103 protein-coding genes and 1 tRNA gene (2 of these 104 cut by a window edge) are annotated in these 115,343 nt (G+C 44.6%); 76 read left to right on the forward strand and 28 right to left on the reverse strand.

From position 1 onward, the window contains the following. Positions 1-347, forward strand: the 3' portion of a protein-coding gene (locus MKY52_RS22225; protein ID WP_076298598.1) for a DUF2798 domain-containing protein. Its footprint begins 112 nt before the window's first position; the window shows 347 of its 459 coding nt (coding positions 113-459); the start codon falls outside the window, past its left edge; the stop codon is at positions 345-347. A 92-nt stretch (positions 348-439) separates the two neighbouring features. Next, positions 440-4,531: a choice-of-anchor I family protein gene (locus MKY52_RS22230; protein ID WP_341053571.1), complete on the forward strand. Its 4,092-nt coding sequence runs from the start codon at positions 440-442 to the stop codon at positions 4,529-4,531. 72 nt (positions 4,532-4,603) lie between these two features. On the opposite strand, the gene MKY52_RS22235 is transcribed toward MKY52_RS22230, so the two are convergent. Beyond that, on the reverse strand, positions 4,604-5,533 hold the full coding sequence (locus tag MKY52_RS22235) for a MerR family transcriptional regulator (RefSeq protein ID WP_341053574.1): 930 nt from the start codon (positions 5,531-5,533) through the stop codon (positions 4,604-4,606). A gap of 346 nt (positions 5,534-5,879) precedes the next feature. Between MKY52_RS22235 and MKY52_RS22240 the strand changes: the two genes are divergently transcribed. Next, positions 5,880-7,562 (forward strand): methyl-accepting chemotaxis protein, encoded by a 1,683-nt coding sequence (locus MKY52_RS22240; protein WP_341053577.1) that lies wholly within the window; start codon positions 5,880-5,882, stop codon positions 7,560-7,562. A 416-nt stretch (positions 7,563-7,978) separates the two neighbouring features. Here MKY52_RS22240 and MKY52_RS22245 read toward each other — a convergent pair whose 3' ends face one another. Both MKY52_RS22245 and MKY52_RS22250 read right to left on the reverse strand, forming a co-directional pair. After that, positions 7,979-8,866, reverse strand: coding sequence for an NAD-dependent epimerase/dehydratase family protein (locus tag MKY52_RS22245; protein ID WP_341053578.1), 888 nt, complete (start codon positions 8,864-8,866; stop codon positions 7,979-7,981). A gap of 420 nt (positions 8,867-9,286) precedes the next feature. Next, entirely contained in the window at positions 9,287-10,135 is an 849-nt protein-coding gene (locus tag MKY52_RS22250; protein ID WP_341053580.1) for an RNA polymerase sigma factor, read from the reverse strand. Between the two features lie 182 nt (positions 10,136-10,317). Between MKY52_RS22250 and clpP the strand changes: the two genes are divergently transcribed. Both clpP and MKY52_RS22260 read left to right on the forward strand, forming a co-directional pair. Beyond that, the gene (gene clpP, locus MKY52_RS22255; RefSeq protein WP_042186692.1) at positions 10,318-10,899 is read left to right on the forward strand and encodes an ATP-dependent Clp endopeptidase proteolytic subunit ClpP; all 582 of its coding nucleotides are present in this window, start codon (positions 10,318-10,320) and stop codon (positions 10,897-10,899) included. 18 nt (positions 10,900-10,917) lie between these two features. After that, positions 10,918-11,127 (forward strand): hypothetical protein, encoded by a 210-nt coding sequence (locus MKY52_RS22260; RefSeq protein WP_341053582.1) that lies wholly within the window; start codon positions 10,918-10,920, stop codon positions 11,125-11,127. A gap of 39 nt (positions 11,128-11,166) precedes the next feature. Here MKY52_RS22260 and MKY52_RS22265 read toward each other — a convergent pair whose 3' ends face one another. Beyond that, the gene (locus MKY52_RS22265) at positions 11,167-12,162 is read right to left on the reverse strand and encodes a LacI family DNA-binding transcriptional regulator (RefSeq protein WP_339802246.1); all 996 of its coding nucleotides are present in this window, start codon (positions 12,160-12,162) and stop codon (positions 11,167-11,169) included. 272 nt (positions 12,163-12,434) lie between these two features. On the opposite strand from MKY52_RS22265, the gene MKY52_RS22270 reads away from it, so the two are divergent. Continuing rightward, entirely contained in the window at positions 12,435-14,156 is a 1,722-nt protein-coding gene (locus MKY52_RS22270) for a glycoside hydrolase family 13 protein (RefSeq protein WP_341053585.1), read from the forward strand. Positions 14,157-14,224: 68 nt separating this feature from the next. On the opposite strand, the gene MKY52_RS22275 is transcribed toward MKY52_RS22270, so the two are convergent. Further along, positions 14,225-16,111, reverse strand: a complete 1,887-nt coding sequence (locus MKY52_RS22275; RefSeq protein WP_341053587.1) for an LTA synthase family protein — start codon at positions 16,109-16,111, stop codon at positions 14,225-14,227. A gap of 352 nt (positions 16,112-16,463) precedes the next feature. Here MKY52_RS22275 and MKY52_RS22280 point away from each other — a divergent pair, with 352 nt between their 5' ends. From MKY52_RS22280 to nspC, 3 genes are all read left to right on the forward strand, one after another. After that, positions 16,464-17,954 (forward strand): stalk domain-containing protein, encoded by a 1,491-nt coding sequence (locus MKY52_RS22280; protein WP_341053588.1) that lies wholly within the window; start codon positions 16,464-16,466, stop codon positions 17,952-17,954. A 541-nt stretch (positions 17,955-18,495) separates the two neighbouring features. After that, positions 18,496-19,695, forward strand: coding sequence for a saccharopine dehydrogenase family protein (locus MKY52_RS22285; protein ID WP_042126167.1), 1,200 nt, complete (start codon positions 18,496-18,498; stop codon positions 19,693-19,695). Between the two features lie 9 nt (positions 19,696-19,704). Continuing rightward, positions 19,705-20,841, forward strand: coding sequence for a carboxynorspermidine decarboxylase (gene nspC / locus MKY52_RS22290; protein WP_341053590.1), 1,137 nt, complete (start codon positions 19,705-19,707; stop codon positions 20,839-20,841). Positions 20,842-20,890: 49 nt separating this feature from the next. Here nspC and MKY52_RS22295 read toward each other — a convergent pair whose 3' ends face one another. Beyond that, positions 20,891-22,414 (reverse strand): stalk domain-containing protein, encoded by a 1,524-nt coding sequence (locus tag MKY52_RS22295; protein WP_341053591.1) that lies wholly within the window; start codon positions 22,412-22,414, stop codon positions 20,891-20,893. Positions 22,415-22,711: 297 nt separating this feature from the next. On the opposite strand from MKY52_RS22295, the gene MKY52_RS22300 reads away from it, so the two are divergent. The 26 genes from MKY52_RS22300 (at position 22,712) to MKY52_RS22425 (ending at position 52,583) form a co-directional block, all read left to right on the forward strand. Beyond that, positions 22,712-23,335: a deoxynucleoside kinase gene (locus MKY52_RS22300; RefSeq protein WP_341053592.1), complete on the forward strand. Its 624-nt coding sequence runs from the start codon at positions 22,712-22,714 to the stop codon at positions 23,333-23,335. Beyond that, positions 23,332-23,985, forward strand: coding sequence for a deoxynucleoside kinase (locus MKY52_RS22305; RefSeq protein ID WP_042186705.1), 654 nt, complete (start codon positions 23,332-23,334; stop codon positions 23,983-23,985). The genes MKY52_RS22300 and MKY52_RS22305 overlap by 4 nt, the downstream gene beginning before the upstream one ends. A gap of 342 nt (positions 23,986-24,327) precedes the next feature. Then, positions 24,328-25,629, forward strand: coding sequence for a collagen-like protein (locus tag MKY52_RS22310; protein WP_341053594.1), 1,302 nt, complete (start codon positions 24,328-24,330; stop codon positions 25,627-25,629). Positions 25,630-25,880: 251 nt separating this feature from the next. Next, positions 25,881-27,290 (forward strand): extracellular solute-binding protein, encoded by a 1,410-nt coding sequence (locus tag MKY52_RS22315; protein ID WP_076298587.1) that lies wholly within the window; start codon positions 25,881-25,883, stop codon positions 27,288-27,290. Between the two features lie 568 nt (positions 27,291-27,858). Beyond that, a complete protein-coding gene (locus tag MKY52_RS22320) occupies positions 27,859-29,517 on the forward strand; it encodes an extracellular solute-binding protein (RefSeq protein WP_341053597.1) in 1,659 nt (552 codons plus the stop codon). Positions 29,518-29,626: 109 nt separating this feature from the next. Beyond that, a complete protein-coding gene (locus MKY52_RS22325; RefSeq protein ID WP_081951079.1) occupies positions 29,627-30,592 on the forward strand; it encodes an ABC transporter permease in 966 nt (321 codons plus the stop codon). A 48-nt stretch (positions 30,593-30,640) separates the two neighbouring features. Next, positions 30,641-31,519, forward strand: a complete 879-nt coding sequence (locus MKY52_RS22330) for a carbohydrate ABC transporter permease (RefSeq protein WP_042126182.1) — start codon at positions 30,641-30,643, stop codon at positions 31,517-31,519. A 64-nt stretch (positions 31,520-31,583) separates the two neighbouring features. Next, on the forward strand, positions 31,584-32,648 hold the full coding sequence (locus MKY52_RS22335) for a zinc-dependent alcohol dehydrogenase (RefSeq protein WP_341053600.1): 1,065 nt from the start codon (positions 31,584-31,586) through the stop codon (positions 32,646-32,648). Next, on the forward strand, positions 32,645-34,513 hold the full coding sequence (locus MKY52_RS22340) for a WD40 repeat domain-containing protein (protein ID WP_341053603.1): 1,869 nt from the start codon (positions 32,645-32,647) through the stop codon (positions 34,511-34,513). Before MKY52_RS22335 ends, MKY52_RS22340 begins: the two co-directional genes overlap by 4 nt. A gap of 31 nt (positions 34,514-34,544) precedes the next feature. Next, positions 34,545-35,612 (forward strand): glycosyltransferase family 4 protein, encoded by a 1,068-nt coding sequence (locus MKY52_RS22345; protein ID WP_341053606.1) that lies wholly within the window; start codon positions 34,545-34,547, stop codon positions 35,610-35,612. A 47-nt stretch (positions 35,613-35,659) separates the two neighbouring features. Beyond that, entirely contained in the window at positions 35,660-36,565 is a 906-nt protein-coding gene (locus MKY52_RS22350) for a Gfo/Idh/MocA family protein (RefSeq protein WP_341053609.1), read from the forward strand. Between the two features lie 32 nt (positions 36,566-36,597). Beyond that, positions 36,598-37,596: a Gfo/Idh/MocA family protein gene (locus MKY52_RS22355; RefSeq protein WP_341053611.1), complete on the forward strand. Its 999-nt coding sequence runs from the start codon at positions 36,598-36,600 to the stop codon at positions 37,594-37,596. After that, complete coding sequence (locus MKY52_RS22360; RefSeq protein ID WP_341053614.1) at positions 37,596-38,600, forward strand: Gfo/Idh/MocA family protein; 1,005 nt, start codon at positions 37,596-37,598, stop codon at positions 38,598-38,600. The genes MKY52_RS22355 and MKY52_RS22360 overlap by 1 nt, the downstream gene beginning before the upstream one ends. Positions 38,601-38,645: 45 nt before the next feature. After that, positions 38,646-39,302 (forward strand): RraA family protein, encoded by a 657-nt coding sequence (locus MKY52_RS22365; protein ID WP_052404229.1) that lies wholly within the window; start codon positions 38,646-38,648, stop codon positions 39,300-39,302. A gap of 24 nt (positions 39,303-39,326) precedes the next feature. Next, positions 39,327-40,088, forward strand: a complete 762-nt coding sequence (locus MKY52_RS22370; protein ID WP_341053618.1) for an SDR family NAD(P)-dependent oxidoreductase — start codon at positions 39,327-39,329, stop codon at positions 40,086-40,088. Positions 40,089-40,109: 21 nt separating this feature from the next. Next, on the forward strand, positions 40,110-41,003 hold the full coding sequence (locus MKY52_RS22375) for an SMP-30/gluconolactonase/LRE family protein (protein ID WP_341053620.1): 894 nt from the start codon (positions 40,110-40,112) through the stop codon (positions 41,001-41,003). Positions 41,004-41,020: 17 nt separating this feature from the next. Beyond that, positions 41,021-41,791: an SDR family NAD(P)-dependent oxidoreductase gene (locus tag MKY52_RS22380; RefSeq protein WP_341053623.1), complete on the forward strand. Its 771-nt coding sequence runs from the start codon at positions 41,021-41,023 to the stop codon at positions 41,789-41,791. Positions 41,792-41,811: 20 nt separating this feature from the next. Beyond that, on the forward strand, positions 41,812-42,711 hold the full coding sequence (locus tag MKY52_RS22385; RefSeq protein WP_341053625.1) for a fumarylacetoacetate hydrolase family protein: 900 nt from the start codon (positions 41,812-41,814) through the stop codon (positions 42,709-42,711). A 12-nt stretch (positions 42,712-42,723) separates the two neighbouring features. Beyond that, on the forward strand, positions 42,724-43,563 hold the full coding sequence (locus MKY52_RS22390) for an amidohydrolase family protein (RefSeq protein ID WP_341053627.1): 840 nt from the start codon (positions 42,724-42,726) through the stop codon (positions 43,561-43,563). 49 nt (positions 43,564-43,612) lie between these two features. Beyond that, entirely contained in the window at positions 43,613-45,382 is a 1,770-nt protein-coding gene (locus tag MKY52_RS22395; RefSeq protein WP_341053629.1) for an IlvD/Edd family dehydratase, read from the forward strand. A gap of 975 nt (positions 45,383-46,357) precedes the next feature. Beyond that, on the forward strand, positions 46,358-47,374 hold the full coding sequence (locus tag MKY52_RS22400) for an NAD-dependent epimerase/dehydratase family protein (protein ID WP_341055593.1): 1,017 nt from the start codon (positions 46,358-46,360) through the stop codon (positions 47,372-47,374). Next, positions 47,374-48,444: a dihydrodipicolinate synthase family protein gene (locus tag MKY52_RS22405; RefSeq protein ID WP_341053631.1), complete on the forward strand. Its 1,071-nt coding sequence runs from the start codon at positions 47,374-47,376 to the stop codon at positions 48,442-48,444. Before MKY52_RS22400 ends, MKY52_RS22405 begins: the two co-directional genes overlap by 1 nt. Positions 48,445-48,570: 126 nt before the next feature. Continuing rightward, positions 48,571-49,752 (forward strand): MalY/PatB family protein, encoded by a 1,182-nt coding sequence (locus MKY52_RS22410; RefSeq protein WP_341053633.1) that lies wholly within the window; start codon positions 48,571-48,573, stop codon positions 49,750-49,752. A gap of 117 nt (positions 49,753-49,869) precedes the next feature. Further along, positions 49,870-50,178, forward strand: a complete 309-nt coding sequence (locus MKY52_RS22415; RefSeq protein WP_076283228.1) for a hypothetical protein — start codon at positions 49,870-49,872, stop codon at positions 50,176-50,178. A 42-nt stretch (positions 50,179-50,220) separates the two neighbouring features. Next, complete coding sequence (locus MKY52_RS22420; protein ID WP_341053634.1) at positions 50,221-51,171, forward strand: nucleoside hydrolase; 951 nt, start codon at positions 50,221-50,223, stop codon at positions 51,169-51,171. 158 nt (positions 51,172-51,329) lie between these two features. Then, on the forward strand, positions 51,330-52,583 hold the full coding sequence (locus MKY52_RS22425) for a stalk domain-containing protein (RefSeq protein WP_341053636.1): 1,254 nt from the start codon (positions 51,330-51,332) through the stop codon (positions 52,581-52,583). A 463-nt stretch (positions 52,584-53,046) separates the two neighbouring features. On the opposite strand, the gene MKY52_RS22430 is transcribed toward MKY52_RS22425, so the two are convergent. After that, entirely contained in the window at positions 53,047-53,595 is a 549-nt protein-coding gene (locus MKY52_RS22430; RefSeq protein WP_341053637.1) for a hypothetical protein, read from the reverse strand. A gap of 129 nt (positions 53,596-53,724) precedes the next feature. Here MKY52_RS22430 and MKY52_RS22435 point away from each other — a divergent pair, with 129 nt between their 5' ends. The 4 genes from MKY52_RS22435 (at position 53,725) to MKY52_RS22450 (ending at position 58,828) form a co-directional block, all read left to right on the forward strand. Continuing rightward, on the forward strand, positions 53,725-54,144 hold the full coding sequence (locus MKY52_RS22435) for a hypothetical protein (protein WP_341053639.1): 420 nt from the start codon (positions 53,725-53,727) through the stop codon (positions 54,142-54,144). Between the two features lie 286 nt (positions 54,145-54,430). Further along, complete coding sequence (locus tag MKY52_RS22440) at positions 54,431-55,378, forward strand: radical SAM protein (protein WP_341053640.1); 948 nt, start codon at positions 54,431-54,433, stop codon at positions 55,376-55,378. Between the two features lie 175 nt (positions 55,379-55,553). Further along, a complete protein-coding gene (locus tag MKY52_RS22445) occupies positions 55,554-56,579 on the forward strand; it encodes a bile acid:sodium symporter family protein (protein ID WP_341053641.1) in 1,026 nt (341 codons plus the stop codon). Positions 56,580-56,794: 215 nt separating this feature from the next. Beyond that, the gene (locus tag MKY52_RS22450; protein WP_341053642.1) at positions 56,795-58,828 is read left to right on the forward strand and encodes a methyl-accepting chemotaxis protein; all 2,034 of its coding nucleotides are present in this window, start codon (positions 56,795-56,797) and stop codon (positions 58,826-58,828) included. Between the two features lie 151 nt (positions 58,829-58,979). Here the strand turns inward: MKY52_RS22450 and MKY52_RS22455 are convergent, their stop codons facing one another. Next, on the reverse strand, positions 58,980-60,257 hold the full coding sequence (locus MKY52_RS22455; RefSeq protein WP_341055595.1) for a histidine--tRNA ligase: 1,278 nt from the start codon (positions 60,255-60,257) through the stop codon (positions 58,980-58,982). A 356-nt stretch (positions 60,258-60,613) separates the two neighbouring features. Between MKY52_RS22455 and MKY52_RS22460 the strand changes: the two genes are divergently transcribed. The 3 genes from MKY52_RS22460 to MKY52_RS22470 all read left to right on the forward strand — a co-directional run bounded on the left by MKY52_RS22460 (position 60,614) and on the right by MKY52_RS22470 (position 63,413). Further along, positions 60,614-61,267 (forward strand): HD domain-containing protein, encoded by a 654-nt coding sequence (locus MKY52_RS22460; protein WP_341053645.1) that lies wholly within the window; start codon positions 60,614-60,616, stop codon positions 61,265-61,267. Positions 61,268-61,352: 85 nt separating this feature from the next. Further along, positions 61,353-62,798: a DEAD/DEAH box helicase gene (locus MKY52_RS22465; RefSeq protein ID WP_076283218.1), complete on the forward strand. Its 1,446-nt coding sequence runs from the start codon at positions 61,353-61,355 to the stop codon at positions 62,796-62,798. A gap of 177 nt (positions 62,799-62,975) precedes the next feature. Then, positions 62,976-63,413: a hypothetical protein gene (locus tag MKY52_RS22470; protein WP_341053646.1), complete on the forward strand. Its 438-nt coding sequence runs from the start codon at positions 62,976-62,978 to the stop codon at positions 63,411-63,413. Between the two features lie 611 nt (positions 63,414-64,024). Here MKY52_RS22470 and MKY52_RS22475 read toward each other — a convergent pair. Then, a complete protein-coding gene (locus tag MKY52_RS22475; RefSeq protein WP_340968657.1) occupies positions 64,025-65,740 on the reverse strand; it encodes an ABC transporter ATP-binding protein in 1,716 nt (571 codons plus the stop codon). A gap of 268 nt (positions 65,741-66,008) precedes the next feature. On the opposite strand from MKY52_RS22475, the gene MKY52_RS22480 reads away from it, so the two are divergent. Further along, the gene (locus MKY52_RS22480; RefSeq protein WP_076283203.1) at positions 66,009-67,232 is read left to right on the forward strand and encodes a CynX/NimT family MFS transporter; all 1,224 of its coding nucleotides are present in this window, start codon (positions 66,009-66,011) and stop codon (positions 67,230-67,232) included. A gap of 86 nt (positions 67,233-67,318) precedes the next feature. Here the strand turns inward: MKY52_RS22480 and MKY52_RS22485 are convergent, their stop codons facing one another. Then, the gene (locus tag MKY52_RS22485) at positions 67,319-68,080 is read right to left on the reverse strand and encodes a class I SAM-dependent methyltransferase (protein WP_341053648.1); all 762 of its coding nucleotides are present in this window, start codon (positions 68,078-68,080) and stop codon (positions 67,319-67,321) included. Positions 68,081-68,350: 270 nt separating this feature from the next. Between MKY52_RS22485 and MKY52_RS22490 the strand changes: the two genes are divergently transcribed. Beyond that, a tRNA-Leu gene (locus MKY52_RS22490) sits at positions 68,351-68,434 on the forward strand. Positions 68,435-68,572: 138 nt separating this feature from the next. Here the strand turns inward: MKY52_RS22490 and MKY52_RS22495 are convergent. Continuing rightward, the gene (locus MKY52_RS22495) at positions 68,573-69,361 is read right to left on the reverse strand and encodes a CPBP family intramembrane glutamic endopeptidase (protein ID WP_341053649.1); all 789 of its coding nucleotides are present in this window, start codon (positions 69,359-69,361) and stop codon (positions 68,573-68,575) included. A 335-nt stretch (positions 69,362-69,696) separates the two neighbouring features. Here MKY52_RS22495 and MKY52_RS22500 point away from each other — a divergent pair, with 335 nt between their 5' ends. The 4 genes from MKY52_RS22500 (at position 69,697) to MKY52_RS22515 (ending at position 74,389) form a co-directional block, all read left to right on the forward strand. Further along, positions 69,697-70,026, forward strand: coding sequence for a PadR family transcriptional regulator (locus MKY52_RS22500; protein ID WP_341053650.1), 330 nt, complete (start codon positions 69,697-69,699; stop codon positions 70,024-70,026). Then, complete coding sequence (locus tag MKY52_RS22505) at positions 70,023-70,580, forward strand: DUF2812 domain-containing protein (RefSeq protein ID WP_341053651.1); 558 nt, start codon at positions 70,023-70,025, stop codon at positions 70,578-70,580. The genes MKY52_RS22500 and MKY52_RS22505 overlap by 4 nt, the downstream gene beginning before the upstream one ends. Positions 70,581-70,802: 222 nt before the next feature. After that, positions 70,803-73,892: a PAS domain S-box protein gene (locus MKY52_RS22510; RefSeq protein WP_341053652.1), complete on the forward strand. Its 3,090-nt coding sequence runs from the start codon at positions 70,803-70,805 to the stop codon at positions 73,890-73,892. Between the two features lie 101 nt (positions 73,893-73,993). Continuing rightward, positions 73,994-74,389, forward strand: coding sequence for a NusG domain II-containing protein (locus tag MKY52_RS22515; RefSeq protein ID WP_341055596.1), 396 nt, complete (start codon positions 73,994-73,996; stop codon positions 74,387-74,389). On the opposite strand, the gene MKY52_RS22520 is transcribed toward MKY52_RS22515, so the two are convergent. The 3 genes from MKY52_RS22520 to MKY52_RS22530 all read right to left on the reverse strand — a co-directional run bounded on the left by MKY52_RS22520 (position 74,382) and on the right by MKY52_RS22530 (position 77,320). After that, positions 74,382-75,257: a TIGR03943 family putative permease subunit gene (locus MKY52_RS22520; protein WP_341053654.1), complete on the reverse strand. Its 876-nt coding sequence runs from the start codon at positions 75,255-75,257 to the stop codon at positions 74,382-74,384. The two genes, MKY52_RS22515 and MKY52_RS22520, sit on opposite strands and share 8 nt — an antisense overlap. A 48-nt stretch (positions 75,258-75,305) precedes the next feature. Next, entirely contained in the window at positions 75,306-76,223 is a 918-nt protein-coding gene (locus tag MKY52_RS22525; RefSeq protein WP_445671044.1) for a permease, read from the reverse strand. A gap of 68 nt (positions 76,224-76,291) precedes the next feature. Next, positions 76,292-77,320, reverse strand: coding sequence for a CobW family GTP-binding protein (locus MKY52_RS22530; RefSeq protein ID WP_341053655.1), 1,029 nt, complete (start codon positions 77,318-77,320; stop codon positions 76,292-76,294). A gap of 199 nt (positions 77,321-77,519) precedes the next feature. Between MKY52_RS22530 and rpmG the strand changes: the two genes are divergently transcribed. From rpmG to MKY52_RS22555, 5 genes are all read left to right on the forward strand, one after another. After that, a complete protein-coding gene (gene rpmG, locus MKY52_RS22535; RefSeq protein ID WP_076283195.1) occupies positions 77,520-77,669 on the forward strand; it encodes a 50S ribosomal protein L33 in 150 nt (49 codons plus the stop codon). 50 nt (positions 77,670-77,719) lie between these two features. Next, complete coding sequence (locus MKY52_RS22540) at positions 77,720-78,931, forward strand: GTP-binding protein (protein WP_341053656.1); 1,212 nt, start codon at positions 77,720-77,722, stop codon at positions 78,929-78,931. Positions 78,932-79,063: 132 nt separating this feature from the next. After that, on the forward strand, positions 79,064-79,489 hold the full coding sequence (locus tag MKY52_RS22545; protein ID WP_341053657.1) for a DUF6157 family protein: 426 nt from the start codon (positions 79,064-79,066) through the stop codon (positions 79,487-79,489). A gap of 15 nt (positions 79,490-79,504) precedes the next feature. Then, positions 79,505-80,254, forward strand: coding sequence for a GNAT family N-acetyltransferase (locus MKY52_RS22550; protein ID WP_341053658.1), 750 nt, complete (start codon positions 79,505-79,507; stop codon positions 80,252-80,254). A gap of 21 nt (positions 80,255-80,275) precedes the next feature. Next, on the forward strand, positions 80,276-80,920 hold the full coding sequence (locus MKY52_RS22555) for a class I SAM-dependent methyltransferase (protein WP_341053659.1): 645 nt from the start codon (positions 80,276-80,278) through the stop codon (positions 80,918-80,920). Here MKY52_RS22555 and MKY52_RS22560 read toward each other — a convergent pair. Further along, the gene (locus MKY52_RS22560) at positions 80,894-81,697 is read right to left on the reverse strand and encodes an MBL fold metallo-hydrolase (protein WP_341053660.1); all 804 of its coding nucleotides are present in this window, start codon (positions 81,695-81,697) and stop codon (positions 80,894-80,896) included. The two genes, MKY52_RS22555 and MKY52_RS22560, sit on opposite strands and share 27 nt — an antisense overlap. A 147-nt stretch (positions 81,698-81,844) precedes the next feature. After that, positions 81,845-82,429, reverse strand: coding sequence for a helix-turn-helix domain-containing protein (locus tag MKY52_RS22565; protein WP_042186785.1), 585 nt, complete (start codon positions 82,427-82,429; stop codon positions 81,845-81,847). 164 nt (positions 82,430-82,593) lie between these two features. On the opposite strand from MKY52_RS22565, the gene MKY52_RS22570 reads away from it, so the two are divergent. The 9 genes from MKY52_RS22570 to MKY52_RS22610 all read left to right on the forward strand — a co-directional run bounded on the left by MKY52_RS22570 (position 82,594) and on the right by MKY52_RS22610 (position 88,358). Further along, complete coding sequence (locus MKY52_RS22570; RefSeq protein ID WP_042126253.1) at positions 82,594-82,881, forward strand: Dabb family protein; 288 nt, start codon at positions 82,594-82,596, stop codon at positions 82,879-82,881. A gap of 210 nt (positions 82,882-83,091) precedes the next feature. Beyond that, a complete protein-coding gene (locus MKY52_RS22575) occupies positions 83,092-83,532 on the forward strand; it encodes a DUF86 domain-containing protein (protein ID WP_042186787.1) in 441 nt (146 codons plus the stop codon). 59 nt (positions 83,533-83,591) lie between these two features. Next, the gene (locus MKY52_RS22580) at positions 83,592-84,257 is read left to right on the forward strand and encodes a helix-turn-helix transcriptional regulator (protein WP_341053662.1); all 666 of its coding nucleotides are present in this window, start codon (positions 83,592-83,594) and stop codon (positions 84,255-84,257) included. 100 nt (positions 84,258-84,357) lie between these two features. Beyond that, positions 84,358-84,810: a YtxH domain-containing protein gene (locus MKY52_RS22585; protein ID WP_341053663.1), complete on the forward strand. Its 453-nt coding sequence runs from the start codon at positions 84,358-84,360 to the stop codon at positions 84,808-84,810. 254 nt (positions 84,811-85,064) lie between these two features. Beyond that, a complete protein-coding gene (gene racE / locus MKY52_RS22590) occupies positions 85,065-85,871 on the forward strand; it encodes a glutamate racemase (RefSeq protein WP_076283405.1) in 807 nt (268 codons plus the stop codon). Positions 85,872-86,078: 207 nt separating this feature from the next. After that, on the forward strand, positions 86,079-87,287 hold the full coding sequence (locus MKY52_RS22595) for a M14 family metallopeptidase (RefSeq protein ID WP_076298551.1): 1,209 nt from the start codon (positions 86,079-86,081) through the stop codon (positions 87,285-87,287). A gap of 110 nt (positions 87,288-87,397) precedes the next feature. After that, complete coding sequence (locus MKY52_RS22600) at positions 87,398-87,649, forward strand: hypothetical protein (RefSeq protein WP_341053665.1); 252 nt, start codon at positions 87,398-87,400, stop codon at positions 87,647-87,649. Positions 87,650-87,774: 125 nt separating this feature from the next. Beyond that, on the forward strand, positions 87,775-88,077 hold the full coding sequence (locus MKY52_RS22605; protein ID WP_042126263.1) for a HesB/IscA family protein: 303 nt from the start codon (positions 87,775-87,777) through the stop codon (positions 88,075-88,077). A gap of 41 nt (positions 88,078-88,118) precedes the next feature. Then, positions 88,119-88,358 carry a DUF1450 domain-containing protein gene (locus tag MKY52_RS22610; protein ID WP_042126265.1) on the forward strand — a complete coding sequence of 80 codons (240 nt, stop codon included), beginning with the start codon at positions 88,119-88,121 and terminating at the stop codon, positions 88,356-88,358. Between the two features lie 86 nt (positions 88,359-88,444). On the opposite strand, the gene MKY52_RS22615 is transcribed toward MKY52_RS22610, so the two are convergent. After that, positions 88,445-90,415, reverse strand: a complete 1,971-nt coding sequence (locus MKY52_RS22615) for an LTA synthase family protein (RefSeq protein WP_341055601.1) — start codon at positions 90,413-90,415, stop codon at positions 88,445-88,447. Between the two features lie 203 nt (positions 90,416-90,618). Continuing rightward, entirely contained in the window at positions 90,619-91,758 is a 1,140-nt protein-coding gene (locus tag MKY52_RS22620) for a THUMP domain-containing class I SAM-dependent RNA methyltransferase (protein WP_076283187.1), read from the reverse strand. Positions 91,759-91,956: 198 nt separating this feature from the next. Here MKY52_RS22620 and MKY52_RS22625 point away from each other — a divergent pair, with 198 nt between their 5' ends. Next, positions 91,957-92,586: an O-methyltransferase gene (locus MKY52_RS22625; RefSeq protein ID WP_076283186.1), complete on the forward strand. Its 630-nt coding sequence runs from the start codon at positions 91,957-91,959 to the stop codon at positions 92,584-92,586. 7 nt (positions 92,587-92,593) lie between these two features. On the opposite strand, the gene MKY52_RS22630 is transcribed toward MKY52_RS22625, so the two are convergent. Continuing rightward, positions 92,594-93,814 carry an MFS transporter gene (locus tag MKY52_RS22630; RefSeq protein ID WP_042126273.1) on the reverse strand — a complete coding sequence of 407 codons (1,221 nt, stop codon included), beginning with the start codon at positions 93,812-93,814 and terminating at the stop codon, positions 92,594-92,596. A gap of 278 nt (positions 93,815-94,092) precedes the next feature. On the opposite strand from MKY52_RS22630, the gene hemE reads away from it, so the two are divergent. From hemE to MKY52_RS22680, 10 genes are all read left to right on the forward strand, one after another. After that, complete coding sequence (gene hemE / locus MKY52_RS22635) at positions 94,093-95,154, forward strand: uroporphyrinogen decarboxylase (RefSeq protein ID WP_042186799.1); 1,062 nt, start codon at positions 94,093-94,095, stop codon at positions 95,152-95,154. 35 nt (positions 95,155-95,189) lie between these two features. After that, positions 95,190-96,146, forward strand: coding sequence for a ferrochelatase (hemH, locus tag MKY52_RS22640; protein WP_341053666.1), 957 nt, complete (start codon positions 95,190-95,192; stop codon positions 96,144-96,146). Continuing rightward, positions 96,143-97,564: a protoporphyrinogen oxidase gene (gene hemG / locus MKY52_RS22645; RefSeq protein WP_341053668.1), complete on the forward strand. Its 1,422-nt coding sequence runs from the start codon at positions 96,143-96,145 to the stop codon at positions 97,562-97,564. Before hemH ends, hemG begins: the two co-directional genes overlap by 4 nt. Positions 97,565-97,744: 180 nt before the next feature. After that, complete coding sequence (locus MKY52_RS22650) at positions 97,745-99,133, forward strand: CapA family protein (RefSeq protein ID WP_076283182.1); 1,389 nt, start codon at positions 97,745-97,747, stop codon at positions 99,131-99,133. 21 nt (positions 99,134-99,154) lie between these two features. Beyond that, positions 99,155-99,886, forward strand: a complete 732-nt coding sequence (locus MKY52_RS22655) for a glycerophosphodiester phosphodiesterase (RefSeq protein WP_445253225.1) — start codon at positions 99,155-99,157, stop codon at positions 99,884-99,886. Between the two features lie 36 nt (positions 99,887-99,922). Then, complete coding sequence (locus MKY52_RS22660) at positions 99,923-100,546, forward strand: fumarylacetoacetate hydrolase family protein (protein WP_042186808.1); 624 nt, start codon at positions 99,923-99,925, stop codon at positions 100,544-100,546. Between the two features lie 24 nt (positions 100,547-100,570). Then, positions 100,571-101,374 carry a DUF92 domain-containing protein gene (locus tag MKY52_RS22665; RefSeq protein ID WP_341053670.1) on the forward strand — a complete coding sequence of 268 codons (804 nt, stop codon included), beginning with the start codon at positions 100,571-100,573 and terminating at the stop codon, positions 101,372-101,374. Positions 101,375-101,385: 11 nt separating this feature from the next. Then, positions 101,386-101,988, forward strand: coding sequence for a TetR/AcrR family transcriptional regulator (locus MKY52_RS22670; protein WP_076283179.1), 603 nt, complete (start codon positions 101,386-101,388; stop codon positions 101,986-101,988). Between the two features lie 54 nt (positions 101,989-102,042). Further along, complete coding sequence (locus tag MKY52_RS22675; RefSeq protein ID WP_341053671.1) at positions 102,043-103,980, forward strand: ABC-F family ATP-binding cassette domain-containing protein; 1,938 nt, start codon at positions 102,043-102,045, stop codon at positions 103,978-103,980. A gap of 12 nt (positions 103,981-103,992) precedes the next feature. After that, positions 103,993-104,505, forward strand: a complete 513-nt coding sequence (locus tag MKY52_RS22680; RefSeq protein ID WP_445671029.1) for a tetratricopeptide repeat protein — start codon at positions 103,993-103,995, stop codon at positions 104,503-104,505. 54 nt (positions 104,506-104,559) lie between these two features. Here MKY52_RS22680 and MKY52_RS22685 read toward each other — a convergent pair whose 3' ends face one another. From MKY52_RS22685 to MKY52_RS22710, 6 genes are all read right to left on the reverse strand, one after another. Next, positions 104,560-105,390 (reverse strand): hypothetical protein, encoded by an 831-nt coding sequence (locus MKY52_RS22685; RefSeq protein WP_341053672.1) that lies wholly within the window; start codon positions 105,388-105,390, stop codon positions 104,560-104,562. Next, complete coding sequence (locus MKY52_RS22690) at positions 105,374-106,414, reverse strand: M42 family metallopeptidase (RefSeq protein ID WP_042193612.1); 1,041 nt, start codon at positions 106,412-106,414, stop codon at positions 105,374-105,376. The genes MKY52_RS22685 and MKY52_RS22690 overlap by 17 nt, the downstream gene beginning before the upstream one ends. 2 nt (positions 106,415-106,416) lie before the next feature. Next, the gene (locus MKY52_RS22695; protein ID WP_042186819.1) at positions 106,417-106,728 is read right to left on the reverse strand and encodes a LapA family protein; all 312 of its coding nucleotides are present in this window, start codon (positions 106,726-106,728) and stop codon (positions 106,417-106,419) included. Between the two features lie 87 nt (positions 106,729-106,815). Next, entirely contained in the window at positions 106,816-108,606 is a 1,791-nt protein-coding gene (pepF, locus tag MKY52_RS22700; protein WP_042186822.1) for an oligoendopeptidase F, read from the reverse strand. Positions 108,607-108,826: 220 nt separating this feature from the next. Then, positions 108,827-108,997 carry a hypothetical protein gene (locus MKY52_RS22705; RefSeq protein ID WP_167348490.1) on the reverse strand — a complete coding sequence of 57 codons (171 nt, stop codon included), beginning with the start codon at positions 108,995-108,997 and terminating at the stop codon, positions 108,827-108,829. A gap of 6 nt (positions 108,998-109,003) precedes the next feature. Continuing rightward, positions 109,004-109,237, reverse strand: a complete 234-nt coding sequence (locus tag MKY52_RS22710) for a hypothetical protein (RefSeq protein ID WP_036689271.1) — start codon at positions 109,235-109,237, stop codon at positions 109,004-109,006. 174 nt (positions 109,238-109,411) lie between these two features. Between MKY52_RS22710 and MKY52_RS22715 the strand changes: the two genes are divergently transcribed. Then, positions 109,412-109,609 carry a cold shock domain-containing protein gene (locus MKY52_RS22715; RefSeq protein WP_042126303.1) on the forward strand — a complete coding sequence of 66 codons (198 nt, stop codon included), beginning with the start codon at positions 109,412-109,414 and terminating at the stop codon, positions 109,607-109,609. Positions 109,610-109,821: 212 nt separating this feature from the next. Here the strand turns inward: MKY52_RS22715 and MKY52_RS22720 are convergent, their stop codons facing one another. Continuing rightward, positions 109,822-111,069 (reverse strand): MFS transporter, encoded by a 1,248-nt coding sequence (locus MKY52_RS22720; protein WP_341053674.1) that lies wholly within the window; start codon positions 111,067-111,069, stop codon positions 109,822-109,824. A gap of 201 nt (positions 111,070-111,270) precedes the next feature. On the opposite strand from MKY52_RS22720, the gene MKY52_RS22725 reads away from it, so the two are divergent. Both MKY52_RS22725 and pfkA read left to right on the forward strand, forming a co-directional pair. Next, positions 111,271-112,353, forward strand: coding sequence for a tetraprenyl-beta-curcumene synthase family protein (locus tag MKY52_RS22725; RefSeq protein WP_283911226.1), 1,083 nt, complete (start codon positions 111,271-111,273; stop codon positions 112,351-112,353). Positions 112,354-112,419: 66 nt separating this feature from the next. Further along, entirely contained in the window at positions 112,420-113,391 is a 972-nt protein-coding gene (gene pfkA, locus MKY52_RS22730) for a 6-phosphofructokinase (protein WP_042126307.1), read from the forward strand. A gap of 64 nt (positions 113,392-113,455) precedes the next feature. Here the strand turns inward: pfkA and MKY52_RS22735 are convergent, their stop codons facing one another. Both MKY52_RS22735 and MKY52_RS22740 read right to left on the reverse strand, forming a co-directional pair. Next, positions 113,456-114,829 (reverse strand): MATE family efflux transporter, encoded by a 1,374-nt coding sequence (locus MKY52_RS22735; RefSeq protein ID WP_341053675.1) that lies wholly within the window; start codon positions 114,827-114,829, stop codon positions 113,456-113,458. Between the two features lie 143 nt (positions 114,830-114,972). Beyond that, positions 114,973-115,343 carry the final stretch of a putative glycoside hydrolase gene (locus tag MKY52_RS22740; RefSeq protein ID WP_341053676.1) on the reverse strand. It continues 838 nt past the right edge of the window, so the window shows 371 of its 1,209 coding nt (coding positions 839-1,209); its start codon lies beyond the right edge, outside the window — the gene reads right to left on this strand; its stop codon occupies positions 114,973-114,975.

The following is a 115,343-nucleotide window of genomic DNA, read 5'->3' on the forward strand; positions in this document are numbered from 1 at the left end:
TAGTTAAAGATGTGATCATCGGCTACATACCTGCGTTTGTAGTTGCATTTATCCTGGATGTCTTTGTTGTAGGGAAAGTTGCGAAAGGGATCGCACATAAGCTGGTAAAAGAGAATGATCCGATGATCAAAAAAATCATGTTCATCTCCTTTTTTATGGTGACCGGAATGGTGCTGTTTATGTCCTTCTATGGCGCAGTTCTTCATGTAGGGTTCACCTCAGAACTACCGATGGCTTATCTGTCTGCGATAGGTAAGAATTTCATTGTTGCACTTCCACTGCAAATTCTATTAGTCGGGCCTCTTACACGATTTATATTTGTGAAAATTACTCCTGCTACTGCATAGAGAATGTTTACATCACCATTACGCAAATCTGCAGGTTAGGTAATACTATTACTCTATATTGATAGAAACTATCAATAGGAGTGAAAATCTACTTGAAACCCACAGGTAAAGCTATTGTTTCTCTTATGCTTACAGCTGAGATGTTGTTAGGTTCCGCTTGGATGGCAGGTCCAGCAGTGGCTGCATCCGTTCAATCAGGTACGCCTTATACGGCAGACGGTCAATACAATGTGAAGATTCCTCATATTATTGTTAATCAAGTTTATGGTGGGGGTAACACTGCCGATGCCTCAGGTGGATTTTTCTCGAAAGGTTACATTGAATTATATAACCCAACCGATTCCGATGTGAGTTTAGTAGGTTGGTCTGTACAATATTCGGATCCTAAGCTCGCTGGACAATGGAGCAAGTTGGATTTGAACGGAACCATTAAAGCTCAGTCTTCTTATCTCATCACCGATGATGCCAACAACAAGGATCACAAAAACGATATCAGTGCCAAAGGCGATCAGTCCTGGCCGGGGATGTATTTTAATAACAAAGGCATGAAGGTTGTTCTGCTAAGCAGTACAGACTTGCTGCAGGTTGTGAATCCATTTCAAACAATGTCAAGTAGTTACGTGGACATGATTGGTGTAGCAGCAAATGATGATAATGCTAAGATAGATGGATACGAGACGGACTATCCTACGGGGAAAGCGGAAGGTACTTCTAAACAAAAGTCCGTTCGACGCGTTGCTTTCGTAGATTCAGACAACAATAAAGCAGATTTCAAACAGATTAGCTTTGATTCCTTAGATGCTTCAGCTTTGGCCTTGGCAAAGCCGCATAACAGCGCAGATGGACAATGGGGAATAAATGTAGGCGATCTTGGCATCGCAACTCAGAATCTTTCAGAAGCAAAACTCGGATCGCCTTATTCGGTAACATTGTCCGTTTATGGGGGAGTACAACCTTATTCTTTTGAAGCTACGGGTTTACCGGACGGACTATCACTGGATGCAGCATCTGGGAATATTAGTGGAACTCCTACGAAAGTAGGGGCGGCCACCGTAAGTATCGCAGTGTATGACAGTTCGACACCCCGGAAGAAGACAGAAGCTATAGTACCACTGAATGTGGCGGAAGCCGCAGCACCTTTGACTCCAGATCTACTTAGTGTAACTAAGATCGGCGGATACGCTGTAGGCGTGACCAATAAAGATGGCGGCGTGGCGGAGATCGTGAAGTTTAACCGTGATAACGGCAAGTTCTACCTCGTTAATGGTTCATCTCACCCTGCAACAGTCGATATTGTGAATCTCAAGGACCCTTCTAATCCGCAAAAAGAATATAGTATTAATGTAGAACAGCTATCCGAAGTGGATGGATTTACATACGGAGACCTGACGAGTGTAGATATCAACACCGCTACTAAACGGATCGCTGTAGCCATTCAAGAAGAAGATGCTATGAAGAACGGTAAGGTTCTTGTACTCGATTATGATGGTAAATTGCTGGCTTCTTATGAAGCTGGAGTACAACCGGACATGGTGAAGTATACCGATGATGGTCGTTACATTTTGACAGCGGACGAAGCTGAACCACGCACGACTGTCGGTGATCCTGAAGGTAGTGTAACGATCATTGATACGCTCAAGGACACTTCGATTCAGGTGAAGTTCGATAACCCTGATGCAATTGACGATCTTGTCCATATTCGTGAAGTAGCTGATCCGGTAACTAAACAGATTACGGGCAAAGGTGAAAAAAAGGATGCGATACGTGATCTGGAGCCGGAGTTTGTGGTGCTTTCTGATGACCAGACCATTGCTTATGTAGCGCTTCAAGAGAATAATGCTATTGCTGCCATCGATATTGCCTCCAAGCAGGTTCTATGGGTTAAAGGATTAGGTTTCAAGGATTTAAGCCTTCCTAACAATGCTCTGGACCTGGTAAAAGATAATAAAGTGAATTTAGAAAATGTTCCATTCTTCGGTACGTATATGCCTGATGGTATAGATCAGTACACGGTCGGAGGTAAAACTTATCTGTTCACGGCCAACGAAGGTGACGCAACGGAATGGGATAGTAAGGTGAACGTGAGCTCAGTCAAAAAAATGAAGGGCTCATTAGATCCGGAATCAGATGCGGCTAAGTTTCTGAATAAAAACAAAGATAAATATGATAGTGTAGAAGTTATGTCTGACATGGGCAATGATGGGATTTACTTGTACGGTGGCCGTTCATTTTCCATTTGGGAAGCAGATTCTATGAAACAGGTCTACGATAGTGGCAGCGACTTTGAAAAGATTACCGGAGAACGCCTGCCAGAATATTTCAATGCAAGCAACAGTAACACGACCATGGATAACCGTAGTACCAAAAAAGGACCGGAGCCTGAGTATGTCAAGGTAGGCAAGGTTGGACAAAAAGCGCTGGCCTTTATTGGTCTTGAGCGAATCGGTGGTCTGATGACTTATGATGTGACGAATCCAGAGAAACCGAATTTTGTGAACTATATTAATACACGTCAATTCACACCTGCGAACACCATTGAAACGGACACTGGTCCAGAAGGTATCGAATTTATTTCGGCAACATCAAGCCCGACTGGATTGCCATTAGTACTCGTAGCGAATGAAGTTGGTGGTACTGTGGCCATTTATCAATTGAATGTATCGAAGGTAACACTGAATCGGACTTCTTTGTCATTGAAAGTTGGCGAGGCTTCAGCAACGCTTGAGGCTAGCGTAGTTCCTGCTGAGGGTGGATCGAATGTGGTAACTTGGAGTTCTTCGAATCCAAGTGTTGCTTCCGTTGATAACAACGGAAAGGTCACTCCCTTGGCAAAGGGAACAGCGGTTATCTCCACCTATAGCGCAGATGGTTATGGCGTAGCTGAATCTACTGTGACCGTATCCGCAGCAGATCCGGTGATTTCAAATCCGGGACCTGGTACAACGGTAACGACTAAAGATCCAGTTAAACAGGCGACAACACCAGCTGTAACCACAGAAGGTAATAAGATTATCGTAGAGGTTAAGGCTTCAGCGGATGCAGAAGGTAAGTTGGTTGCCTCCGTTACTTTGGATATGGTTACAGAGGGACTTAAGTCTCTGGCGAATAATGCTAATGGTCAGTTGATATTCCGCTCTAAGGTTGATGCAGCTTCAGGTGAAGTTCTACTTAACTTCCCATCGAGTGCTTTTGCGGCACTGACAGGTAGTACTGCAAAGTCAGTTGTATTTGAAGCAGGAGCTGGTACGATAACGTTGGATCGTATTGCACTCTCGGCTGTGCACACAGCAGCAAAGGGTGAGGACATTAAGCTGTCCATCGGCAGTGCGGACATGGATGGGAAAGGCAAAGCTCAAGCTGTGGTTGGCAGTCGTCCAGTAATAAACCTGGCGATTTCAGCTGGCAGTCAGCGTCTATCTAACCTAGGTGCTGGTTTTGCGACAATAACAGTGCCGTATACACTAGGAGCAAATGAAGATGCTAATGCAGTCGTAGCTTATGATTTGACGAATGCGGGGCAAGCGGTTGTACTAGCAGGCAGTAGCTATAACGCAGCAAAGGGACAACTGAATTTCCAAATTTCACAATTCTCCACGTATGCAGTAGGGTACAACAAAGTGAGCTTCTCTGATATTGGCAGCAGCTTTGCTAAAGATTCTATTACGTATTTGGCAGCTCGTGATGTAATTACCGGCATTGGTGAAGGTAAGTTCGGAGCTAAGAGTCAACTAAACAGAGCAGATGTTACCTTGCTCCTAGCACGATTGGCTGGTGTTAATCTGGGCGCAGAAGGAGCAGGAAACTTCACAGATGTTAAGGCTGACGATTATTATGCGGCAGCGGTAGCGTGGGCTAATCGCAAGGGAATTGTTACCGGCGTGAGTGATGGACAGTTCAATCCTCGGGCAAATGTAACTCGTGAGCAGCTCTCTGTCATGATCGTGCGATTAGCGAAAGCTATGAACTGGACATTGCCTGTAAGTGGCGACAGTTCAGCTTTTGCGGATCAGAAGTCGATAAGCTCTTATGCTCTTGAAGCAGCTGCAGCTGCTCAGCAGGCAGGAATTATTTCAGGCAAGCCTGTTGCAGAAAGTACGGGGCTTAACTTTGCTCCAAAAGATACAGCGTCTCGTGAAGAAATAGCTCAAATGTTAGCGAAGCTGTTAATGCTGAGTCAATCTTAAGCGATCATCATATTTCTTGATGACAATAGAAACGCTCTCCAATGCCATGATGGGCAAAGGAGAGCGTTTTGTTTATGCTCTCTTTTTTACAGGTTCGAGCAGATTTAATACATACTCATTTCCGCTGCCTTTGGGACTATCGTTACGGATATGCTCCTCAAGACATAATCTTGAATCGTGGTCAGCTTGATAATCAAGGTTATTATCCAAAAAACTCATCAGTGCTTGCCATGAGCCGTAGATATCATCACTGCTTTCCGTCATCGCATAGAGACCGCCGTCGAACCGCATCTCTTTAAGTTGGCTTGGTATTTCTACATTTTCAGGAATGGAGGCACAGAATCCATAGCCATAAGGGTTATTCTCACCACTAGGATGCGGATTTGAATTCCCGCCAAATAAACGTGCCGTCCCTAAGAGGTGGTTAGCTTCCAACCATTCCAAGACAGGTAGCATAGCTTCATCCTCTGGGGATGTACTGACTGCAATGTTATAAGCGAATCTCATAGATGGAAGTGTAATGAATCTTACATGGATAGGTGGAGAGTGTTTAATTGTTGTCATAGATAGAACCTCCTCGTTCTCATTCAAATCATCCAATGTATTGCATGATTCTTCATTTAGCTCTAATAACAAATGGTTAGTTATGGACTCCTCCGTACGTGCGGATATTAATTGTAATAAGAAGCGGATTTCGCGATCTTTTTGTGTTAGCTCGGATTTCTCATTATGAATTGAAGCGGATTGTTGAAGAAGTGTTTCATATAAGGACTGTACGGACATGTTCTTTAGAACGGTTCCGATATCTTTAATACTAATATCAAGCTTTCTTAATAATGCAGTAATTTGAATGGCAAGGATTGCGTGTTCATCATAAATTCGCCAACCCGAGCTAGCCTCACGGTGACTTTCAAATAATCCTTGTGCCTCCCAGTGACGCAACGTCCGACTCGTCAGTCCGATTTGCGTAGAAAGCTTATCAATGGTCACAAATCCACTCATAGACAACTCCCGTTCTATAGATTGATAAGGCGCCCTATGAGAAGTATTTTAGCACTTATCGTTACGTCAATTGCAATAGGATAGTTGTGAACGTGTACTCGACAAAATTTACATTTCTCATACAAAACTGTGTCCGGTATTTAATGTACAGCTTCTACAATTTAGATATTAGTAAAAAGTACCTATTGCCATATGAGGCTTTATACGGAGGATGATATTGTTGAAGGCTAGGTCTATGCATCTATCAATGAAGTGGAAGTTGATCTTGAGTTTTTCTGCCGTGGTACTATTCTTTCTAGGGGTAGCGCTATACCAAAACTATAAAATCAATCAAGTAGAAATCTCTATGGAAACACAAAAAATGGAGATGGAAAAAAGAATTACAGTATCCACCATTACTCAACTGCTTCAAGAAATGAACAGTGTGGAGACCTCTCTAGCGGATTCTAGCGATTTAGAGTTTACCCAACCTTTTAAGGACAAGCAGACAAAGCTAATGGAAGAATTGGGTAAAGTGAAGTTTGAAGCAGATTCGCCAGCGTCTAAGGAGTTAGAACAGTTACATAATCAAGTTGGAGGATATACAGGATATTTTGACGGATTAGTGAATACCATAAAGGACGAGCAGCTTGATCCCATGGCCGTTCTGGAACGAATAGATGAATTACATACGAAGGCGCTAGCTATGAATAAAGCTATGCTGGAGACCAATGAGAAACTATATACAGCAGCAGCAGAGAACGCAGAAAAGGCTCAAGACTATTCTTTTGATTTGTTAAATCTGACTAGTTCTATGGGGGCTTATGCAGCAATACTAGTATTCATTTTCACACTTATTATTGCTGTTATGCTTATTCGTTCCTTCCTGAACCCTATAAATAAGCTGCAAGTAGCTCTACGTAAAATTGCTGAGGGGGATTTGCGGCAGCAGATTAATTCGCCATATAACGATGAACTAGGAAGTCTGAGTCATCATTTCGACCATATGGTGTTGGGGGTACGAGAGATGCTTCAGCAGACCCAATCGGTAGCTTCTTCGCTCGCGACTTATTCGCACTCTTTTCAACAATCTTCATCGATCACCGCTCATACGAATCAAGAAATCGTAAGCACAATACAGGAAATCTCTGTAGGCGCTGAGCAGCAAGCCGGACAATCTGAGCAGAGCGCAAGCTTAATTCAGGAATTGGAACGGGAAGTTCATGAAATTACGGAATATACCGAGGTTATGCTCTCGACAAGTCAAACGGCTAATCACAATACTCGAAAAGGTTCCGAGTCCGTCATCGCTTTGCGCGAGGTATCAGAGCACTCACGTGAGTCTGTGAATAAAGTATATCTTGCTTTAACCAAATTGAGCGACCAATCGAAGGATATCTCCAGAATTACCAAATCGATCACAAACATTTCAAACCAGACCAATATTCTCTCACTAAATGCAGCAATTGAAGCAGCGCGGGCGGGAGTTTATGGGAAGGGCTTTGCTGTCATAGCAGATGAAGTGAGACAATTATCTGATCAGACCAAAGAGTCCTCCGTACATATCAGTCAGATTATTAACGAGCTGCAAGCAGGGATGGATGAATTTCAGCAATATATGCTGGAGACCAAAGGAAATCTTGAAGAGCAGGATCAAAAAGTGGCAGAAACGTTGTCGTCTTTTGAAGCGATAGATCAGTCGATCGTTGAGATTAGTAAGCAGATTGGGCAAATCCATGACAAGGTAGATATGACACAGACTATGAATCGTAGACTCGCAGAGTCTGTTCACAACGTGGCTGCCATTGCTGAGGAAACTGCGGCAGGGGTTCAGGAAGTGAATGCCTCTAGCGTACAGCAGGACAACGCGATCCACGACATTGCTCGCCAAGCCGTTGAGATTAATGAGATTTCGCAAAAATTATTCAAGGAAATCAACGTCTTCAAGATTAATTCGGACATAGTAGACGAGATTATCGCTGGGGATGACAGTGACTCACCTGGCGCTGAAACGCCTGTGGAGCGCTCTTATTTGACAATCTCCGCATAGGTAGGGAGAGGTTTGCTTCTTGATCGGATGCACACATATAGGGAGTGACTTGATTTGCTAGTTCTGTAATGTTAAAAGGTAGCTAAGAGGGAGACTTCTGGTTGCCTTTTTTGTGGTTAGTTGTATTTAATGCAGCTATTAAAGTTTGTGTTTTCTGCTATGAGTGTTTAATTGCACTTAGTGCAATTATTTCTACGAGAATTGGCTGTTAGTGGTGTTTAGCTAGATTTTAATTGCACAGAATACAACTAAAGTTGAACATAAGCCTGATTGGCCTGATTTAGTTGTATAGAGTGCAATTATTTAAATATTCGCAGAGGTTTTGTACAATGAAAAAGCTGCTCTATCGTAGATGAACTCTACTTTGGAGCAGCTTTTTTGTCGTTTAGATAAATGAGGGAGGATGAGGGCGTATATTACTCGTAGGTTTTGTTCAGGGAGCTAACTAGCTCTGGAAGCCAGTCATTTAGAAGGAGAAACTTGTACCCCGCCGACTGGGCTTTGGTCGTATCCATAAACCAGGATTGTTCAATTCCGAATGGCGACATATGCTCGTCCGCGGTTTGGTTCTGGATGATAGCGTGCTTCTCAGTTTCTTCTTCAATCATTGTGAGAATATCCTTAATTCTAACCGTACCGTCTGAGCAAGCGTTGAACGGTCCTGCCATAGTAGAGCTACAGCCGAGCCAATATAGGAAATCAGCAGCTTCATCCGAACGGATAAAGGAGATCTGTGCTTCGGGATTCGGTATACCAATAGGCAACTCATTACGGACATGCTCAATATGAAAATGAAGTCTTCGCGTATAATCATCTATGCCCAGCACAATTGGAAAGCGAACCGCAGCGACTGGAAAGCTAGCCTGCTGCATGAAGACGGCTTCCGCCAGTCTTTTTCCTTCTTGATAGGTGAAATCATTTCGCCCTCCGTGGCGGATAGGGTAAGTTTCAGGATCGAAAATGTCCTCGGTCAGCGCTTCTTCACTGAAATCATAAACGGATAAACTTGAGGTGAGGATATACCGTTTCGTTTTACCATCAAAAATCCGGCGTGCCTGATCCGCTTCGTCCGGTGAATAACAAATATTATCGAACACGACATCCCATAGTGTATCTCCTACCGCCTGAGCGAGCTCGTTTGCTTGGAAACGGTCCGCATGGATCCGGTGAACGAGATCTCCAAAGGAATCGCTAGTTTCCCCGCGTGTAAGTATCGTTACATCGTTTACGGAATCTTGTAGCAATCGTTCAACTAACCTTTTTCCAAAAAAGCGCGTGCCGCCTAAGATAAGAATTTTCCTCATAAAATATCACTCCTAACTAACAATAATGTTTATTTATAAGTCTAATTAAAGGTTTCCGTAGAAAGCAGGGGAATTGTACTTTAAAGAGTGATGAGTGGTGATGAATGAAGCATAAAGATATGTGAGGAGATTTCATTAGTGTGATTGTACTTTGTGCAATAGAATTTAAACTATATAGGACATAATTTGATTCTATTGCACTTTATACAATCAAAAGATGAGAAATCGACTTAAAAGTCACTTTTATTAAGAATCTATTGCAGATAGTGCAGTAGATTCGTTTTTGACCTAACTCACAAAACATACCGATCTCATCAAACTCACACTTTTCAAAACTAATATTTGTTCGGTTATAACGTAACGTAATGTGCTTCATTTAGCTAAGCTTACTCCAGTATTATGAAATAGCGTCACGAAAGACTAAGCCACCATCCGCATTCCTGGCTCGGAATAGTTCCAGCCCATAGAGCTGAATCCGCCAGATTGGAAAGGTTGAACGCTTTGGAAGCTCTGTAAGCTTTGGCTGGACACGGCCATTACAGTTTCTTGACTTTCATCCACAAGGACAAGCTCAATCAGCTCGGAGATTTGTCCTTGTTCATAGGCGGATGCAAGACGATTCAAGGCAATCTGTAGTTCCGTATCCTGCAGTATGGAGGGGCCATTAGATTGAAGAAGCTCTTGTCTGACTGCAGGGAGGGCTTGGCGGGCTCGATGCAGAGCAGCTTTGATAGCTCCTTCTGTGGTGTCGAGGATTTCGGCAGCTTCGCTTCCGGAGTGCTCGAAAACATCGCGGAGCAGGAACACCGCTTGCTGCAGTGGAGACAGATGCTTCTGTAAGGCTTGAAAAGCAGCCTCAATCTCAAATAAACCATACCCTGCTGCTTCCTCTGTCCGTGGTTGATCCATTTCCAGCACTCGTGACAACGTGGCTTTTCGCCGCATAATATCTGTCCAGGTATTTCTGGCAATCCGCAGGAGTAGCGCCTCAGGATTTGGATGATTCGTTAGCGAGCTGAAATTCGTACGACTTGTATGTTCTGAATTGTTGTTCATTTGACTTGTATCGTTCATATCGCTCTTCAGCTTCGAATGTTTGGATGTCTTCATATAGCCCAGTGCTTTGACCCACGTATCCTGAGCCAAATCTTCGGCCTCCCACGGGGATTGTGTCAGTGCAAGGCAATACCGCTTCAGGGCCATTTGCAAAGACGTGGTATGATTCTCATCCGGTTCATGGCCGGCGCTAAGCTTCTCAAGGCTGATCACTCTGCATAACCCCTTTTCCGGTAAAGTGCTTTCGGTTACTTCTAATAATAAACGAATGAGCTCCAAATTAAGATACGCAATAATAAAAATAATATTTTGCCCGCTTAACGTATCCTATCCATAGACTAATCCGTTTACAGGGTAGATTTCAAATAAAATAAACGGATGGAGGTCGCATACGCATGGCGTACATTCCTTATGTCATTGAACAAACGAATCAAGGGGAAAGATCCTACGATATTTATTCGCGGCTCTTAAAGGACCGAATTGTGTTTGTAGGGGCGGAGATTGAGGATCAATTAGCGAATAGTGTTGTTGCCCAATTGCTGTTCTTATCAGCTGAGGATCCAGATAAAGATATACACATGTATATCAATAGTCCAGGGGGCTCCGTAACAGCGGGATTAAGTATTTATGACACAATGCAGCTCATTAAACCGCAAGTAAATACGATCTGCACAGGTATGGCGGCTTCCTTTGGTTCACTTCTATTGTTAGCTGGGGCTAAAGGTAAACGTTATGCGCTGCCGAATAGTGAGATTATGATTCACCAGCCACATGGTGGTGCACAGGGGCAGGCCAGTGATATTGCGATTAGAGCCAAACGTATTTTGAAGCTACGGGAAGTGCTTGTCCAGATTACAGCGGACCGAACCGGACAGACGGTGGAGAAGGTACAACAAGACATGGATCGGGATTATTTCATGTCAGCCGAGGAAGCAGTGGAGTACGGGATTATCGACAAAGTTATCACAAATCTGTAAGTCGAAGGAGTGAAGTGAATGATGCTGGAAGCTTTGCAGGGCAAAGAGGTAACCATTTATTTTGTAGATGGCTCTAACGCTAGAAAAGGCATTTTGGAAACGGTAACTGAGAAGTTTATTAAATATCGGACAGAATTCGAGGAGCTTTATATTCCCATGACATCCGTCTGTTCCATCACACTAGATATTAAAGGACGGGAACGCGCCCGTGTAGGATTTACACAATAACCATTATCAGATTTAAAAATAGGGTTAGGGAAGCTTTCCCTAACCCGTACTTTCACGAATTGCCAAATAATGAGCAACATTTGCATGATGCTGAATACCAGTCTCCCCTTTAATCAGCTTGATTAAAGTTCGGGTAGCAGTCATTCCAATCTCCGTTCCGGAGTATTCCACCGAGGACAGCTTGGGACGAACGACAGAAGCGATAAAGCTATTATCGAATCCGAACACCGCAACATCCTCTGGCACCCGAATACCGTTATCGATCAGAAAATTCATCGCCCCTACAGCTATCCAATCTGTGGAGCAAAAAACCGCAGTAGGTAGTTCCCCGCTATCCTTAATCCGGCGCATAGCATCACTTCCATCTTCTACGGCCATTCCACTTTCTACTACCCATTCTTCTCTTAAGGTAATGCCTGCATCCATAAGTGCTTGTTGATAGCCGCGATATCGATCGCCACCCACTGCATTATCTCCAGATACCCGGATCATGCCGATACTTCTATGTCCTTTTTGAATCAGATAAGTAACGGCTTCATAGGAGGCGGTAACATTATCCAGATGGACAGAAGGGATCGAATCAATCTGAGATTGTTCTCCAACTAACACGCAAGGTGACCCGGATTTCTGGATAATCTCCAAGTGCTCCTTACTCGGAACCGAGCCTACATATATATAACCCTCAGTCCCCATATGATGGAATAAGTTCAAATAATGAAGTTCACTATTAACACTTCCGTCTGTTAACCCGACCAAAACATCATAACCATATAGCTCGGCGAGATCACGTATGCCAATATTGAAATCATCAAGCACGGTATTACTGTTCTGCGGAATAATGACACCAATCAGAGGTGTATCCGGTCTACCTGCATCTGAACCGATGACATTAGGACGGTAATTCATTTGTTTCATGGCTTCCAATACACGCTTACGAACTTCCTCGTTTACCGGTTTGCTGTTATTGACAACCCTTGATACGGTAGCTATTGAAACGTCAGCCATTTTGGCTATATCTTTAATTTTTACCTTCAAGAATATCACCATAACTTTCCAATCTTGTATTCGTTCTAGAATATATCGCAAGCATATCACGGATAGCTTCAAGAATCCAAAAGATTGTTATTGACCAGGAAAATAAAAGATCCTATAATGATCGCATAGGAAAATAATTTCCTTGAATAAACCCTAAATAGATAGTTTTTTAGTCGATAATCTTAAGTTTTATTATGAAAATCACTAATTCGTGAATTGAATAGGAAAATATTTTCCTAAGAGGGTATATGAATACGAAGGAGCTGCATACATTGAACAGAACATGGTGGAAAGAAGCCACAGCGTATCAAATTTACCCACGGAGCTTTATGGACAGCAATGGCGATGGTGTTGGAGATCTGCAGGGAGTCATCTCAAAACTTGATTACTTACAGGACCTTGGCATTAATGTCATTTGGATTTGTCCTATTTATAAATCCCCGAACGATGATAATGGATATGATATTTCGGATTACCAGGATATTATGGCGGAGTTCGGCAGTATGGCTGATTTCGATCAGTTATTAAGCGAGGTTCATGCACGGGGCATGAAGCTGATTCTGGATCTTGTCATTAATCATACTTCAGACGAACACCCTTGGTTTGTTGAAGCGCGTTCAAGCAAGGATAATGCTAAACGTGATTATTATATTTGGAGAGATCCTAAGGACGGAAAGGAACCGAATAACTGGGAGAGTATTTTTAGCGGTTCGATCTGGGAGCTTGACCCTGCTACAGAGCAATATTTCATGCATGTATTCTCCAAAAGACAGCCTGACCTCAACTGGGAGAATCCTGAAGTACGTCAGGAATTATACGGTATGGTCAATTGGTGGCTAGATAAAGGGATCGACGGCTTCCGAGTGGATGCTATCTCACATATTAAGAAAATCCCAGGTCTTCCTGATCTGCCAAATCCAGATAGTCTTCCGTTCGTTTCGTCCGGTGCAGGTCATATGAATCGGGAAGGGATTCACGATTTTCTTCAGGAGCTGAAAGAGGAAACATTCGATCGTTATGACATTATGACCGTTGGTGAAGCGAGTGGTGTTAGTGTCGATCAAGCGGAAATGTGGGTAGGCGAGGAGCAAGGCAAATTCAATATGATTTTTCAATTCGAGCATTTAGCCCTTTGGAATAAGAGTGTTACGGGTGGCTTGGATGTTCTGCAGCTGAAATCAGCACTTTCCCGTTGGCAAAAAGGTCTTGAGGGTAGAGGCTGGAATGCATTATTTATCGAGAATCACGACCAACCGCGTTCAGTTTCCACTTGGGGAAATGATGGTGAGTATTGGAAGGCATCGGCCAAATCGCTGGCTACGATGTATTTCCTAATGCAAGGAACACCGTTTATTTATCAAGGTCAAGAAATTGGGATGACTAATGTACGATTTGATTCCATGGATGATTATGATGATGTGGCGATGAAGAACCTGTATCGTTTAGAGACAGAAGCCGGAAAATCACATGAAGAAGTCATGGAGGTTATCTGGAAGAACGGCCGCGACAATTCTAGAACGCCAATGCATTGGGATGACTCTGAGAACGCTGGTTTCAGTAGCGGCAAGCCTTGGATGAAGGTCAATCCTAATTTCACGGAGATCAATGTGGAACGTGCGAAGCAGGACCCTGATTCCATTTATCATCATTATAAAAAGCTAATCGCACTTCGGGCCGCTAATCCTATTACCGTTTATGGAACCTATGATTTGATCCTGCCTGAAGATGAACGAATCTACGCTTATACTCGTACACTTGGCAATGAGAAATTGCTGGTCATGTCAAACCTGACTTCAGAGGAAGCGCTGTTCGACCTTCCGTTTGATCTGGAATTTGACTCCAGTGAGTTGCTGTTGAATAACTATGAAGTTGACCCTGCCGAGAAGATCGAGACAGTGGCATTACGCCCATACGAATCTCGTGTGTATATGCTGGTTAACGCACCTGTAGAGAAAGAGGCAATTCTTGAGAGTGTGCCAGCAACAACGGTTTAATTATTTTAATAAACGCAAGAATGCCCCTCGGCCAATGGCTGAAGGGCATTCTTTTTATTAAATATCAATTATTTGCTCTGTTCGCCATCATCCGTAGAAGATAAATCCGGCCGTTGCAGAATATAACTATTAGACATATTCAGGAGCCGCTGAACGGCATCAAATTGCGCTTGTGTCGAACCGCTCTCAGTTTCAGAGCCGTCGATTAGGTCATAGTTATTTCCATCATTGTAATCGACACCAGTCAAGTACAAGCTTGTGTCATTAATAAAAGAACCAGTAGGAAGAAAATGTCTAACAGGTAGCAGGTTGGTCTGTTGATTCATCAGATCTTCTCCGAAGTGGAGCTGGTCCTTCATAGAAATCCCTAACAGATTAGCTACAGTTGGTAAGATGTCAATCTGACCGCCAGTTTGGGTATACACAGTAGGCTGGTCTATGCCCGGGGCATGAACTATGAAAGGAACGTTGAACATATCGGTATATCCATACTCGTGTCCGACCATTTCCTCCATTAATGATTTCTCATTGCCGTCAAGGGAATACAGGGATACACCTTGATGATCTCCGTAGAAGACAATCACGCTATCGTCCCATAACCCGCTGGACTTCAGCTCGTCTAGAAATTGTCCCATGGCGTAATCCGCATAATTTTGGGCTAAAATATAGTCGCCGACTAAGGTCCCTTCGTACCGTTTAGGCAACGTCATCTTAAATTTAGATTCTGGCATTTTATAAGGGTGATGAGCACTCATAGAAATGACCATCGCGTAAAAAGGATCGTCTACCGCATCCATTTTGACTAATTCAGGAACGGTCTTGGCATACAGCACCTCATCGGAAGATCCGAATGCAATATGATCATCATCTCCATAGAAGGACTGATCGTAGTATTTATCAAAGCCTAGCACCTTGTATAAGGTTTTGCGGTTCCAGAATTCTACGCTATTAGTGTGAAAGGTGGCCGTGTTATATCCATTAGCTTTCATCAGCTTGGGCAGACTTGGAAGTTCCTTAGTCATATAGTTGGATGAAGTGGCTACTTCGTGATGAGGAACATAGAGAGAGGTGTTCACTACAAACTCAGCATCCGATGTTGTTCCTTGCCCCGCATTTGTATAGAAGTTATTGAAATAATGTTCGCTTGAAATAAGTTTATTTAGATTGGGAGTTACTTCCTGTCCGTCAATGCTTAAGCCAAGCAGGAAATTCTGAAAAGATTCCATCTGCACTACAATGAGATTTTTACCTTGAGCCGCTGTCCAATACTTTGGAGAGACTGGCTCCGTAATCCCCTTTGTAGCGTCCACAGACTGCTGCGTAATTTCTTTGCTGTCGATCATTTCTTTCTTTTCTGTGGTGTCGGCAAAAATGGTATATACCTCGTAATTGAGAATCCCCATACGCTCTGCCTTTTTGTTCTCGTTCATACTGGCATGATTCGGCCAAATATTAAAGACACATATCGCAAGTGAAACACTGATGATCCCAAGTAAGGCGGTTCGGTTCATACGCCGGTTCATGCCTCTTTCTTTCCAGATCGCAATATATTTGGGACGGAACATAAAGAACATGAAGACTACAATATCCACAAAAATGAACAAATAGTAAGGATCCAGCAAGGAGTATGTGCTTTCTCCGACCTTGGTTACCTTATCTGCCTGTTCCAAAGCATGGTAAGTAGCAATTACGCCGTAATACTTGTAATACATCAGGACGGCAAAATAAATCACTGAAATTAATAAGTTCGCAATCATGTAATACAGAAACTTCCGTTTGGAAGCCATCCACTCAATGAGTCCAAAGACGATAAAGAAGAACGGGATCTCTGTGAGCAGCATGCTCCAATTAGGGCCATCACTAAATACTACGAACCAGGCCACTGCGCATTTTAAGAGCAGGATGAAGCTGAAAATTAGAAAGGGCTTATTTTTTATTTGAAAATCTTTTTTCACTCGTAATCATCCTCTCTGGTGCAAAACACACTAAAATCCTGCATAACTCTGTATGTTGTGGGAATCCGTTGCAATATGCCGATGCTTATTATGCTCTTGAAGTTTTAGTGTGTCAAAAGACGGACGAGAGACCTAGAGCGCAGCAACAAGCGATTTATGCCATATAAACAGTTAAAATCAGCTTCAATCCTAAACTACAGGTTAAAGCGTATAAATTGATTTGAAAAATTACAGTTTCTCGCAACTTTACATAATATTCCACAGTCTATATAAGAAGATTGAATACAGTGGGGGTCTCTATTGTTGCAGATCAACAGTTTGACCCTACCAATTCTAAAAGGAGTGATCTTAAGTGGGAAGACAAATTTCAAGCATTAAAATTCAGATAAGACGAATAGGTATTGTAGTTGTTGGGGCAGCTATTATCCTAGCTACAGCCTCACCATTAATAGTAAAAGCGGACAGTGTAGTGAATTTCCCGGATGAAAAGAAGTTATTGTCTGGCATCACAGGACTGGATGCGGGGGATAGAAGCGCTTATGCCATCACTCCGGATGGAACAGCCTGGGCTTGGGGTGGTGGATACGGCTCTATTGGTAATGGGGCAACCACGCCAGCGTATACTCCAGTCAAAATGCGCATCGATCATGTTAAGCAAGTTTCAGGTGGCTACCGTCATAATTTGATGTTGAAAGACGATGGAACAGTGTGGGCAGTAGGGGGGAACGAACATGGACAACTTGGCACTGGAGCGCAGTCCTCGACAGTCCTTGTAGAGCCGGTTCAAGTGAAGGGGCTAACGGATGTGATTTCTGTTTCAGCAGGAGACACACATAGCTTAGCGCTTCGAAAAGACGGAACGGTATGGGCGTGGGGAGGCAATGAGCAAGGAGAACTCGGTGATAATTCGGGGAAAAACGGGCTAACACCGGTGCAGGTGAAAGGACTACCCTCCATTTTAGCTATAGCTGCAGGATCGAATAATTCAGTGGCACTTGGGAACGGCGGAGAGGTGTGGGTATGGGGCTCATCTAAAACTAGAGGCATTAAAAAGGATGCGGTTCTAAAGCCTACCCTACTTAAAGGCGGCGGAGAGTATAGAGCTGTTGATACTGATGGGTGGAGTGGAGTAGCTTTGAGATGGGATGGTACCGTTTGGTTATGGAATAATTACACAGATATGAATCCGGGTGGAACTTTACAGCCGATTCAGATTCCAGGACTCACTGATGTCGTATCGATGACAACGGACTCTGCAGTAAAAGCCGATGGAACCGTATGGCAGTGGACAGTTGGCGATAAAAATAAGATGAATGTTAAACAGATTAGTGGTATTCAAAATGCAGTTTCGATTACCAGCGGGAACAGAAATCATTATGTACTCTTAAAAGACGGTCATGTTCTTGCATGGGGAACGAATGAATTTGGACAGACTGGGTTGGGGGTTAGAGATTTTATGATTGACACGCCTCAGCCAGTGAAGAAATCGATACAGGTCCTGTTGAACAATAGTGAAATGGATCTGACCATGCCTCCTTTACTGCTCAACAATTCTACTTACGTTCCTTTAAGAGGAATATTTCAGCAAATGGGAGTGAATGTACGTTGGGACGTTCCATCGAGATCAGTTATTGCCGTAAAGCAATCTACATCTACTACGCTAATCTTAAATTCGGTTAATGGACAAACGACAGTGAATGGAAAAGTAATAGCCACAGATCAAAAGCCAGTCTTTATTAATGATAGTGTATATGTACCTTTAAGACTGGTCAGTGAAATGTTAGGCGCTAAGGTAGAGTGGGATGCAGAAGCTTATGCTGTTCAAATCCATTCAAACCAATAAAAAACAGCTCGAAATTCTTAATCATGATGCTGATGAATATTGGATCAATGGGACAACGTATAATAACCCCAATGATCATTCAATTAGGGTCTTGAAACGGATGGGCATAGGAACAACGGTAATATTGGGACAAAAACGGGTAAGAGTATACATTACGGCTTCTTTATATTCATTGCAGTGCTGTTGATCGGAACTGGTGAATGGCCGTTCAGGATGCCGCTAAACCGAACGTCTTAAGGCGGAATTGAAAGGATGGTGAGGTTTCTCATTGAGTTTAAAATAAACGTATGAAGTAGCCCCCTCTTGTGATAGAATAATCTAGTTGTCCTAGTTTCCGGAAATTTACTCCATTCCAGCGATTTTCATTAGATATATAGGTGGATAATCGAGGAAATATGAGCATTCAAGAGTATTAATAAGAATCCTTGAAGATTTTACACAATAAACATCATTTTTTGTCGGTTTTTATTGATTTATTCAAAAATATTATGTATAATCAGCCTTGTTGATTTTGCAAATGGAATTTTAGGAGGTTTTTATTTTGGGAAAAGCGTTAATTATTGGCGCTGGCGGTGTTTCCAGTGTTGTTGTTCACAAATGCTGCCAGAACCCGGATGTATTTGAAGAGATCTGCATAGCTAGCAGAACTGTCGCGAAATGTGACGCTCTGAAAGATAAATTAGCCGGAGGCCGCACGAAGATTTCTACTGCTCAGGTCGATGCAGATAATACGGACGAAGTCATTGAACTGATCAAGAGCTTTGAGCCGGATGTCGTTATTAATGTCGCTCTCCCATATCAGGACCTGACAATCATGGATGCGTGCCTGGCAACAGGAGTGCACTATGTGGATACTGCCAATTATGAACCACAAGATACAGCGAAATTTGAATACTCTTGGCAGTGGGCTTACAAAGAAAGATTCGAAAAAGCAGGCCTTACCGCGTTGCTTGGTAGTGGATTTGATCCAGGTGTAACGGGCGTGTTCACAGCTTACGCTCAAAAGCACTATTTTGATGAGATTCATACCATTGATATTGTAGACGCCAATGCTGGTGATCACGGATATCCATTTGCAACAAACTTTAATCCTGAAATCAATATTCGTGAAATTACAGCCAATGGCCGCTATTTCGAGAATGGCGAGTGGATTGAAACTGCACCGCTTTCCGAGAAAAAAGTATACGATCTTCCGGAAATTGGACCAAAAGATATTTATCTTTTGTATCATGAAGAATTAGAGTCTTTGGCCGTTAACATCAAGGGTGTAAAGAAGATCCGTTTCTGGATGACCTTCTCGCAGAATTACCTGACTCACTTGAAAGTGCTTGAGAATGTGGGCATGACTTCTATCGAGCCTATCATGTATGAAGGAAAAGAGATCGTACCTCTGCAATTCTTGAAGGCGATTTTACCGGACCCAGCTTCCTTGGGACCAAGAACAAAAGGCAAAACGAACATTGGATGTATCATCCAAGGAACTAAAGACGGAAAGCCAAAAACTTATTATGTATATAATGTTTGCGATCATGAAGAGTGCTATGCAGAGGTTGGCTCCCAAGCCATTTCCTACACTACAGGCGTTCCTGCAATGATCGGAGCGATGTTAATTATAAAAGGTATCTGGAAGAAGCCGGGCGTATTCAACGTTGAAGAGTTCGATCCAGATCCATTCATGGAAGCTTTAAATAAACATGGTCTGCCTTGGCAAGAAGATTTCTCGCCAACGCTGTTAGACTAAGGCGCGATAATGGATATAGATATCAGCGGGGTCCCGTCACCATGTTACCTTGTAGATGAAAGATTGCTTACACGTAATCTTGAGATTATGAATTCTGTACAGGAACGCACTGGAGCAAAGATTTTGCTCGCGCAAAAAGGCTTCTCCATGCATTCCTTGTATCCGTTAGTTGGGAAGTACTTGCATGGTGTAACCTCAAGCTCCTTGTTCGAAGCCAGACTTGGCTATGAAAAGATGGGCAAAGAGGTTCATGTGTACGCACCAGCTTATATAGATAGTGAGTTTGATGAGCTCCTTGGATACTCCGATCACATTGTGTTCAATTCTTTTGACCAGTGGAATCGATTCAAGGATCGCGTTAAGAATGCACCGAAGCACATCAGCTGCGGCATTCGAGTGAATCCGGAATATTCCGAGATCGAAGTTCCGCTGTATGATCCGTGCTACAATTATTCCAGAATGGGAGTAACACTCCCTAACTTCAGACCTGAAGAGCTTGAGGGCATTGATGGACTACACTTCCATACAATGTGCGAACAGAATTCGGATACACTTGAGCGTACGCTCAAGGTAGTCGAAGAGAAGTTCGGACCTTATCTCAAAGGAATGAAATGGCTTAATTTCGGTGGCGGTCATCATATTACACGCCCTGATTATGATCTGGAGACCCTGGTGAAGTGTATTCTACACATGAAAGAGACTTACGGTGTGGAAATCTATCTGGAGCCGGGAGAGGCAGTAGCTCTCAATACCGGATATCTGGTAGCTACCGTTCTTGATGTGATGCATAACGGAATGGACATTGCGATTCTCGATACCTCGGCAGAGTGCCACATGCCGGACGTACTGGCTATGCCGTACCGTCCGAACATTATCGATGCTGGACAACCTGGGGAATTTCCTTATACGTACAGATTAGGTGGAATGACTTGCCTAGCGGGAGACGTTATCGGAGATTATTCCTTCAAGGAGCCTTTGAAATACGGAGACAGACTCGTATTCCTTGATATGGCCCATTATTCTATGGTGAAGAACCATATGTTTAACGGTGTGAATCTGCCTTCCATTGTTAGTTACAATGAAGAAGAGGGAATCAAAGTGATCAAACAGTTCGCTTTCGAAGATTTCAGCGAACGTTTATCTTAAGATTAATAAAAAGGTGTCCCGTGATGGGACACCTTTTTTTGATTACTCGTTATTGCATCGTGATGGCGATGCGCTCCTCCTGTGGGAGCCACTCAACATTTGCTCCGAGTTGCTCACTTATAAAGCGAAGTGGCAGATACATCGAACCGTTTACGATGAAGGGTAGTGTAGGAAGATTTACGGTTTTATTGTTCACCATTGTCGCTCCAGTTACACCGTTAATACTGATGGCGAGAGCCGGTTTATCTGTAGCGGTTCGTGTGATCATAATTTGTTTATCTATTGTTTTCGCAGCTGTAATGTTCTCTTTATAGGTAATTGTGGCTCCTAATTTTTCGAACAGCGATCGAAGCGGGACGAAATTTTGTCCGTTTCGAGTAATAACTCCATTTGAGAGTGGGATAGATTCTCCGTTTAAGGAGATCGAAATAGGCTTTTGCACTGGAACGGGCCCGGCATGGCTGAATTCATAGTCGCCATAGCCCAGCTGTGCGTCCTTATTGACGCCCCAGCCCCAGAGTGAGCCGTCTTTCTTTTGCATGATGATATGTCGTCCGCCTTTCTTTAGGCTACTTACTTCTTTTTCGAAAAATGTAAATTTTGAATCTACGGGCATCATTTCGTTTTCAATAGAAGTTTGATAGACGTTTCCTTCCCCGGTTAATGCAACAATAGAGCGCTCTACGATGTAAGCATCAACTACATTCTTGATCCCTTTTAGAAGAATCGGTGGTTGTTCATGATAGGTTGTTCCATCTGAAGAACCTGTAATGGTAGCGCCCCAGAACCATAATTGAGAGGCCCCATCAATGGCTAATAGGCTGTTCTGATTTCCTTTTAAACTTTTAATATTACTGATTCCCTTGAGAGGGGTCGCAGATAGATCTATTGGAGCTCCTTGGTTCTTGTAATAATCTTGGACTGGCCAACTCCATATGGAGCCGTCCTTCTTAAGTGCAAGATTGTTTTTGATTTGAATAATATCCGTTAAATTCTGGATGGTTTCGAAGCTTTCGAAGTCATCGCGTGTAGTAGAAACAGTTCCATCTTTCTTTAAGAACACGTAACGTGTCCAGCTCTTATGAAGATCAGACTCATAGTAACCGCCCACAGCTGCCACGTTATCGACGCCGGAAACCGGTGTGAAGGCGGAGGTAGTGAGTCCATCGGATGAAAGGGGGGCGCTTAGAATCGTCCCGTCTCCTTTAAGGGCTATCGTTCTATTTCCTGTCATGAATATATCGACCAGATTGTCTAGCTCTTGAACGGGGGTCACTTTAACAGCTTCAGAATATGCCGATGTTCTCCATTGCCAGACCGAAAGGTCTTTCTTCATTACATATTGGGAACCAAAGTATGCTTGTACCTCATTCAGGTCATGGATTTGCGTAGGGACGGAGCGATTACCGCCCCATACCCAGAAGGAACCATCTGTTTTGGTCAGATAATCCGCGCCATACGAAGTGAGGTTGGTAGTCGTGGTTGTGTTCTCTGCAGCTGCAGCTGCGCTTACGTTACAGGCGAGGCTTAATACTAGAAGAGCACTAACCATGCTGATCCATTTTTTTTTCATAGGAATACCTCTCTTTTTCTTATTAGATAAATTTGATATGTTCACGATATAATCCATTATCTTACATTTAGACGCTAGAACTACTGGAAAAGTTTCTTCATATTTACCCACTCACAAGAAAGGTCTCATGTGATACAATAATTTAGTCTGTTTTTAAAAAAAGAAAGTATAAGTTTCACACTATACTTTATCCTTATATTTCTCGCTTACACACTTACCGTCCTTATAAGGACGCCGAAGGCGTTTATGCTTGATTAGCTATTGAAAGGTTCGTATCTGAGGAGGAAGTCAGCGTCAATGAGACATGCACCGTTTATTGCAGTGGAAGGCCCAATCGGGGCTGGAAAAACAACATTAGCGTCTATGCTAGCAGAGGAGTTAAATTTACCGATCATTAAAGAGATTGTCGATGAGAATCCGTTTCTAGCTAAATTTTATGAGAACATGGACGATTGGAGCTTTCAACTGGAGATGTTTTTTCTCTGTAATCGGTATAAACAGCTTGAAGATACAGTTACACAATACATAGATAAAGGGATCCCGGTCATTTCGGATTACCATATTTATAAGAACCTGATCTTTGGAGAACGAACGCTGAATGGAACGAAACGTGAAAAGTATCGGCAAATTTATCATGTGCTTACGGATGACCTGCCAAAGCCAAATATTATCCTCTATATTAAAGCCAATTTAGATACGTTATTAACAAGAATTGAAAAACGTGGGCGGCCCTTTGAAGAGGGGATGGATACTGCATATTTGGAGCAATTAATTAAGGATTATGATGACGCGATGGCCGCTCTTGCCACTCAGGAGCCTTCGACCGTAATTATTACCATTGATGGAAATGCAGTCGATTTCGTGGAGAATCCAGAACACTTCACTGAAATTGTCTCTTATATAAAGGAGCTAATGAAATGAATTCATATCATATCCCGGAAAATGCCATAATTACCGTGGCTGGAACTGTCGGGGTGGGGAAATCCACTTTAACAGGCGCCTTGGCCAAAAGACTTAATTTTCAAACCTCGCTAGAGCAGGTCGATCACAATCCTTATCTCGAAAAGTTCTATCATGATTTTGAGAGATGGAGCTTTCACTTGCAAATCTATTTTCTTGCTGAACGTTTCAAAGAGCAGAAGAAGATGTTCGAGCTCGGCGGAGGTTTTGTTCAGGACCGTTCCATCTATGAAGATACCGGTATTTTTGCGAAAATGCATGCAGATCAAGGTACAATGTCCAAAACGGATTATGAAACCTACACTAGCTTGTATGAAGCTATGGTTATGACGCCGTACTTCCCGCATCCTGATGTGCTGATTTATATTGAAGGCAGCTTGCCTTCTATCCTGACCCGAATTAATGAACGTGGCCGCGAGATGGAAATTCAAACGGATGTTTCCTACTGGGAGCATATGCATGGCAGATATTCGAAATGGATCAACGAGTTTACAGCTTGCCCAGTGCTTCGTTTGAACATTGATGATTATGATGTAAATGATGAGACTTCGATGTCTGATATTCTTGTGAAGGTGGGCAATGCGATTCGTAAGCCTGCTGATAAAATATAATAATTAATGGTTAGAAGCCCCCAGGATTTGGGGGCTGTTTTTTATGAAATCAGAAAGCGAATTAAGTGATATAAACTGAGATTGAGGGATGATTTGTAAAAATAAAAAAAGACCCAAATCATAGATATGGGTCTAATAGGGAAATGTCAGTTGTCCTAGTGATAAAATACGAAAAACGATCCAAATTGGTGTGGACATTGTAATCTACTCAAGGGCCAGCCCCTATTTTTATAGCCCTTTTTTATAGAAATAGGTTCCAGTCTAATAGAAACTAGTTATTGGTCCATGTCCAAAATTAATAAGATGCGTACACTGAACTATCTTTATAGGGAGGTGTACGTATTGAGTTGTCCAGACGATAAAAAGTGTCATAAGAAAAAAATCGCCACTGTATTTCCTTCGAAAAGAAAAAGAAAAGAACATCGTCGAAAAGTTATTAAGAAGATTGTACAAGTCACATGTCCTCCGCCCGAAGTAAATGTTACCACTCCAACAGTCGTTGGTGCTACAGGACCTCAAGGAGTACAAGGGATCCAAGGAGTACAAGGGGCCCAAGGAGTACCAGGACCCCAAGGAGCACGAGGAATCCAAGGAGCAGAAGGACCTCAAGGTCCCGCCGGTGGGCCCCCAGGACCCCAAGGACCGCAAGGTCAACCTGGGCCAGCGGGAGCAATAGGTCCACAGGGTGTAGCGGGACCCGTTGGTCCTCAGGGTGCGCAAGGAGTGCCGGGTGCACAAGGAGCCGTAGGTCCTCAGGGACCGCAAGGTTTACCTGGTCCTGCAGGAGCAATAGGACCACAAGGTTTTGTGGGAGCAACCGGATCGACTGGAGCGGCTGGAGCGCCTGGGGTATCGGGGGCAGCGGGAGCAACCGGAGCACCGGGAGCACCCGGAGCGGCAGGAGCACCCGGAGCGGCAGGAGCAACCGGGGCACCAGGAGCAGCCGGAGCGCCAGGGGTAGCGGGAGCAACAGGAGCAACCGGAGCACCAGGAGCGGCCGGAGCAGCAGGAGCAACCGGAGCGCCGGGAGCAGCAGGAGCAACCGGGGCACCAGGAGCAGCCGGAGCGCCAGGAGCACCAGGAGCGCAGGGAGCAACCGGAGCAACCGGAGCGCCGGGAGCACCAGGAGCACCAGGAGCGCCGGGAGCAGCAGGAGCAACCGGAGCGCCAGGAGCAGCCGGAGCAGCAGGAGCAACCGGAGCGACCGGAGCAGCAGGAGGAGTATTAGGTTTTGCTGATTTTTTTGCTCTGATGCCCCCCGATAATGCAGCGACTGTAGCACCGGGCACAGACGTGAGTTTTCCTCAAGATGGCCCTACCAGCGGGACGACGATTGCACGAACGGGTCCTAGTTCTTTTAACTTAGCAGCAATAGGGACTTATCAGGTATTATTTCAGGTTAGTGTAACTGAAGCAGGCCAACTCATCTTGACTCTTAATGGCGCAGATCTCGCCTATACGGTAGTTGGACGTGCGACAGGTACATCAGAAATCGTAGAAATGGCAATAGTGCAAACAACGGTCATTAACACCATACTGACAGTTCGGAATCCTGCTGGCAATTCCACCGCACTTACTATTACTCCTCTTGCTGGAGGAACAAGATCTGTTTCAGCACATCTCGTTATTACACAATTAGCATAGCGAAATCTCTTACGTATAGATAATTTGGAAGTTTGCCACCTCTATTCAGGTGGCTTTTCTAATTATTGAATTAAAAGGAGGGCGCACACGAAGTTCCTGCCCTTCACCCATGGCATCTCTCGGCTGAAGGGGGGCTATTTACATAACTTAAATTGTGGGAAAATTCGGAATTTCCATTTGACTTCAATTCAGAGTTGACGCAAAATAAGAGGGAGATGATGTAAATTTAAATTTTTCGGGGAGAATTGTACATGAATAATAAATCAGGTCGTCATTCCTTCCGAGAGCGACTGGATCATATGGTGGGTAAGATTCGTACGGATATCCTAAGTGGAGTGCTACAACCAGGTGCTTATCTGCCAGCAGAGAGTATGCTAGCCAAGCAGTTTGAGTTAAGCAATAAATCGGTCAGAAGAGGGCTGGATGTGTTAGTCCAAGAAGGCCTTATCGTCAAAATCGACCGTGTCGGAAGCAAGGTTATGGAGTCCGTGCAGGAGAGGATCCGTATTCATTTTGGCTGCAGTGCCTCGCTATCCAAGGACTTTCTGCTGGATGATCTAATTGGTGAATTTCATCGACTGCATCCCGGTATTCATATTCTTCCGCTGGCGCTGAATGATTTTGACCATGTGAATTCTGCCGTAGAGATGATCAATAATGGGATGCTTGATGCTGTATCGCTGAATAGCACGCAATTTCAGGAAATGGCTGAAAATGGCTCGGCTGAGCTGCTGGAATCGCTTGATCCTGATCCTGAATTATATCCAATCGCGACAGAGGCTTTCTATCATGAAGAACAGTTGTATGCTTATCCGATTTCCTTCTCCCCCGTGGTGCTGTGCTACAACAAGGCCCATTTTCGGGAAGCGGATCTTCCTGAGCCGGATAGCTATTGGACCTGGGATGACTTGATTGAGGCGGCTCGTCAGTTGGCAGAGAAACGTGGACGCCATGCCATTTATTTTGTGCCTGCTTCCGAGAACCGTTATTCTGTATTCCTGCTGCAGAGCGGGATTCAAACCGTGGCAGACGGGACCGAGCACCGTACACTTAGTCCGGAGACGGCAAATAGTCTCAGTGTATATAGTAGGCTCGTGAACAACCATCAGATTTTCCCTAAATATCTTGCTGGCAATCATGAAGATGAGACGATTTCTTTGTTTGTCCAAGAACAAGTTTCTATGATTCTGACGACCTTTTTTAATTTAAATGAATTCAAGGCGTTAACGCTGGATTATGATCTTGCACCGTTACCTAGGCTGAAAACAAAAGATCCGCAGAAGACATTATTGGTCACGATCGGAGCGGCTGTGGTCGGAAATTCACGACAAAAGGAAGCGGCTCGTCAATTCGTTAACTTCCTTGCTTCCGTAGAAGCACAGAAAATTATTCGGGAACGCACAGTAAGTATTCCAGCTCGAAAGCGGATCGCTGAGATGAGCACGGCGGATCATTTGAATCGTCCTTCGAGATATCTGATGTACAGAGAGTTATTCCCAACCTTCTCCTACCTTAAAGATTTAGGACTTCCCATAGCCGTTCTAAAAAGCTTTCGTAAATTGTTGAACGCTTATTGGTCAAAGATGATTGATGAGGAAACGCTTCATGAGGAATTGAGTCTCTTAATCTCGGAACAGGATGCTGCCGATCAAAAGGTTTAAAAGGTGTTTTTCTGCAAAGGCTGTTCTCTTTAGAATATCAGTAAAGCGTGATAATGGTGCTGGTGAGCCATTATTACGCATTTTTTTAAATAAAAGCAAGCAGAAGTTGTATATTATGCCTAATCTGTATGAGATCAGAGATGGTTTATTTAAAGTATTTAAATACGAATGATTTTGTAAGCGTTTTCTATTAAATTTGAGGGATTTCAACATTTTGCGACAGGTACATGTTATATAAGATCACACTTATTAGAGATATTTCTTATTATTATATTGACATCATGTAGGCTGGAAAATATAATGAAATACATCAGATATATATCAGATTAGCGAAATAAGAGATCTGATACTCTGAAATGTAAATCAAAAAGAAGTCAGAACAGATGTTTTCGTCTAATTAAAGTAGAAAAAAGGCAGTTGAAAGGAGGATATCCCCTATAAAAGGTAATTTTCAGAGTGATGACTCATTTAAAAATTTATTAATGCATCGTTGATTCCTTCTGATTGATGTTAGTGAATATATCATAATGATTATCTTATTTTTTAGTTATTAATAGGGGGTTCAATTATGAATGTTGCTAAAAGGAAATTAGTTCTGCTGCTGCCTGTCCTGTTGTCATTAGTTACACTCGTATCTGCTTGTGGCGGTTCGAATACTAAGACGGGCAATACCACAGATCCTACTGCGGAAGTTCAGAAGGCTACGCAAGCTCCCGCTAAGGAAGGTAAAACAGTAGGTGGTCTGCAGCTCCCGATTGTTTCAGATAAGGTTGAACTGTCACTTTGGTCACCCAGCGGCGGCAATTTCAGAGGAACTAATTTTAATGAGAAATTATCCTTTCAGCAAATGGAAGAGAACACTAACATTCATATTGACTTTCAGCATAGTACGGAAGCCAGTGCGGAAGCCTTTAGCCTATTGATGTCATCTGGTAAGCTGCCGGACATTATCTACAATGATCTATGGGGCACGGATTCCGGAAAATATGGTACACAAGGCGCGCTGCTTCCTCTGGAAGATTTAATTGAGAAAAACGCGCCAAACTTCAAGAAAATCCTCGACGACAACCCGGATATCCGGGGACAAATTACTTCGCCTGAAGGCCACATTTTTTACCTGCCTAATCTCGTTCTTGATTCACAGGATCTCACTCAAATGTTCCCGCAAGTACGGAAAGACTGGATTGATAAGCTGGGTCTGTCTATGCCGGAAACTACCGAAGATTGGTATAACATGCTCAAGGCTTTTAGGGAGCAGGATGCCAACGGAAATGGCAAGAAGGATGAAATTCCACTAGTCACAGTCAACTTGGAAAATATCATGATGTTATTCGCGCCTGCCTTTGGCGTCGATTACGGATTCTTCGTGGATAATGGCCAAGTAAAATATGGCCCGAATGATCCTAAATTCAAGGATGTCGTAACTTATCTGCACCGTCTTTACGATGAACAATTGCTTGACCCGAACTATCTGGTAGATACCACATTCCAGACGCTGACTGAGAAGGTGACTACCGATGTAGCAGGGGCATGGTTTGGTTGGTCTGGCTCCTACATGGGGAACTTTACTACCCTAATGGAGGGCAAACATCCAACCTTCAAAATTGCACCAGCCATTCCACCTAAAGGACCCAACGGTGATCAACGTCATGTCTCCTTCCGCTGGCAGGCAGCAGCACACGGATTAGCGGTTTCCTCGCGGACGGAACATCCTGAGGAAGTGATGAAATGGCTGGATTATCAATACTCAGAAGAAGGCATTCTGCTGAACAACTTTGGGGTTGAAGGCAAGTCATATGATCTGGTAAACGGAGAACCGATTTATAAGAAAGAAGTAACTCATCCGACCAATGGCCTCACCAATACGCAAGAGCTGCTGAACCATACGATCGGGGGCGGAAGCTGGGCTACAGTAGCGGATACCAGATATGCTGAACAAATCCGAGAAGCTAACGGGCAAACGGAGAATCCGCTCGAGTTATATAGTGACTATATCGATTTTGATAGCAAGTTGCCTCCAGTCCAATTCACAACAGAGGAAAACGATGTAGTTGTTCCTTTGATGGCCGATATTCAGACCTATGTAGCCGAAACAATCAATGCCATGATCATGGGGCGCCAAAAGATTGAGGACTATGACAAAGTAATGAAGCAACTTGAGAAGATGGGAATTAACGATGTGTTAAAAGAGTATCAGGTTGCATACGAGCGATTTAAAGGGAAATGATTCAGCTTGTGAGGAGGTTGTCGTGGGCCGAGCGGTTCAGAGAGTGCTTTGTGACCGCTCGCCACATGACAGCTATGACTAACGCCAGTGTCCGGGAGAGGAGAACTATATGGCTGTACCTGTAAAAGTCGCTAAAGTTGAAAGCAGGAAGCTTCCGGTCAAGAGGAGTCCGATTCCCTGGAAGCGGATAGCCTCCAATCGCTATCTTTATCTCATGCTCCTTCCTACGGTTTTGTATTTTCTGATATTTGAATACAAGCCGATGTATGGGGCGATCATTGCCTTTAAGAATTTCAACCCCTACTTGGGGATCACGGATAGTCCTTGGGTGGGCTTCAAGAATTTCGAAAAGTTTTTCGAAAGCTATTATTTTCTCAGACTGCTTAAAAATACCTTCTTAATGAGTTTCTACTCACTCATCTTCATTTTTCCTGCTTCACTTGCTTTTGCTTTGCTGCTCAATGAGCTGCGGCTCAAGAAGCTGAAGTCCTTTCTGCAGACCGTGTCTTATTTGCCGCATTTTATTTCGCTCATCGTCATTTGCGGGATGATTATTGATTTCACAAAGCCCGGAGGAATTATTAACAGCCTGTTGCTTGGCATCGGCCTGATCTCTGAGCCTATCCAGTTCCTGATTCTGCCGGAATGGTTTCGAACGATCTATGTGGGTTCTGGCATGTGGCAGAGCCTAGGCTGGAATTCAATTATTTATTTAGCGGCTTTATCTGGTATCAATCCGAGCCTGTATGAAGCTGCAGTTGTAGATGGAGCAGGGCGATGGAAACAGCTAACAAATATAACGCTGCCTGGGATTCTCCCTACGGTCCTAATTCTCTTGATTCTGAATGTCGGTACCCTGCTGAATGTGGGCTGGGACAAAATTATATTGCTCTACAATCCAGGAACGTACGTCACTGCGGATGTTATTTCAACATTTGTCTATAGACGAGGTGTGATGGAAGCGAACTACAGTTTTTCTGCCGCGGTAGGATTATTCAATTCCATAATTAACTTCACATTACTCGTTCTAGCCAATCGTATTAGCCGGAAAACAACTGAGAGCAGTCTATGGTGAGCATAAGCTTCCGATGCGAGTTTTGTACGATTTTTAGGAGGGTAGACAATGGTTGTGAAACGCAGTATGGGTGAAATCATTTTCGACAGCTGCAATGTGCTGTTTCTGATCTTGTGTTCTTTCCTGTTCCTGTACCCGATGTGGTACGTGCTGGTCTCCTCATTCAGCGATGCTCATGCTATTGCTGCGGGGAAGGTAAGCTTCTTTCCAATCGGCTTTAATCTGGATGCTTACAAGCTGGTATTTGAGGATACGCGGGTCTGGACAGCTTACGGAAATACTTTCTTTTATGTCATTGTCGGTACGTTAATTAATCTGGTACTAACTACACTTGGTGCTTATCCTCTGTCCAGAAAGAATCTGGAGGGGAGAAATGTCATTATGGCTTTCATTGTGTTCACGATGTTTTTCAGTGGTGGTCTAATTCCTGCGTATCTGAATGTCCGTGAGCTAGGCTTATATGATACACGGTGGGCGCTGCTGTTGCCTGGTGCGGTTAGTGCCTTCAATTTGATAGTGATGCGGACCTTTTTTCAGTCTATCCCTGATAGTTTGATAGAGTCTGCCAAGATAGACGGCGCCCACGATTTCAGAATTTTACTGCGGATCGTGCTTCCGCTCTCCATGCCGGTTCTGGCGGTGATGACCCTCTTCTATGCGGTAGGCCACTGGAACAGTTGGTTCTCGGCCATGATTTATTTACAGGATCGGAATTTGTTCCCGCTTCAATTGATATTGAGGGAAATCCTGATTCAATCCTCTGCGCAAAATATGCTGGCTGGCGTTACCCAAGATGAGGTGTTTCGTATTAGTGAATCTATTAAATTCGCTACGATTATCATTGCTACCGTTCCCATTTTAATGATCTACCCATTTTTGCAGAAATATTTTGTAAAAGGCGTAATGATCGGTGCGTTGAAGGAGTAACAGCGATAGAGAAGATGCTGCATGTGACGGAATTGTTTCTGAAGCAGTCGGGAGGAGAAGACATATGAAGGCGGTAATATCTCAGGAAGGACAGATTCGCATGTCGGATGTTCTGACACCAGTCATTGAAGATGGATTTGTACTAGTCCAGACTGAATATTCGGCGATTAGCCCCGGAACGGAAATGATGATGAATGGCCTGCACCGTACGCAACAAATTGTACTTGGATACAGTGCAGCGGGTGTAATCCGAACACGTGGGAAAGGAATGGAACACTGGCCTGAGGGTCTTCGGGTAGCTTGTTACGGCGGACCTTATGCAAAGCATGCAGAATGGCTGCTAATGCCTCAGCATCTGATGGTGCCCATTCCTGACCATGTTAGTTCGGAGGAAGCATCAACAGTAGGACTTGGAGCCATTGCAGTACATGCAGTAAGGCAGGTTGCACCGCAGTTTGGGGAGACACTTGTGCTGATCGGTGCCGGAATTCTTGGGCAGTTGATTGCTCAGATCGCTAAGGCGGCAGGATGCCGGGTGATCGTCTATGATTTGCTTACAGAGCGCTGTGAGATGGCTGAGCGCCTTGGAATTAGACATATTGCTACTAGCCCGGAGAAGGTTAAGGAACATCTTGCTAACCTGACGGAGGGCATGGGAGCAGATGCAGTCATTGTATGCGCCGGCGGTAAAACCGGAGACCTTATTGATCAAGCGCTAGAGTGGGTACGGGATCGCGGCAAGGTACTGTTGGTTGGAGATGTTAAGCCTGATTTCTCTCGTGATCTGATGTTCGGGAAGGAAGCCCAAGTGCTGATTTCTAGAGCCGGAGGTCCCGGACGATATGATCCTATCTATGAGCGGAAGGGGATCGACTATCCTTACGGCTACGTGCGGTGGACGGAAGGTCGTAATATGGCTGAATATATTCGGTTAATCTCTGAAGGGGACATTCAGGTGAAGCCGTTGATTAGCGCAATATTCCCGGTCGAACGCTGTGAAGAAGCATTTCGGCGTTATGCAGAGGACCCCGTGGATCTGTTGGGAGCGGTCTTAGCTTATCCTGCAGCAGTCTCTGGATGTGAAACGAAGGTGAAGGAACAGCTGACGAAAGAAGGCGGGAGCAGATGAAGGCGCTGCGGATCGGTGAACCACTGAACGGTCTGGCGGTTTGGGCTTCAGCTAATGGAACATGGCAAGGGGCAGACCGGATCTACGCTGTTTCTTCCGGAAGTCCTTGTATCTTATTTGTTCTAGACCCGAGCGGTGAACAAGCGGTGGAACGGTATGCGCTGGAAGGCTCGGATCATTGCTGGGGTGTAGTCTTAACAACCAGCGGAGTGTATATCGGGGGAAGCGGTATGTTGTACAGGTACACTCATGAGAATGGTGTGGAGAACCTGGGTGAGATGATTCCCGGTGAATTCTATACGTGGCGGTTGGCAGCAGATACGCAAGGCAGGATCTATGGGGGATGTTATCCTGGGGGGAAAGTGTTCCAGTATGACCCAGCGACAGGAGTGTTTAGGGATTACGGTGCTATGGTAGCTGGAGAACAGTATGCACGTTCTATGGAAGCGTGGAACGGTAAGCTCTATGTGGGAGTTGGTACACAAACCCCGCATATTGTTGTACTGGATACGGAGACGGGAGAACGCTCGGAAATCAGGCTACCGGATGAATGTAAAGGCGAGCAACTGGTTTATGACTTGAACATCGTTCAGGGTAAGCTTTTTGCTCGAATTACACCGTCTGCACGGTTGTATATTTATGATCTGGAACTGCAGGAGTGGAGATACACTGTGGATCATGTGAGTGGACTTAGTGTTTCGCCTCCGGATGAGCTGGGAAATGTGTATTTCATTAAAGATGACTATTTGCAGCGTTATGATGTCCGGACTGGAAGCCTGTTCGTTACTTCACTAGCTATGCCGGAGCCGGCAGGTGATTATGGCTGGCTGAATAACCATGCTCTAAATCGGAAAGAGCGCTGTTTAACGGGTGTATACAGGGACGGGAGTTGCTGGATTTACGATCCGGCGACGGATCGGTATACGGTCAAAGACTTCGGCCTGCAAGGTCAATCGGTCCATTTGCAGTCTATGACCTATGGACCTGATGATGCTCTCTATATCGGAGGGTATTTCGCAGGTGGGCTGGCCAGATTCGATAAGGCAGCCGACGAGATCATTTCATATCGGGGCATTGGTCAGACGGAAGGTATGCTTGCTGGGAGCGATTGTCTTTATCTAGGTGTATATCCGCGAGCGAATATTTTCAAATATGACCCGAATGAAGATTGGAAGCCGGGAGAGAATCCAGAGCTGCTATTTTCCTTACAGGAAGAGGAGCAGGACCGCCCTTTTGCTTGGGCTTGGGCAGGAGAAGAACTGGCAATTGGAACGGTTCCTTCCTATGGTCGGCATGGAGGAGCGTTGACACTGTACAATCCTGCGAGCGGTGCGCGTGAGGTATTTAGAAATCTTTTGCCGCTGCAGAGTGTGGTGTCCTTGACCTGTAGAGATCAGCTATTGTTTGCTGGAGGGTCCGTCTGGGGTGGACTTGGGATTGCTCCTCAGCGTGCGGATGCCTCTCTAATGATTTGGGATCTAGAGAAGCGCTGCAAAGTATGGGAAGGTGTACCGGTGCAAGGGGAAAGGGCTATTTCTGCTTTGGTTCTAGATGATGCAGGGCATCTTTGGGGTTTGACGGCAGGTAAGTTATTTCGGTTCGATCCACAGCTTAAGCTTACTGTAAAGACTTACTCTTTGTTCTCCATGGACTGGAATGATGTGACTCATTTTTGGCGTAGCGGCAATGAATTGCTCTACAAGGAAGGCATGCTGTACGGCGTGTCGATGAATCGCTTGTTCAAGTTTGATGTGCGGAGTAAGGAGCTTGAGGTGTTGAATGACGATGCGCGGCTGCTGACGATGGACCGTGAGGGTGATCTGTTTTTTGCAAGAACTACAGCATTGTATCGGATGCACAAGTAAGGTCTGCACAATCCTTGGCGAAGGGTGAGGGATGATGAGAATCTTATATTTTTATAAATTCTGTATTCTGGGTGGGGTAACCACTCAACTTGCAAATAGATTCAAATTTTTGCGGCACCACTCGGAAGTGCATTTTGCTTTTCTAGAGGATTACGGCGGGGCGAGCGCTTTTGAAGGTTATGAGCATGTCCGAATTCTAGGGACGGTTGAAGAAATTAAGAGCTACATGGAAGTCTATGATTTCGATGTCATTATTACAATTGATACTTACGAGCTGTATGAAGCACTTGGGCCTGTACAAGAGGGGAAGGTTATTATTCATGAGGTACATACCACCTATTCCGAACCCCTGCAGAAGTTGGCCGCAACGAAAGATAGTTTGCCTTTTCACTATGTGATCACTCCCTCCGCTTACATGAAGGATTATTTGGACGGTATCGGCATAGCGGGTGCTTATCATATTAATAATTGCCTGGATACCGATTTGTTCCGGTATGAAGCGGGTATTGAGCAGGAGCCTGCCACTATTTTGTGGGTAGGTAAACTGGATGATCACAAGAACTGGTCGTCCTATTTGAACATTGCTGGAAAGCTGAATGCCAAGATGCCAGAGCTGCAATTTATGCTTGTTGGGGGATATACTGCTCCCGATGAGATCAAGAAACAGCTGATGGTAAAGGTGGAACAGCAGGGGATTAAGTATTTCAAGTGGATTCCCAAAGTGGATTACGATGAGATGCATCGCTATTATTCATCGGTTGCGCAGAATGGTGGGGTATATATTAGTACCACGACCAATGAATCTTTTGGGATGACCGTACTGGAGGCGATGGCCTGCAGGTGTCCGGTAGTGGTTCCGAGTGTAGGGGCGTTGCCGAAATTATTGGATGGTTTGTTAAGTGTTTCCCTATACGAATCAGGCAATGAAGAGGAGTGTGTGGACAGATTGAGCGCACTGCTGGAGCAGAATAGTCTGAGGGAAGGCTTGAAGTCATTGGGAGAACAGAAAGCTAGAACTACTTACAGCATCGAACAAGTGGGAAAAGAATACATGGAACTACTTGAGCGTTTCAGAGAAGAACGTTTAATTCTTAAATAAGTGGATCACTCCATGGGGCTGTCAACCGAATAAGAGGTGTTGTTGAAATGGAAGAGTTGCAGATCGGTATGGTAGGAATGGACACTTCACATAGCAGGATTTTCGCGGCGCTGCTAAATGATGAATCTCATCCGCTATATATTCCGGGTGGCAGGCTCCACTGCGGTTATCCGGGGGGTTCTCTTGATTTCGAGCTAAGCTATTCACGTGTGAGACCGATTAGCACTGAATTGCAGGAGCGCTATGGGGTTGAATTGCTCGATTCTATAGAAGAAGTTGCGGAGAGATCCCATGCGATTCTATTGACTTCTGTAGATGGGAGAGTGCACAAGGAACAATTTGCGGTGCTGGCTCCTTACGGAAAGCCAGTATTCATTGACAAGCCGTTAGCGGTTTCTTCTGAAGATGCGAAGGTGATTGTGGAATTGGCGGAGAGGTATGGAACGCCATTTTTCTCCAGCTCTATGCTACGTTTCGGTGGACCGCTGGTAGCCCTCTTAGAGGATGAAAGTGCAGGTGCTATTCTAGGTGCGGATTGCACTGGACCACTCGATCTTCAGCCGACACAACCGGGGTTATTCTGGTATGGTATACACGCTGCTGAGATGTTATATGCCGCTCTTGGAGAAGGTTGCCATTGCGTACGTGCCGTCAGTAACGATGCGCAAGAATGGGTAGTCGGCCAGTGGAAGGACGGGCGAATCGGGACGATCCGCGGAAATCGTACAGGCGGCTCTGATTTCTATATCGTATTGCACCGTGAACGGGGGAGCAACGGAATTAACGCGCTCGGAGCAAATTACAACGCAGGACATCAGCAATTACTGAAGAAATTTATAGCTATGGCGCGAGGGGACTCTCCACCGGTACGATCTTCCCTAACACTAGAGTTGATTCGCTTCATCGAAGCGGCCAACGAAAGCCGGGTAAGCGGTGCTGATGTTCGTCTGTAAAGGAAAGCACAATCTGAAAGGAGTGTAGTGTATTGATTAGGACAGCAGTGATTGGATGCGGTGGCATGGGGACTGTTCATGCGGATCGCTACAAGTCCATGCCCGAAGCTGAGCTTGTCGCCGTATGTGACATCGTTGAAAAAGCCGCTGAGGTGCTAGGAACTTTAGTGGGCGTTAGCTATTTTACATCTGTACAAGAAATGCTCGAGCAGGTAAAGCCAGAGGTGGTCAGTATTGCTGTGCCGACTTATTTGCATGTAGAACTGGTACGGATTGCGGCTGACCATGGAGCGCATGTGATCTGTGAGAAGCCGCTCGCACTCACTTCGCAAGAAGCGGAAGAAGCAATTAGTTACTGCAACGAGCGCGGTGTACGTTTGTTTGTGGGCCATGTCGTTCGTTTCTTTCCTTCTTATAGACAGCTTGCGGAGGGAATAACGCAGCTTGGCAGTGTTCAAGGCGGAATATACCATGCTAAACGGGCGGGTTCACATCCCGGAAACGTGCAAGCGTGGTTTCGGGATCCATTTCTTAGCGGTGGCGTCATTATGGATTTAATGATTCACGACATTGACTACATTCGTGGGGCTTTTGGTGAAGCCCGTGAATTGTATGCGTTCCAACATCAGTCGGAAGATATAAATTATGCCTCAGCTACATTCCGGTTTAAGAATGGAACCATTGCTCAGCTTGAAGCATTTTGGGGGTATCCAGGGTCGTTCCACTCCTCTTTTGAATATGCGGATGCGGAAGGAATCATCTCAGGCGGGACCGGGGATGGCGAAAGTCTGCATATTCGCAAGTCGATAACGACGGGCTCTACATCGGGATTTGTGGAGACGCCTTCGAGTGTGCTGCTGAAGGATCCGTATTATTTGGAACTGGAGCATTTTCTAAGCTGTCTAACAAGTGAGGAAGAGCCGATAGTCACTGCGCAGGATGCGCTGGAAGCTGTACGTTGGGCTGAAGCCGCTCAGCAATCGGCAATGACCCATCAACCGGTGAAGCTTGAAGTGAAGGGGGATATATAATGAGCCGTTTGAATATTGGCATGATCAGTTTCGCGCATGCGCATGCTTTTGACTATTTGGCAAGTTTACTGCACATGTCTGAAGTGACGGTCAGTGGAATTGCTGATGAGGTGCCGGAGCGCACACAGGCGCTCGCAGAACGTCATTCGATTCCCTATTATGCTAACTACAAGGAACTTCTGGAAGACTCGAATATAGATGCCGTAATTATTTGCTCGGAAAATGTCTATCATGCTGAGCTAACCATCGCTTCAGCCCGAGCGGGCAAGCATGTACTGTGCGAGAAGCCGCTAGGTCTGTCAGTGGAAGAAATGGAACGCATGATTTCGGTCTGCTCTGAAGAGGGAGTACAGCTTATGACAGCCTTTCCTTGCCGCTTCCTCACTCCGGTTGTGCGGGCTAAGGAATCACTAGATCGCGGCGATATTGGTGAAATTATCGCTTTTAAAGGAACTAACAGAGGTTCTTTTCCGGGACCTAGATGGTTCTCTGATGAAGACCTATCGGGAGGCGGTGCTGTTCTAGATCACACTGTGCATGTGATGGATCTGATGAACTGGTTCTCTGGTTCTTCTGTAGAACAGGTGTATGCCTATGCGGATACCTTATTTGATTCAGAGTGCAAGCGGACGATCGATGATGCTGGAATGGTGCATGTAACTTTTGAGAATGGTGTGTTCGGAGTGCTGGATCCTAGCTGGTCACGCAATCCCGGCTTCCCCACATGGGGGGATGTGACCCTGGAAATCATTGGAACTAAAGGTGTCATCTCCATAGATGCTTTTAACCAAAAAAACAATGTATACGGAAGAGCATCTGGCAAAGGGAACTGGTCCTTCTGGGGGGATGACATGAATGAACTGATGCTGAAGGCTTTTGTACAGGCGCTTTTAGAAGGGGTGGAGGTACCAATTTCGGGAATAGATGGACTCCGATCCACAGAGGTTGCACTTACCGCTTATCAATCTGCTCATGCAGGCCAACCGGTGCGTTTAAATAAATGAGGATGCTGTAAGCAGCACAAAACTTTGAGGAGGATGGAACCGCCTATGAAGGATCAGGAATTGTTCGATAGTATGTGTGAAAAGCTCTACTCTGCGGTAATCTCTGATACGTTGGATCAATTGGGCTATCGTAATCAGGTGATGCGTGAAAATATTAACCCGATAGATCCTACCTGGATCGTTGCCGGAAGAGCAAAGACCATTCTGTCTGTGGATATTCATCATTTGCCGGAAGATCCGTACACGAAGGAGATTGAGGCGGTGGACAGCGTTAAGCCTGGTGAGATTGTCATCGGCTGCACGAATGAATCGCGGCAGAACGGACTGTGGGGAGAGCTATTGTCTACGGCTTCCAAAATGAGAGGTGGCCGCGGAGCCATTGTAGATGGACTAATCCGTGATACTGCTAAAATTCTGGAGCTTGGTTTTCCTGTCTTTGCTACCGGCACCAAACCTGTTGATTCTCAAGGTCGTGGAATTGTTATCGACTATGACATTCCGGTACTATGCGGTGGCGTAATGGTCCATCCCGGAGATGTAATCTTTGGTGATCGTGATGGTATCGTTGTGATTCCGGGCGCCATCATCGATGAAGTGTTCCAATTAGCTATGGATAAGGTGACTCGGGAGAATCATACACGGGATGAACTGCTCGAAGGATATACCTTGCGGCAGGTCTACGATAAATACGGGGTGCTCTGAACAAGATTCGAGGGAGTGATATACATGAGGCTGGCTGGCAAAAGAGCGCTAATCACAGGTGCAGCAAGAGGAATTGGACTGGGAATCGCCCATCGATTTCTGGAAGAAGGCGCTCAGGTGGTGTTGCTGGACCGAAGTGAGGGTGAGCTTCTTATTGCACTTGAAACCTTGAAGGATTATGGTGAAAAGGCTGCAACGGAGGTGTGTGATCTTCGCGATGTGTCACAGCTGGAGCAATCTGTTGCCCGAGCCTTTGAAAGATTCGGCGGGATAGATATTGTAGTGAACAACGCCGGAATCGCCTTTCGTGAACACTTTCTCGATATCTCGGCGGAGCACTGGAATGCAGTGTTTGATATCAATGTAAAGGCTGTTTTTTTAATTGGTCAGCTTGCAGCAAGACAAATGATTTCTCAGGGCGGCGGAGGCGCCATTATTAATATGAGCTCAAAAAATGGTCTATCGGCAAGCTCCGAGCTCGCGCATTACAATGCTTCTAAGGCTGCTGTTATACTGCTAACCGAATCGATGGCAGTGGAGCTGGCGGCTTATGGGATCCGGATAAACGCAGTAGCACCGGGATTCGTGGATACACCCCTCGACCGCAAGCTGCGCGATGCTTCGAAGCTCCCGGCTTATTCGGAGCATACACCGATGAAGCGGGCGGCAACGATAAGGGAAGCTGCCAATGTATTTCTTTTTCTGGCTTCTGATGAAGCTTCCTATGTAACGGGAGAAACCATTCGTGTGGATGGTGGACATTTGGCTAATGGTAGTGAGCTGTAAATAAAAGAAGGAGTGAACGTTTTGGAAATTACAGAAATTCAGGCAGAATTGATGATTGATGCTCAGGCTGAGCTTGGTGAAGGGCCGCATTGGGATGCCGAATCCAAACAGTTGTACTGGGTGGATGTTACGAGAAGGAAGCTTAGAATATACAACCGGATCACGGGTAATGAAGTAGTCCGCTCCTTCGACCGGATGATCAGCGCAGTGATTCCAACCACTGCGGGAGGACTTGCATTGGCCATGGAGGATGGGGTCTATCTCTCTCAAGCTGAGAATTCTCCTGTCTTATTGACTTCGATAGAAGCAGAGCTACCACTCAACCGATTAAATGATGCCAAATGTGATCGACAAGGCCGACTGTGGGTGGGAACGATAAGCTTGAACAATGATGCGCCGGATTCCGGAGGTTTCTACGTCGTGGAGCCTGATGGTTTCACACACCAATTGTTATCCGGCATTGGCTGCTCGAACGGAATGGCTTGGGACTATTCCCGGAGCAAGATGTATTACATTGATACGCCGACTAGGCAGGTGGATGTATTTGATTACGAGGAAAAGTCTGGAAGGATAAGTAACCGAAGATTAGCGTTCCGAATTCCTGCAACAACTGGCTATCCGGACGGAATGACAATAGATAGTGAAGGCATGCTTTGGGTCGCCCACTGGGGCGGAGGCTGTGTATCACGATGGAACCCGGAGACGGGTGAGCAGCTTGGACTCATTCGAGTTCCAGCACCACTGGTGACCTCATGTACTTTTGGAGGCAGTGATCTAACGGAACTCTACATTACAACTGCAAGGATAGGGATGCACGAGAAAGAGTTACGTGATTATCCGTTTGCAGGCGGTTTGTTTATGGCTAAGCCCGGGGTGACTGGCTTGTTGCCGGGAAACTTTCAGGCTAAGGAGTAGGAAGAGGAGGCAAAGCGATGCGACTCAAAGATAAGATCATCATAATAACCGGAGCTGGCTCGGGAATTGGAAAAAGCACGGCTGCTTTATTCGCTTCAGAAGGAGCGACAGTAATCATTGCCGATGTCCAAGAGGATTCAGGAAAAGCCGCTGTCACTGAAATAGAGGCGACGGGGGGAAATGCGATGTTCATACCCTGTGATGTAACCGATGCTAGCAGTACTACCGTGATGGTTGATCAAGTCTTTAATACTTTTGGACGTATCGATGTGCTCTTTAATAATGCAGGAATCAGTGGCGTGGGTGCGGTACATGAGGTTTCCGAGGAAGTATGGGAGAGGGTCATGCGGGTTAATGTGACGGGTGTGTTCTTAACCTGCAAGGCTGTCCTCCCTTATATGATGAAGACCAAGAAGGGTTCTATCATTAATATGTCCTCTGGCATCGCCGAAATCGGAGTCGCAGAGCGAGTTTCCTACAGTGCTTCTAAGGGAGCTGTTCTATCTTTAACTAAAGCGATGCAGGTTGATTATGCACCTTACGGCATTCGTGTAAATGCGCTGCTACCAGGTACGATTATGACTCCGTTTGTAGAAGGTTATTTGAAGACTTCTCTGGATCCAGAGGCTTCGGTTGCGGCCATTAAGCGTAGACAGCTTAGCGGTGAGCTTGGCAAACCTGAGGATGTGGCACGAGCTGCACTATTTCTAGCTTCCGATGAGTCCGGGTTTGTAATGGGTTCGCCGCTATATGTGGATGGTGGCCTTGTCTTCGGAAAAAATGCATAAAGTGAAGGAGAGTGTTATAGATGAGGCTAGTTACCTTTTTGCAAAAAGAAGATGATCATATGGGCGTTCTAACCGACCATGGTGTGGTGGATATTGAGGCGGCACAGACTGCATTATCCACTCGGACGGAGGTTCCAGTAACGGTTAAGCAATTGCTTGATGGTGGGGAGGATGCACTTAACCAACTGAGGATTTTTGTGAATGACCTGCTTGAAGGAGAAGTGAATCCATCCTGGCTGAAGCAGGAAGATGAGTTAGCATTCGGTCCCTGTGTTACTGATCCTGGAAAAATCATCTGTATTGGCCTTAATTATCGCCGGCATGCGGAAGAGACTGGGATGGCCATTCCCGAATTTCCCATCCTGTTCAATAAATTTAACAATACACTAACTGGACATGGCTCAGAAGTTCCGCTTCCGAGGAACAGCCAGAAGGTGGACTACGAGGCAGAGCTTGGCATCGTCATCGGACGAACCGCGAAATATGTGACGGAGGAAGATGCACTGGATTATGTCTTCGGGTATTGTACGGCTAATGATTTGTCGGCGCGGGATTTACAGATGCGGACGAGTCAATGGCTAGCGGGAAAGTCTTGCGATAAATTTTCACCCATTGGGCCTTACTTAGTCACTGCGGATGAAGTAGGCGATCCCAATCAGCTCGATATTCAGTGTACGGTGAATGGTGAACTGCGTCAGAACTCCAATACTTCGGACATGATTTTTAATTGCAAGCAGATTGTCAGCTATGTATCCCAGTGTATGACGCTTTCGCCGGGGGATATTATCCTGACTGGAACACCAGAAGGCGTAGTGATGGGTTACCCTCCAGAGGATCAGGTCTATTTGCAAGCTGGTGATGTGGTCACGGTGCAGATTGAGAAGCTTGGTGCCATTACAAATACGATGGTTAGCGAATAGGAGGGAGTAGGGATGATCTTCGATTGTCATACCCATTTGTTTGGACCGGGAATGGTTTCAGGACCTACGGATGAGGCGATCAAACGGGCTTGGGGACCGGATATGAATATCGAAGCAACCCCCGAGCAACATCGTAGTCATTTGGAAGGATTCTCTGGTGCCATCGTATTGGCCATGGCAGCGCATGCAACGGGACTGGTTGTGCCGAATGATTATGTTGCAGATTACTGTCGCACGGATCCAGATCGATTATTCGGTTTTGCAAGTGTAGATCCCAATCATCTGGATTGTGTTGCTGAATTTGAGACTGCGATCCGTGAGATGGGATTAAAAGGGCTGAAGCTTGCGCCTATCTATCAGAACTTTTATCCTGATGATCCCAGGCATTATGCCCTCTATGCCAAAGCAGAACAGCTAGATGTACCTATTCTATGGCATCAAGGAACCTCTTTTGTACCGGAGGGTTATCTGGATGCATCAAGGCCGGCGATGCTGGACCCGATTGCCCGTGCATTTCCGAAGCTGAAGATGATTGTGGCGCATATGGGTCATCCCTGGATTGATGAGTGTATTTCACTGGTGCGCAAGCACCCTAATCTGTATATGGATGTTTCTGCTTTAGGAAGTAGACCTTGGCAATTTTATAATGCACTGGTGTCTGCGATGGAATATGGGGTTCAAGATAAAATATTGTTTGGGTCGGATTATCCGTTCTTTGGGACACAGAAGATGCTGGATGCTCTGTACCATATCAATGATCTGGCGGAGGGAACGAAGCTGCCACAAATACCGCAAAAATATATTGAGGACATAATACATCGTCTAACACCGGAAATTCTTGGTTTTATCTGAAACATTTATGCTTGGTCTATAGGCGAGGTTGTTAAAAGGAGATGAGGTCATGGCGGAGTGCAGGGACAGCGAGGAGAGTGTGGCTGAATCAGGCGGTAAGTTGAAGAGCGAGGCTTATTTTCAGGAAAAAGATCTATGGGGATTTATCCATCGTTCCTTCACGAAGTCTATGGGATACACCGAAGAAGATCTCCGCAAGCCAGTGATCGGCATTTGCAACACGTTTAGTGAGCTGAATAAATGCCATTCCCATTTTAATGAATTGGTGGATTATGTGAAGCGTGGTGTTTGGCAGGCAGGGGGAGTGCCGATGGAATTCCCGACGATTTCGATTGGTGAGCCTTATGTGAAGCCTACAACGATGCTGCTGCGTAATTTGATGGCGATGGATACGGAAGAAATGATGAAGGGGCATCCCATTGACGGGGTAGTGCTGCTTGGGGGTTGCGATAAAACGGTACCCGCTCAGCTGATGGCAGCCGCTAGCGCCAATATTCCAGCCATTGTATTGACAGGTGGCCCTATGCTAAATGGCCGATTGGGCGGGCGTAGCCTTGGAGCGTGCACGGATTGTTATGGCTTTACGCTGGAGCATAAAGCCGGAAATATAAGTGACGAAGAGCTGGCTGTTGCAGAGAATGCAATTTGCCGTAGTGATGGTCACTGCATGGTGATGGGCACAGCAAGCACGATGGCCTCGATCGCCGAAGCGATCGGCATGGCGTTACCGGGCTGTGCGGCTATTCCGGCGCCGGACAGCAGACGCAGGCATATGTCTGAGCGAACGGGCAAGCAGATCGTAGAGCTGGTTCGCCAGGGCATTCGTCCCCGCGACATCATGACTGCAGCGGCGATAGAGAATGCGATCACAGTTACGATGGCGAGCGGCGGATCGACGAACGCTATCATCCATCTTATAGCGATCTCCCAGCGGCTGGGGATGAAGCTGCCTTTAGAGACATTTGACCGGATCAGTAGCCAGACCCCGTTTATTTTGAACCTGCGTCCTTCGGGCAAATATCAGATGGAAGAGTATTTCGAGGCAGGTGGTGTACCCGCGCTGATGAAGGAGCTGGAGCCGCTGCTGCATGGGGATTGTTTGACTGTAACAGGCAGAACGGTTACAGAAAATCTGGTTCAGGCGGCAACACTTGACGGAGATGTGATTCGTACCTTGGAGGAGCCACTCGACAGCCAAGGTGGAATTGCTGTGTTGCGCGGGAATCTGGCGCCGGATGGGGCGCTGATCAAGCAAACCGCTGTATCCGCTCATCTCAAAAAGCATATCGGACGCGCAGTAGTGTTCGAGAGCCCGGCCGATCTAAATAAGCGGATCGATGATCCTGATCTGGTCGTGGATGAGAACAGCGTGCTAGTGCTTAAAAACGCAGGCCCGAAGGGTGCTCCAGCGATGCCGGAGATCGGGCAAATCCCGATTCCACAAAAGCTGCTGAAGCAGGGCATACGCGACATGGTCCGCATCTCTGACGCGCGGATTAGCGGTACTTCCTATGGCGCATTGATTGTACATGCGGCGCCGGAAGCAGCTGTTGGTGGTACGCTGGCGCTTGTGCAGGATGGCGACGAAATTGAGCTGGATATTTCCGCGAGGCGCTTGGAGCTGAATGTGTCGGATGAAGAATTGGCACGACGTAGGGTCTCATGGCAAGCGCCCAAGCCGCACTACGACAGGGGGTATGGCTTACTATTTCATGAGCGTGTGCTTCAAGCGAACCTCGGTTGTGACTTTGACTTTCTTCTCCCTGTTGAGCTTAGAGAATTGTTGCTGAGCGAGAGGGAATCGGTGCACTCGAAATAATAGCCGAGACTGAAATAATCTAATGCCTGTGAAGATGAAATAGCTGCACTTTATACAACTACAGTATATTGTAATCGTCTCATTTGGACTTTAACTGCACTTCATACAGTTAAATCTTATCAAATCGCTGTTTGTAGGCTCATTTTGGATTTTTAATTGCAGATAGTACAACTAAAGTACTATCTACGGGAACAGGAGTTGATATAAGTGTACGAAATACACTTATATCGCACGAATTGTACGAATTGTACGAATTGCACGAATCGCAAGTGTCGCGCATGTCGCAAATATCGTACGAATCGTACGTATTTGCGGCTCCGGAAGTGGCTATCGGAGGAATTGCGAACCTTGTGCAGGATGGCGATGAAATTGAGTTGGATGTTTCCGCGAGGGCTTAGGGCTGTAGGTGTTGGAAGAGAATGAGACCAAGCGTCGGATTACAAGGTAAGCGCCTAAGCTACACTAAGACAAAAGTTAGTATGAGTTTACTAGATTGTTTGACTGAACTGGATAGGCTGGACTGAGGTTGGTTTATTGCTTTGATTGATTTGAATGTGATGATTGCTTTGCTTTGAGTGATTGCATTTTATGCAATAGATTCCGCTCAGAGAGACTGAATTTTGATTCTATTGCACTATGTGCAATGAAATTTCAGATAATTACCACTAAACGAGCTTATGGCAGGAATCTGATGTATGAAGTGCAATAGATTCATTATTTAGCGATGAATTTGGAAATTCTATTGCACATTCTGCAATCAGGGAGTTGGTTTTCGATTGTAGCAAGCTGGTTTGTGAATGTAGCTAGTTAGTTTTCGATTGTAGTTAGCTTGGTTTCCGATCACAACAAGCTAGTTTCTAATCTCAGATAGCCCGGCTTTCAATTACAACTAGCATCGTGTCCGATTACACCAAGCTATAAGGTCTTTTGTGGTAAAAGCAACAAACTTGAGTCAATGGAGAGGAGAGTTCAATGATGCGAACCGTTCAAGAGTTGGAGGAGCGCTTGGCAAGTCCATCGGCAGCACTGATTGAGGAACTTAGCCAGCTCGATGGAGATATTATGCTACTAGGCGTAGGGGGCAAGATGGGACCCAGTCTCGCAAGGCTAGCGGTGAATGCAATTCGCCAAGCGGGGCTAAACAAGAAAGTTATCGGCGTATCCCGCTTCTCGAATAAGGAGCTGAGACGAGAGCTTGAAGAGGCCGGGGTCGAGATTATCTCCGCCGATTTATCTGACAATAAGGCGCTGCAGGCACTCCCTGAAACCCAAAATATTCTCTATATGGCCGGGAATAAATTCGGCACGACCGGGAATGAACATTTCACTTGGATGATGAATGCCTATCTGCCGGGCCGCGTTGCGGAACGGTTCCGTAATTCACGAATGGTTGTATTCTCGACAGGCAACGTTTACCCTTTTACTCCGGTTAGCCAAGGAGGCGCAACGGAAAGAACTTCACCGAACGCGAATGGGGAATATGGGCAATCCTGTCTGGGCCGGGAGCGTATATTTGAACATTTCTCTCATAAAAATGGAACGCCGATGTTCATTTATCGGCTGAATTACGCCATTGATCTGCGGTATGGTGTGTTATTGGAGCTTGCTCGATCGGTCAGGGAGGGACTTCCCATTGATATCACAATGGGTCATGCCAATGTGATCTGGCAAGGGGATGCGAATGAAATCGCATTGCGAGCACTGCTGCGTTGCAGTTCGCCGCCTAATGTCATGAACATTACTGGGCCTGAGACATTGTCCCTGCGCTGGGCTGCGAATGAATTCGGCCGAAAGTTAGGCATTGAGCCGATTTTTACAGGTGCAGAAGCACCTACTGCACTGCTAAGTAATGCAGCGAAAGCCGCTGCCACCTTTGGCTATCCGCGGGTATCGCTGGCCGAAATGATCGACTGGATTGGCGATTGGATAGGGCAAGGCGGAGAAACCTGGAATAAACCCACGCATTTTCAGGAGCGGGAGGGCAAATATTAATGACACTGACAAGAGTACCTTTGACTTCGGAATTACATGCCGCGCTTCATGATGGGTTGGCTATTCCCGCACATCCTCTCGCCTTAACTAAAGAGCGCAAGCTGGATGAGCGACGTCAACGGGCACTTACCCGATATTATGTTGCTTCCGGGGCGGGTGGAGTCGCGGTGGCAGTGCATTCTACTCAATTCGAGATCAGGGATCCAGAAGTAGGGCTGCTGGAACCTGTGTTACGTCTAGCTGCGGAAGAGGTGGAGCTTGCCCAGCTAAATCGGCCATTCATGAAAGTAGCGGGTATTTGCGGAGGGACGGAGCAGGCTGTTCTTGAAGCGCGCCTTGCCGCAAGCTTTGGGTATGAAGCGGGACTGCTTAGCATGGGAGGTCTGCAAACCTTGAGTGAGGAAGAACTGCTAGAACGAAGTCGCAGAGTGGCAGATGTGATTCCGGTGTTTGGTTTCTACCTTCAGCCGTCGGTGGGAGGACGGATTTTAAGCTTTGATTTTTGGAAGGCTTTCGCTGAAATAGAAGGCGTAATCGCCATCAAAATGGCGCCGTTCAATCGTTATCAGACGCTGGATGTAGTCAGAGCTGTGCTTGAATCCAGCCGTAGCGAAGAAATTGCTCTGTACACCGGAAATGATGATAATATTGTCAGCGATCTGCTCACGACCTTCCGATTTATGGTGAACGGCAAGCCCGTTGAGAAAAAAATAGTCGGCGGCCTACTCGGTCACTGGGCAGTCTGGACGAGCAAAGCAGTACAGCTGCTTAATGAGATTAAAAAGGTCAGAAGTGAACCCTCGTTGGCATCCAATTGGTTGACGCTTGGGGCTGAAGTGACGGATAGCAATGCGGCGATATTTGATCCCGCGCATCATTTTCATGGCTGTATCCCGGGTATTCATGAAGTACTTCGCCAACAAGGATTGCTTGAAGGCTTATGGTGTCTAAATCCGGAGGAACGATTATCCCCGGGGCAAGTGGAGGAAATCAACAGAGTGCGCAGAGACTATCCCCATCTGGTGGATGATGGATTTGTGGCATCGCATTTGGAAGAGTGGCTGCAATAACACGTAGTTGTATAAGAGTTAAGGAGGGCGCACTTTCGACAAGTGCGTTCTTTCTTATCCAGAGTGCGATATCCTCCGCCTCATGATACAATAAGGGACAAGTTTATAAGGATGAGGTGACTTTAATTGAAGTATGATTTCGATCGCGTAATTGACCGCCGTAATACACGTTCTTACAAGTGGGACCAGTCCGAGAAGTTGTTTGGTGAGAAGGATATTATGCCACTTTGGGTGGCAGACATGGATTTTGAAAGTCCTCCTGCAGTGAAGGAAGCGATTCTGCGCCGCGCAGAACAAGGGGTTTACGGATACAGTGTACCTAGTGACTCTTATAAAGAAGCTATCACGTCGTGGTTCAGAAGACGGCATGATTGGGAAATTAAACCGGAATGGATTTCGGATTCTCCCGGAATCGTAACCTCCTTAAGTTTTGCTGTAGAGCTGTTTACCGAGCCAGGGGACGAGGTTATTTTACAGTCGCCAGTCTATTATCCCTTCTATGACGTCATCCAAATGAATGATCGCAAGGTCGCCAAGAATCCGCTTTTTATTCGTAATGGACGCTTCGAGATGGATTATGAGCAATTGGAAGGGCTGATGCAAGGTGGAGCCAAGCTGCTGCTTTTATGCAGTCCGCATAATCCGGGTGGTAGAGTATGGGAAAGAGAAGAGCTGCTGAAGCTTGGTGAGCTCTGTCTGCGTTATGGAGTGACCGTAATCTCTGATGAGATTCATTGTGATTTGGCGCTTCCAGGTTATGAGCATATCCCTTTTGCATCCTTATCTGAGGAAATTGCGAATATTACACTAACCACACTTGCCGCGACCAAAACCTTCAATCTACCGGGGTTACAATCTTCTTTTATCGTGTCTTCCAATCCGGAATTGAAGCTTAAATTTGATCGAAAAATGAAAGCCTTGAGTTTACATATGGCTAGCTACTTCGCCCAAGGTGCAGTAGAAGCTGCCTATAATGATGGTGAAGAATGGTTGGATGAGCTTTTAGAGTACGTGTCAGGCAATGTGGACTATGCGATTAGCTATCTGTCGGAGCATTTACCGCAGGTCCAAGTGATGCATCCGCAAGGCACATACCTGCTATGGGTTGACTGCCGCGGTCTGAATCTGGATATAGATGGACTTAAACAGCTGATGTACAAAGAGGCTAAAGTTGCTTTTAATGAAGGCTCTGTCTTTGGAACTGAGGGACAAGGTCATCTGCGGATCAATCTGGCTTGTCCTAGATCTATTCTAGTTGAAGCGTTAGAACGCTTTTGCCGAGCAGCTGTAGCTTATACTGCGAAATAAAAGGTATTCCTGAAGCTTGATGATTCCTTCTAAGGGGATCGTCGAGCTTCTTTATTTTGCAAAAAGGTAAAAAGAATAATAAAATGGAGTCCATTACGTCAAGCAGGAGGACTTCAAATGAAATGGGTAGCTCAGCTTCCGTATTATAAGATACAGCGAGAAATTAAGGATGGAGAACAACGAAGTATTACATGCAATCGCTTAATGTATTTGTACAAAGATAGAGTCGTGACTCGTCATCGTGAATTTCCAATAAAAGATATTTTAGATATGTCCTATCGCTCGATGGGAGGTTCAGAGGGGATGTTCTATCTGTACACGAGTAAGGGTGTATATACTTATTTGGTAGAGTGTGATCCTGAAAGCTTTATTCATACTTTTAAAGAACAGCAAATGAATAAAATTGAGCGTACTGGTAGGCCGTGATATGATAATCCATACGACATTGCAGGGTGGGAGAGAACATAAATGAGCAAAACACGAATTATTATTGATGTAGACACAGGTATTGATGACGCACTGGCGATTCTGTATGCCTTACGCGCTCCAAACGTAATTGTAGAAGGAATTACAACCGTTTTTGGGAATATTGATGTCGACAAGGCGGCTGACAATTCACTGCGACTGATTGAGCTTGCTAAGCCTGGTTATGAGATTCCTGTAGCTATTGGAGCATCCAAGGCACTAGTTCGTGAGCACTCAGGCTACGCCACTCATGTGCATGGTGAGAACGGTATTGGTAATGTGGAAATTGCTCCATCCAGCCAGCGTCCCATTAGCGAAAGTGCATCTGAGTTTATTGTTCGGATGGCTAATGAGAATCCCGGAGAAATTGTATTAGTTACACTGGCACATCTAACCAACCTTTCGATGGCGCTTGATATGGATCCTGGTATTAAGAATACTTTGAAAAAAGTAGTAGTGATGGGCGGTACGATCTTCAATCCCGGCAATAGAACACCGGTTGCAGAAGCGAATATTGCTGGAGACCCTGAAGCTGCAGATCATGTATTTACATCTGGACTTCCCGTTATGATGGTGGGTTTAGACGTTACGCTTAAGACGCGGATTACCCAAGAGCATATCTATTTATTAAACCGTTTTGGACGTGAAGAGAATAAAGCGATCATTTCGTTTATGGAACAATCGCTCACTCATTATTTTAATTTCTATCGTGAAGCGAACTTTTTGATTAACAGTGCACCGCTGCATGATCCGCTCGCGCTTATGGTTGCGCTGCAACCAGATTTAGTAACCTATAAAGAAATGAATGTTCGTGTGGAGCACAAAGGTGAGTTTACATCGGGAATGGTCGTAGCGGATTTGCGGGCTCAGCCAAAAGTGGGTAAACCCATACAAGTTGCTGTGGATGTAGATGTTGAACGAGCAGTGGGAACCTTTTTGAGCGTGTTTATGTAATTTTGTCGACCTCTACTAATATGAAAAATAATTTCGAAGCTCATAGATGACAATCTATTAATTTTACAATTGGATAATCTTTGGTAAAATGGTAGAAGACATATAAAGAGTTTAAGAGATTACACTTCATATTATGGAAGATGGGAGACTTAACAGTCATGAACAAACGGATTGGCAAATTGGTTTTATGTCTGGCGATTTCGCTAGGCGGCACCACGGCATTATTCCAAAACACTACACAAGCAGCACCCGCAGGTGGAGTTAGTATTGTGCTGGATGGTTATGCACTGCCGTTTCCAGTAGAGCCTGTTGTGATGAACGGAACAACGATGGTTCCATTCCGGGCGATATCAGAAGCGCTGGGGATCAACGTAGAGTGGAATCAAGCGCTTAAGAAAATTACCGCGACCAAGACGGATACAGCGGGTACTAAAGTGGTAACGTTGACCCTTGGTAGTAAAAATGCAGGCGTAAACGGCGAAGTTGTGAAGCTAGGGGTTGCCCCGCAAACGATCCGTAATAACACGATGATTCCACTCAGCTTTTTCGGCCAGCAGTTTGGTGCGGGCGTAGCTTGGGATCAAGCAACCAAAACGGTATCGATCACTTCACCAAAGACGGATATGTACAAGCTGGGCTTTTATGCGCTTAGCTCATACAGTGAAATTTCGTTACTTCCTAGCTTCGATGCTGTAGCTTTTGGGTGGAGCGGGATTGATAAAAGTGGACAATTCACCACAACAGGCACTGATTTTAGATGGCCTCAAGCAGCTGGGGATGTAACCCCAGAGTCTATTATCTCGAATGCAGCAGCAGGTGGCACAGCGCCTTATCTGATGGTCTTTTCTGGTGACACTGCAGCGGAGCTCACGAAGAATCTGGAAGATAAAGTGCTTCAAGAGCAGACGATTACAGGAATCGTTGATCTGGCTACACAAAAGGGATTCCAAGGCATCACGCTGGATCTAGAAGGACTGGGTCTAACGGGAGATAAAGCAAAGGTGCAAGCCGATTACAATGCTTTTGTGAAGAATTTGTCTCAAAAAGCACATGCAGCAGGTCTTAAGCTCACGGTTATTCTTCATCCATTAAACAGCTCTTATAAAGGTTATGATTACAAGACGCTGGGAAGCCTCGCAGACGATTTGGTCATTATGGCTTATGATTATTTGCAAGAGAAAAAAATTCCAGAGCCGATGAGTTTAGTTGATGAAGGCATCCGGCTTGCACTTCAACAAGTGAGTAAGGATAAGCTGATTCTCGGTATTTCCGTATACAGTGAGAATGAAACATCAGTAAATTCCAAGGTTGGACTTGCTAAACGTTATGGTCTTAAAGGGATTGCAATCTGGCGTGTGGGCTTGATTGGACAGCCTGTCTGGAATGAGATGGGTAAGTCGGTGGAGTTGTAGGCGGAATTATGATACGTTATCAAAAGAAAAGGGCTGCCATTTGGCAGCCTTTTTTTCTTAAAAAGAAAAAAATTATATGCTTGCGCAATAAATTATCCTTATCTTTCTCACATAAAGCTAGAATGGAATAGATCTATTAAAGTATAGGGAAATCCTCCCTATAAATTCTGTATTTTAGGGTTGTACAGGTGGAGTATAGGGAATTTCTCCCTATATTTCAGCGGATATCATCGTTTTTTAGAAAATTTCCTGTATTATAGGGAGAAATTCCGCATAACTAGGTAATTGTGAAGAAATCATCCTGAAAATAGGGAGTTTTTCCCTATAAATCTCCCTTGCCATCTCCCATCACAATTTTGACTGGGTGCAGGAGGTGGGGAGTTTGGGATATGAAATCTAAAATGGATCGGAATTTATAGGTTTCACGGCATAAATGATCTTTCTCTTATGGAGGGGGATATGCCTATTCATACGTACCATTCTTGATGGACTCGATAGTAGTGAACATCCGTGAGTATACATCTTTAATGTTGGGTTCATTTACTTTGCCGTTGTAAAGTCCGTATCCCCAAGTTTTATATGTTTCACCAGTTTGAAGATAGCAAGTAACATACATATCACTATTAAAATTTGTTAAAGAATAGTGCTTATACGATACGTCTTCAAGAACAAACGGCATAAATGATTTCGTAGCTCCAATAAAGAAGAAAGGAACACCTGCATTTGTGTATATTTTAACATACTTGTTTTCGTCCGCTTCTTTCAGATGCTCTTTCGTAATAACTACAGCATCATATTGGGAGGAGAGCTTTGAATAATCTTCTAATTCCTCAAAAGAAATACTTGTGAAGTGCACATGTTCTTCTCTTATTTTAGGGACCTCACCAACAACACCTATAAATAAGCTTTTCCCTGAGTACAGCGGTGTATCAACCGTATCGGCATTAGATGTACAGCCTGTAACAAAAATGACGATTAAAATAATGAGTGCGTTTAGGATGATTTTCCTCATCTTTTGGCTCCTTTCAAGCGTTCTGCATGAGTTGTATCTGCTTACAATAAAGTATTATAGTGGAAATTATTGGTGCAGACCAGTAAATGGGTCATGGACCTCGAAAGAAGCCTGATTCAGAGGAGGGTAATGTTGCATCCAATTACTGCAATAGAAATCATATTTTCGGTTGTTTTTGTCCTCATTATATTTGGAGTAGCCTTGTTTTTACCCCGTAAGATTAGGAAGTCTGGTTTAATTATAGTATCTTCAATAACTGTACTTTTGCTATTATCCTTCGCTATTCGCCCCTACTGGATTAATTATCAAGTATCCCGAAAAACAGAACAACTCAATCACTATTTGGAGGAGAAATACCCTAATCAAGAATGGGAAATTAGTCGACAAGAAGGTAGACAATATAATCCTTATCATTTACAAGTTAGATTCAAAAACGAAGAAGGTTGGATTTATATTTATTCAGTCGTAAATGAGAAGAAAATTCACCAGAGCGTTTGGGTACCATCAGGTGGCAACTCTTTCGAAGAAGGAAAGCATTACGAAAAATGAGATCAGCTGAGTAGTGACGAAGGGAAGTTTGGAACTGTAGGAGCGATAGCGACCGCCTTTGTCTCCGGATTTCAACCGTTTAATACGGTAAAATCAAAGAAATCTGGAGACAACAGCGGCCGGAAGTCCAAACATTCCCAAAGTTACGTCCGAAAGCTGCTGACCTGGATTTCTCAAACACACTTCGACTGTTATATACCTCACATTAACCTAAGCCATAAACCTTTATAATCTCTAAGATTGAACCCTTGAATCAAATCATTATTTTTCAGGAGGACTTTAGAGAATGAGATATAAAGCATTGGAACTAGACAAACCGCTTACTTATGAGCTGGAAGGCTTAGAAATAGGAGTTACCTCGAACTGTAATTTTCGCTGCGATTATTGTTGTGCGTATAATAGAAATGATGGACAAAGCATCAAGGCTAAAGAGGTTATCCGAATTCTTGAAGAGCTTCCTGGTCTGAAAAGAGTACGCTTGTCAGGTGGCGAGGTCACATTAAAGTTCGATGACTGTGTGGAGATTGTAAACTACTGCTCATCCAGAGGGATTCAGACACAGCTCAATTCAAACGGCAGTCTTTTAAATGCTGAACGGATTGATCAATTGGTCGCGGCAGGATTAACGACGATACATATTTCCTTCAATTTTACTACAGCGGACGCCTTCTCACGTTATTATAATATTCATCCAAGCATCTACGAGAAAATTAGAGAAAACATTACTATGTTCGCGGCAACTAGTGTAGATACGGTGCTGGAAACGCTGTTGTTCAGCGAAACTCAGGATAATATGAAGGAAATTAGTGATCACGTATATGCGATGGGTGTCAGAACACATGAGATTCAGAACAGTATTATCATGGATCATACGGGTTGGAAGTCTATAGCTGCCCGTGAACAATTAAAGAATGCTGTGAGTGAACTGATCGCTATGAAGAAAGAGGATACGACCCTGTATTTCACTTGCATGGACCGGTTTATGGATGCGCTTGGGTTCGAGGAGCAACCGGGCGTTTATTTTCCACACTGCATTGAGGGCAAGAAACAGCTTCATCTACATGGCAATGGAGACATCCTGATCTCTGAATTATGTCATCCCATTATTATTGGCAACATTTATCAGGGAACCTCACTGAAGGACTTATATAGTAACATGCCAGCGCCTTTGGCTCAGTTCCTGGATAAACTGCCATGCCCAGCACTGGACGCATTGTTTCCGCAAGGGGTTTAAATCGTTAAGCATTGCTATAAAATTACTACTTGGAGCCAATTTATTGAATTGGTTCCTTTTTTGTGTAGTAGATTAATGGAAAGTCCTGTATGATTTCTGTAAGCTTATAGAGACTGCTACAACTTAAATTTGCGGATAAGGAATGTATGACATCCATACATAAGGTGTGCGACACATGCTTACGAATATAAGAAATGGACTCATCAAATCCAATGTTGTTCTCGAAAAAATCATGCCACTATTAACACCTACTGCCATCGTGGTTGGTGTGCTTAATGAAAGCAGACTGCTACCATTCACAGGTCTCGTCCCATGGATATTCGCCTTTATGACATTGATCGGAAGCTTGAAATCCAATCTCAAAGATCTGCTGGGCGTGCTGCTGAAACCACAGAAGTTGATCGTATTGATGGTTATTCTTCATATCGTGATGCCGCTCATTGGCTGGCTCGTTGCAAGTGCTGTTTTTCCGGGAGATCCTTACACAGTGACAGGATTTGTACTGTTGTTTGCGATCCCAACGGGTGTCGTTAGCGTGGTGTGGGTATCCATATACGGCGGGAACATTGCACTAACTTTGGCACTTATTCTAATCGATACGCTCTTGTCACCGATTGTCGTTCCGGGTACCTTGTATTTGCTCATGGGAGCGAGTGTGGAGATTCAGCTTGGGGAAATGATGAAAGGACTCCTATGGATGGTTGTCATTCCTTCGGTAGTCGGGATGCTTCTGAATCAATGGACAAAAGGCAAGGTGAATACGGTATGTGGACCTCCGCTTTCCCCATTTGTAAAGGTTGGGTTGTTCATGGTTGTTTCTATTAATGGTGCTAGCATTGCCCGTTATCTGAAACACCCGGATAGTAAATTAGCGATTATTATTGGCGTAACCTTCGTAACCGTAGTTCTCGGATATGTAATCGGAGCATTGGTATCGCGCCGTTTCCGCTTTAGCTACGAAGATTCTGTGGCCGTACAATTTAATTCCGGCATGCGTAATTTAAGCGCGGGAGCTGTGCTCGCAGTAAAATATTTTCCTCCGGCTGTTGCACTCCCTGTGATTTCAGGAATGTTATTCCAGCAAATTCTCGCTGCAATGTCTGGTCTGTTTTTACGTAGCAGAACTAAACACCCTTTAACAGATGGTGCAATTACGCAAGTTTCCCCAGCATCCCAGTCAGAACCGCCTATTTCATCTTAGAAATAAAACAGGTCTTAATAACTAGTAAAAAGAAGATTGCCGAACTAGTAGAACTAGTTTTTTCTGCATTTATATGCAAAAATTCGACATTTTTTGATATTTTCCGTATTTTCGCTTCGTCAATATTCACTAATTTATCATCATATCCGATAGTAGTTGTATTATTTACAATTGCATTGTTCTCTAATGAACAGTAGTCGGAAGGATGAGGAAAAATGAAGATTCGTCTTAAACTATCACTTATGATGATAGGTGTGACCCTATTATGTATTGCAGTAATGGGGGTTTTTACATATTTAAGGTCAACTCAGGCCATTGTGAGCCTTACTGAGAATTCTATGAAGCAGGTCAATACGAATAAAGCTCAGACCATATCGGCTATGATTTCGAAGGAGCAGAGAAGTATTGAACTTATTGCGGGAAGGTCGGAAATTGTCGAATTATTACTCCAAGCAGGGAATGGTGGCGTCGCCAAGGGGAGTAAGCTACAGAATGAGGTAAATATCAGCCTTCAGGGAATTGTGAAGGATGCTGGGAACCTCGAACATGCTTTTGTCAGTGATATGAATGGAATCGCTGTGGCTGACAGTGATATTAAGCTTATAGGTACGGATTTCAGTGATAGAAATTATACGAAGAAAGTAATGGAGACTGCGGCGCCGGTAATTAGCGAAACGCTGAAATCGAAATCTACTGGGGCTTATGTGGTAGGATTTGTACATCCGGTTAAGAGTAACGGGAAGATGATTGGATATGTAGCTTCAGCGGTTTCTGCAGATAGTATGATTAAGTATTTAGCAAACACAAAAGTGGTGAACACGACGAGCTCTTATGCCTATTTACTGGATGAGAACGGAAATAAACTGTATCATCCGGATCAAAAACAAATCGGACAACCGATTGAGAATGCTCTGATCTCGGCTGTTATGGATCGTGTGAGGGCTGGTGAAGAGGTAGCAGATGGCCTGTTTAATAATACATATAATGATGTGGAGAAGAAATCAGCTTACACGGTAATTCCTGAGACCAACTGGTTGCTTGTATTAACTGCTGACTTAGATGAGATAGTGAAGCCTGTCACTGATATGAGAAATTTTAACATTATACTGGGTGTAGGAAGTTTGATTATTGCATTGTTGATTGCTTTATATTTTGCCCAAAAAATCTCTTCACCGATTGCTAAACTGACAGAGTTGATCAATAGAACGGCAGATCTGAATTTGACGTATGAATCCCAGTACGAGTATCTGACGAAAAACAAAGATGAAACAGGTACGATAGCCATAGCGATGCTCCGAACACGGGTTATTCTTCGTGATATGGCGGGTAGTCTAATCACGATCTCGACCAAGGTGCTTGATAATGCGGAGACTCTTGAAAAGCTGTCTATAGATGTACGGGAGAATGCTCATGACAATTCGGCAACTACACAGCAGCTTTCGGCAGGGATGGAGGAGACAGCAGCTTCAACACAAGAGATGACAGCAGCGATTACTGAAATTGATATTAATGTGTCTGAGATCTCCAGTAATGTGAAGGAAGGCGCTGAAGTTTCCAAACAGATCAGTGAGCGGGCGATGGCGTTACAAGATGAGGCGTTAGAGTCAACGGATAATGCGAAGCGAGTGTATGAATCTGTTCGTATCGATATGGAAAAAGCAATTGAACAGTCGAATGCGATCTCAGAGATTAATGTACTGGCGGATACGATTCTGTCGATTACTAGCCAGACCAATCTGCTTGCTTTGAATGCAGCGATCGAAGCGGCTAGAGCAGGTGAGGCAGGTAGAGGATTTGCTGTTGTAGCTGGTGAAATCCGCAAGTTGGCTGAGAAATCGTCAGAGACTGCGGCTGGGATTCAAGGGGTCGTTTCAGGTGTATATGCTTCTGTTGAACTAATGAAGGAAAATTCAGAGGCGTTACTTGCTTTTATTGACCAGAATGTTCTTGGAGACTATGAGCGGTTAACGGAGGTAAGTCAGCAATATAACAGAGATGCTACTACAGTAAATTTGCTGATGAATCAATTTGAGACTGCGGCCGATCATCTAAGTATGGCTGTATCTAGTATTTCTATAGCGGTCAATGAAGTGGCTGCTACAGTAAATGAGGGGGCTATTGGGATTCAGGATATTGCGGTGAAGACGGCTGATATCGTTGAGAAGACATTCCATGAAGTTACGGTGGCTGACGAGAATACCCAAAGTGCCAAGGAGCTACAGGGGCTGGTAGATCGGTTTAAGATCTAAGTAGGATTAAGGGAATCTTTATCCGTCATTCATAAAATATTAAGCTTGCAAGGTTATAGTACATATATAACCTCCCTTAAATATAAACTTTGCCCCGCCGGCCGTCGGCGGGGTCTTTTTTTTATGTGAATCCTTTTAAGCGAATACCAGCTTAGCCAGTGATGAGGTAAATAGCTTCATCCAGCGGAACGATAACCTCTGTTTGTTCCACCATATCTTTCAAACGTACCTTATCAACACTTGATTCGCTTTCGCCGATCAGTATAACGTAACGGATGTTTTTGGATGAAGCTGTGGCGAGCTGCTTTTTTAATTTTCTTTTACCGGATACGAGAGTGGTTCTTATAGAACAGGCACGCAGCTCGGCTGCTGCAATTAAAGCTTGTGGTAGTGTCTCACCGATGGGAATGACCATAACATTTGCTGCTCTATTTTCTTGGATAGGTCGTTCTGCTAGGAGCGCCATGATTGACTCCATACCAAATGACAACCCCACCGTAGGATATTGATTATCCTCTCTGCCCACTAGCTGTCCGATAATCGCGTCATATCTGCCTCCGCCACCCAAGCTTGAGGCAAAGGAACCAGATGCATCAAAGATCTCGTAAACTGTTCCTGTGTAGAATGAAAGACCTCGGGATAAGAAAGGATCGAAGCGGCAATTCTCCTGTAGTCCAATGTCTTGGATTAGATTTTGTAGGACGAGAACCTCTGACGCACCCGGTTGTGTTGTGAGATTGTATTTGTCGCATAACTGCTCAAAGCTTGGATTATCCATTTCGATAAGCGCTAGAATCGCTGCGATGGTTGCACGTTCTAGCCCCTTGCTAATCAACTCGTTCTCCACTCCACTAATGTTGATTTTCTCAAGTTTATCAAGGGTAAGCATAACGGATAGTTGCTCTTCCGCAGGTACGCCGATGGAATCTAGAATCTCACCGAGAAAACGTCGATTGTTCCATTTTAGAATGATAGGAATGTCCAGCTTGCGGAACGCTTCGGTAGCCAGTTGCATTAGCTCAGCTTCAGCCTCAGGGCCGGAAATGCCGACCACATCGACATCACATTGCAGGAATTCACGCAGACGCCCACGTTTTACGGGTCCATCTCGGAACACTTTTCCGATCTCATACCGCTTGAAGGGAAACTCTATCCCTGGATTTAAAGCGATCACTTTGGCAAAAGGGATGGTCAGATCATAGCGTAACCCTAGCTTGCGGTTGCCTTGATCTGTAAGTTGGTACATTTCCTTAAGAATTTCGTCCCCGCCTGCATATTTTGAAGTTAATAACTCCAATTCATTTAATAACGTCGTATCCATCGATTCAAAATCATAGAGCTCGAACAAGTCCTGCAGCGTATTTTGAATGTTCTTTCTGAGCGCTTGCTCTTGACCGAAGTAATCATAAGTTCCTTTAATGTTTTGCATCATTAGTAGCTCCTTTGAATTGGCATAGTTTAGAAAATAAAAAAACGCGCAGGACCTCTTGGTCCTGCGCGTGATCTATGCCGCAGGGAGGCCAACGCGAGTAGCGTTAGCCTCCCTGAAAAAATTCAGGAGTGCTAACGCTGTTTGTGATAATAATGAAGTTGATTCAGCATGATTGTATTTGTATTCATCAGAACCAATTCCCTTCGAAATTTTGATTACTGCCGATTATAGCCGATCATTTGGAGTCGTGCAAGCAAGAATTTATAATTGGTTCGATTTCTTGTGGGCGAATGGACAAGTTATCAGCTATAATAGGGCTTCGATATTCCTTAAGGAAAGGGAGTTTTTCTACGATGAATGAATCTTTAATTATAGCTCGAACCGAAGAATTTGTTAAAGAACAACTTGGACAAGATACTACGGGTCATGACTGGTGGCATTGCGATAGAGTGCGCAACACCGCCGTTGAAATTGCCAAGATCGAGAGCGCAGATGTATTTGTTTGCACGATGGCCGCCTTGCTGCATGATGTTGCTGACGAGAAGCTTAATCCGTCTAAAGAAGAAGGTTTGCTTAAAGTACGTGCATGGCTTTCTTCAAACCTTACAGATGAGCAACAAATTAATCATATTATGATGATTATTGAGACGATGTCCTTTAGTGGTGGCGGGGGAGAACCGATGCAGACGCTTGAAGGCCAAGTGGTTCAAGATGCCGATCGACTTGATGCGCTTGGTGCGATTGGCATTGCCAGAACCTTTATTTTCTCAGGGGCGAAAGGTCGTCCAGCTTATGATCCAGAAGTGTCTCCAAGAGATGAATCGCTTCAAAAGGAGTACAGGGATTACAGCAAAGGAACGGCTATCAATCATTTTTATGAGAAGTTATTAAAATTAAAATTCCTGATGAATACAACCTATGGACGCAAGTTAGCAGAAGAACGGCATGATTTTATGCTTAATTATCTGGACCAGTTCTATAAGGAATGGAATCAAGGGAGCCAATAGCTGTTATAATGATAAGTATGCACAAGATGAAGGATCGCGGAGTTTCCGCTTTAACCAGAACAATCGGCATAGAAGAGGTTGAACGATGAGTGAATTGCAATTTAGAGATTATGAGTTAAACGAAGACATTATTAAAGCGCTGGATGTCCTGAAATATGAGACGCCAACAGAAGTTCAAAGCAAAGTGATCCCTGTAGCTCTTCAGCAAAAGGATCTGATCGTTAAATCGCAAACGGGTAGCGGTAAGACGGCAGCTTACGGAATCCCGGTCTGTGATTTGGTGGATTGGGTGGAGAATAAGCCGCAGGCTTTGATTCTAACGCCTACTCGGGAGCTTGCCATGCAAGTGAAAGAGGATATCACCAACATTGGACGATTTAAACGGGTTAAGGCCGTGGCTCTTTTCGGTAAGCAGCCTTTTGCTCCACAAAAAATTGAACTTACTCAAAAAACACATGTTGTCGTAGGTACGCCTGGACGTGTGTTCGACCATATTGAAAGAGGTACGCTTCCGCTAAATCGGATCAAGTATTTGATCATCGATGAAGCAGACGAGATGCTGAGCATGGGGTTCATTGAGCAGATCGAAAAGATCATTAAGCAGCTGCCAAAAGAAAGAGTGACTTGTGTTTTCTCCGCTACATTACCGGAAGTGATTAAGAATTTGTGCCGGAAATATATGAGCGATCCAACGGAAATTGAGATTCAAGCAAGTGGAATTACAACTGCTACAATTGAACATGCGTTGATCGAAGTGAGACAAGCTGCCAAGTTCTCGCTACTGAGCGATATTATTACGGTGGAGAATCCGGACAGCTGTATTATCTTTTGCCGTACACAAGAGCAGGTGAATGCGGTATTTAGAGGGCTGGCTGATTTGGAATATCCCTGTGATAAGATCCACGGAGGAATGGAGCAGGACGAGCGCTTTGAGGTCATGAATGCTTTTAAAAGAGGGCAGTTCCGTTATCTAATCGCTACCGATGTAGCGGCAAGAGGCATTGATATCGAGAACATCACTCACGTGATTAATTACGATATTCCGCTGGAAAAAGAAAGCTACGTGCACCGTACAGGCAGAACTGCTCGTGCAGGCAAGACGGGTAAAGCGATCACTTTCGTCACTCCGAATGAGCAAAAGTGGGTCAAGGACATTGAAGGCTATATTGGCTTTAGCATCCCGAATATGAAAGCTCCTTCGGATGATGCCGTTGCTTACGCAAAGGAAGCGTTCGAGCAGAAAATTAACAAGCAGCCTGTCCGCAAGAAGGACAAAAGCGAAAGCTTGAACAAAGAGATCATGAAGCTGTACTTCAACGGCGGCAAGAAAAAGAAGCTAAGAGCCGTGGACTTTGTCGGCACAATCGCAAAGCTTGAGGGTATATCTGCAGAAGATATCGGTATTATCTCGATTCAGGACAATGTGACCTACGTGGATATTTTGAACGGTAAAGGTGCAATGGTATTGCAAGCGATGAGAGAGACGACGGTGAAGGGCAAGCAGCTTAAAGTGCATATTGCGAAGAAATAAGTACGTGAACAGCAGTTTATCGCTAATCACCATTCATAAGTGCCGCTATTGATGCGGTTTAATTAAGAGGGAGTCGTGTTCTTTACACGGCTCCTTTTTTATTTGTTTTTTACAGATTGAAAATAGAGGATTAATCTATCGGTATTCAGAACTGTTACTAAATAAAGAGGTGGTATAGTGAAAAGTGAATTTAAGAACATTAGGATTAAAGCGATTCTGCAAGTTCTAATTGTTGTATTTTTGCATTTTATAACTATCTATTTTTTGAAGCTGAAAACTGAAGATTGGGATGAAGAAATAGTAAAGCAGATGTTCTTAATGTATTCAGCACCAATATTTCTTACATATATTTCTTGCGTGATGGCTTTAAAGACGAGGAAGCTAAGGTACAATATTGCATGGTTAGTTATCAGTACTTTACCTAGCATGAGAATTCTATTTTACTTAAAAGAATATCAAGGGAAAAAATCTGCAAATCCTGGTTTCGTTGAATTTGATATTCCTCAGATAGAGCTTATTTATCTATTTCCTGTTAGTTACTTGGGTATCCAACTAATTTTAATATTTTTAATGTTGATAATGATATTTTCGAAGGAAAAACCAGTAATTGATTAACATCTGTACATAAAGAATGGAAATACGAGATTCACTTTTCGTCCATCACAACCATGGAAAAGTTTCTAATTATGCTAAGGGATGGATGAGGTTGGTCGTTTGATACCCTGAAGGCAACGGTGAGGCTCTATCGTAAAGAAGCTTAGTTTTGGGAGGAGTAATTATCGAATTGGGTGTAGATGAAAATAGTTTGTGTTTGAGCGAGTGTTTAGATTGCGTTTGTGTTTGATTTATAGGGAAAACCTCCCTATAAATTACTGATTTTCGCTGGATTTTAAGCTTTTTAGGGAATTTCTCCCTATAAATCGCCTGAAATCCACTATTATGAGCTAACTAGGTGAATTTAAGGGGAGGATTTCCCTAATTATTGAAGTTGGGACCGTATTATCGATGGAATTAGGAGGATTTCCCTAATCCTATCTCAGTGACTCCATAAGCTTGCGACTCCATGGACCACAACACTCTATTACTCCTTAACTCCATAACTGCCCAGATCCCCAATTTAGCATCTCACGCTGGAAGCAGCGAGATGCACTAAAAAGCAAGCCTAGTCGCCAATTACGTAGAGACTAGGCTTGCTTCATTTAGCTAGGGAGCTAGATATAACGTCCCTAAGCGTTATACTGTGCCTGATGCAGCCGGCTGTATATGCCACCGGCATGGACTAACTCTTCATGGCGGCCTTGCTCGGCGATGCCTTCTTCGTTCACGACCATGATCCGGTCGGCATTCTTTATCGTCGTCAATCGGTGGGCGATGACGAGTGTGGTTCTACCCACGGACAGATCCGCCAGCGATTGCTGAATCGCTGCTTCCGTTTCTGTATCCAGTGCTGAAGTAGCTTCATCCAGAATCAGGATCGGTGGATTCTTCAGGAACATGCGGGCGATCGCTAGGCGCTGCTTCTGTCCACCGGACAGCTTCACACCGCGCTCTCCGATCACCGTATCCATGCCATCTGGAAGATTCTGAATGAGATCTTCCAGATGGGCACGCCGAGCAGCTTCCCAGATTTCAGGCAGCTTCGCATCGAGCTTTCCGTAGGCAATATTCTCACGAATCGTACCGGAGAATAGGAACACATCCTGCTGTACGATCCCGATCTGCTTACGTAACGACTCCAGCTTCATGTCACGGATATCGATGCCATCTATGGTGATAGCCCCGCCTGTGACATCATAGAAACGAGGGAGCAGGCTGCAAATAGTTGTTTTGCCTGCGCCAGAAGGTCCAACAAAGGCAATCGTTTCGCCAGCCTTAACTTTTAGGCTGATATTTTGTAGAACCGGACGGTCTTCGTCGTATCCGAAAAAGACATTCTGGAAGGTAATATCACCGTGTAAAGTACTTACCTCTACGGCATCCGGCTTATCGCTGATATCTGGCTCCGTATCAATAATTTCTAGATAACGTTTAAAGCCGGCAATTCCTTTTGGATAACTCTCGATAACGGCATTGATCTTCTCGATCGGACGGAAAAAGATATTGGACAACAGAATAAATGCCACAAACTCACCGATTTGCAACTCGCCATTGATGAAGAACCAAGCGCCGCTGATCATCACAAGGATCGTAATGAGGCGTGTCATCATATAGCTGACGGATAAGCTTTTGGCCATGATTTTATAAGCGAGAAGCTTAGTTTTACGGAACATTTGGTTATCTACTGCGAATAGCTCTTGTTCATGCTGCTCATTGGCAAAAGATTGAACAACCCGGATACCACCGACATTATCTTCGATACGGGCATTGAAACTACCTACATTTCCAAAAAGCTGGCGATAGGTGGAAGTCATGTTGCGTCCGAAGTAGATGATCACCCAAGCCATAATTGGAACGATAATAAAAGTAATAATGGCCAGCTTCAGATTAATATCAGCCATAAGGAGGAAAGCACCGACAAGTGTCATGATGGCGATAAATATATCCTCAGGACCGTGATGCGCCACCTCGCCGATATCATTTAAATCGTTGGTGATTCGCCCGATGAGGTGACCTGTTTTATTATTATCAAAAAAGCGGAAGGACAGTTTCTGGATGTGATCGAACATTTTTTTACGCATATCGGTCTCGATATTAATGCCAAGCATATGCCCCCAGTATGTAACGATATACTGCATAACTGTATTCAAGGCGTAAATAGCTAGGAGCGCGACACACGCAATAAGAATTAGCGGCCAATCTTGACCCGGGAGTAAATCATCAATAAATTTATTGACAGCTACCGGAAAAGCTAGTTCTAGAAGACCTGCAAAAACAGCGCAGGAGAAGTCCAATATAAATAGTTTTTTATACGGACGATAGTAGGAAAAAAACCTTCGAAGCATTCTGTTCACTCTTTTCTATAGGAATATGTAGGAGATCGAATGAAATTGATTCTCAATTGTCTTGATTATATGGATACTAAAGATGTCATTCGATTTTGTCAATAATAGGGTTATAAAATTACTTAAGGCTTGTAACTTTTATAATAATAGTGGATGATAGGTCTTAATGCCATGTAATAAACATTTTTATATTTCTGGCGTAATCGCTCACCGTCCTTACAGGAATGTCAAAGGCGTTTATGCTTGTTGCAATTTAGGAGGATACATGATGAAAGCATCGCAACGAGAAGGAAACATTCAGAATAGAGGTTTAACGGATACCAAATATGATCGCTGGCTGCTAGTGTTGGGGATTGTGTTTATCGCAGCGGCACTTAGAGCGCCTTTCACATCCGTCGGTCCACTGGTACAAATGATTCAGGATGATCTAGGCTTATCGAACACTTTAGCAGGAGCTATTACTACTCTACCATTGTTGGCTTTTGCCATTTTGTCCCCGTTTGCTCCAAAGCTAGCTCGCCGTTTCGGCTTGGCTAATGTGTTATTAATTGCTATGGTTATGCTTGCTATGGGGATTCTAATCCGGTCGGGATCTGGAACGGGACTGTTGTTCACAGGTACGGCGATACTCGGGCTTTCTATTGCAGTATGTAATGTATTGCTTCCGGGTCTGATTAAAGGGAAGTTTCCTCACAAAATTGGGTTAATGACAGGTGTCTACACCGTCTCAATGAATTTATGTGCAGCCGTCGCTTCAGGTATTAGTGTTCCGCTAGCTAGTCATGCTGGATTTGGCTGGAGAGGGACTTTGGCGATTTGGTTTATGATCGCTGCGCTAGCAACCCTGTTCTGGATTCCGCAAATGCGCAAGCTCGATCAAGGGACTGGGGCCAAGGGGTCGATCTCTAGTGGAAATATGTGGCGTTCTTCACTTGCTTGGAAGGTAACGATTTTTATGGGCTTACAGTCGTTGCTCTATTATGTCTTCATAGCTTGGTTCTCTGTTCTCCTTGGTGAGCGAGGGATGTCATCAAGCCATGCAGGTTGGTTACTATCACTAATGCAAATGGCCCAGCTGCCGTTTACTTTCTTCGTGCCGTTGTGGGCAGGTCGGATGAAGAACCAACGTATTCTAGTAATCATCACGGCTATTTTGTATTTCATCGGAATCGGTGGCATTTGGTTGGGAAGCAGTGCTTTAATGGCTGTCTGGGCGATCTGTTTTGGGATTGCCGGAGGATTTGCCTTCGGACTTGTGATGATGTTCTTCAGTCTACGGACCAGAAGCACTCAAGAAGCAGCGGAACTGTCGGGAATGGCCCAATCCGTAGGTTACGTGCTTGCAGCAATGGGCCCGGCATTATTCGGATGGCTTCATGATGTAACGAATAGCTGGACGATGCCGCTTGTTTTATTGCTGGGTGCAAGCGTATTGCTGCTGGTTGTCGGACTTGGTGCTGGTAGCGATCGATATGTGGGAGATAGAAGATAGATGGTCATAAAAAGAGTGTATTGGTACGGACACGCGCCAGTACACTCTTTTTTTTGTTGCATAGGAAGAAGCCACACCCTTCATTGTTAGACGCGTTTGTAAGCGACGACCCGGATTCTTCGATAATCCATCACCCAGCGGCCATCCTGAAATAATGTCGGTCTAAGTTTCTGTTCCATATAAGAGAGGACTTCTTCTCGTTCAGATGGTGTTAGGACACTTAAGATTCCATTAGCAAAAGTGTTCAGCCAGGACTGGAACCCTTGCTCTCCAGCCTCTAGTGGGGTTGGACGGTCGAAACAAAGGGCGAGGTCAACAGTCAGTCCATGTTGTTCTAGTAGTGTTGTATATTGTCCGATGCTAGGGAAGTACCAAGGTAATTGAAGCTTATCACTACACCCTATAGCGGTAAAAGCATTTGGAAGCTCAGTAACGATAGAAGCGATATTGCCCAGCCCACCGAACTCGGCAACAAAACGTCCGCCTGTTCGTAGGCTAGCTGTGATAGAAGCAGCTGCTCCGTTCGAGTCGGTCAACCAGTGTAGAGCAGCGTTGCTGAACACGGCATCGACTGGCTGTTCCGCGACATAGTTTTGCCCATCTGCTAAGATGAAGTTTAGCTGGGGATGCTTGTCACGGGCAGTCTGAATCATTTCGGCTGAAGCATCAATACCTGTTACAGTGGCACCACTAGCAGCGATGGCTGCTGCCAAATCACCAGTTCCGCAGCCCCAATCAACAATTTGTTCGCCAGGCTGGGGGCGAAGAAGTTCAATCAATGACTCTCCAAACTGAGACACAAAGGCCATAACAGTATCATAGGTTCCGGTGTTCCACTGCTGGTTCATACGTATTCGTCCTTTCTGGTTTGGAATTACAGTGATATTTCCGACGTAGCACATTCTTTATTTATGTTGTATCATAACAGCCTCTTATAAGTGAAATATATAAACTGAATAACTGTGATTGGTTATGCCTATGGGGATTTGAATATGTTATATCGCTTATATCGCTGTTGTTAGATTTATCTGTACATCGATTTAAAAATATGTTGCTATTTATTCGAAAAAAGAGTATAGTCTTATGTACAGTGATTATTTCATTGGTGTACATAATGTGCGGTCGTGGCGGAATTGGCAGACGCGCACGGTTCAGGTCCGTGTGGTAGCAATATCGTGGAGGTTCGAGTCCTCTCGACCGCATCAAGTAACAATGAAAGAGCTCTTGAATTTCCTTATATGGAGATTTAAGAGCTCTTTTCATTTTCGGGTATGCCCTGTCAGATACAAAAAAAGGCTGGAACAAGAAACGATTCTTGTTCCAGCCTTTTTTTGTAGAGATTAACTGGCTCGATTAGCTTCGGATTTTTTTATTTTACGGAACACGATAAACAAGAAGATAATACTTAGCGGAGCGGCAACCATTATGCTCAAACCACCTAAGCCATTGTTGTCGGCAGAAGAATACTCAGACATGAACACCGAGACATCCCAAAGTCCATGCAGTAACATCGCCCAGATTAGGCTACCTGTCACTCGACGGACAATATATAAGCTGAATCCCATAAGAGCAGCAAAGAAAAATTGAGTGATGGTTGTTAAAATATCTTGACCGAGCACGATGTTCGAGCCGTGAATGAGACCAAATATTATACTGGTCAAAATACATACCCATCCCTCGGATAGCTTAGAACGTAGAGACGTCAATAGTAAGCCGCGATAAGTAATTTCTTCACAGAAACCTACGAGCAATCCAAATGTAATCAGAATGAGAATGAATTTGGCGTCAAAATTACTAAAGTCCGTTGAAAAAAGATTGGCGATTGCGCCAAGTAGCAAAAATAACGGAGCAATGATCGGCCATTTATAGGTCCAACGTTGAAGTGTATTGTCGTATAATGCAGGCCGCCACCAACCGAGCAAGGAGGTTACAATAATAAGTGCAATAGCACCCGCGGCCATGGAAATGATGGCTGAATGGTACAAGTTATCCGCTGATGCGCCAAAATCTTGATAAGGAATTCCAGATAATTTTTGAATTGGAAGAATAATGAACAGATATCCGACTGCGATGAGTAGGCCAATCCAAACTTTTGGTGTAACACGTAATTGATGTTCTGATTTTTTCATGTTATAACGAACCTTTCTGTTTGTATTTAAATGCAATCAATCCAGTCTACAAGCTATGTATCTGCTTAACTAATCTATAGTTTACATGAATATCTATTATGGAAATTTTCAACATTGTCATATTTTTTCAACCTTATTTTCACTACTGGGATACCAAATTATGTATAGTTAGAACCGTCTATAGGCATGGGCTATAGGCTTTTTTTCGTGGTTATGATCGTTTAGGTTTACTAAAAATAGGTATTTTTGTATTGACAATTATATCGGCTTCCGTAATAATAATATTATTACGGTAACCGATATATCGCTAACAGTAATAGAATGGAGATGGAATCATGCCTGAAAGCTCAGAAAGAGGAGCCTTAACGGAAGCTGTATTTTACATTTTATTGTCTTTATACACCGCAATGCACGGTTACGCGATTATGCAGAATGTGAAGGATTTAAGTCATGGTCGAGTGGATCTTGGAGCGGGCACTTTATATGGAGCTATCAACACCTTGCTTGAGAAAAACTGGATAAGAGCTATAGAAGGGGAAGAAGGCTCCCGAAGAAAGGAATACGAAATTACTGAATTAGGGAAGACAGTGATTCAGGGGGAGCTTATCCGGTTGAAAGAACTGATTGCCAATGGGAAGAGAATAGCTGGAGGTGAGTCCAAATGAAACATGTGGTTCGCAAGCTGTTTTGGGATTTTGAGAAGGAAGAACAGTGGCTTAATGAAATGTCTGCCAAAGGGTTAGCCCTTTCAAGCTACTCCTGGTGTAAATATGTGTTTACTGACTCGCCTAAGAATGAGTATACGTATAGAATTGAGCTTTTAGATAATGTGCCTACTCATCCGGAAAGCATGGCATACCTCAAGTTTTTAGAAGAAAATGGAGTAGAGTGTGTTAGCAGCTATGTTCGCTGGATTTATCTTAGAAAGAAGTCATCCGAAGGTGCGTTTGATATTTACACAGATCTGGAATCCAAAATAAAACACTTTAAGCGAATCAACACACTATGGAATTCTGTCATGTGGTTAGAGTTCATTGTTGGTTTAGCCAACATTCTTATTGGGGTAACGAATTATTTCACTTCTTCCAGCAGCATTAGTTTGGTAAACGTTATTCTAGGCGGGCTTTTAATTCTTTTAGGACTTGTTTTTTTAAGAGCTGGCGCACCTATCCGTAAGAAAATTAAAAAGCTTCAACAAGAGAATTTAATAAGAGAATAGTCCTTATTCTTGTGATATGTATAAACAGCAGGTTTCCTGATTACTCGGGACTTGTTGTTTATTTTTTTTGTCTATGACGATAACGCGCAATCTCTTTGATTTATACCCGCCTATCATTTAGGACTCAGCTATCAAGCTTAATTACCGAAAAAAAGGTATACTGGAATAGATTACGAAATTGTAATAAAGTTTGTCCCCATCTCAAAAGAGGAGGCTGCACAGGTGTCTGAATTTCTTTTTAAGCAACTATACTTACGGTCTTCTATAGGGGTTGCTGTAGTCTCTCCTAAGGAAGGGACCTTGATTCAATCCAATCCAGCACTTTGCCATATGCTTGGTTACTCTGAAGAAGAGCTTTTGAATCTACATTATTTAGATCTAATTTATCCAGACGATAAGACTAATGATGATCATAACGTTATCCTGAACAAGCTCTTAGCAGATCCTGGGACCGCAATTGAGTTAGAAAGACGGTTCTTATGTAAGGGTGGCGAGATAATCTGGGTAGCTCAACATATATTTCTGATTCTTCAGGAGAACTCTAGTGAACCCCTTGTCTTGATCTCAGAACTTACGGATATCACAGACCGAAGGCTTGCGGAAGATAAGATTCAGGAAGATCAGCATTTATATAATTTGATCACACAAAATACGCCAGATATGATTTCTTTTGGCGGACCAGACGGTACACTGCACTACGTTTCTCCTTCAGTGGAGTTGTTGCTAGGATATCCTCCAGATGAAATGATCGGTACAAAAAGACCTGAGTATTATCACGCAGAAGATGCCCTTGAAATGACAAAACACGGAAAGCTCTATTCTGATACGGATGTGTATACACGCAGGGCCCGGCATAAGGATGGACATTATTTGTGGATTGAGAGCAGCTCACAGGTGGTACGTGATGAGCAGGGGGAAATCAAGCAGATATTAACGATCGGCCGTGATATTACGCAGCGTAAGAAATATGAGGATATGCTGGCGCAAGCCCAATATCTTGCGAAAATGGGATCGTGGGAATGGGATGCGACGAAAACGCGGTTGACGGTTTCTAGAGAGATGCGTAACATTTTTGGCTTTTCATTGGACGACAGCAATCATTCCTATTTTGATTACAAACGAGTGCTTTCCTGTATTGATCCAGATGATCTTACTAGACTTCAAAAGCTGGTTCACCAGTCTTTAGCGAATGGGACGAATGGCGAAGTTATGGTTCGAATTAAAAGTACGGATGGAAAATTGAAGTTTCTGGATGCACACTGGGAAGTGACTAAAGATGAGGAAGGAAGAGTGCTACAGATCAGTGGGATTGCCCAGGATGTGACTGAACGTCATCGTATGGAGGAACAGATGCGTGATAGTGAGCAGAATTACCGACTCCTGTCGGAAAATTCAATGGATTTCATTTCACGTAATACAGCGGACGGAGACCTCATCTATCTGTATGCATCACCCATTTGCCAGACGATGTTCGGCTATACACCGGAAGAAATGTACGAAACGAGAGGTATTGATTACATACATCCTGAAGACAAGGAGAAAGTGGTGTCCTATCTTAGCAACTGTATGGAAGGGAAGAAGCTCGACCCTGTGACCTTTCGTTTTCTGTGCAAAGATGGAACGTACATTTGGACGGAAACAACACTTCGCTATATTTACTCGGAGACCTTTGGAGGACGGGAGCTTGTGTGTGTAACCCGGGACATTGCGGAACGGGCGCGGCATTTTGAAGAAATAGAGAAGTTAAGTAACGAGCATGCTCTAATATTGAATTCGGTATCTGAAGGCATATTTGGTATGAATCTTGAAGGGGATACGATGTTCATCAATCCAGCGGCGATTACTATGCTAGGATACGATCCAACGGAATGGTTGAACAGCAAATTCCATACGATTCATCAGACTTGGCTGGATAATGAGCCATTCTTGGGCCTTCAGAAGACGCTGATTCCCTCGCACTTCAATAATCGCTCTTTTGATGAGAAAGAGGGTGTGTTTTGGAGGCAAGATGGTTCCAGTTTTTTGGTCAGATATCACATGACTCCTCTTTTTGATGGAGAAGAGCGGATCGGGGCTGTAGTGGTTTTCCGAGATATCACAGAAGAGAAGGAGATTGTGCGAGCGAAGGAGTCTGCAGAGGAAGCGGATCGGGCGAAATCGGAGTTTCTAGCGATCATGAGCCATGAGCTGCGTACGCCTATGAACGGTATTATAGGAATGGCAGACTTGCTCTCAGGGACAGAGCTAAATGAAGAGCAGAGCTACTACACACAAATCATTACAAGTAGCGGAGAAGCATTGCTTCATATTTTGAATGAAGTGCTGGATTTCAGCAAAATTGAAGCAGGCATGATGACACTTGAACTGCAAATGGTGGATTTGCGTGAAGTGATACAGAACGTTAGTGAGCTATTCTATCCGAAGGTCAAAGAGAAAGGGTTGTTACTGACTATCGATATTGCACCTGATCTTCCATTTGTCATTGTGACGGATGAGGCGAGATTGCGCCAAATTCTCGTGAACTTAGTGGGAAATGCGGTGAAATTTACGGAGACAGGTGAAATTAGTATTTCTGCCAGCCTGGAGGCTTCTCGAAAGTCAGGAAATATTATCGTTAAATTCATGGTTAAAGATACGGGCTTGGGGATCCCAGTTGCCAGTCAAGGGTTATTGTTTCAATCGTTCTCGCAATTGCATCCTTCCATTAATCGAAAATATGGCGGAACAGGACTTGGACTGGCCATTAGCAAAAAGCTGGTGGAGCTGCTCGGAGGAGCGATTGGTGTGAGGAGTTGTGAGGAACATGGTTCAGAGTTCTTTTTCACCGTGGAGGTTTCTTTGCCGAAAGAGGAATGGAATCAGAAGGTTACGCTCCACCCTTCAGTGGACACAGACAAAAGCAATAAACCTAACGCCAAAGCATCTGATACGGGAGAATATGGACCGATGTCTATTCTCATCGCTGAAGATCATCCTGTGAATCAGCAACTGATGCTGGCGTATATGAAAAAGAGGGGATACTTCCCTGACATTGCATCCAATGGCGAGGAAGCGGTTCGAGCTGTGCTGTCCAAGGATTATGATCTCGTCTTTATGGATATTCAGATGCCTATTATGGATGGTATAGAAGCAACAGGAATCATACGTGAGAAGCTTGGGCTGTCTCCCATTATTATTGCGGCCACAGCTTTTGCCAGAAATGAAGATAAAGACATGTGTCTGAGTGCAGGAATGCAGGATTTCATCTCCAAGCCTATCTCCATAAAGGAGCTTGACAGAGTGTTAAAAGATTGGTCTCCTCGGATTCGTTAAGGATGAGGAGTGTCATTGACAAAAGGGCGTAAGATTAATATATTTGTAATCGTAATTATTACGAATATATTGTCAATGAAAGGATCCATACCTTGTTAAAGATGAAGCGTGGCGATTTTGTAATCATTTTTTTAGCTCTATTCGCAGCGGGTTTGATTTACGGAATCAAGTGGTGGGACACCCATAATGAACAGTATCAACAAGGCGATTTGAAAGCTATAATTACGGTCGATGGTAAGGAATACAAGACCGTATCTTTGACTAAAGAAGAGCAAATTATAGATATTCAATCGAAGTTTGGTCACAATACCTTAAAGGTATTTGATTACGGGATCCAAATGACGTATTCTGACGCTCCTTTGCGAATCGCTTTAGAAATGGGGTTTATCTCTAGGCCAAAGCAGCAAATCATCTGTATACCCGCCCGTATTATGGTTGAAGTATTTAACCCTAACCGGTCTGTGAATGATGAGAATGAGCTGGACGCAATTATTTAGTAGATTTGGCCGTATTCGTCAAAGTTTTCCATGCGGTGATGGAGTCAGCACTCGTGTAAATGTAGGGTGTTGTTGGTTGCGCGATAGGTGTAATTGCTTCTGCGCGTATTTGCATCATTTCTTGGCCTTTGTATTGCACAATTTGAAGCTTGCCCCGAACCTCTATCCAGGTATCGGTGGGCAAGCTTTTTAATTTGCCGGAATCAACCAACATCCCAAACGGAGTAGCATCGGCGGTACAGCACTGAACCAGAAATCTGCCAATGGCAAAAGCATTCTCTGGCGTTTCACTGTCATCGCGATATAGAAAACCGGAAACGGAAATTTCTTTGCCTTCAAATTGTTGTTTATACATGTCAATAGCGCCTAGTGTTTCAGAAAAAATATCAGAATACACAGGGATAGTAGGCTGCGCATATAGAATCTTAGCTAGCTCAGTGAGCTCCTCATGATAAGGATCAATCGATTCGAATCTAACAGCGTTGGTAGTCTCTGATGGTAAAGAGGAGAACGAAATCCCCTTTTTACTAGCGGCCATACTTCCCAAGGCACGATCAGGAAGTGCAAATCCAAGCAGCAATGGAAACAGGAATAACCCATAAAGCGCTGTACTTTTAAATATGGAATGAGGGAGGCGATGCTCGCAGTCACATAGCACATTTCCCTTACCAAATAAGGCTTGAATGGCCAAGCTGAGCGCCATTAGTGTCAGAGGAATCGGACATAACTGAACCCAGCGTGCTAGCTTAGGCGCTACATAATAATGCAAAGCGTCCTGCTGCACTAAATGCCCAATATAGAGAGCAAAGGCAAGCAGAATGACCGCCCTTAACAAATAGTGAAATCGGATGCTTCGAGAGTCATTCATGCGCTTCCTCCTAACAATGGGGTAAGCATCTGCTTGCCACCTCTATGATTACAGCCATAAAGACATGAGTACGGCTCCGATAAATACGCTCGAAAAGATAAGAAAGAACAAATAAAGAGCGAATTTGGTCTTAAACAGCGAGAGTAACATCAATGAATTTTTGAAATCTAACATCGGCCCAAATACCATAAAAGCGAGCAGTGCTCCTGCTGGAAAAGAATGTACAAAGGTGGAAGCTACAAAGGCATCTGAGGTGGAACAGAGCGAAAGCACAAATGCCAGTCCCATCATGAAAAAATAAGACCCGAGCGGCCTATCTCCGATCGCAGCCAAACTGTCCTGAACCATAAACGTCTGAATGCCAGCGGTCAATAGGCAGCCAATGATTAAGTATTTTCCCATCTCGAAAAACTCATCCGAGGTATGCACGAAGACGGCGGCTAACTTTCCTCCACGAGAATTATTATGATGAGTGTTATCGGTTTCCCGCTGAACGCTAAGGCGTATCGGTGACTTTTTCACCGTTGCATAGATAATCAAGCCTATAATACAGGCGACTACAAAAGCTAGACCCATCCGGGCATAGGCCAGTTCTGAGTGGTTGCGAAATGCCGTCAGTGTTGCTCCGTAGACGACTGGATTTAGGATGGGTCCGGATAAAATAAACACGATCGCCACGTAGACAGGCATCCCCTTATGGATTAGTCGACGGACGAGAGGGATCATTCCACATTCGCATACTGGAAAAATAATTCCGAGCAGGCAAGCGAATAAAATGGCCGGAAGCGCCTGCCGTGGAATCCAACGGGAGATCATTTCATCTGGGATAAAGACACGAAGCAGCGAGGATAATAAAGCTCCTGCTAACACAAACGGCAAGGCTTCTAGCAAAATCCCGATAAAGCCGGTTTTGAACGTGTCAATATACGCGTTATCTAGTAGCTCCAGTTGATTTGGCACCCATATAAAACCAATGATAATCAGGAATGAGATCGGTAGAAGCAGCGGCAGTAGTTTTAAAGGGGAAAGGGTAGTCAAGGTTCGAATAAGGTGGACCACCGATCTGCCAGCAGTTCCTCATCTAAATTTATCCCGATGAATACCACATAAGGCATTCCAGGGTAACGTGATGCCTCCCAGCTTGTACGCATTCCCGCATATTGGACAAGTTGAACCGGTTCCTGTTCGGACAAAAGGATATGGCCTTTGGCACGGAGCAGGTTGTCACCCCATTCTTGAAAGAAAGCCTCTAGCTGTTCTTTGGAAGGCATTTTAGTCCCTGCTTGCGGAATGGTTAACGTGATGGCGGTCACTTGGGAAAAAGAAGCGTGGGGCTCTTCTTGCCGTTCTTTTACTGCTGTAGCTCCCTGTTCTGAATTCATTTGTTTAAGAGTTGCGCCTTTAAAGGTTTGAGGTGCTCGTTGTGGCGCGGGAGCGATGATTTTACGTGGGGTGATTCCTGATAATATCGGTGAAAGGTTGATTTCGCTGTAATGGGTATAAACGATTTCAGCCTCTGTATTTTGTTTTCGGACACCTTTTTCAATTCGCCATAAGGTTTCAGGCTCTACAAGATCGCTCTTATTAACGACAATGAGATCAGCGGTGGACAGCTGTTTGCGAAGGGTACGAACCAGCTGTTTGTCAGAGGAGAGTCTACTGTTATATTCCAAGGCGTTTTCTGCATCCAATAAGGTGATCGTAAAATGCAATTCGACCCTTTCTTGTAGTGCGGCTTCTTGTAATGTTTTGGCGATTTCTTCCGGATTCGCGACGCCAGTAAGCTCGATATAAATAGCATCGGGACGTCCTCTTAGCAGTACCAGCAGGCTGTCTGCCAAATCCTCTTTACGGCTACAGCATACACATCCGTCCAGTAGCTTAGTCACGGTTGTACCCGTATGCTCCTGCAGAATATACCCATCTACATCTCTTTTTCCCAGCTCATTCATAACTACGCCAGGGTTCAGACCTCTTACCTTGCTCTCTTTCAGCAGGGACAACAGCAGAGTTGTCTTCCCGCTCCCCAGAAACCCGCTCAAAATAATTACTGGTATCTTCATGATCTCCACTCCTGCCTGATTCTCTTGGAAATACAAGAATCATATTTTTATATTTCCATCTATACGTGATTTGTCCGCAAGAAAGACCACAAAATTAAGAGAGTTGGAATTTTTACAAGATCATAGTTGACAGATTGTGAATAAAACGTGTACGATATGTTAATCGTAATTATTACGATTTAAAAAAGGAGATGGAACAATGAGAGTAATCATTACTTTGGCATGCACGGAGACAGGAGATCGTAACTATACCACTACCAAGAATAAGCGAAATCACCCAGAACGTATGGAAATGAAGAAATATTGTCCACGTCTGAAAAGAGTTACATTACATCGCGAAACACGGTAGGAGCTATAAATACCCAACATAAATGCTAATCAATGATAGGAGTGATAGGAATGAAAAAAATCCCCGTTACGGTGCTAAGTGGCTACTTAGGCTCTGGAAAAACAACACTGCTAAATCATGTCTTGCACAACCGTGAAGGCTTGAAAGTTGCTGTTATCGTTAACGATATGAGTGAAGTGAATGTGGACGCCAACCTGGTGAAGTCAGGTAATGTGCTTTCTAGAACGGAAGAGAAATTAGTGGAAATGTCTAACGGTTGTATCTGCTGTACACTCCGCGACGATTTGATTGTCGAAGTACAAAAGCTGGCTGCTGAAGGCCGTTTTGATTATATCCTCATTGAATCATCTGGCATTAGTGAGCCTGTTCCGGTGGCACAGACTTTTACTTATGCGAACCCAGAACTGGATATTGATTTGACTTCACTCGCTCAATTGGACACGATGGTGACCGTTGTGGATGCTGGCCGATTCTGGCATGACTTCTCTTCTGGTGATAGTCTGATCGATCGTAATCAAACGGCTGGCGAAGACGATTATCGCGATATTGTGGATTTGCTCATTGATCAGATCGAAACTTGTGATGTGTTATTGCTTAATAAGTGTGATCTGCTAGTAGAAAAAGAGCTTAACAAGCTTGAAGCTGTGCTTCGCAAACTTCAGCCTACAGCCAAGCTGATCCGTACGGTTAACGGAGTGGTAGATCCGAAGGAGATTCTTAATACTGGATTATTTGATTTTGAAAAAACAAGCTTGTCCTCCGGTTGGATTACGGAGCTTAACAAGGAGACACATACGCCTGAGACGGAGGAATACGGAATATCTTCTTTTGTCTATCGCCGGAGAACCCCCTTTCATCCGCAAAGGTTAAGCTTTTTCTTTAGTCATTGGCCGAAGGAAGTTGTCAGAGCGAAAGGGATTGTATGGGTTGCCGCAGAGGGTGATCTTGCAGCGAGTATCAGCCAGGCTGGACCCTCGATTCAGTTCGGACCTGCCGGCTACTGGCTAGCTACAATGCCTGAGGATCAGCAGCAGGAGGTATTGGAAAGCGAACCTGAAATGAAAGCCAAGTGGGATGAGCTGTGGGGCGATCGAATGAATGAAATCGTGTTTATCGGTGTTAGTATGGACTCAGCACAAATCGAAGCAAGATTGGATCGATGTTTGTTGACGAAAGATGAGTTGAAGCAGGATTGGACAACGTTTAATAATCCACTTCCGTGGCCTGTTGAAGAACTCCTTGCGGCAGCGGCTGAGGAATAGAAATTCAGATGAAATAGCAGATGAAAATCCGGAATCCAGCAGGTTGAGGTTCCGGATTTTTGCTGTGCAATTATAGTGACTATGAATTATCATAGAAGGAATATATTTCAATTAAAAATAGAGGTGATGCCCATGAGTTATACAAACACTTTCATACGTGTAGCAGAGGATTGTCCTGAGGAAACGGGAATCCCGCCGATGTCTTGTCGTACACTCCCGCCTGCGCATGTGATTCAATATGAGCTGCTTATTAATGAGCCTTACAAATACAATCATGAAGAGCTTCTGTTTGAGGTTCATGTACGCCATAAACAAATTCCGCTAGAAGATCGTGTGACCCGTAGGGAAGAAATATGGAAGGAGCTATTCTCTAGAAACCATCCATGCCTGCGAGCCTCTCTACTTCCGAAGCGATTCGGCTGGGGTGTCCATTACAACAATGAGGGGAAAATAGCCATTTATGGTAAGGAGTCTCCCGAATATGACTATTATACTTCGTATGCTGATGAAGCAGTGAAGCTGCTGCCAGCGATGCGTAATAAGCGGGAACATGGCTAATAAGGAGGAGATAACTTGTATAAAGCGATTGAAGAAATCATACTTAATACTTGGCCAGCGGAGCAGAGCGTTCTCCTGAATGGCTGGGTTCTGCGCACAGCAGCTGGATATACGAAAAGAGCCAATTCGGTCAATCCGTTATACGGAGAAGAAAGCTCTCTTGCGGATCTTACAAAACAAATTAATCTTGCTGAGCAGTACTATAAGGATGCTGGACTAAAGCCAGTATTTAAAATAACGCCGTATATCCAGCCTGCGAACCTGGATGAGGCGCTAGCAGAGCGTGGTTACACAGTTGTCGAGCCATCGTCTGTTAGGCTATTAGAACTGGAGGGATTAGCTACTCCTGATCTTCGATATGAGATACAAGTTCAGGAGAGCTTGACTGAAGAGTGGTTAAATGCATTTACAAAGCTCTCTGCGCTCTCAAAAGACAATCGGAGCACCTTAACTAGAATGTTATCCGCTTGTCTTTTGCAGCAGGGCTATATTCTGTTGTTTAACAATGGCGTTCCTACCGCTTGTGGTCTGGGTGTTATTCAGAACGGCTACATAGGTCTCTTCGATATTATCACTGCTTCCGATCAGCGTAGACAAGGTATGGCGGAACAACTGCTGCTTGCATTGCTACACTGGGGCAAGACGCAGGGTGCAACAACCGCTTTTTTGCAGGTTGTACAAGCTAATTCTGGAGCTTCGGCTTTGTACGACAAGCTCGGATTTAAGGAGATATATCAATATTGGTATAGAGTGGTGGGCAATTAAAGCGAAGTGAGGCGATGACGAATGTCCGATTACTGGAACCGGCGGTTCGCTCAGGAAGGAATGATCTGGGGAACTGATCCAAGCCCTACGGCTTTGGAGGCAAAGGGTCTCTTTCGTAAGCATAATGTGAAGTCTGTACTGGTTCCAGGAGCAGGTTATGGACGGAATACGAAGGTGTTCTCCAGTGAATTTGAGACCATTGGTATTGAATTAAGCGGAGCCGCACTTGCGATTGCGGCGGAGTGGGACCCCGCATGCTTTTTTATTTCCGGTTCCGTGTTAGACTGCAATCTCGAGACAAAGGTCGATGCTATCTACTGCTATGACTTGTTACATCTATTTCTTATTGAGGGTCGTCGTAGGTTGCTAACAAATTGTCTGGAACAACTCCATCCCGGAGGTCTGCTTTATTTTACTTCTTTTTCAGATGAGGATCCGAATTACGGCTGTGGAGCATGTTTGGAACCTGCGACCTATGAATATAAAGCAGGAAAATATGCTCATTTTTTTAGTGAAGCTGATTTAAAACAGCAATTTGAGTACACGGAAATTATAAAGACTGGTACCCATATGGAGACACTTAATGATCCACAGGGATCCTCTCATCAATACGTCCTAAGATCTATATTCGCAAGGAAATCACACGAACTTCCCTTGACCCGGTAACGCCATTTCTTTGAAGTTTTTGCATAAATGAGCAAGCTGAGTAGATAATTTTTCACCCTCCATAGGCACCCCATGTCCAGAGAGAACGATATGAGGATCTAGCAACGCAAGTGTGCGGACCGACTTTTCCGCGTCTTCCCAGTCCGTCGTGAAATAAGAGGGTGGACCGTGCACCACCTGATGCTGTGTAGCCACTGCGAATACGGACTCTTGTTTGACTGTAAGAAAGGTGTCACCAGCAATAAGCACCTTATCTTCTGGTCTGAATAGTGAAATATGTCCGGGACTATGTCCAGGTGTATGGATCCATTTCCAGCCCTTTGCTCCGGGGACGGTTCTGTCTTCGGGTAATGGATGTATGGCTGATCCAAGATCGATGCCATGATGTGAAAATAATGAGGACACCATACTCATCAGCCCGCCGCCTACGGCCGGATCGGCTGCAGGATAATCCGCTTTACCTGTTAGATAAGGAAGCTCTAGTGGATGAGCATACACGGGTACATTCCATTCCTCAATAAGCTTTTTCACACCCCCGATATGGTCAAAATGCCCATGAGTCAGGATAATTGCCACCGGAGGCTTCTCATACTTCTCCTTAGCATAATCTATAATTCTGTTTGTGTAAGAGCTAAGTCCCGTATCTACAATGATCCAGTCCGAATTGGGCTGGCCGATGAATGCGCAATTTACGAACATGGTTCGTAGTCCGATGACACCAGGGGCCACGTCCCAAGTATCGGTGTAGCCTTCAGATAGTATTCCGTCAAGTCTCATCTTACGCCTCCTGTTCCGTTCTTCAGTACTGAACAATGTACCTAAACAGTAGTATGACCCTTTTTCAAGAAAAAAATATGGCAAAAAACCCTTCTCCTAATTAAGGAAGAAGGGCTGGCCTTGAACTTATTAAGCGATAGGATCACATTAGAGCGTTCCGCAGTCTGCAAATAGAATATGTCGTGGAATTCGGAAGAAGGCTTCGGCTTTTTCCTGCAGAGCAGGGGTAGGCAGATGGCTGCTGTGCAACCATTTTCGAAACGTCCCGGGATGAACACCTATCCAAATACTTACATCGGTTACGGAAAAATCGTAAACCATACAGAGGCCGGTTAGAATCACATTGCTGCGGGGCGAACTGGTAATACTTCTTTTCATAAATCGTGAAGGAGTTGGTTGACATACAATTGGACTCTGACGAATCAGTGCTTCATTGAACAAAATGTGGGGCGGGTACCCGAGTAGGCGGCAGGTCTTGTCAATGTTATTGTTGGAAGGGATACGACCTTCGTATACCCAGGCGCTTACGCTGCGAGAGGATATACCAAGATCTTCTGCGAGTCGTGAAAGTTTGATATCCTTAGCCATCAATACAGCAAGTAACACACGGTTTCTAATCTGGCTGCGCTTTGGACGGCGGAATCTTTTTACACGAACGCCTTGTCCAAGATATTTGCGGTTGATCAGAGACCACGCCTGGATATTATGAGTTTCTTGTTGGTTACTAGGCATAATTCCTCCGATTTTTTAAAAATATACTACAACACTTTCATATACATCGGCAATGGTTAATGCTGCTATTTCTGACATCACTTTTTAAGTTTCTTCCAGAACGCGTACGCTTATGATATATTTTTAATATCTAATTACAATATTACAACAGGGAGCGAGATAGAATGATCAAGCATATTGTGTTTTTTAAATTGAAGGACCGGTCCGAAGAAAGCGTTGCGGCAACGGTAGCCGTACTGCGAAATATGGAAGGTAAAATCCCGCAGCTCCTTTCGATTGAAGTGGGTGCTGATATCATTCATTCTGATCGATCCTTTGATATTGCTCTAGTTACGGTGGTAGCTTCTCTGGATGATTTACAGGCTTATCAGGTTCATCCGGCGCATAAGGAAGTTATAGCTCATATTAATGAAGTTAAAGAACTTTCAATTGCTGTGGATTACGTAATTTAAGCGATCTGCTGATTAACAAGCATCATCATTTTATACTGGAAGCGGTGACAGGAATGCGTGAGCTCGAGTATCCGATGGAAGCGTTAACTTATTTGGTCGTTTTTCTTGCGGCATGTTTCATTATGTTCTTCTGGCTGAAACGCCGCGGCAAACGCGGTAAGTAGGGATAATGCAGATTTCTCTAACTATTTTTGACATGGGGGTATTGCTGTGTATTATGTCAACCGCAAACAAATCGAAACCATTCTTGCTCAAATCCCAGATATAACCACAGGTCTTAGGACTGTAACAGCTTCATGGGATGGCAATACTTTAACCGGACTAATACAAGAACGCTGCCTTCATCTGGCGATAGAGGTGGTTACGGACGTTGGTAGTTGTCTGATTGATGGTTTTATTATGCGTGATGCCGGAAGTTATGAGGATATCATTTCAATCATACATGAAGAAAAAGTGCTAGGTAAAAGTGAGATCTACGAGCGATTGATAGAGCTTGTCGCACTTCGTAAGCCGCTCGTGCAGGATTATTTTGCCTGGGAAAGAGAAGCACTACACCCGCTCACACCAATCCTTTCAGAGGTGCTAGAGAAGTTTGCTGTTGAAGTAGGGAATTATTTGGATCAGGAACTTGGGTCCGGTGTAACGCTATAATAGCATAAGATAGAATCATATAAAATAGGCGGTAGCCGTGAAAGAGAGGGGGTTCCTTTATGATGAAGATGGGGCAGGAAAATGGATCGACAAGGCACTTGATTATGACGCTCCTGAAGACGAAAGGACCACTGACCATCGGCGCGCTGGCAGAAGAATTGGGAATTACAGAGATGGGTGTCCGTCGTCATGTGCTTCAGCTGGAGCAGGAGGGACTTGCTAAGACAAAAGTGGTTCGGCAAGCGATGGGGCGGCCTTTACATATGTATTCTTTAACGGAGAAGTCCGAAGAGTATTTTCCAAAAAGCTATCACAATCTGGCTTTGGAGCTTCTGCGTGAATTGGATTATGGCAGTGGATTGGAAGCTGTTAATACATTGTTTGAGGGACGCCGTCGCCGGATGCTCACCCAGTATGCACCGATGATGGAACGCCGGAATTTGGAAGAGCGAGTAGCTGAGTTATCGTCGATCCAAAATGCTGGTGGATATATGGCAGAGTGGAACCGTGAAGAGGATGGTTCGTATGTCATAAAAGAATACAACTGCCCGATTCGCCAGGTGGCTACTCAGTATCGTAAAGCTTGTCAATGCGAGCATAGCCTATTTGAGGAATTGCTGGATGCTAAGGTTACACGAAGTGAATGTATGGCAGAAGGCGGACAATGCTGCCGATACGCAATTGCACCCAAAAATGTAACAGACAAAACTTCTGAAAAGTTGTAATAATTAGTCACAAGACAAACTCCTGCTGCTTATGATATAGCAGATATAGGCATTAGCCCGGTAGAGCGGGGAGCAATGAATTTAAAGGAGAGATGAAACGATGAAAAAGGACACAAAAGGTTTGTTATGGGGAGCTTTAGTCGGAAGTGTGGTTGGATCAGTGACAGCACTTCTGTTCGCGCCTAAGCCAGGTAAAGAGCTGCGCAAGGATATTGCGGAAGGAACAGCTGCTGGCATTGAAAAGGTACAGGGAATTGCCGTGCAGGCTGGAGACAAGAGCGTTGAGCTGTATGACAAAGCTAAGGATTCTTTAGGTCATGTAGTCCATGAGGTTCGCGAATGGAGCAAATCATGTTCTAATGCTGCAGAAGAAGATACTGCTACTGTAGCAGTAAGTGGAATTGCTACGGAAGAAACGATTCAAGAGGCAGCGGCCACTTTGGAAGAGGTAACGGAGTTAGAGTTATCGCCTGTAAATGAAGAAGTAAGCAGTGAAGAAGCTAGTCTTGAAGAAGCTCAGCCAGATGACAAGGATAATAACGAAATCGCATAATGAAACAGTGGATGGAGTGTTTGGTTTTACGGTCAAAAAGTACTTATTCTCTTTTAATAGAGCCGCTTTTTCGCATTGGGCGGAAGGTGGCTTTTTTATTTCATTCTTATAGACCTGTTAAATGATGGCAAAAGTCTTAGCTTGAACTAAGAGTCCAAAAGGAGTAATATCTGCAATTGGGGCTGAAAGTCAGGTACATTTTGTTTTCGGCTTACATAAGCTACACAAAACAAGTAGAAGGAAGCGGTGTGTTCGTGCAGCAAGCTATTGCAATATTAGACTCAGGTGTGGGAGGGCTAACAGTTGTCAAAGAAGTGATGAGGCAGCTCCCGCGGGAGAAAATCATTTATTTCGGAGATACGGCCCGAGCTCCGTACGGACCCCGTTCGACCGAGGAAGTAACACTGTTTACAGAACAAATTGTAGATTATTTGATCCAGTTTAATCCTAAAATGATTGTTATCGCTTGTAATACCGCAACAGCAGCGGCACTCGATTATATCTCAGCCAAGGTCTCTATCCCTGTCATTGGGGTGATTCATCCCGGAGCCCGTGCTGCAATTAGCGCGACCAAAAGCGGACATGTCGGCGTGATCGGTACAATAGGAACCATCGGCAGCGGGGCTTATACTAACGCACTAAAGCAGCTGTCTCCTTTTGTTGAGGTTGTAAGTCAAGCCTGCCCAGCACTTGTCCCACTCGTTGAGCAAGGCATGTTCCGCTCTGAGATAAGTTATGAAATTGTAGAGCAGGCATTGGAAGGCATTAAAGATAATAACATTGATACTTTAATTTTAGGATGCACTCATTATCCATTTCTTGTTGAGCCTATTGGAGAGACCATGGGACCGGGAGTCAAACTGATCAGTTCCGCAGATGAGACAGCTCGTGAGATCAGCACGATTTTATACGATAAAGGCAAGCTGTCCATCGGGGATGAAAGTCCAATTCATCAGTTCTTCTGCAGTGGTGATGCTGAAATGTTTCAGCGAATTGCCCGAGACTGGCTTGGAGAACAAATTAAACGTACCCCAGTAGTATGGCAAGTATCCACGTTATAAGCAGAGCAATGTTGAATTGAATAGGGACAAACTCTACGGAGTGTAAGATAAAATAGGCTGGGAAGCATAATTCCCAGCCTATTTTCTTGTGATTCATTTCTCCTTCATGCAGGGTAGTGGCTCTTGCATACAATAGAGTTAAGTGCTGTTTGCTGCTATTTTTGTATCCACCGTATCAGCAATTTAAGGCCGAGAGGATGAGACCTAATGCGACAATATATTGCAAGCAGGGGAGATACCGTAAGCCGAATTGCCGCCCTGCATGGATTAACCCCTGAGCATGTCATTCAAGGCAATCCATGGGTTGGGAGACAGTCTTATTTATATCCGGGCCAGGTTTTATTTCTGCCGTCTTCGCCACGTAAAAGGTATGCCGTGCAGGAAGGGGACGATCTTGAACGCATAACCTCATTATTCAATGTGAGTTTAGATGATTTGGAGAAGCTTAATCCAGGTGTGTCCTCAGGGCGCTTTTGTACACCGGGAAAAGTGCTCGTCATTCCGCCTCCGATTCCAGAGCGAGTGGTATTCTTACGTGGAGAGTACGGTCCGGTTGATGTTGAGAACGATATCAGCAGTCTGATTGCACAATATCCTTTTATACAAGCATATCCAATTGGCAACAGTGTGCTCGGCAAGCCAATTCATGTGCTTAAAATAGGCAATGGAACCCGCCATTTGCATGTTAATGCGGCTCTACATGCTAATGAATGGCTGACCTCGCCTTGCCTGATGTCGTTCATAGAAGAGTATGCAGCAGCTTATGCTAAAGGTTTGGCATGGAATGGTCATCGTCCAGAGGAATGGTACAATAATTGGACCCTATGGGCTGTACCCATGGCTAACCCTGACGGCGTGGAGTTAGTGCAGGAGGGCGTTTTACCAGGCCACCCTTATTATGAGGACCTTATGAAATGGAACGGGGGACGGCGGAGTTTTCGCCATTGGAAGGCCAATATACGCGGTGTGGATCTCGGGGATCAGTTCCCTGCTCATTGGGAAGAGGAACGGGAACGCCGTGGTGTAATCCTGCCCTCTCCGCGTGATTACAGTGGTCCTGAGGCGCTAAGTGAACCTGAGGCAGCCGCTCTAGCGGTACTTGCTGAGAACGCGCCCGGAGAAGCTGCAGTGTCTTTGCATAGCCAAGGAGGAGAAATCTACTGGAATTACCGGGGATATGAGCCTCCCGAAAGCCGCGAATTAGCAACACGGTTGGCCGCTGCGAGCAGCTATCGTGCAGTCGAATTAACTGGCAGCGATGCCGGGTATAAGGATTGGTTCATCCAGACCTTTCGTAAACCAGGATTTACAGTAGAGCTGGGGATCGGTAAAAATCCGTTGCCACTGGCAGATTTTGAGGATATGGCGCTAGAAACGGGTCTAATTTTGGGAACGATACTATCCAATGTGAAATAATTATGAAACAATTACAGTAAACTTGCGTAACATAAACCATAGGGTATGGCCGCTGTCGTCACTACACGTTATCCGCGGCTGTATCCTTTTTACTTGGGAGGAGGGTCACTATGAAACTGAAAAAACTGCTGTCACTGAAACAATGGTCTACTATCTTCAGTAGTTCCTGGCGATATGTGATCTCCCCTAAAGTCTCAAAAGGGGACAAGCTTTTATTCACAATCCCAGTGATGCTCTATTGGGTGTTGCCGGATTTTATGCCTTTTTTACCGATCGATGATATTGGTGTGACGATGCTTCTTATGGGCTGGTTCGTGTCACGGATGGGACGGAAATACCCGGCACTTCAGGCCGGAAAATGAGGCAGTGAAGTGAGATCTACCTCGGATTGTGTATCTAATTTGTTAATATAGTTGCTTTTAGATATCATTTACCTTTAAAATAGGTAATTGAGTATTTAATTTAAGTACTAGGAGATGGATGATAGATGAAGGTCAAAATTACCCGCAATGCGGCTAAAGTGATAAAGAAACAAATGGAACTTGAAGGAAACAGCGAGTTGAAGCTTCGTGTAGCGATTACGCATGCTCACGGTGATCATGCTCACTACGGACTGGATTTGGACACGCCTAATGAGAATGATGTTGTAGTCTCGACAGATAAAGAAATCGATGTTATTCTTGATCCGAATCAACCGCTCCTTGATGGTGTGGTCGTTGATTATTTATATCTTCCTGAAGAAGGTTTTGTCATTACTAATCCGTCTAAAGGTAATCACGGCGATCACTAAACGTTTCGCCTTAAATTTGGGACATAAAGAAGGGTTGCTCCATGGCTAACGATATACAAGTGTGCGATGAATGTAATTTTATGAAATTGAAGAGTATCATACCCAAACTGCAAAAGATGGCGCCTGATGCAGAGATCAAGGTCGGCTGTAAGTCGTACTGTGGTCCATGTGGCAAACGGGCCTTTGTATATGTTAATGGTCGTTATGTAAGTGCTCCAACAGAGGAAGAAGTGTTGAAGAAGGTAGAAGCTTTTATCAAGCAACCGGCCGTTCAGAAATAATGCAGAGGTCTTATCCATCAACTTAAAAAGCCCTAAACCCGTGTTGATGACGGAGTTTAGGGCTTTTTGTTTTATAAATGAAATTTTTATGGTGCAGATTCTTCCTTTCGGAGCATCTTAATGCCATCGTATTTCATGACATCGTCTGAGATTTGCAGTCGTTGCTTACTTGTCTCGAACCCGGTGCTGCACCCCGCAACGTCAATGGCTTCGCGGCTGTCGAGGCTATAACAGGTGCCGCTGTTGAATTGTCCATTTTCACTTGGAAGATAGGAGCGCTTCGCATCGGCAAAGGCACCGGTTCGCAGTGTCACAAGTCGCTCTTTGCCGCTGAACAGATTATTACCCATGAGATAATAAGGATCTTGTGAGATCCCAAGCAGATGGAGTAAGGAAGGTGTGAGATCCAATTGACCAGCCGGATTAGAATCAATCACCGAGGTGTTATTACCCGGCAGATGAATGAGTAATGGAACTTGATGCATGATTTGATGCATGTCGAGCTTATTTAAGCTTTTACCAAGAAATTGTTCGTAATAAGAGGTTTCTTGGATCGAGTTATCATGATCACCATAAAAGGCAAGGATCGTGTTATCCCACAACCCACGCTGCTTCATATCACTCACCAATTCACCTAGAGCTTCATCTGTATAATGAACAGCCTGCAAATAATCTCCGAAGATGGTACCTTTAAACTCCCCGGTATCAAGCCCTTGCTTAGCCGCAGGGAGAGAATATGGGTGATGACTAGATAGTGTAGTCAAAAAAGAGTAAAAGGACTTCTGGATCGATTCTGCAGAATCCATAATATTTAGGGACTGCCGCAGGAATGATTTATCTCCCAATGACCAGCCTAGGGGCTCGTCGATCTTAAAGTCTTTTTTGCTATAAAAATGGTCGTACCCCATCGCCTTATACATAATCTGCCGATTCCAGAAGCTTCCTTCATACGCATGGAAGGCATTGGTGCTATAGCCCTTGGACTTCAAAATGGCAGGTAACGTGTCAAATTGATGATCCGGGTAACGGACAAATACTGAGCCGGAGACCAGCGGATACAGTGAACCATTCGAGGCGAAATCCGCATCGGAGGTTCGCCCTTGTGAGGTCTGATGATAGTAATTACTGAAGTAGGTATTCTCTTTGATTAGAGCGTTCAAATTAGGTGTGACCTCTTGTCCGTTGATCGAACGTCCCACTACAAAATTCATAAAAGCTTCGGCCTGAATAACAACGATGTTGCTTCCACTGTATTTTCCGAAGCTGTCGTTAAGAGCATTTTGCTCAGCATTGTGTTCATTGAACCAGAGCTTCATGGAGTTGGCTTCCTTTTGTGAAAGCTCAGGCTGCGGACCTAAATGATCTTTGGCATACAAGTAAATATCATAACCGTGAAATCCAATGAGTCCAGTAACGTTATACATCGCCAAGCTCCACCAGTTACCAGTGAATAAACCCTTGGCCCACGTAGTGGCGTAAGAGTGGATAGGGCCAAAGGTCAGAATGCAGCCTAATACCAATGCAACGACCCCGTTAACGCTCCGTCTTAGTCCTCTCATTAAGCGTGAAGAGGAACGGAAATGACTTGTGCGAGCATAATAGGAAGGCTGTCCATTATTATAGGCAGGCGTGTTCCGACGGAATAACACTACGCAAATGGTGTAAACCAGAAATATCAGCCAATCCGCGAACAAGTAGAGATCAGAGGGACGGAGTAGTGCAAAGATACTTCCGCCAAGTGCATCCATCTGTCCGGCTTGAAAAAGAACGGGAACGGTGATGAAATCCTGAAAGTAGCGATAGTAGACAATATCAGAATAAATAAGTAATGTCAGAAGCACGTTTATGATTATCAGGGCTATGGTTTGTCCACGTCGGGGGAGCCATAACACCCAAAATGATAACAGCATAACTGAACCCAGAGCAATGAGCTTGTCGAGACGGTTCATATCAATATTAGGGGCATGCAGGCCGCTGTGAAGAAACATTAGCTTAGCGAGCATAAGGACAATGAAAAGGATGTAACCAATATAACGGGAGCGGACAATAGTGATCATTCTATTCGTTATGGATAAGCTGCTCCTACTAAATGGATCTCGTGACACGTTAAAGCCTCCTAGCGCAGAAGTTGAGTATGTAAGAAGAAACGGACACCGTCCTCAATCGAGGTAGATGTCCGTTCTTATATTTCTCGCATAAACGCTTACCGTCCTTTTAAGGACGTCGAAGCCGTTCATGCTTGGCGTAATTGTCTTCCGAATTATTTCGGATTTCTAGGTGGAAGTGGACCCAAGTATTGATAATATTGACACTCAATACGTCCGTTATACAACTTGCGACGCTTGTCCGCTTTACGGCCGTAATATTGTTCGAATTCCTTATAAGGACTAATCGCGAAGAATGACCAAGTCGGTAGATACAGCATCATTTCACCAAACTGGCGAGTCAGCTTCTCCACCTCTTTATCATTACTGATCCGCTCACCATATGGCGGGTTGGTAATGATACAGCCGTATTCGCCTTGGGGTCTTGCTTTGGCGGCAGCCATCACGGTGAAGGTTATTTCTCCGGACAGGCCGGCGCTTTTAGCAGCGGCTTCAGCAATTTCTATAGCAGCAGGATCGATATCCGTGCCGGTTAGCTGCAATGGATAATCATCTCGTACGGCATCGAAAGCTTCTTCGCGAGCTTCCTCCCACAGATACTTAGGGATGACTGGCCAATGTTCTGAAGGGAAGGAACGCCGTAGTCCGGGTGCGATATTCCAAGCGATCATCGCGGCTTCGATCAACAATGTTCCCGAACCACAACATGGATCATATAGCGGACGGTGGCCATTCCAGCGGCTAAGCTGGATTAAAGCGGCTGCCATCGTTTCCTTCAGTGGCGCTTCTGTAGCCTGTCTGCGGTATCCGCGTTTGTGAAGAGCAGGTCCGGTGGTGTCTAGCGTAATAAGTGCGATATCGTTTAACAGAATCACTTCGATCACATATCGAGGTCCGTTCTCTGGGAACCAGTCCGTATGATAGGAGAGCTTCAGCTTCTCGACGATAGCTTTTTTGACAATCCCTTGGGAAGCGGGTACACTCGTTAGTTGTGATTTATGGGATCGTCCTTCAACCGGAAATTCTCCATTCTCGGGAATCCAGTCTTCCCAAGGCAACGCTTTAACACCCTCAAATAACTCATCGAAGGTTTTTGCGGGGAATTGACCCATTTTTACTAATACGCGGTCGGATGTACGCAGCCATAAATTACAGCGACAGATGTCGATATAATCACCACTGAACAATACACGACCGTTCTCGACCGTGGTCTCATAACCCAGTTCGTTTAATTCGCGCGCTACTACAGCTTCTAATCCCATAGGGGCAGTAGCGATTAATTGTAATTTGCTCAAATACTCTCAACTCCGTTTAACTTGTAGATAAATACAAAAAGCCAGTACAATAAGAAAAGCCAATACCATAAGAAAAGCATCCATACAAGTATAGGGGAATGCGGGACACTTCACAATGCCCGGCATTCCATAAATCATAAAATCTTCCCCGTCATCCCTTCATTCGAGAAAACGGGGGATCATCAAAGGAGAATCTTTATGCTTACCCAAGAAGAATACAGTGAACAACTTTATACCGAGGACGAAATCCTGCTTCAGGTAAAAGAAGCTATCGTCCAAGCGGGTATGCCGGAGGTGTCTGTCGAGCCGGGGTACGGAAGACTGCTCACTATGCTTGTTAGACTGTCTCGCTCCACGCGTATTTTGGAGATTGGAGCACTTGGCGGCTACAGCGGGATTTGCTTATCTCGCGGCTTCACTGAAGGTGGCACGCTGACTTCGCTAGAGCTGAGGGCCGATTATGCCGAGCTTGCTCGCCGTAATTTAGAACTGGCCGGATTCGGTGATTCTACGGAATATAGAATTGGTCCTGCAATGGACAGCCTGAAGGCACTTGAAGCAGAGGGCGCTAAGTTCGATTTCTTCTTTATCGACGCAGACAAGATTAACTATACCAATTACTTGGAATATGCCATCAAGATGGCTAATCCAGGAGCGATTATTGCTGGTGATAATATCTTTCTCCGCGGACGGACGCTAAATACAGATCGAAATGGACCTGCCATTCTGGCTGTACGGCATTTCAATGAAATGATCGCCACCGATGACCGTCTGATCAGCACTTGTCTGCCAGCCTATGATGGACTAGCGTTGGCAATGGTGAAATAGCAGAAGATTAGCGAAATAGCCGTGGCGGAGTAGCTTTGTATAGCTTAACCCGGACCCATACGGTGTTTAACAGCAACAAGCTTCCGGAGATGATAAACAGTCCCTCAATACCAATATAACCAGATAGAAAGCCGCCTATGATAGCTCCCAGCATATTGCCCAGTGACAATGTGCTGCCGTTGAAGCCGAATGCGCGGCTTTCTTTCCCGTCAGGGGTATATGACCGGATAAGCGCATTAACGCTGGGCAATAGGCCGCCCATAAAAATTCCCATGAGAAAACGGACAATAATTAGCTGCCACACGCTAGTAACGAATGCTTGCGGAATCAGGAATAGCGAAGCCCCGATTAACGCGTAGGTCAGAATGCGGTGTGCGCCGACTTTATCACTCAGCTTGCCGAGCAAGGGGGAAGCCAGCATGTTGGAGATCCCTGTAACTGCGCTGACCATTCCGGCTAAAAAGGCTATATTCTCAGCAGGCCCATTTAACTTTTCAACATACAGTGGCAGCAAGGCCATGGGGCTGATCATTGCAAATTGCAGCAAAAAGGTTACACCAAACAGTGCCGGGAGCTGAGGGATCTTGATCAATTCCTTCAAGCCCTCCATTACTGACACCTGTGGCTCTTGTGCGGCTTCTGCACGATCGAATTTCTCTTTAACGAGAAACAGTGCCAGCAGAGAGGCGATGAAGAGCAAGGCGCCAACGACATAAAAGATCGGACGAAATCCGATTAAATCAGCAAGAAAACCACCAATAAGTGGTCCAAGAATGGTACCTGCAACAGAACCAGACTGCATCAGCCCCATCGAAAATCCCATACGTGCTTTCGGAGTAGTACCCGAAACGAGTGCGATGGAAGCGGGATTGAAGCCGGAGATTGTACCGTTTAGCAGTCGCAGTAAGAGCAGCTGCATAGGGGATTGTGCGAAGCCCATCAACACCATAACGATAGCCATGCCAAAGCTGGAGCGCAGGAGCATGATTTTACGTCCATATTTGTCAGCAAGTTTTCCCCATAGTGGCTGGAAAATGAAAGAAGTTAAAAAGTTTGCGGCAAAAATAAGGCCCGCCCAAATTCCAATTTCATGCTCACCCTGAACTCCAAGATCCTTAGCAAGATACAAGGTCAGGAACGGTGTAATCATTGTCATTCCGGCATTTACCAAGAATTGTCCGAACCAAAGCACTAAGAGGTTGACCTTCCATGTCTCCCATTTCTTCAAAGTGCTTTCACTTCCTTTCAAAGAATTTCAGAAAATACATGATTCACAGAAAAATAGACATTTTATCAGTATATCATTTTTTTAGCTTCAAAAGTGCAATACATGTCATAGTAATGTCATAGGATTGTCATTCCACGATCTTCGTTTTGCTTGTTACAACCTTTTAAAAAGGGCATAATAGTAAGTATGCCGATCAAGCATAAACGCCATCGGCGTCCTTATTAGGACGGTAAGCGTTTATTTTAAAAAATCTTATAAAATATAATGGAGATCTTATCATGACCTACAACGACACTTTTATCCGCGCCTGCAGAAAGCAGGATACGGAGCACGTTCCCGTATGGTACATGCGGCAGGCCGGCCGTTATGATCCCGAGTACCGTAAAATCAAGGAAAAGTACTCATTGCTTGAAATCTGCAAACAGCCTGAGTTGGCGGCTGAAGTAACCTTGATGCCTGTGCGCAAGCTAGGTGTGGACGCGGCCATTTTGTATTCAGACATTATGAATCCGGTCGCTTCTATCGGTGTGAAATTTGATATCGTCAAAGATATTGGCCCTGTGATCGAGAATCCGATTCGCTCTGCAGCAGATGTCGAGAGACTGAAGCCCATTGATGTTGAAGGCGATCTCGGACATATTTTGGAGACGATTGCAATTCTGGATAAGGAGCTGGACGTGCCCTTGATTACTTTCGCAGGCGCACCGTTTACAATTGCCAGCTATCTGATCGAAGGCAGACCTTCCAAAGGATATATTCGGACTAAAGAGCTAATGTACAGTGAACCCCGTGTCTGGGAAATGCTAATGGACAAGCTCGGCGATATGATTATCGCTTACCTCCGCAGTCACGTGCGTAGTGGTGGAAAAGCGTTTCAATTGTTCGACAGCTGGGTCGGTGCCCTTGCGCCTCGCGATTTTGAAAAGTATGTGTTACCGACGGTTTCTCGTATTTTTTCCGAATTATCCGATCTTGATGTACCGAAAATATACTTTCCTGGCGTAAGCTCTGGCGAATTGCTACCGAGTCTTACGAAGCTTCAAGCGGATGTAATCGGGGTGGACTGGCGTGTGAGCTTGTCCGAAGGTCGACGCAGAACAGGTGGAAAATTTGCGATTCAAGGGAACCTGGATCCGTATTTACTTACAGCGCCGATGGACGTCTTGAAGGAGCACGCAAAAGCGTTAATTGATGAAGGGGTACAAGAGCCGGGATATATCTTCAATCTGGGTCATGGTTTATTCCCGGAGGCTTCTTTAGAGAAGCTTAGAGAATTAACGGAATATATTCACGAATATTCACAGGAAGTATTGAAAGAATCAGCCAAACTACGTTCTTAAAAATAGCCTATTAAATCTATAAGGGGATGGAATCCGTGACAGCAAAAATAGGTGTTCTCGTCATGTCGTATGGCACTCCTAAAAGCTTAGAAGACGTTGAAGCATATTACACTCATATTCGGCGAGGTAATCCGCCGACAGCGGAGCAGCTTAAAGAATTAACAGATCGCTATGAAGCGATCGTCGGGGGTGTATTCCCGCTGCGGGAGAACACAGACCGTCAAGTAGCTGCATTACAGGCAGCACTAAACGCGGATAAAGCTGGGGCGGATGTTGAATTTGTCTGCTATCAGGGTTTGAAGCATGCCTATCCGTTCATTGAGGACGGCGTCGAGGCTATGGCGAAGGACGGCATTACCCAAGCGGTTGGTGTTGTGCTTGCCCCTCACTATTCAAGCATGAGCGTGGGTGGCTACATCAAACGTGCTCAGGAAAAGGCTGATGCATGTAAAATCAACATGGGTTTTGTGGAGAACTACCATATGCACCCAGTATTGATCGATGTTCTAAGCCGGAGAGTAACTGCGAAAATAGATCAATATATCGAAGCAGGCGCTACTCGCGATGAGATAAGGGTATTATTTAGCGCGCATAGTCTTCCAGAGCGTATTCTAGCTATGGGGGATCCTTATAAAGATCAACTATTGGAGACCTCAAAGGCTATTGCAGATCAAGCGGGGATAACCAATTGGCAGTTTACGTGGCAAAGCGCAGGACGGACAGCTGAACCATGGCTTGGACCAGATATTCTGGATACACTTCAGCAGCTTAGCAAGGAACAGGTAGAGTATGTTCTAGTGGCACCGATCGGGTTCGTATCCGATCATTTAGAAGTGCTGTATGACCTTGATATCGAGGCAACAGCCGTAGCTTCAGAGCTGGATATGCGTCTTATGCGGATTGAATCATTAAACAGCGATCCTGCGTACCTGTCCGTATTGAGCGATGTTGTTCGTACAAGACTGAATCAAATGTCGGCCGGTCAGTCATGACTGGTCCCTCTAGGCGAATTGTTATCATAGGCGGTGGGCTGAGTGGACTCAGCGCCGCCTTTTACATTCGTAAGTTTTACAAAGAAGCTGGCGTGAAACCTGATATTGTACTGCTGGAGAAAGACAAGACTCTTGGTGGGAAGATCGAAACATTGCACCGGGATGGATTTGTGATTGAGAAAGGCCCGGATTCTTTTTTAGCTAGCAAAACAGAGATGATTGAACTGGCTAAGGAATTAGAGCTAGATCACGAGCTGGTGAACACAAATCCAAAGGCAGAGAAGACCTATATACTACAGCGTGACAAGCTTCATCTTATGCCTTCCGGTCTTGTGCTTGGAATTCCTACTGAACTAAAGCCATTTCTATCAAGTGCTCTGGTTTCATTCGGTGGCAAAATACGCGCGCTGATGGACTTGATCCTTCCTCCTAAGCGGAGTAATGACGATGAATCCCTCGGACAGCTGATTGAGCGACGTTTAGGTACTGAAGTGATGGAGAATTTGACCGAACCGCTATTAGCCGGTATGTATGCTGGGGATTTACGCAAAGTCAGCCTACAGGCTACCTTTCCGCAATTTGGAGAAGTAGAGCGGCAGTATGGTGGTCTTATTCGTGGAATCATTAAAGAACAGAATTCCTCCAAGACAAATACGAGCACAAAGAACAGCACTTTTCTGACATTTCGAAAAGGACTACAAAGTCTCGTGCATGGCTTGATTCATGAACTGCATGATGTAGAACAGCGAACTGAAGCTGCGGTGGTCTCTATACATGCTACAGGAACTAATGCTTCTCGTTATGAGCTAGAACTGGAAAGTGGCGAACGGCTGCTTGCGGATGAAATATATATCACCACACCAAATTCTTTTGCTGCCGAACTTTTGCGTCCACATGTGGATGTTTCAGCACTCGATGCGGTAAATTATGTATCGGTTGCGAACTTAGTCATGGCCTTCAACAAGAAGGATATCGAAATTGATGATGCTGGAGCAGGTTTTGTTGTGCCTCGTAAGGAAGGGCGCAATATTACTGCCTGTACATGGACGTCTACAAAGTGGCCGCATACGAGTCCAGATGATAAAGTGCTTATGCGCTGTCATGTAGGCCGTTCCGGAGATGAGCAGAATGTTCAACTTCCAGATGAGGCTCTTACGGAGCTAGTGAGTAAGGATTTACGAGAGATCATGGGCATTACAGCGAAACCTTTATTCACGGAAATTACTCGTTCGGAACATTCGATGCCACAGTATCCTGTTGGACATCTTGACAATCTTTCTAAATTCCATAGGGAGCTTGAGACCACACTTCCTGGGATATATGTCTTTGGAGCTGGATATGATGGAGTGGCAATGCCCGATTGTGTTAAGCAGGCTAAGCTTACAGCACACAGCGCTGCAAAGCGTATATCGAATTAATTGTTCATTTACGGGAGAGTTAGAATTATATAATGAACGGTGAAGCGAAGATTTTTTTGCTTCACCGTTTTTGTTTGAAAATTAGATTATACTATTTTAATGGACTCTCGTATTTGGAGGGACATGTGCTAGGTATGCTATAATAGAACCAATTTGAGAGTAGAGGAGATCATAGAAACAATGTATCCGCCGCGATCGCGTTCTAGACAGAAGAACAAACATAAGAGCAAACGTAAGCGCAGAACGGCCTGGATGTGGGTCAATGCAGGTCTACTTCTGTTGATTATTGTGGCGCTCAGCTATAGTTTTATGGATGACAGATTCAAGGGAAGTTCTGAGCCACCTCCAGTGGCGCAAATGACGGCTTCGCCTACGCCGGATAGTACTGCTCAGGAGACAGCACCTATAGTGACTGCAACGCCTGAAGCCACGGAGTCTCCCATCCCTTCTCCAACGGTAACCCCGGAAGCTACACCTACACCAGAGCCAAAGAGAGAAGAAAATGTTGAAACACAGGCGCCTGTACCAACTGAGACCCCTTCGCCAGATGAAGGTAGCTCCCAAGTCGCAGATGGTGGTTCTGTGTCTGGACTTCCATCAGATGACCAGGCTTCTGGCAATACAGTGACCTTGAATTTTGGTGGAGATGTTATTTTTTCGGGGAAAGCCGGGGAATTGCTCGAAAAGAAAGGTTACGACTATTCGTATGCCGCGCTCGATGGAATGTTCAAGAAGGATGATCTTACGATTGTGAATCTGGAGACTCCTGTGACCACGGGTGGGGTTGGCGCCGCTAATAAGCAATACGTATTCAAAGGCTCGCCCAAAGCACTAGATGCTCTTAAAGCAGCCGGAGTGGATGCAGTAAATATGGCGAACAATCACACGCTTGATCAAGGGGAGGAAGGCCTGCGAGACACGCTTAGTCATCTCTCGGAAAGAGGCATTCCTTATGTTGGTGCTGGACTTAACAGTAAAGAAGCATTCTCGGCGCAATATTTTGAGCGTAAAGGGATTAAGATCGCCTTGCTGGGGTTCACACGGGTGATTCCTGCATCTGATTGGATGGCGGGAAAAAATAAACCCGGGCTTGCTTCAGTATATGATAGTAGAGAAGGACTTAAAGCGATTGCTGCAGCTAAACAAAAAGCTGATTTGGTTGTCGTAGTTGTCCATTGGGGTAAAGAACGGGTAGAGCAGTTCGATAATACACAGCAGACCCTTGGACGTAGCTTTGTCGATGCGGGAGCTGATCTTGTCATTGGTGGTCACCCACATGTATTGCAAGGTGTGGAGCCGTACAAAGGCAAGTGGATCGCCTACAGCACTGGTAATTTTATTTTTACGAGATCAACGGTACCTGCCACTTGGGAAACTGCTGTATTTCAGGCGGAATGTAGTAAAAAAGGTCAATGTTCATTACAGCTGAAGCCTATGACTGCTGAGCTAGCTCAGCCCGTGCCCATGAATCAGGTGAACGGACAGCTTTTGCTGAAAAAAATAGAGTCTTTATCTGCTGGTCGAGTTAAGATTAACAGTGACGGCAAAGTGACTCAAGTTACAAAATAGGGTTCCTGGGAGGTCCTTATGATGAACAATTTATGTGTTGCCCATCGGGGATTTTCCGGTAAAGCTCCGGAGAATACATTAGCAGCGATCCGGATGGCCATTGCCATGCCTTTTGTACACTGGATGGAATTGGATGTCCAGCTCTCCAAGGACGGTGTTCCTGTTGTCATTCATGACTTTACACTGGACCGTACAACCAATGGTCATGGTAAGGTGAAGAATATGGATTGGGAACATATCCGGCGTCTCGATGCGGGTAGCTGGAAAGGGCGTTCTTTTCGGGGAGAGCGGGTGCCTTCCTTGGAAGAGGTGCTCTCATTAGCCTCCGGTAGACTTCGTCTCAATATTGAACTGAAAACAGTGGGCAATATGTATCCTGGCATCGAACAGAAGGTGACGGATCTTATTTCCTCTAAAGGCATGCGGGACGACGTGATTTTGACCTCTTTTGACACAGATGTGTTGAAAAAAATCAAGGAAATAGACCCCCGCTTTCGTACAGGCTTAATTTTTGATTCAAGGTTTGGTAATCCTGCTCGAAGGCTGCATGAACTGGAGTGTTCTCTTTTGTCGATTAGCTTCTCGCGTTTAAATCCTAGATTGGCTAAGGTTTTGACGGAGCAAGGTGTGAAGATTATGGCTTGGACAGTGAACAAAGGAAAAGAGATGCGTCGCTTAGCAGATATGCATTCTGATATAATGATTTGTACAAACCGTCCGGATATCTGGGGCGATACATTTCTAAAAGTATAAATAATCCAATTCGATGGGAAAGAGAGCTGATTGTCTGTGTGCGCTGCTGTTAATAATTTGTATTGTGTTGGACGGAACTACAAGCTACATGCGGAGGAATTAGGAAATAATGTCCCCGTAGAGCCACTCATTTTTTTGAAGCCCTCACATGCGGCGGTTTCCCTCGATAAAGCAGTCATTCAGCTTCCAAAGGATTCAGGTCAGGTTCATTATGAAGGAGAACTTGTGCTACGGATCGCGCGTGATTATGTACCGGGTATGAGCGTGGAGGATCTGGTGGATGTTATGGCTCTGGGACTGGATTTCACACTGCGTGATGTGCATAATGATCTGCAGAAGAAAGGTCTGCCTTGGACTCCGGCTAAAGGCTTTAAGAACGCTGCTCCACTCACGCCTTACATTGCGTTTCCTGACAAGGAAGAGCTGGAAGGAACGGATTTCACGGTTTTAAAAAATGGTGTTGAAGTTCAGCGAGGTAATGTTAAAAATATGATTTTTTCGCTCCAAAAAATTGTCGATTTTATCGCTGCGCGTTACGGGCTGGGTAAAGATGATGTGATATTCACAGGAACACCAGAAGGTGTAGGCTCTACCGTATCAGGAGATTCGTTTGAATTGTACTGGGGTGACAAGCTGATGGGGACTTGCCTGATCGGCTAAAAACATCTGTTGGAGATGAATCTAATGTTATGGATTATCGGCGCCCTTGGCGCTTTGTTAGTTGCGGGGGCGGCTTATAGGAAACAATCCTTAAGCCTTTCCGGCATGCTTGCCGCGGTAGCCATGGGGACCATTTATTTTGGTGCTGGAAATGCCTTTTGGTTTGGAATATTGTTGGTTTTTTTCATCTCTTCAAGCCTGTTGTCTAAGCTTCATCATGATAATAAGGCAGAGCTTGAGCTGGCTTATGCCAAGACAGGTCGCCGAGATGCTGGGCAGGTCTTTGCTAATGGTGGGCTTGGGATGGTTTTCGTTCTAATGAATGCGATTGTTCCGATGGAACATTGGGAATTTTTATTTATCGGCGTTATGGCAACGGTAACCTCTGATACATGGGCTACGGAGATTGGCACACTCAGCAAGAAGCCGCCTCGGTCTGTCCTGACAGGTAAAATACTTCCGGCCGGTGCCTCGGGTGGTGTATCCAGCCTGGGTACGCTGGCCGCCGCCGCAGGAGGTGCACTTATCGGTGCATCTTCATGGCTGCTGCGGATGATATCCGGCATGCCAGATCAATCCTTCTTGTTGCTTACATTGGCAGGACTCACTGGAGGACTTGCGGGTGCGTTCACGGATTCTATTCTAGGGGCAACCGTTCAGCAGATGAATCGTTGCACCATATGCGGACGCGAAGTGGAAAGTACACATCACTGCGGTAAAAAGGTTGAATACGCACGTGGCTGGAAGTGGATGACTAATGATGCAGTCAATGCTATTAGCTCTATCTTCGGAGGGGCTATTGCCTTATTGTGTGGGATTATGTTTTAAAGGAGGAACCGATGAGCAGCACGTCCAATCATAAACATACTGCCATTCTGGATGCCGCATACGAGCTCTTCGGTTCAGGTGGATTTTATGAAACGAAGATGTCGGAAATTGCGGTTCAGGCCGGAATTGCTAAGGGCACCGTTTATTTATACTTCAAGAGTAAAGAAGAATTGTTCATGGCGGTAACGCGCCGGGATTGTGAGGGATTCCTTCAGCAATTACAGGAAAAGCTGAAGGCTAGTGATACTTTGGCAGGTAAACTGTCAATTATCGCCAAACATCATCTTTACTATTATTATGAGCGTAAGCGACACACGAAGCTCTTTTTCCGCGCACCGAACAATAACCCAGAGCTTGTGGCGTATATGACGCTTTTTATGGAAGAATATATGCAGGCAGTGGTGAAGGTATTGCTGGAGGGTGGAGTGTCTGAGCCTGAGCTTATGGCGCAGTCCTACATAGGGATGTTGGATCGACTGAAGATGGATATTTTGTTTGATCCATCTTTTAAGGAAGAAGATGCGTATAAACGCGCTGGTTTCGCTGCGGGTCTTTTTATTAAAGGGGCTATGGATTACTTGAATTTAGGTCAGGATGATAGACCGGTGGAATAGCAGCTTCATGCTGCGACCGGTTTTATGAAAATATAAGGCAAGCGAGGAAATAGCATGAATATTATGACCGTGGAACATCTTTCCAAAAGTTATGGAGAGAAAGTACTTTTTAGTGATGCTTCATTTGGTATGGACGATCGGGATAAAATTGGTTTGATCGGTGTGAATGGAACGGGTAAATCAACGTTTTTACGTATTATTGCCGGTCTGGATACACCGGATGGTGGGCAAATTGCGATCGGAAATAATGTTCGAGTGCAGTACTTGGCACAGAACCCTCCTTATGAGCCGACAAATACGGTACTGCAGCAGGTCTTCGCCGGAGATGATCCAGATCTTGCTACCATGCGTGAGTATATGGAGATTATGTCTCGCCTTGAAAAAGAGCCAGGTAATGCAGAACTGGAAGGCAAACTGGTGCGGATTGGGCAGGCTATCGATGCAGCAGGTACTTGGCATTTGGAGAGTGAAGCTAAGAGCGTACTTACTAAGCTGGGTATAGTGAAATTCGATGCGCTGATGGATACGCTGTCTGGTGGTCAACGGAAACGTGTAGCACTTGCGGCTGCCCTGATTACGCCATCTGAGCTTCTTATTCTGGATGAGCCTACGAACCATATTGATACGGACTCTGTGGCTTGGCTAGAGCAATATTTACAGAAACGGCGTGGCGCGCTCTTAATGGTAACGCATGATCGTTACTTCCTGGAGCGTGTCGCAAGTGTCATGCTAGAGCTGGACGGAGGACAGTTATACCGTTATGAGGCCAACTATTCCCGTTTTCTAGAGCTAAAAGCCGACCGTGAAGAGCGTGAAGCCTCTGCGGAGCAAAAGCGTAAGAACCTGCTTCGTACGGAGCTTGCTTGGATTCGTCGTGGAGCTAAAGCTCGATCAACGAAACAAAAGGCAAGAATCGACCGTTTTGAGAAGCTGAAAGAAAGTACAGGAAGCAGTTCGAACGGTTCGCTGGATATTTCGGTGGCATCCACACGTTTGGGTCGCAAAATCATTGAAATCAATGAACTGTCGAAATCGCTGGATGGTCGTCAGTTGATTAAAGATCTGACCTATATTGCTGTACCACAAGATCGCGTAGGTATTGTAGGTCCAAATGGTAGCGGTAAATCAACTCTTCTGAATCTGATTGCAGGTAAGCTGCAGCCGGATAAGGGAGAGGTTCAGCTTGGCGCGACGGTTAAGTTGGGTTACTTTACGCAAGAACATCAGGATATGGATGACAGCATGCGAGCTATTGAATATGTGAAGGAAGAAGCGGAAGTCATACGTACAGCTGATGGTAGCGTCATTACCGCAGGCCAAATGCTCGAACGCTTCTTGTTCCCTCCTGCGATGCAATGGACGCCGATTTCCAAACTGTCTGGTGGCGAAAAAAGACGCCTGTATCTGCTTCGTGTATTGATGGGAGCACCAAACGTATTGCTGTTGGATGAGCCTACGAACGACTTGGATATTGGCACGTTGGCTGTTTTAGAAGACTATCTGGATGAATTCCCGGGCGTCGTCTTTACCGTATCCCATGACCGTTATTTCCTGGATCGGACTATAGACAAGCTGATTGCCTTTGAAAATGGAGAAATTCGGCTTCATGTTGGCGATTATACGGAATATGAAGAATGGCTGGCCAATAATGTTCCTTCACGCCATGCAGAATCGAACAAAGATGACGGGAATGCAAAGCGTAAAGAGACTACAGATACAGTCAGTAACACAGCGGCATCATCAGCTTCCAAGACCAAACTCAAATTCAGTTTTAAGGAACAGCGTGAATATGAAGGAATTGACGAGCAGATCGAGCTTGCAGAACAGCGCTTGACTGATATTGGTGCGGAGATGGAAGCAGCGTTTGCTGACTCTGGGAGACTGCAGGAGTTAGTGGAAGAGCAGAGGCTTGCCGAAGCCGAGCTGGAGCGTCTAATGGAGCGCTGGACCTATCTGAATGAGCTTGCAGAGAAAATCGCTGGTAAAGCATAAAACGGATTGTCCATGTGTGACAATAAGGGAGGGCTCAGTTTGGAGAATCAACTTGTGGAAGCTGTAACCCTGCGAAACGAAGGTAAAGCTGAAGAAGCCAGAGTGATGCTGTTAGAGCTATATGAGCAGAATAGTAATGATGCAGAACTTCTGTATCAATTAGCGTGGACGCATGATGTGCTCGGTCTGGAACGTGAGGCAGTACCCTATTATGAGAAAAGCTTAACACTAGGCTTATCTTCGGAGCAGAGAGTCGGCGCTCTATTGGGACTGGGTAGCACCTACCGAACACTTGGAGAATATGAGAATTCCAAAGCAATATTGGAGCAGGCCATTCACGAGTACCCAGAGAATAAGGAATTTCCGGTGTTCCTTGCAATGACCTTGCACAATCTCGGAGATCATAGTCTGGCTATGGGGATGTTGCTTAAATTGCTGGCTGAAACCTCAGCGGATGAAGGAATAAGAAGCTATAGTAAGGCCATTTCATTTTACTCAGATAAGCTGGAGCAAGTCTGGGATTGAATAAAATCACAAAAAGAAGCGATCTCTAATAGTAGAGTATCGCTTCTTTTTGCTTTATTTCGTTCCGTCTACCGCGATCATTTGCACCACGGCACGAGAGTCGCCAGGTAAGATGATTTCATCAGCATTCATCTGTGAAGAGCCATCACCATCTAGAAAAATACCTTCGAGACCTTCAGCAGGCACGCTCTGTAGGATGGCTGAACGGAACTCTGCCGCCGTCGAGAGTGTTGGCGTAACAATCAGCCACAGCTTGCCATTATCGTCATACAGCATGCCTGAGCGCATTCGTTTCTCATCCGAATAAGGAAGATGTTCTTTCGCTATCACATCTTCCCAGAGATCCTCATCCTGCAGATTCATACTAATGCCGCCTTGAGCAAAATAATGCTGGCGATCCATAACGTTCAATTCTTCTCCCGATGAGACGACCTGTACGGAAAAGCTACGACTGGCACCATCCCAGACCAGGGTTCCGCGCGCATATTTAGCGTTAAACCAGCCGGAGCCGTACGCCTTTTTAACACCGTTAGTGGGGATATCATTCATGATAGCAATGGATAGAAGTGCATCTCCATAGAAGAAGCCTCCATTAATCCCATAAGCAACCACTTGCTGAAGCGGTGCACCAGCGGCTCTGAGTTTAATATCTTCGGGTGAAAGTGACATCATATAGAGTTGAATATTTTCTGGACTCACGGTCTCTAAATAAGTGTAAGCGTGTGGAAGACCATCAAAGGGATTTTCCTTATGGCTTCTGGAAAACAGGAACATCGAGATTGCTGATACTGCTATCATGAGCAGCAGAAGTGAGACTATCAGCCATTGTCTACGTCTCCAGAGCTGCTTTAACTTGCCAGTGCTTGCCTCAGTTAGTGCCCACATAAGCAGCGAGAAGCTTAGCAGTGTTTACTACAGCTTGCTTATGTGTACGTTCCATGGAGTGGGAGGCGTGTACGCCTGGGCCGATCAGTGCGGCACGAATATTATTGCCGCCTCGAAGGGCAGCGGAAGCATCGGAGCCGTACATTGGATAGATATCAACGGCATAAGGAATAGCAAGTGCTTCTGCCAGCTCAATCAAACGGCCAGTCATAACATAATCATAAGGGCCGGAAGAATCTTTTGCACAGATGGACACATCGGTTTCTTTACAGCTAAGATCGTCGCCCATGGCGCCCATATCGACTGCGATCATTTCATTAATCTCGCCAGGAATCCAAGCTGTGCCATGTCCCACTTCCTCATAGTTGGAGATGAGGAAAGAAAGGTTGTGGAGCGGTTTCCAGCCTTCGCGCTTCATGCTTTCCAGCAGGCCAAGAAGGGCAGCAACGCTCGCTTTGTCATCCAGATGTCGGGATTTAATATACCCGCTAGGTGTAATCACCGCACGTGCATCGAAGGAAATGAAATCACCAACGGAGATGCCTAGCTTAAGTACATCTTCTTTGTTAGATACTAGCTCATCAATCCGTACTTCCATGTTCTCCTCTGAACGTTTGAAATCACGAGCATCTGGATATACGTGAACGGATGGATGGCTGGTTAAGATGGTTCCAGTATAGGTTCTGCCGCTGCGGGTATGGATCACGCAGTATTCATTCTCGATGCTGTGCATAGTGAAGCCACCAACAGAGGTCAGTCGCAGTGTACCATCAGATTTAATAGAGCGAACCATGCCTCCAAGTGTATCCACGTGAGCGCTGATGCCGATAGTACGGGAAGGATCTAGGCCTGGGACGGTTAGAATTACGCCGCCTTTTTCATTCCAGCTTAGCGGTACATTTAATGCTGCCGCTTCTTCAGCAACAAGGTTCATTACTTGTGCTGTGAAGCCGCTGGGGCTCGGTGTATCCAGCAATTTTTTTAGGATTGAGAGTATGTAATCTTCGTTTGGTTGAATAGTAATCATTAGTTAAGTCCTCCTGTTAGGCCATCATTGTCTGTGTTAAAAGAATCTAAAGAAGTGTCGGCATCACGAAGTTTGGTTAGCTCAGCATTTAAGCTTTTAATTTGTTTTTGTAGTTTGTACTGGCGAAAAATACCGTAAGAACCCACGATGATTCCACCAATTAACGCGCAGCCCAGAATAACTAGGATCAGCGGTATATTAACTACATCAAAACCGAAATTGACTTGAACGGGATCCACGTTGATGACTGCAAATATGGCTGTTAGCAGCGCAAAGATTAGACCTGCAATTAAAGACCATTGAATTCTCATTGAATTCTTCCTCCTCAGGGGATATAACAGAATAAAATCCCTTGCCCAAATAGGGCAAGGGATTAATGCAATACTAAGCTCTCTGCCTTATTTGGTCAACTGTTCCATTTGAGCGATAACATCTTCGAAGACACTCATCGCTTCGCGAATCGGCTCAGGAGAAGACATATCAACACCAGCTTTAGACAGAATATTAATGGAGTAGTCACTGCCGCCACTCTTCAGGAAGCCGAGGTAACGATCTACCGCAGGTTTACCTTCTTCAAGAATTTGTTTGGCAAAGCTAGTCGCTGCTGAGAAGCCGGTTGCGTATTTATAAACATAGAAGCTGTTATAGAAATGCGGAATCCGCGCCCATTCCATCTCGATATCCTGATCTACAACCATTTCTTTACCATAGTATTTAACATTCAGGTCATAGTAGATGCTCGAAAGATCTTGTGGAGTAAGCGATTCACCTTCTTCAACACGCTGATGAATGATTTTCTCGAACTCAGCGAACATCGTCTGCCGGAAAATCGTTGTCCGGAACTGATCAGCATAGTAGGTGAGCAAATACATTTTTTCTTTAGGATCTGTAGACTTTTTGAGTAAATAATCCATTAGCAGTGCCTCGTTAGTAGTAGAAGCAACCTCTGCTAGGAAAATCGTATATTGCGCATCCCGATAATTCAGAGCGTTATCCGAAAAATACGAGTGTAATGCATGGCCCATTTCATGTGCCAGTGTAAACATACTGTTTAAATTATCATTATGGTTCAGCAGTACGAAAGGATGCGTACCGTATGGCCCCCAGCTGTAAGCCCCGGACCGTTTATTCTCGTTCTCATACACATCGATCCATCCGTTGTCGTAGCCTTTTTGCAGCACGTTCAGATAATCTTCACCGAGCGGTTTGAGACCCTCTTTAGTGATTTTCTTGGCTTCTTCATAGGTGATATCTAATTTATATTCATCAACAAGCGGTGCAAACAGATCATACATATGTAACTCATCGACACCCAGCAGCTTCTGACGCAGTTTCATATAACGGTGCATCAATGGAAGGCTTTCGTGAATCGTATCAATCAAGTTGGTGTAAACCTCTTTAGGAATGTTATCACCATAGAGTGACATTTCCATTACAGAAGGATATTTGCGAATTCGTGAGTAGAACACATTTTTATTCACATTAGCGCTAAGCGTTGCTGCGATAGTGTTCTTCTGCTTCCGGTAGGTATCGTAGACTGCCTTAAAAGCATTTCGGCGAACCTCACGGTCGTTACTTTCGAGAAACTTGATATAGTTGCCATGAGTCAGCTCAACTTCTTTGCCATCCTCATCTTTGATCTTAGGGAATTTCAGATCCGCATTGTTCAGCATACTGAAAATATTCTGTGGTGCTTGAGCTAAATTTCCGACCTGAGCTAGCAGTGCTTCTTCAGCCTTAGATAGCACATGGGCTTTTTCACGTTTCATTTCTGTTAAGGTGAATTTATAAGCGGATAGGTTCGGATCAGCGATGAACTGGTCCAACTTCTCAACTGGCAACGCCAGAATTTCTGGGGTTACAAAAGATAAGGCTTCACCTGCTTCAATACCAAGCTTTTTCGCTTTGGAGGACAAAGCTTGAGAGTCAGGATTAGCTGTGTCTTCATCTTGACGCATATGTGCATACACGAAGAGTCGTTCAGTTAGGATGGACAGCTTGTCATCCATTTCAAAACATTTTTTTAGAGCATCCGCGGAATCTAGTGTACCCTGAAAATCCGCAGCTTTTTTGATTAAGGATTTAGCTTCAGCAAATTCTGCATCCCAATCCTTCTGAGAAGCAAACACATCTTCAAGCTTCCAACGATTCTCAGCAGGTACTTCGCTTCTTTTCAATAATTTTTCCATAGAAACCCTCCTAGAATGATGAGATGTAGTAGGCATAATCTCCCTCGGCAATACTGTAGATGATAAATCACCCGGTAGCAAGCTGAGCACAAGTAGAAGAGGGATGGACTTGGGTGAAATAGGCATAACATCCTCCTCTTGAAAGTAGAGTCGGCTTATTATGCCCTATTAAGTCCTGATTATTAATATTTAGTCTTCTTTAAATATATGAAAGTATAAGTTATGCCAATAAGCTATAAATAACAAAGATGAAGGCGAACAGAATCATAATGACTGCAGTTAAGGCCATGCCCCGCTTAAACTGCGGCGGGACACGATCCTTAGTCATAATTAGAACTGCGCCTAGACATAAGACTAGGACAACATAAATCGCGATATTTTCTGTGTTCATATTCTGTTATACCTGTTTGAAAGCTGCGATGATATTTTTATACTCTTCTTCATTATCTTTATAAGATTCTTTGTTGAATCGGTTGTTCACCCACTGCATCATAGCTGGACGACTAAGGAAAGTATGTGTTTCTTCTCCCCATTGATCGGAGATTTCGCGAAGTACGATATAACGTCCTTGAACTTCTACCGTCATCATATTCCATTTGTCTGTTTTGTATATTTCATGTTTTTTGATCATTATCATTACCACCCTGGCGATTTTTGGCTTTTGGCTCAATGATAACGCACTGGTCAAGGGAAAAGCAAATTAAATCACATATTTAAAGATCCAGATAGATTGATTTGAGTAGAAGATTGCAGTATAATATAGTTATACGCCATATATGGCGGTTATTTTTAGGAGGTTGTTCAATTGAAAGGTACAGTAAAATGGTTTAACGCAGAAAAAGGTTATGGTTTTCTTCAAGTAGAAGGCGGCGAAGATGTATTCGTACACTTCTCAGCAATTCAAGGTGAAGGATTCAAAACTTTGGACGAAGGTCAAGAAGTAGAATTCGATATCACTGATGGTAATCGTGGACCGCAAGCTGAAAACGTAGTAAAATTATAAGAAACGGCAAAGACAGTTAAGCTGTCTGCTATAAATATATAATTTACTTGGCAAGCCCTTGCAAGAGTGGTTACCAACTATAGAACACAGTTCTTTCGGGAACTGTGTTTTTTTACGTCTAATAGACATCAATTTAGATGAAAGGTCTTTGCATTCCCAAGTGAAGGGATAGCAAAGACCTTTTAATATTTTTGAGTATCAGAAGTGTTCTATTATAGGGAAGCTTTTTTGTTCTTATTCTTGAAATAGTGCATTGAATCTCGATGGGTATCCAATAAATGCTGTCCTAAAAAGCCTACAAAAGCAAGAAGGCTGAAGCCAACTGCTACCATATAGAAGGTGAAGCGTCCAGCTTCCTGATAGATCATTCCACCAAATGTCCCACTTAGAAGTCCAGCTGCACTTGACCAAACAACTGTGTAGATTGCAAGACCGGTTGCTCGGAGACGATCAGGAATAATCCGAGTGATATAGCGGACACATGTTACAAAAAAGACGCCAAATGTCAGGCTATGCAAGGCTTGAATCGCGATTATAGAGCCTGGGTGATCGGCGAGCGCCATTAGTAGAAAGCGAAGGGCATACATGAGACTGGCTAAAATTAATAAGGGCAGTTCTTTAAATTTGTCGCCGTATTTGCCGAGTATAAATAATACAGGGATTTCACTTAGTGCTGAGGCAAGTAATGCCCAGCCGATCACTTCCTCACCAGCGCCCAGGTTCTTTAAACTGATGGTGAGAAAAGCTTCGTTCATTCTATGGCCCAGTGCGAGTACAAAGACACATCCGAAGAACCACAGCACTTCTTTTCGCAAAAGGATATCTTTAAGCCCATGCTCTTTCTTGCCTGGTTTGGTAGTAACAGCCTTCTGATTGGGGAGCTCTGGAACAGTTTTTTTGACATCCTTTAGGCCAATTGTAATTAGAAGTGCGATTATAATGATAATAATACATAAGGTAAGACTCCAAGTAGCACCTAAAGCTCTAAGCGCATAACCGACAGTTAAAGCAAAGAAAGAATAGCCTAATGAGCCAAATACACGAATTGTAATGAAGTTTCGTCCGTGTCGCTCCGCAATTTTGATGGCCATTGTATCAGCAAGCGGAAAAACTGGGTAATAGAAGAAGTAGAAAAAGGACAAAATAAGCATAACGGAAGAAAATTCGGTCGCTCTGGCTAATAGAAGTCCGGTAACTAATTGCCCAGCGAGTAAAATAAACATGATTTTTCGAATGGTACCTAGCTTATCGCTCATCATACTCCAGAAGAGATTGGATAGGATGGAGATGAGGGGACCGAGAGAATACAAGTAGCCCACCTGAGAACTGCTAAATCCTAAATGTGTGTAGAATAAAGGAAAGTAGGATACTACAAGAACGCTAGTGCCATAAATCGTAAAAAGAAAGGAACGAAGCCAATTCTGATCACTGTAAGGGCTTCCGGTCCGTTTTAAAAACATGAAAGTGCACTCCTCTGAGATTGAAATATGGCTAGTATAGCATAAAGCAATGGAGGGTTATGTGTTTTATTCTTGAATTGCGTTATTTCTGAATCTTTCATAATTTTACGAAAGTGATTTTGTTGTTTGTACAAATACGTCTGATCATATTATAATAAGTGGTGATTTGGATAAGGAGACAACAATGTGGAGGCACTATCATTGAGTGAATTAGAGCAAGGCCGTTACCTTAGCCCGCGTGGCCCTATTGGGCTTATGAACAGGGTCTATAAGTACGTGCTGCCTGAAGTGAGAGAAAGTCTGCACTTCTGGCGCCAAGATGCGAATGGGATTCCCGATCCCGAGCTCCGGAAGCAAGCACTTGCCAGCATTGAAACAAAGGAGTTTCACTGCATAGGTGGAGGTATTTATGCCGCCGGCAATTTATCGATGAGACATATACTTATTCCGCTTATTGTTGCTTATCAAACTATCAGTGATTATCTAGATAACTTATGTGATCGCAGCACTTCGCTTGATCCTGCAGATTTCAGGCTGCTGCATCAATCTATGCTGGATGCCATTGATCCAAACGCTGAACCTGTCAATTATTATGCGCTTCGCGATGAACAGAATGACGGCGGGTACTTGTATAGGCTAGTTCGAAAATGCCAGGAGATGATCTCTTTGCTGCCAGGTTATTCCGCTGCTGCAGCGGAGATTCGTGATTTGGCTGTGCTGTATACAGATTTGCAGGTATATAAGCATATCCGCCCGGAACTCAGGGAAACAGCCCTGAAGGAATGGTGGGAGCAGCAGGGTAGCCGTGCTCCGCATCTGCATTGGAACGAGTTTGCAGCTGCAACGGGCTCTACTTTAGGCGTATTCATGCTTTTTCTATCTGCATGTGATCCGAAGCTAAGTAAGTCTTCTTCGGAATCGATTCGAGCTGCATATTTTCCACATGTTTGTGGATTGCACATTATGCTGGATTATTTGATTGATCAGGAAGAGGACCGAGCAGGCGGCGATCTTAATTTCTGCAATTATTATGACGACACGGATACCATGTTAAGTCGGATCGCTTCCATGGTTGAGTGGGCCCGTAAGGATGTACGTGAACTTCCGGAATCATCTATGCATCGTATGGTGATTGAGGGATTGCTGGCACTTTATTTATCTGATCCGAAAGTTAGCGAACAGCGGGAAGTTCGCACTGTGTCTAAAAGCCTGATGAGAGGAAGTCCGCTTACAAGGCTGTTCTTCTTCGCTAATAGCCGCTGGATACGCAATCGTTTTTTGTAACAAGGCTGCGAAGCTTCACCTATACAACGGATGGGGCATTGCACAACTTTAAGGAGGAACAACAGAATGTCAAAAATCAAAAAAATTGCAGTACTGACTAGTGGTGGAGATTCACAAGGTATGAACGCCGCTGTTCGTGCGGTTGTAAGAAGCGCACTTTATTATGGCATTGAAGTTTTTGGAGTTCAACGTGGATATCAAGGTCTTCTGAATCGCGATATCTTCCCTATGGATCTTCGCAGTGTTGGTGACATTATTCAACGTGGGGGAACCATTCTGCAATCTGCAAGATGTCTGGAGTTCACAAAACCAGAAGGTCAGCAAAAGGGTGCAGATATTCTTAATGAAATGGGCATCGATGGCCTAGTGGTTATAGGTGGAGATGGTTCTTATAAAGGTGCTAATAAACTAAGTAAACTCGGTATCAAGACGATGGCATTACCGGGAACTATTGATAATGATATTTCCTACACGGATTACACCATTGGGTTTGATACAGCAGTTGGTGTCGTTGTAGATGCTATTAACAAGCTGCGTGACACGATGTCCTCCCATGAGCGTTCTTCCATTGTTGAAGTTATGGGACGTCATTGTGGAGATATCGCGCTACATGCAGGTCTGGCTTCTGGAGCAGAAACAATTCTCGTGCCAGAAATGCCATATGACTTGAATGAAGTTGCGGATCGTATGCGCGACAACTTTGTCAGAGGTAAACGTCACAGTATCGTCATCGTTGCAGAAGGTGTGGGTAAAGGCGAAGATGTGGCCCAAGCGTTGAAAGATCGTCATGCTTCTCTGGATGCACGGGTTACTGTACTTGGACATATTCAGCGGGGAGGAACACCAACACCTGGAGACCGGAACCTTGCTAGCCGTCTTGGTGACTTTGCCGTTCGTAAACTAATTGAAGGTGAGTCTGATAAAGGTTGCGGTATCATCAAGGGAGAACTAACCCTTACAGATATCGATCTTGTAGTGAATACGAAGAAAGACTTTGACGTGGAGTTGTACGAGCTTGCATCCCGTCTTTCACAATAATTAACACACAAAAAAGGAACAGCTGCGAATTTCGCACTGTTCCTTTTTTGTATTCTTTTGATTATTAGTGATGTGTTTGAGCGTCTGTATATTGTGTGGCATAACGGCGTTGAACTTTAACAAGCCGAGTCAAGAGCAATGTGGCCCCAATCGCAAGGCCGGTGATCAAGCCGATCCAATAACCATAAGCTCCTAGATCCGTATAAGTAGCAAGTACATAGCCTGTAGGAAGCCCTATAACCCAATAAGCTATAAAGCAAATAATGAAGGCTGGATTAACATCCTTATAGCCACGAAGTGCTCCTTGTGTAGGTGTTGCAATCGCATCGGAAATCTGGAAAAAGATCGCATAGATTAAGAAATGCTGAATTAATGAAATGACATCAGGTTCATCAGTGTATAAACCAGCTACATGATGGCCGGCAAATAAGAGCAGGAGTGCAGTTGCCAGGGAGAGGATAGCCGCAAGTCCAATTCCCATAATAGCATATTGACGGGCATCCTTTTGCCTGCCGGATCCAGTCTCGAAGCCGACGAGAATGGTAAGGCTCATACAGATACTGAGCGGAATCATATATAACGTAGTTGCAAAATTAATGGCTGCTTGATGAGCTGCAATCGTTACAGTATCGAACCGACTCATCAACAAGGTTACAGCGGAGAACACTGCGGTTTCAAAAAAAATCGAGAAGCCAATAGGTACACCGATCTTCAGTAGATCTTTGAAGCTTTTTAGCGATATAAAGTAGAACTTTCGGAAGATTCTAAGGCTTGCAAAGGGTTCTACTCGATAAATGAACAGCAGAGCAACCGAAAAAATTACCCAGTAGGTGATAGCTGATGCCACTCCAGCTCCAACACCACCAAGTCGAGGAAACCCGAATTTTCCGAAGATTAGTAAGTAGTTCAAACCAACATTCACGGGTAGGGCTATGAGTGTGATCAACATGGACACTCGTGTTTGTCCCAGAGCGTCTATACAACTACGGAGAACTGTATATCCAAACAGCGGGATAATTCCAAAGGAGATCGCACTTAGGAAACGAAATGCAACATCTCTTACAGTCGGCTCCAGATTCATAAAATTAAGGATAGGTGACAAGGCGAAGCTCCCGATTAGTAAGACAATTACAGAGACGATCAGTGATAACCAGATTCCCTGTGTGACTTGATAGGCTACATCCTTTTCTTTTTTGCTTCCGATGAGCTGAGAGACGATGGGGGTAATTCCCATAAGGATTCCACTTAAGCCCGTTTGAATTGGAATCCAGAGACTGGTTCCTATCGCCACACCTGCCAGATCGGCTGTACCAAACTTACCTGACATGTTTGTATCAAAGAAGGTTATCGCTGACAAAGAAATCTGTGTAACCAGAATTGGAAATAAAATATGAAAGAATTGTATTGCTTTTTGTTTTAAAGAGGTGGTTTGTATCATCGTTCTTTGCCTCATTCTTTGTTGGTTTTTAAAGATTACAGTAAAAGTTCCCTTTTTCTCCATTAAAAGACCCGGCAAATGCCGGGTCTTTATCTTTATATATCATACCTGATTTCAATTATACATAATAAGGGCTATATACATTATTTCTCATAATCGACATCGGAGGTATACCGGTTATTGGCGTTCCAGAGCAGAAACTCCTCTACATTTTCATCTTTTAAAGCGCGGATTTGATCTTCCACCTGTTTTTTACCGTATTTAATATAATGACCTTTTCCGAGCCAACTTGCTGTAAAATCTTGAATCCAAGGACGAATAACAGGTTTGTAGCTGCCTAGAGGATCAAGCTTCTTATGGGTATCAATCATGGAGCCCTTAATGGTAGCATACGGATCTAAGTCAGGCTCTTTCACTCCAAACCATCCTGTTGAATAATGACTCGGATAAATCATCGGGCTGATGACATCCACATTCTTGGATATTTTAACGAAGTCTTGTCCTATGCCCTCAG

This window comes from Paenibacillus sp. FSL P4-0184 (assembly GCF_038004625.1).
GTDB lineage: Bacteria > Bacillota > Bacilli > Paenibacillales > Paenibacillaceae > Paenibacillus_AQ.

What these genes read in the sequence shown, in the direction of transcription:
- MKY52_RS22405 (WP_341053631.1), top strand. Translation starts at nt 47,374, where the DNA reads ATGACACTGACAAGAGTACCTTTGACTTCGGAATTACATGCCGCGCTT.
- MKY52_RS22680 (WP_445671029.1), top strand. Translation starts at nt 103,993, where the DNA reads ATGTGTGACAATAAGGGAGGGCTCAGTTTGGAGAATCAACTTGTGGAA.
- MKY52_RS22560 (WP_341053660.1), bottom strand. Translation starts at nt 81,697, where the DNA reads ATGAGACTTGACGGAATACTATCTGAAGGCTACACCGATACTTGGGAC.
- MKY52_RS22305 (WP_042186705.1), top strand. Translation starts at nt 23,332, where the DNA reads ATGAATTCATATCATATCCCGGAAAATGCCATAATTACCGTGGCTGGA.
- MKY52_RS22585 (WP_341053663.1), top strand. Translation starts at nt 84,358, where the DNA reads ATGAAAAAGGACACAAAAGGTTTGTTATGGGGAGCTTTAGTCGGAAGT.
- nspC (WP_341053590.1), top strand. Translation starts at nt 19,705, where the DNA reads ATGGATATAGATATCAGCGGGGTCCCGTCACCATGTTACCTTGTAGAT.
- MKY52_RS22520 (WP_341053654.1), bottom strand. Translation starts at nt 75,257, where the DNA reads ATGAATGACTCTCGAAGCATCCGATTTCACTATTTGTTAAGGGCGGTC.
- MKY52_RS22530 (WP_341053655.1), bottom strand. Translation starts at nt 77,320, where the DNA reads ATGAAGATACCAGTAATTATTTTGAGCGGGTTTCTGGGGAGCGGGAAG.
- MKY52_RS22475 (WP_340968657.1), bottom strand. Translation starts at nt 65,740, where the DNA reads ATGCTTCGAAGGTTTTTTTCCTACTATCGTCCGTATAAAAAACTATTT.
- MKY52_RS22415 (WP_076283228.1), top strand. Translation starts at nt 49,870, where the DNA reads ATGAAATGGGTAGCTCAGCTTCCGTATTATAAGATACAGCGAGAAATT.
- MKY52_RS22565 (WP_042186785.1), bottom strand. Translation starts at nt 82,429, where the DNA reads ATGCCTAGTAACCAACAAGAAACTCATAATATCCAGGCGTGGTCTCTG.
- MKY52_RS22330 (WP_042126182.1), top strand. Translation starts at nt 30,641, where the DNA reads ATGGTTGTGAAACGCAGTATGGGTGAAATCATTTTCGACAGCTGCAAT.
- MKY52_RS22545 (WP_341053657.1), top strand. Translation starts at nt 79,064, where the DNA reads ATGAGTTATACAAACACTTTCATACGTGTAGCAGAGGATTGTCCTGAG.
- MKY52_RS22380 (WP_341053623.1), top strand. Translation starts at nt 41,021, where the DNA reads ATGCGACTCAAAGATAAGATCATCATAATAACCGGAGCTGGCTCGGGA.
- MKY52_RS22315 (WP_076298587.1), top strand. Translation starts at nt 25,881, where the DNA reads ATGAATAATAAATCAGGTCGTCATTCCTTCCGAGAGCGACTGGATCAT.
- MKY52_RS22465 (WP_076283218.1), top strand. Translation starts at nt 61,353, where the DNA reads ATGAGTGAATTGCAATTTAGAGATTATGAGTTAAACGAAGACATTATT.
- MKY52_RS22245 (WP_341053578.1), bottom strand. Translation starts at nt 8,866, where the DNA reads ATGAGGAAAATTCTTATCTTAGGCGGCACGCGCTTTTTTGGAAAAAGG.
- MKY52_RS22705 (WP_167348490.1), bottom strand. Translation starts at nt 108,997, where the DNA reads ATGAACACAGAAAATATCGCGATTTATGTTGTCCTAGTCTTATGTCTA.
- MKY52_RS22500 (WP_341053650.1), top strand. Translation starts at nt 69,697, where the DNA reads ATGCCTGAAAGCTCAGAAAGAGGAGCCTTAACGGAAGCTGTATTTTAC.
- MKY52_RS22450 (WP_341053642.1), top strand. Translation starts at nt 56,795, where the DNA reads ATGAAGATTCGTCTTAAACTATCACTTATGATGATAGGTGTGACCCTA.
- MKY52_RS22360 (WP_341053614.1), top strand. Translation starts at nt 37,596, where the DNA reads ATGAGCCGTTTGAATATTGGCATGATCAGTTTCGCGCATGCGCATGCT.
- MKY52_RS22515 (WP_341055596.1), top strand. Translation starts at nt 73,994, where the DNA reads ATGAAGCGTGGCGATTTTGTAATCATTTTTTTAGCTCTATTCGCAGCG.
- MKY52_RS22615 (WP_341055601.1), bottom strand. Translation starts at nt 90,415, where the DNA reads ATGATCACTATTGTCCGCTCCCGTTATATTGGTTACATCCTTTTCATT.
- MKY52_RS22295 (WP_341053591.1), bottom strand. Translation starts at nt 22,414, where the DNA reads ATGAAAAAAAAATGGATCAGCATGGTTAGTGCTCTTCTAGTATTAAGC.
- MKY52_RS22605 (WP_042126263.1), top strand. Translation starts at nt 87,775, where the DNA reads ATGAAGGTCAAAATTACCCGCAATGCGGCTAAAGTGATAAAGAAACAA.
- MKY52_RS22320 (WP_341053597.1), top strand. Translation starts at nt 27,859, where the DNA reads ATGAATGTTGCTAAAAGGAAATTAGTTCTGCTGCTGCCTGTCCTGTTG.
- MKY52_RS22625 (WP_076283186.1), top strand. Translation starts at nt 91,957, where the DNA reads ATGCTTACCCAAGAAGAATACAGTGAACAACTTTATACCGAGGACGAA.
- MKY52_RS22260 (WP_341053582.1), top strand. Translation starts at nt 10,918, where the DNA reads ATGATGCTGGAAGCTTTGCAGGGCAAAGAGGTAACCATTTATTTTGTA.
- MKY52_RS22720 (WP_341053674.1), bottom strand. Translation starts at nt 111,069, where the DNA reads ATGTTTTTAAAACGGACCGGAAGCCCTTACAGTGATCAGAATTGGCTT.
- MKY52_RS22390 (WP_341053627.1), top strand. Translation starts at nt 42,724, where the DNA reads ATGATCTTCGATTGTCATACCCATTTGTTTGGACCGGGAATGGTTTCA.
- MKY52_RS22675 (WP_341053671.1), top strand. Translation starts at nt 102,043, where the DNA reads ATGAATATTATGACCGTGGAACATCTTTCCAAAAGTTATGGAGAGAAA.
- MKY52_RS22695 (WP_042186819.1), bottom strand. Translation starts at nt 106,728, where the DNA reads ATGAGAATTCAATGGTCTTTAATTGCAGGTCTAATCTTTGCGCTGCTA.
- MKY52_RS22440 (WP_341053640.1), top strand. Translation starts at nt 54,431, where the DNA reads ATGAGATATAAAGCATTGGAACTAGACAAACCGCTTACTTATGAGCTG.
- MKY52_RS22670 (WP_076283179.1), top strand. Translation starts at nt 101,386, where the DNA reads ATGAGCAGCACGTCCAATCATAAACATACTGCCATTCTGGATGCCGCA.
- MKY52_RS22240 (WP_341053577.1), top strand. Translation starts at nt 5,880, where the DNA reads ATGGAAACACAAAAAATGGAGATGGAAAAAAGAATTACAGTATCCACC.
- MKY52_RS22350 (WP_341053609.1), top strand. Translation starts at nt 35,660, where the DNA reads ATGGAAGAGTTGCAGATCGGTATGGTAGGAATGGACACTTCACATAGC.
- hemE (WP_042186799.1), top strand. Translation starts at nt 94,093, where the DNA reads ATGACCTACAACGACACTTTTATCCGCGCCTGCAGAAAGCAGGATACG.
- pfkA (WP_042126307.1), top strand. Translation starts at nt 112,420, where the DNA reads ATGTCAAAAATCAAAAAAATTGCAGTACTGACTAGTGGTGGAGATTCA.
- MKY52_RS22595 (WP_076298551.1), top strand. Translation starts at nt 86,079, where the DNA reads ATGCGACAATATATTGCAAGCAGGGGAGATACCGTAAGCCGAATTGCC.
- clpP (WP_042186692.1), top strand. Translation starts at nt 10,318, where the DNA reads ATGGCGTACATTCCTTATGTCATTGAACAAACGAATCAAGGGGAAAGA.
- MKY52_RS22395 (WP_341053629.1), top strand. Translation starts at nt 43,613, where the DNA reads ATGGCGGAGTGCAGGGACAGCGAGGAGAGTGTGGCTGAATCAGGCGGT.
- MKY52_RS22735 (WP_341053675.1), bottom strand. Translation starts at nt 114,829, where the DNA reads ATGATACAAACCACCTCTTTAAAACAAAAAGCAATACAATTCTTTCAT.
- hemG (WP_341053668.1), top strand. Translation starts at nt 96,143, where the DNA reads ATGACTGGTCCCTCTAGGCGAATTGTTATCATAGGCGGTGGGCTGAGT.
- MKY52_RS22480 (WP_076283203.1), top strand. Translation starts at nt 66,009, where the DNA reads ATGAAAGCATCGCAACGAGAAGGAAACATTCAGAATAGAGGTTTAACG.
- MKY52_RS22235 (WP_341053574.1), bottom strand. Translation starts at nt 5,533, where the DNA reads ATGAGTGGATTTGTGACCATTGATAAGCTTTCTACGCAAATCGGACTG.
- MKY52_RS22710 (WP_036689271.1), bottom strand. Translation starts at nt 109,237, where the DNA reads ATGATCAAAAAACATGAAATATACAAAACAGACAAATGGAATATGATG.
- MKY52_RS22420 (WP_341053634.1), top strand. Translation starts at nt 50,221, where the DNA reads ATGAGCAAAACACGAATTATTATTGATGTAGACACAGGTATTGATGAC.
- MKY52_RS22495 (WP_341053649.1), bottom strand. Translation starts at nt 69,361, where the DNA reads ATGAAAAAATCAGAACATCAATTACGTGTTACACCAAAAGTTTGGATT.
- MKY52_RS22455 (WP_341055595.1), bottom strand. Translation starts at nt 60,257, where the DNA reads ATGCAAAACATTAAAGGAACTTATGATTACTTCGGTCAAGAGCAAGCG.
- MKY52_RS22425 (WP_341053636.1), top strand. Translation starts at nt 51,330, where the DNA reads ATGAACAAACGGATTGGCAAATTGGTTTTATGTCTGGCGATTTCGCTA.
- MKY52_RS22655 (WP_445253225.1), top strand. Translation starts at nt 99,155, where the DNA reads ATGAACAATTTATGTGTTGCCCATCGGGGATTTTCCGGTAAAGCTCCG.
- MKY52_RS22505 (WP_341053651.1), top strand. Translation starts at nt 70,023, where the DNA reads ATGAAACATGTGGTTCGCAAGCTGTTTTGGGATTTTGAGAAGGAAGAA.
- MKY52_RS22685 (WP_341053672.1), bottom strand. Translation starts at nt 105,390, where the DNA reads ATGTGGGCACTAACTGAGGCAAGCACTGGCAAGTTAAAGCAGCTCTGG.
- rpmG (WP_076283195.1), top strand. Translation starts at nt 77,520, where the DNA reads ATGAGAGTAATCATTACTTTGGCATGCACGGAGACAGGAGATCGTAAC.
- MKY52_RS22325 (WP_081951079.1), top strand. Translation starts at nt 29,627, where the DNA reads ATGGCTGTACCTGTAAAAGTCGCTAAAGTTGAAAGCAGGAAGCTTCCG.
- MKY52_RS22370 (WP_341053618.1), top strand. Translation starts at nt 39,327, where the DNA reads ATGAGGCTGGCTGGCAAAAGAGCGCTAATCACAGGTGCAGCAAGAGGA.
- MKY52_RS22580 (WP_341053662.1), top strand. Translation starts at nt 83,592, where the DNA reads ATGATGAAGATGGGGCAGGAAAATGGATCGACAAGGCACTTGATTATG.
- MKY52_RS22540 (WP_341053656.1), top strand. Translation starts at nt 77,720, where the DNA reads ATGAAAAAAATCCCCGTTACGGTGCTAAGTGGCTACTTAGGCTCTGGA.
- MKY52_RS22300 (WP_341053592.1), top strand. Translation starts at nt 22,712, where the DNA reads ATGAGACATGCACCGTTTATTGCAGTGGAAGGCCCAATCGGGGCTGGA.
- MKY52_RS22345 (WP_341053606.1), top strand. Translation starts at nt 34,545, where the DNA reads ATGATGAGAATCTTATATTTTTATAAATTCTGTATTCTGGGTGGGGTA.
- MKY52_RS22610 (WP_042126265.1), top strand. Translation starts at nt 88,119, where the DNA reads ATGGCTAACGATATACAAGTGTGCGATGAATGTAATTTTATGAAATTG.
- MKY52_RS22430 (WP_341053637.1), bottom strand. Translation starts at nt 53,595, where the DNA reads ATGAGGAAAATCATCCTAAACGCACTCATTATTTTAATCGTCATTTTT.
- MKY52_RS22665 (WP_341053670.1), top strand. Translation starts at nt 100,571, where the DNA reads ATGTTATGGATTATCGGCGCCCTTGGCGCTTTGTTAGTTGCGGGGGCG.
- MKY52_RS22555 (WP_341053659.1), top strand. Translation starts at nt 80,276, where the DNA reads ATGTCCGATTACTGGAACCGGCGGTTCGCTCAGGAAGGAATGATCTGG.
- MKY52_RS22485 (WP_341053648.1), bottom strand. Translation starts at nt 68,080, where the DNA reads ATGAACCAGCAGTGGAACACCGGAACCTATGATACTGTTATGGCCTTT.
- MKY52_RS22460 (WP_341053645.1), top strand. Translation starts at nt 60,614, where the DNA reads ATGAATGAATCTTTAATTATAGCTCGAACCGAAGAATTTGTTAAAGAA.
- MKY52_RS22385 (WP_341053625.1), top strand. Translation starts at nt 41,812, where the DNA reads ATGAGGCTAGTTACCTTTTTGCAAAAAGAAGATGATCATATGGGCGTT.
- MKY52_RS22335 (WP_341053600.1), top strand. Translation starts at nt 31,584, where the DNA reads ATGAAGGCGGTAATATCTCAGGAAGGACAGATTCGCATGTCGGATGTT.
- pepF (WP_042186822.1), bottom strand. Translation starts at nt 108,606, where the DNA reads ATGGAAAAATTATTGAAAAGAAGCGAAGTACCTGCTGAGAATCGTTGG.
- MKY52_RS22650 (WP_076283182.1), top strand. Translation starts at nt 97,745, where the DNA reads ATGTATCCGCCGCGATCGCGTTCTAGACAGAAGAACAAACATAAGAGC.
- MKY52_RS22600 (WP_341053665.1), top strand. Translation starts at nt 87,398, where the DNA reads ATGAAACTGAAAAAACTGCTGTCACTGAAACAATGGTCTACTATCTTC.
- MKY52_RS22570 (WP_042126253.1), top strand. Translation starts at nt 82,594, where the DNA reads ATGATCAAGCATATTGTGTTTTTTAAATTGAAGGACCGGTCCGAAGAA.
- MKY52_RS22365 (WP_052404229.1), top strand. Translation starts at nt 38,646, where the DNA reads ATGAAGGATCAGGAATTGTTCGATAGTATGTGTGAAAAGCTCTACTCT.
- MKY52_RS22340 (WP_341053603.1), top strand. Translation starts at nt 32,645, where the DNA reads ATGAAGGCGCTGCGGATCGGTGAACCACTGAACGGTCTGGCGGTTTGG.
- MKY52_RS22435 (WP_341053639.1), top strand. Translation starts at nt 53,725, where the DNA reads ATGTTGCATCCAATTACTGCAATAGAAATCATATTTTCGGTTGTTTTT.
- MKY52_RS22400 (WP_341055593.1), top strand. Translation starts at nt 46,358, where the DNA reads ATGCGAACCGTTCAAGAGTTGGAGGAGCGCTTGGCAAGTCCATCGGCA.
- MKY52_RS22445 (WP_341053641.1), top strand. Translation starts at nt 55,554, where the DNA reads ATGCTTACGAATATAAGAAATGGACTCATCAAATCCAATGTTGTTCTC.